General features: G+C 37.1%; 94 protein-coding genes (2 of these 94 only partly in view). 53 read left to right on the top strand and 41 right to left on the bottom strand.

The annotated features are described in order from the left end of the window. The 5 genes from ACFQ39_RS05410 to ACFQ39_RS05430 form a co-directional block, all read left to right on the top strand. A protein-coding gene (locus ACFQ39_RS05410) for a ComEC/Rec2 family competence protein (RefSeq protein ID WP_377176969.1) crosses the window boundary here: on the top strand, positions 1–1,033 show its 3' portion. 980 nt of this gene lie to the left of the window's left edge; the window shows 1,033 of its 2,013 coding nt (coding positions 981–2,013); its start codon lies off the left edge, out of view; it ends in the stop codon at positions 1,031–1,033. A gap of 64 nt (positions 1,034–1,097) precedes the next feature. Next, positions 1,098–2,105: a sugar nucleotidyltransferase gene (locus tag ACFQ39_RS05415; RefSeq protein WP_377176970.1), complete on the top strand. Its 1,008-nt coding sequence runs from the start codon at positions 1,098–1,100 to the stop codon at positions 2,103–2,105. A 4-nt stretch (positions 2,106–2,109) separates the two neighbouring features. Then, positions 2,110–3,075, top strand: coding sequence for a tetratricopeptide repeat protein (locus tag ACFQ39_RS05420; protein ID WP_377176971.1), 966 nt, complete (start codon positions 2,110–2,112; stop codon positions 3,073–3,075). Further along, a complete protein-coding gene (locus tag ACFQ39_RS05425) occupies positions 3,056–3,841 on the top strand; it encodes a DUF4292 domain-containing protein (protein ID WP_377176972.1) in 786 nt (261 codons plus the stop codon). Before ACFQ39_RS05420 ends, ACFQ39_RS05425 begins: the two co-directional genes overlap by 20 nt. Next, entirely contained in the window at positions 3,838–5,106 is a 1,269-nt protein-coding gene (locus ACFQ39_RS05430; protein WP_377176973.1) for a murein hydrolase activator EnvC family protein, read from the top strand. Before ACFQ39_RS05425 ends, ACFQ39_RS05430 begins: the two co-directional genes overlap by 4 nt. A 3-nt stretch (positions 5,107–5,109) precedes the next feature. Here the strand turns inward: ACFQ39_RS05430 and ACFQ39_RS05435 are convergent, their stop codons facing one another. The 3 genes from ACFQ39_RS05435 to ACFQ39_RS05445 form a co-directional block, all read right to left on the bottom strand. Then, entirely contained in the window at positions 5,110–5,625 is a 516-nt protein-coding gene (locus ACFQ39_RS05435; protein WP_377176974.1) for a GNAT family N-acetyltransferase, read from the bottom strand. Beyond that, on the bottom strand, positions 5,618–6,823 hold the full coding sequence (locus ACFQ39_RS05440; RefSeq protein WP_377176975.1) for a hypothetical protein: 1,206 nt from the start codon (positions 6,821–6,823) through the stop codon (positions 5,618–5,620). The genes ACFQ39_RS05435 and ACFQ39_RS05440 overlap by 8 nt, the downstream gene beginning before the upstream one ends. A gap of 121 nt (positions 6,824–6,944) precedes the next feature. Beyond that, the gene (locus ACFQ39_RS05445; RefSeq protein ID WP_377176976.1) at positions 6,945–7,340 is read right to left on the bottom strand and encodes a hypothetical protein; all 396 of its coding nucleotides are present in this window, start codon (positions 7,338–7,340) and stop codon (positions 6,945–6,947) included. Positions 7,341–7,510: 170 nt separating this feature from the next. Between ACFQ39_RS05445 and ACFQ39_RS05450 the strand changes: the two genes are divergently transcribed. Then, positions 7,511–9,958 carry a M14 family metallopeptidase gene (locus ACFQ39_RS05450; protein WP_377176977.1) on the top strand — a complete coding sequence of 816 codons (2,448 nt, stop codon included), beginning with the start codon at positions 7,511–7,513 and terminating at the stop codon, positions 9,956–9,958. Positions 9,959–10,013: 55 nt separating this feature from the next. On the opposite strand, the gene ACFQ39_RS05455 is transcribed toward ACFQ39_RS05450, so the two are convergent. Further along, complete coding sequence (locus ACFQ39_RS05455; RefSeq protein WP_377176978.1) at positions 10,014–12,131, bottom strand: carboxy terminal-processing peptidase; 2,118 nt, start codon at positions 12,129–12,131, stop codon at positions 10,014–10,016. 207 nt (positions 12,132–12,338) lie between these two features. Here ACFQ39_RS05455 and surE point away from each other — a divergent pair, with 207 nt between their 5' ends. Genes surE through lpxB form a run of 3 tightly spaced genes read left to right on the top strand, consistent with a single transcriptional unit; the run spans position 12,339 to position 14,534 of the window. Beyond that, positions 12,339–13,106: a 5'/3'-nucleotidase SurE gene (gene surE, locus ACFQ39_RS05460; RefSeq protein WP_377176979.1), complete on the top strand. Its 768-nt coding sequence runs from the start codon at positions 12,339–12,341 to the stop codon at positions 13,104–13,106. Continuing rightward, complete coding sequence (locus ACFQ39_RS05465; RefSeq protein ID WP_377176980.1) at positions 13,091–13,381, top strand: hypothetical protein; 291 nt, start codon at positions 13,091–13,093, stop codon at positions 13,379–13,381. Before surE ends, ACFQ39_RS05465 begins: the two co-directional genes overlap by 16 nt. 22 nt (positions 13,382–13,403) lie before the next feature. Continuing rightward, positions 13,404–14,534 (top strand): lipid-A-disaccharide synthase, encoded by a 1,131-nt coding sequence (gene lpxB / locus ACFQ39_RS05470; protein WP_377176981.1) that lies wholly within the window; start codon positions 13,404–13,406, stop codon positions 14,532–14,534. Between the two features lie 19 nt (positions 14,535–14,553). Here the strand turns inward: lpxB and ACFQ39_RS05475 are convergent, their stop codons facing one another. The 4 genes from ACFQ39_RS05475 to mutS all read right to left on the bottom strand — a co-directional run bounded on the left by ACFQ39_RS05475 (position 14,554) and on the right by mutS (position 19,010). Next, on the bottom strand, positions 14,554–15,444 hold the full coding sequence (locus ACFQ39_RS05475; protein ID WP_377176982.1) for a hypothetical protein: 891 nt from the start codon (positions 15,442–15,444) through the stop codon (positions 14,554–14,556). Positions 15,445–15,519: 75 nt separating this feature from the next. Beyond that, positions 15,520–16,089 (bottom strand): phosphatase PAP2 family protein, encoded by a 570-nt coding sequence (locus ACFQ39_RS05480; RefSeq protein ID WP_377176983.1) that lies wholly within the window; start codon positions 16,087–16,089, stop codon positions 15,520–15,522. Positions 16,090–16,098: 9 nt separating this feature from the next. Beyond that, positions 16,099–16,383, bottom strand: coding sequence for a Sec-independent protein translocase subunit TatA/TatB (locus ACFQ39_RS05485; protein ID WP_377176984.1), 285 nt, complete (start codon positions 16,381–16,383; stop codon positions 16,099–16,101). A 56-nt stretch (positions 16,384–16,439) separates the two neighbouring features. Then, positions 16,440–19,010 (bottom strand): DNA mismatch repair protein MutS, encoded by a 2,571-nt coding sequence (gene mutS / locus ACFQ39_RS05490; protein ID WP_377177540.1) that lies wholly within the window; start codon positions 19,008–19,010, stop codon positions 16,440–16,442. Positions 19,011–19,196: 186 nt separating this feature from the next. Between mutS and ACFQ39_RS05495 the strand changes: the two genes are divergently transcribed. From ACFQ39_RS05495 to ACFQ39_RS05510, 4 genes are all read left to right on the top strand, one after another. After that, a complete protein-coding gene (locus ACFQ39_RS05495; protein WP_377176985.1) occupies positions 19,197–19,733 on the top strand; it encodes a TrmH family RNA methyltransferase in 537 nt (178 codons plus the stop codon). Then, on the top strand, positions 19,730–20,314 hold the full coding sequence (locus ACFQ39_RS05500; protein ID WP_377176986.1) for a HupE/UreJ family protein: 585 nt from the start codon (positions 19,730–19,732) through the stop codon (positions 20,312–20,314). Before ACFQ39_RS05495 ends, ACFQ39_RS05500 begins: the two co-directional genes overlap by 4 nt. 67 nt (positions 20,315–20,381) lie before the next feature. Next, on the top strand, positions 20,382–20,807 hold the full coding sequence (locus tag ACFQ39_RS05505; protein ID WP_377176987.1) for a deoxycytidylate deaminase: 426 nt from the start codon (positions 20,382–20,384) through the stop codon (positions 20,805–20,807). Then, positions 20,797–22,392 (top strand): S41 family peptidase, encoded by a 1,596-nt coding sequence (locus ACFQ39_RS05510; RefSeq protein WP_377176988.1) that lies wholly within the window; start codon positions 20,797–20,799, stop codon positions 22,390–22,392. Before ACFQ39_RS05505 ends, ACFQ39_RS05510 begins: the two co-directional genes overlap by 11 nt. Here the strand turns inward: ACFQ39_RS05510 and ACFQ39_RS05515 are convergent. Further along, entirely contained in the window at positions 22,382–22,990 is a 609-nt protein-coding gene (locus tag ACFQ39_RS05515) for an FAD-dependent oxidoreductase (protein ID WP_377176989.1), read from the bottom strand. The two genes, ACFQ39_RS05510 and ACFQ39_RS05515, sit on opposite strands and share 11 nt — an antisense overlap. Before the next feature lie 16 nt (positions 22,991–23,006). After that, positions 23,007–23,591: a MarC family protein gene (locus tag ACFQ39_RS05520; protein ID WP_377176990.1), complete on the bottom strand. Its 585-nt coding sequence runs from the start codon at positions 23,589–23,591 to the stop codon at positions 23,007–23,009. Positions 23,592–23,702: 111 nt separating this feature from the next. Here ACFQ39_RS05520 and ACFQ39_RS05525 point away from each other — a divergent pair, with 111 nt between their 5' ends. Continuing rightward, on the top strand, positions 23,703–24,278 hold the full coding sequence (locus ACFQ39_RS05525) for a DUF3109 family protein (RefSeq protein ID WP_377176991.1): 576 nt from the start codon (positions 23,703–23,705) through the stop codon (positions 24,276–24,278). A gap of 71 nt (positions 24,279–24,349) precedes the next feature. Then, positions 24,350–27,202, top strand: a complete 2,853-nt coding sequence (locus ACFQ39_RS05530; RefSeq protein WP_377176992.1) for a CHAT domain-containing protein — start codon at positions 24,350–24,352, stop codon at positions 27,200–27,202. Here the strand turns inward: ACFQ39_RS05530 and ACFQ39_RS05535 are convergent. The 16 genes from ACFQ39_RS05535 to ACFQ39_RS05610 form a co-directional block, all read right to left on the bottom strand. Then, positions 27,199–27,948 carry a tetratricopeptide repeat protein gene (locus ACFQ39_RS05535; RefSeq protein ID WP_377176993.1) on the bottom strand — a complete coding sequence of 250 codons (750 nt, stop codon included), beginning with the start codon at positions 27,946–27,948 and terminating at the stop codon, positions 27,199–27,201. The genes ACFQ39_RS05530 and ACFQ39_RS05535 overlap by 4 nt on opposite strands. Beyond that, positions 27,945–28,493 (bottom strand): RNA polymerase sigma factor, encoded by a 549-nt coding sequence (locus tag ACFQ39_RS05540; RefSeq protein ID WP_377176994.1) that lies wholly within the window; start codon positions 28,491–28,493, stop codon positions 27,945–27,947. The genes ACFQ39_RS05535 and ACFQ39_RS05540 overlap by 4 nt, the downstream gene beginning before the upstream one ends. A 213-nt stretch (positions 28,494–28,706) precedes the next feature. Further along, on the bottom strand, positions 28,707–29,405 hold the full coding sequence (locus ACFQ39_RS05545; protein WP_377176995.1) for a hypothetical protein: 699 nt from the start codon (positions 29,403–29,405) through the stop codon (positions 28,707–28,709). 13 nt (positions 29,406–29,418) lie between these two features. Further along, positions 29,419–30,507, bottom strand: a complete 1,089-nt coding sequence (locus tag ACFQ39_RS05550; protein ID WP_377176996.1) for a transporter substrate-binding domain-containing protein — start codon at positions 30,505–30,507, stop codon at positions 29,419–29,421. A gap of 10 nt (positions 30,508–30,517) precedes the next feature. Then, positions 30,518–32,626: a PDC sensor domain-containing protein gene (locus ACFQ39_RS05555; RefSeq protein WP_377176997.1), complete on the bottom strand. Its 2,109-nt coding sequence runs from the start codon at positions 32,624–32,626 to the stop codon at positions 30,518–30,520. 259 nt (positions 32,627–32,885) lie between these two features. Further along, positions 32,886–34,091, bottom strand: a complete 1,206-nt coding sequence (locus tag ACFQ39_RS05560) for an AGE family epimerase/isomerase (protein WP_377176998.1) — start codon at positions 34,089–34,091, stop codon at positions 32,886–32,888. Continuing rightward, on the bottom strand, positions 34,091–35,260 hold the full coding sequence (locus tag ACFQ39_RS05565) for a glycoside hydrolase family 130 protein (RefSeq protein ID WP_377176999.1): 1,170 nt from the start codon (positions 35,258–35,260) through the stop codon (positions 34,091–34,093). The genes ACFQ39_RS05560 and ACFQ39_RS05565 overlap by 1 nt, the downstream gene beginning before the upstream one ends. A 44-nt stretch (positions 35,261–35,304) precedes the next feature. Further along, entirely contained in the window at positions 35,305–37,143 is a 1,839-nt protein-coding gene (locus tag ACFQ39_RS05570; protein ID WP_377177000.1) for a sodium:solute symporter family protein, read from the bottom strand. A gap of 3 nt (positions 37,144–37,146) precedes the next feature. Beyond that, positions 37,147–38,250, bottom strand: a complete 1,104-nt coding sequence (locus ACFQ39_RS05575; protein WP_377177001.1) for a glycoside hydrolase family 26 protein — start codon at positions 38,248–38,250, stop codon at positions 37,147–37,149. Positions 38,251–38,291: 41 nt separating this feature from the next. Beyond that, positions 38,292–39,284 carry a glycoside hydrolase family 5 protein gene (locus ACFQ39_RS05580; RefSeq protein ID WP_377177002.1) on the bottom strand — a complete coding sequence of 331 codons (993 nt, stop codon included), beginning with the start codon at positions 39,282–39,284 and terminating at the stop codon, positions 38,292–38,294. 184 nt (positions 39,285–39,468) lie between these two features. Further along, a complete protein-coding gene (locus ACFQ39_RS05585) occupies positions 39,469–41,913 on the bottom strand; it encodes a glycoside hydrolase family 2 protein (RefSeq protein ID WP_377177003.1) in 2,445 nt (814 codons plus the stop codon). 1 nt (position 41,914) lies between these two features. After that, a complete protein-coding gene (locus ACFQ39_RS05590; RefSeq protein WP_377177004.1) occupies positions 41,915–43,099 on the bottom strand; it encodes a glycoside hydrolase family 88 protein in 1,185 nt (394 codons plus the stop codon). Between the two features lie 15 nt (positions 43,100–43,114). Beyond that, positions 43,115–44,638: a RagB/SusD family nutrient uptake outer membrane protein gene (locus ACFQ39_RS05595; protein WP_377177005.1), complete on the bottom strand. Its 1,524-nt coding sequence runs from the start codon at positions 44,636–44,638 to the stop codon at positions 43,115–43,117. A 67-nt stretch (positions 44,639–44,705) separates the two neighbouring features. Then, on the bottom strand, positions 44,706–47,705 hold the full coding sequence (locus ACFQ39_RS05600; protein ID WP_377177006.1) for a SusC/RagA family TonB-linked outer membrane protein: 3,000 nt from the start codon (positions 47,703–47,705) through the stop codon (positions 44,706–44,708). Positions 47,706–47,923: 218 nt separating this feature from the next. Further along, positions 47,924–52,042, bottom strand: a complete 4,119-nt coding sequence (locus ACFQ39_RS05605) for a two-component regulator propeller domain-containing protein (RefSeq protein WP_377177007.1) — start codon at positions 52,040–52,042, stop codon at positions 47,924–47,926. A gap of 55 nt (positions 52,043–52,097) precedes the next feature. Beyond that, positions 52,098–53,747 (bottom strand): hypothetical protein, encoded by a 1,650-nt coding sequence (locus tag ACFQ39_RS05610; protein WP_377177008.1) that lies wholly within the window; start codon positions 53,745–53,747, stop codon positions 52,098–52,100. A gap of 188 nt (positions 53,748–53,935) precedes the next feature. On the opposite strand from ACFQ39_RS05610, the gene ACFQ39_RS05615 reads away from it, so the two are divergent. From ACFQ39_RS05615 to ACFQ39_RS05645, 7 genes are read left to right on the top strand one after another with little or no spacing between them, the layout of a single operon-like run. Then, the gene (locus ACFQ39_RS05615; protein ID WP_377177009.1) at positions 53,936–54,778 is read left to right on the top strand and encodes an SDR family oxidoreductase; all 843 of its coding nucleotides are present in this window, start codon (positions 53,936–53,938) and stop codon (positions 54,776–54,778) included. 9 nt (positions 54,779–54,787) lie between these two features. Beyond that, a complete protein-coding gene (uxuA, locus tag ACFQ39_RS05620) occupies positions 54,788–55,975 on the top strand; it encodes a mannonate dehydratase (RefSeq protein WP_377177010.1) in 1,188 nt (395 codons plus the stop codon). Between the two features lie 19 nt (positions 55,976–55,994). Further along, positions 55,995–56,834 carry a 5-dehydro-4-deoxy-D-glucuronate isomerase gene (gene kduI, locus ACFQ39_RS05625; protein ID WP_377177011.1) on the top strand — a complete coding sequence of 280 codons (840 nt, stop codon included), beginning with the start codon at positions 55,995–55,997 and terminating at the stop codon, positions 56,832–56,834. Positions 56,835–56,854: 20 nt separating this feature from the next. Continuing rightward, a complete protein-coding gene (locus ACFQ39_RS05630; protein ID WP_377177012.1) occupies positions 56,855–57,646 on the top strand; it encodes a gluconate 5-dehydrogenase in 792 nt (263 codons plus the stop codon). Continuing rightward, positions 57,639–58,832: a DUF4861 domain-containing protein gene (locus ACFQ39_RS05635; RefSeq protein ID WP_377177013.1), complete on the top strand. Its 1,194-nt coding sequence runs from the start codon at positions 57,639–57,641 to the stop codon at positions 58,830–58,832. Before ACFQ39_RS05630 ends, ACFQ39_RS05635 begins: the two co-directional genes overlap by 8 nt. A gap of 2 nt (positions 58,833–58,834) precedes the next feature. Continuing rightward, entirely contained in the window at positions 58,835–60,229 is a 1,395-nt protein-coding gene (gene uxaC / locus ACFQ39_RS05640; protein WP_377177014.1) for a glucuronate isomerase, read from the top strand. A 12-nt stretch (positions 60,230–60,241) separates the two neighbouring features. Continuing rightward, complete coding sequence (locus ACFQ39_RS05645) at positions 60,242–61,546, top strand: MFS transporter (protein ID WP_377177015.1); 1,305 nt, start codon at positions 60,242–60,244, stop codon at positions 61,544–61,546. A 499-nt stretch (positions 61,547–62,045) separates the two neighbouring features. Here ACFQ39_RS05645 and ACFQ39_RS05650 read toward each other — a convergent pair whose 3' ends face one another. After that, positions 62,046–63,977, bottom strand: coding sequence for a sialate O-acetylesterase (locus ACFQ39_RS05650; protein WP_377177016.1), 1,932 nt, complete (start codon positions 63,975–63,977; stop codon positions 62,046–62,048). A 62-nt stretch (positions 63,978–64,039) separates the two neighbouring features. On the opposite strand from ACFQ39_RS05650, the gene ACFQ39_RS05655 reads away from it, so the two are divergent. After that, on the top strand, positions 64,040–64,891 hold the full coding sequence (locus ACFQ39_RS05655; protein WP_377177017.1) for a fumarylacetoacetate hydrolase family protein: 852 nt from the start codon (positions 64,040–64,042) through the stop codon (positions 64,889–64,891). Positions 64,892–65,018: 127 nt separating this feature from the next. On the opposite strand, the gene ACFQ39_RS05660 is transcribed toward ACFQ39_RS05655, so the two are convergent. The 3 genes from ACFQ39_RS05660 to ACFQ39_RS05670 form a co-directional block, all read right to left on the bottom strand. After that, positions 65,019–65,405 carry a protease inhibitor I42 family protein gene (locus ACFQ39_RS05660; protein WP_377177018.1) on the bottom strand — a complete coding sequence of 129 codons (387 nt, stop codon included), beginning with the start codon at positions 65,403–65,405 and terminating at the stop codon, positions 65,019–65,021. Positions 65,406–65,445: 40 nt separating this feature from the next. Next, the gene (locus tag ACFQ39_RS05665; protein ID WP_377177019.1) at positions 65,446–65,940 is read right to left on the bottom strand and encodes a TlpA family protein disulfide reductase; all 495 of its coding nucleotides are present in this window, start codon (positions 65,938–65,940) and stop codon (positions 65,446–65,448) included. Positions 65,941–66,047: 107 nt separating this feature from the next. Then, positions 66,048–66,755 (bottom strand): ribonuclease activity regulator RraA, encoded by a 708-nt coding sequence (locus tag ACFQ39_RS05670; RefSeq protein ID WP_377177020.1) that lies wholly within the window; start codon positions 66,753–66,755, stop codon positions 66,048–66,050. Between the two features lie 213 nt (positions 66,756–66,968). On the opposite strand from ACFQ39_RS05670, the gene ACFQ39_RS05675 reads away from it, so the two are divergent. The 17 genes from ACFQ39_RS05675 to ACFQ39_RS05755 all read left to right on the top strand — a co-directional run bounded on the left by ACFQ39_RS05675 (position 66,969) and on the right by ACFQ39_RS05755 (position 90,215). Next, complete coding sequence (locus tag ACFQ39_RS05675; RefSeq protein ID WP_377177021.1) at positions 66,969–69,158, top strand: heparinase II/III family protein; 2,190 nt, start codon at positions 66,969–66,971, stop codon at positions 69,156–69,158. 81 nt (positions 69,159–69,239) lie between these two features. Next, positions 69,240–70,511, top strand: coding sequence for an Nramp family divalent metal transporter (locus tag ACFQ39_RS05680; RefSeq protein ID WP_377177022.1), 1,272 nt, complete (start codon positions 69,240–69,242; stop codon positions 70,509–70,511). Positions 70,512–70,627: 116 nt separating this feature from the next. Next, a complete protein-coding gene (locus tag ACFQ39_RS05685; RefSeq protein WP_377177023.1) occupies positions 70,628–72,967 on the top strand; it encodes a chondroitinase-B domain-containing protein in 2,340 nt (779 codons plus the stop codon). Next, complete coding sequence (locus ACFQ39_RS05690) at positions 72,967–75,246, top strand: alginate lyase family protein (RefSeq protein WP_377177024.1); 2,280 nt, start codon at positions 72,967–72,969, stop codon at positions 75,244–75,246. The genes ACFQ39_RS05685 and ACFQ39_RS05690 overlap by 1 nt, the downstream gene beginning before the upstream one ends. 19 nt (positions 75,247–75,265) lie before the next feature. After that, positions 75,266–75,613: a cupin domain-containing protein gene (locus ACFQ39_RS05695; protein ID WP_377177025.1), complete on the top strand. Its 348-nt coding sequence runs from the start codon at positions 75,266–75,268 to the stop codon at positions 75,611–75,613. Positions 75,614–75,959: 346 nt separating this feature from the next. Further along, positions 75,960–79,088, top strand: a complete 3,129-nt coding sequence (locus ACFQ39_RS05700) for a SusC/RagA family TonB-linked outer membrane protein (protein ID WP_377177026.1) — start codon at positions 75,960–75,962, stop codon at positions 79,086–79,088. A 21-nt stretch (positions 79,089–79,109) separates the two neighbouring features. After that, entirely contained in the window at positions 79,110–80,522 is a 1,413-nt protein-coding gene (locus tag ACFQ39_RS05705) for a RagB/SusD family nutrient uptake outer membrane protein (protein WP_377177027.1), read from the top strand. 19 nt (positions 80,523–80,541) lie between these two features. Then, positions 80,542–81,420 (top strand): PKD domain-containing protein, encoded by an 879-nt coding sequence (locus ACFQ39_RS05710; protein ID WP_377177028.1) that lies wholly within the window; start codon positions 80,542–80,544, stop codon positions 81,418–81,420. 24 nt (positions 81,421–81,444) lie between these two features. Then, on the top strand, positions 81,445–82,347 hold the full coding sequence (locus ACFQ39_RS05715) for a polysaccharide lyase family 7 protein (protein ID WP_377177029.1): 903 nt from the start codon (positions 81,445–81,447) through the stop codon (positions 82,345–82,347). A gap of 35 nt (positions 82,348–82,382) precedes the next feature. Next, a complete protein-coding gene (locus ACFQ39_RS05720; RefSeq protein WP_377177030.1) occupies positions 82,383–83,261 on the top strand; it encodes a polysaccharide lyase family 7 protein in 879 nt (292 codons plus the stop codon). 167 nt (positions 83,262–83,428) lie between these two features. Next, positions 83,429–84,133, top strand: a complete 705-nt coding sequence (locus tag ACFQ39_RS05725; RefSeq protein WP_377177031.1) for a FadR/GntR family transcriptional regulator — start codon at positions 83,429–83,431, stop codon at positions 84,131–84,133. A 98-nt stretch (positions 84,134–84,231) separates the two neighbouring features. Continuing rightward, complete coding sequence (locus ACFQ39_RS05730) at positions 84,232–85,527, top strand: MFS transporter (RefSeq protein ID WP_377177032.1); 1,296 nt, start codon at positions 84,232–84,234, stop codon at positions 85,525–85,527. Between the two features lie 33 nt (positions 85,528–85,560). After that, positions 85,561–86,325, top strand: coding sequence for an SDR family NAD(P)-dependent oxidoreductase (locus ACFQ39_RS05735; protein ID WP_377177033.1), 765 nt, complete (start codon positions 85,561–85,563; stop codon positions 86,323–86,325). Positions 86,326–86,345: 20 nt separating this feature from the next. Next, positions 86,346–87,101 (top strand): SDR family NAD(P)-dependent oxidoreductase, encoded by a 756-nt coding sequence (locus ACFQ39_RS05740; protein WP_377177034.1) that lies wholly within the window; start codon positions 86,346–86,348, stop codon positions 87,099–87,101. Between the two features lie 164 nt (positions 87,102–87,265). Then, positions 87,266–88,306 carry a PfkB family carbohydrate kinase gene (locus tag ACFQ39_RS05745; RefSeq protein WP_377177035.1) on the top strand — a complete coding sequence of 347 codons (1,041 nt, stop codon included), beginning with the start codon at positions 87,266–87,268 and terminating at the stop codon, positions 88,304–88,306. A gap of 18 nt (positions 88,307–88,324) precedes the next feature. Then, on the top strand, positions 88,325–89,545 hold the full coding sequence (locus ACFQ39_RS05750; RefSeq protein WP_377177036.1) for a 6-phosphofructokinase: 1,221 nt from the start codon (positions 88,325–88,327) through the stop codon (positions 89,543–89,545). A gap of 1 nt (position 89,546) precedes the next feature. Beyond that, positions 89,547–90,215: a bifunctional 4-hydroxy-2-oxoglutarate aldolase/2-dehydro-3-deoxy-phosphogluconate aldolase gene (locus ACFQ39_RS05755; protein WP_377177037.1), complete on the top strand. Its 669-nt coding sequence runs from the start codon at positions 89,547–89,549 to the stop codon at positions 90,213–90,215. A 116-nt stretch (positions 90,216–90,331) separates the two neighbouring features. Here ACFQ39_RS05755 and ACFQ39_RS05760 read toward each other — a convergent pair whose 3' ends face one another. Next, the gene (locus tag ACFQ39_RS05760) at positions 90,332–90,685 is read right to left on the bottom strand and encodes a hypothetical protein (protein WP_377177038.1); all 354 of its coding nucleotides are present in this window, start codon (positions 90,683–90,685) and stop codon (positions 90,332–90,334) included. A gap of 235 nt (positions 90,686–90,920) precedes the next feature. On the opposite strand from ACFQ39_RS05760, the gene ACFQ39_RS05765 reads away from it, so the two are divergent. The 5 genes from ACFQ39_RS05765 to ACFQ39_RS05785 all read left to right on the top strand — a co-directional run bounded on the left by ACFQ39_RS05765 (position 90,921) and on the right by ACFQ39_RS05785 (position 95,717). Continuing rightward, positions 90,921–92,072: an acyloxyacyl hydrolase gene (locus tag ACFQ39_RS05765; protein ID WP_377177039.1), complete on the top strand. Its 1,152-nt coding sequence runs from the start codon at positions 90,921–90,923 to the stop codon at positions 92,070–92,072. A 97-nt stretch (positions 92,073–92,169) separates the two neighbouring features. After that, entirely contained in the window at positions 92,170–92,598 is a 429-nt protein-coding gene (locus tag ACFQ39_RS05770; protein WP_377177040.1) for a DUF6526 family protein, read from the top strand. 19 nt (positions 92,599–92,617) lie between these two features. After that, positions 92,618–93,151 (top strand): hypothetical protein, encoded by a 534-nt coding sequence (locus tag ACFQ39_RS05775; protein WP_377177041.1) that lies wholly within the window; start codon positions 92,618–92,620, stop codon positions 93,149–93,151. A gap of 18 nt (positions 93,152–93,169) precedes the next feature. Further along, positions 93,170–93,532: a glyoxalase gene (locus tag ACFQ39_RS05780; RefSeq protein WP_377177042.1), complete on the top strand. Its 363-nt coding sequence runs from the start codon at positions 93,170–93,172 to the stop codon at positions 93,530–93,532. Between the two features lie 604 nt (positions 93,533–94,136). After that, entirely contained in the window at positions 94,137–95,717 is a 1,581-nt protein-coding gene (locus ACFQ39_RS05785; RefSeq protein WP_377177043.1) for an arylsulfatase, read from the top strand. 137 nt (positions 95,718–95,854) lie between these two features. Here the strand turns inward: ACFQ39_RS05785 and ACFQ39_RS05790 are convergent, their stop codons facing one another. Then, complete coding sequence (locus ACFQ39_RS05790) at positions 95,855–96,892, bottom strand: zinc-binding metallopeptidase family protein (RefSeq protein WP_377177044.1); 1,038 nt, start codon at positions 96,890–96,892, stop codon at positions 95,855–95,857. Here ACFQ39_RS05790 and ACFQ39_RS05795 point away from each other — a divergent pair. The 8 genes from ACFQ39_RS05795 to ACFQ39_RS05830 all read left to right on the top strand — a co-directional run bounded on the left by ACFQ39_RS05795 (position 96,860) and on the right by ACFQ39_RS05830 (position 105,150). Beyond that, on the top strand, positions 96,860–97,009 hold the full coding sequence (locus ACFQ39_RS05795) for a hypothetical protein (protein WP_377177547.1): 150 nt from the start codon (positions 96,860–96,862) through the stop codon (positions 97,007–97,009). The two genes, ACFQ39_RS05790 and ACFQ39_RS05795, sit on opposite strands and share 33 nt — an antisense overlap. A 227-nt stretch (positions 97,010–97,236) precedes the next feature. Continuing rightward, a complete protein-coding gene (locus ACFQ39_RS05800) occupies positions 97,237–99,846 on the top strand; it encodes an SUMF1/EgtB/PvdO family nonheme iron enzyme (protein WP_377177045.1) in 2,610 nt (869 codons plus the stop codon). Between the two features lie 274 nt (positions 99,847–100,120). Beyond that, positions 100,121–100,384, top strand: coding sequence for a DUF2492 family protein (locus ACFQ39_RS05805; protein WP_377177046.1), 264 nt, complete (start codon positions 100,121–100,123; stop codon positions 100,382–100,384). A gap of 220 nt (positions 100,385–100,604) precedes the next feature. Continuing rightward, positions 100,605–101,405, top strand: coding sequence for a DUF4198 domain-containing protein (locus ACFQ39_RS05810; protein WP_377177047.1), 801 nt, complete (start codon positions 100,605–100,607; stop codon positions 101,403–101,405). A gap of 164 nt (positions 101,406–101,569) precedes the next feature. Further along, positions 101,570–102,715 carry a serine hydrolase domain-containing protein gene (locus ACFQ39_RS05815; protein WP_377177048.1) on the top strand — a complete coding sequence of 382 codons (1,146 nt, stop codon included), beginning with the start codon at positions 101,570–101,572 and terminating at the stop codon, positions 102,713–102,715. A gap of 110 nt (positions 102,716–102,825) precedes the next feature. Beyond that, entirely contained in the window at positions 102,826–103,638 is an 813-nt protein-coding gene (locus ACFQ39_RS05820) for an amidohydrolase family protein (protein ID WP_377177049.1), read from the top strand. Between the two features lie 313 nt (positions 103,639–103,951). After that, the gene (locus ACFQ39_RS05825; RefSeq protein ID WP_377177050.1) at positions 103,952–104,428 is read left to right on the top strand and encodes a hypothetical protein; all 477 of its coding nucleotides are present in this window, start codon (positions 103,952–103,954) and stop codon (positions 104,426–104,428) included. A gap of 176 nt (positions 104,429–104,604) precedes the next feature. Continuing rightward, a complete protein-coding gene (locus ACFQ39_RS05830) occupies positions 104,605–105,150 on the top strand; it encodes a DsrE family protein (protein WP_377177051.1) in 546 nt (181 codons plus the stop codon). A gap of 234 nt (positions 105,151–105,384) precedes the next feature. Here the strand turns inward: ACFQ39_RS05830 and ACFQ39_RS05835 are convergent, their stop codons facing one another. The 9 genes from ACFQ39_RS05835 to ACFQ39_RS05875 form a co-directional block, all read right to left on the bottom strand. Continuing rightward, positions 105,385–106,131 (bottom strand): hypothetical protein, encoded by a 747-nt coding sequence (locus tag ACFQ39_RS05835; RefSeq protein ID WP_377177052.1) that lies wholly within the window; start codon positions 106,129–106,131, stop codon positions 105,385–105,387. A gap of 285 nt (positions 106,132–106,416) precedes the next feature. Continuing rightward, positions 106,417–107,679: a threonine/serine exporter family protein gene (locus ACFQ39_RS05840; protein WP_377177053.1), complete on the bottom strand. Its 1,263-nt coding sequence runs from the start codon at positions 107,677–107,679 to the stop codon at positions 106,417–106,419. A gap of 312 nt (positions 107,680–107,991) precedes the next feature. Then, entirely contained in the window at positions 107,992–109,059 is a 1,068-nt protein-coding gene (locus ACFQ39_RS05845; RefSeq protein ID WP_377177054.1) for a dipeptidase, read from the bottom strand. A gap of 117 nt (positions 109,060–109,176) precedes the next feature. Further along, positions 109,177–109,617 (bottom strand): hypothetical protein, encoded by a 441-nt coding sequence (locus tag ACFQ39_RS05850; protein ID WP_377177055.1) that lies wholly within the window; start codon positions 109,615–109,617, stop codon positions 109,177–109,179. Between the two features lie 48 nt (positions 109,618–109,665). Beyond that, positions 109,666–111,114 (bottom strand): S10 family peptidase, encoded by a 1,449-nt coding sequence (locus ACFQ39_RS05855; protein ID WP_377177056.1) that lies wholly within the window; start codon positions 111,112–111,114, stop codon positions 109,666–109,668. Between the two features lie 70 nt (positions 111,115–111,184). After that, positions 111,185–112,540: a metal-dependent hydrolase family protein gene (locus ACFQ39_RS05860; protein WP_377177057.1), complete on the bottom strand. Its 1,356-nt coding sequence runs from the start codon at positions 112,538–112,540 to the stop codon at positions 111,185–111,187. A gap of 56 nt (positions 112,541–112,596) precedes the next feature. Continuing rightward, complete coding sequence (locus ACFQ39_RS05865) at positions 112,597–114,306, bottom strand: hydrolase (RefSeq protein ID WP_377177058.1); 1,710 nt, start codon at positions 114,304–114,306, stop codon at positions 112,597–112,599. A gap of 58 nt (positions 114,307–114,364) precedes the next feature. Continuing rightward, a complete protein-coding gene (locus ACFQ39_RS05870; RefSeq protein WP_377177059.1) occupies positions 114,365–114,949 on the bottom strand; it encodes a peptidylprolyl isomerase in 585 nt (194 codons plus the stop codon). A gap of 235 nt (positions 114,950–115,184) precedes the next feature. Beyond that, on the bottom strand, positions 115,185–115,343 hold the 3' end of the coding sequence (locus ACFQ39_RS05875; RefSeq protein WP_377177060.1) for a DcaP family trimeric outer membrane transporter. The gene runs 1,227 nt beyond the window's last position; only the last 159 of its 1,386 coding nucleotides appear in the window; its start codon lies off the right edge, out of view; its stop codon occupies positions 115,185–115,187.

The raw sequence follows: 115,343 nt of genomic DNA on the forward strand, positions 1-115,343 counted from the left end.
ACAAAGCGCCCTTATTGCCTCCATGTTTATTCTGTTGCTCTTAAATCCCAATTATTTATGGCAAGTAGGTTTTCAAATGAGTTATTTGGCAGTTTTTTTTATAGTCGGATTTTATCCTTTGCTAAGGGTGAAGACCAATTATAAGGTCATTAATTATTTTCTCACTTTGTTATGGGTCACGATCATAGCCCAAACAGGAGTTTTACCCTTAAGTCTTTATTATTTCCATCAAACATCACCACTTTTCTTAATTTCCGGTATTCTTATTCTACCCTTTATCGGCATGCTCTTAGGTATAGGGTTTATAACAATTTTTCTATCTATTTTTGATCTCGCCCCCATACTTCTTGTAAAGATATTTAGCATGACCATAAATATTTTTTATAAGTCAGTTCATTTTATATCGACGCTGAATACATTTGAAATAGAACCGATTTACTTTTCAAAACTTTCAGTTTTTCTCCTTTACTTGATTTTGTTTTCTCTATTTGCTTTTTTAAAGCATAAAAATCAACTGAGTATATACTTAACTCTCTGCTTTATAATTCTTTTACAATTTCATTTCATTCATCAAAAATGGATGACGCAACGAAAAAATCAATTTGTGCTTTTTCATCAATATAAAGAATCCATCTTGCTTGATCAAAAAGGGCAAAAAGTAAAAATATTCGAAACACACCCAAACCGTGAGAACCCCTCAAGTGTTCAATATTTTTTGGAAGCAAATAGAATAAAAGAGATAGAAAAGAGAGGCTTAAAACCAGCTGTTTTAGAGTTCGAGCAGCAATGCCTACTGATTGTAAGCCAAGATTTCCATTTCAGAGAAGTGAATGTCAAACCAAATTTTTTATTGATGTGTAATTCTCCTAAAGTAAATTTTGATAGGATGTTAGATCATTTTCAACCAAAAATGATTCTGGTAGATGGATCGAATTATCCTGATTTGGTTAAAAAATGGCAAAAGACGGCCATGTCAAAAGATATCATTTTTCATTATACGGGTGCAGACGGGGCCTTTGTTTATAGCCACTAATTCCCGGCACTGCTACAATTTTGTTTATATTTGCTCGTTTCATAACAATAAAATATAAGCGTAAATGAAGATCATTGTCCCTATGGCTGGAATAGGCTCGCGTTTGAGACCACACACACTCACCATCCCAAAACCTTTGACGAAAATAGCAGGAAAACCAATTGTTCAACGGTTAGTGGAAGATATCGTTAAAGTGGTAAAACAGTCGGTAGAAGAGATTGCCTTTGTGATAGGTCCAACTTTTCCCAAAGACACGGAAGAGAAATTGATAGAAATTGCTAAGAGTTTAGGCGCAAAAGGAAGTGTTTTTATTCAAGATGAAGCTTTGGGAACAGCACACGCCATTCAATGTGCGAAAGACGCATTAAACGGACCCTGCGTAGTAGCCTTTGCCGATACACTTTTTAAAGCGGATTTCAAAATAGATGAAAATGCTGACGGTTCTGTTTGGGTAAAACAAGTTGACAACCCGAGTGCTTATGGCGTCGTAAAATTAAAAGATAATATCATTACAGATTTTGTTGAAAAACCGACAGAATTTGTCTCTAATCTCGCCATTATTGGTATTTATTATTTCAAAAAGGGCGAAATATTAAGAGATGAAATTCAATATTTATTAGATCATGACATTAAAGAAAAAGGCGAATACCAGCTCACCAATGCCCTTGAAAATATGAAGCAAAAAGGACTGAAATTTGTTCCTGGTGAGGTTTCGGCATGGATGGATTGCGGAAACAAAGAGATTACGGTAGAGACAAATAAAAGAGTATTACAATTTGCACATATGGAAGGTGAAAACTTAGTTTCACCGGATGTGGTTTTAGAAAATTCTAAAATCGTTGAACCTTGTTACATTGGAAAAAATGTAATTTTAAAAGATACGGTTATCGGGCCAAATGTATCACTTGGGGAGGGTTCAGAAGTTATTGATTCTGCGATTAGCAATTCTTTAATACAGAGTAATGTACTCATTAAAAATGCGAGTTTAGACCACGCCATGATTGGAAATCACGTACATTTTGATGGTGATTTTACTTCGGTAAGCCTGGGAGATTATTCGATTTTGAATTAATGAAATGAAAAGGTGTGTTTTTCTGTTCAGCTATATTCTCACTTTTTGTGTTCATGCACAAGAAGTAGATGACTTGCGCCTAAAAATGCAAGAAGAGCAGCAAACCATAAGTTTTGATACCTTCTTTTTTGAAGCATTAAAACAAAAAACAATAGGCAATTTTGATAAAGCCATTTATGCTTTAGAAGAATGTCAGGATATTGATCCAAAAAATTTGGCTGTTTTGTTTGAGTTTTCCAAGAATTACTTCGAACTGAACAAATACACTGAAGCAGAGTATTACGCCACCCTTGGTTTAGAGATTGACCCTAAGAATATCTACTTACTAAGGCATCTAAAAGAAATAAATTTACGTCAGAACGATTTTGAAGGAGCGGTGATGGCACAAAGTTTAATAGTGCAACAATACCCTGAGGAAGAACCAGATTTGATTTTTATTTTTTTACGTGCTGGTAAAATTGATGAGGCCAAAAGTGTATTGATTAAATTAGATTCAGAAGATAAATTGCCCGATTCATTTGCGAGTATTAAGCAATCGTTATTGCAAGACAAAACACAGGCATTTTTAGAGCATGAAGTGGAAAAACCTCTGCCCTTAACAACCTTGGCGCAATTAAGGCTTACATTTAGAGAGGAGAAAACATATGCCGCCATGACAGCCATATTAGAAAATGAACTAAAGACGAAACAATATTTGGACCTTTTGGAAGATAGTACAATGGCCCTCGAGTTTTTTCCTGCGCAACCCTTTGTTTATTTAATGAATGGATTGGCTTTGAATAGTTTAAGAAAATATGAAGAAGCCATTTCTGTGCTGAATTCGGGCTTTGATATGATCGTTGAAAACCCTGAAATGGAATCAAAATTTTTTGAACAACTCAGCTTGGCCCATAAAGCCATGGGAGATAAAAAGAAAGCAGCAGAATATTACCAAAAAATGTTAGACAGCAATGCGCTTCAGAATCCTTGAAAAAAAGTTTCTTAATTTATTGATTGTTGTTGCCGCACTTTTTTTACAATCTTGTAAAAGCATTAAAACAACAAGTACAAACATCGCTTATTTACCGGTAAACGAGGTAATTAAAAGGCATTACGCAAAGGGCGAAGGGTTTGCTATCAAAGCTGACCTAATCATTAAATATGAGAGAGGTTCAGATTTTGTCTCCTTAAACGGTTCGCTGAGAATGACAAAAGACAGTGCCATTTGGGTAAGTATATCAAAATTGGGATTCCCAGTAGGGAAATTGATGGTAACAGAAGACCGGGTGATTTTTTACGAAAAAGTGAACAAATCATTTTTTGATGGAGATTTTGCATTGATAAATAACTGGTTAGGCGTAGAAATGGATTTTCAAATGTTTCAAAATTTATTTTTAGGAGAAGCTTTGGTCGATTTAAGAAAGGAGAAGTACGAAGTGTCGATAACTGAGAATAATTATTTCGTAGTTCCTAAAAAGAAAAATCCTATTTTTGATGCGTTATTTTGGTTAGATCCGGTAAATTTTAAAATTAGTAAAGAGCAGTTCACTATTGATGAGCAAAATGAACTGCAAATTCAATACAAAGAATTCGAAATAGAAGAAAACTTTAGTTTACCCAAAGGATTTACGGTGAACGCAAATAACAAAAATAAAAACACAACAATTGAAGTGGATATTAAAAATATCGAATTGATCGATAATTTGAGATTTCCTATCTCAATTCCTGATAATTATAAGCAAATCAAATTGCAATGAGTACAGCAAAATTAAGTCTAGATCCTTCATCTCGCCTTACTCATTCTTTTCCGAAAACTTTACTGTATCTAATATCGTTTTTGTTTCTTTTTTTAGTGTCTGCAAATTCATTCGCTCAAAGCAAATCTGATCTGGAAAAACAGAGAAAGAAACTTCAAAAAGAGATCAAAGAAATTAATGAGCTACTTTTTAAATCAAAGGCTGAGGAAAAAAGTTTGTTGGTAGAACTAAATGATTTGAACAAAAGAATTAGTGTTAGGGATCAGCTCATTCAAACTATTGATAAAGAGATCAAAGAATTAAACAACGATATTTCTTCAAATGAAAAACAGATTGCTCAGCTCGAAAATCATTTGAATATATTAAAAGACGAATACGCCGATATGGTTGTTCAATCCTATAAAAGCAGAACCAAACAAAGCAGGTTAATGTTTTTGTTTTCTTCTGAAAGTTTTATGCAGGCCTTTAAAAGATTCCAGTACATGAATCAATATGCTAATTACCAAAAGCAACAGGGGCAAGAGATTATGGCTGAAACGGTCAAGCTAAATAATCTTACAGATTTATTAAAAGAAACAAAGCGCGAAAAGGAATTGCTCGTTTTGGTAAATAAAAAGGAAAGCGATAGTATCAAAAGAGAAAAGAATGAACAGGAGGGCTTAGTCAACTCAATTAAAAAGAAAGAGAAGAAATATATTACCGAGATCAAGAAGAAACAAAGGGAGGAGGCAAGAATTGAAAAAGAGATTGAAAAGGTAATTCGTGAAGCCATTGCCAGTTCCAATAAAAAATCGAATACCAATGTGAAAAGTTCGGGCTTTTCATTAACGCCAGAAGCCCAAAAACTAGAGAGCAGTTTTGTGGCAAATAAGGGAAAACTACCGGCACCTGTGGAAAGGGGCGTAGTAGTTCGTCATTTTGGAAAACAACCGCACCCAACGATCAAAGGAATTACGATAGAGAGTAACGGGGTATTTTTCGCAACAGAAAGAGGTGCAAATGCCAGAGTTATTTTTGATGGTAAAGTATTGGCTATTCAGGTCTTACCGGGTAATTTAAAAGCTGTTTTGGTACAACATGGAAATTATATTTCTGTATATAAAAATTTAGATAATGTCTTGGTAAACAAAGGAGATCAAGTAAGAACCAAACAGCAAATTGGCACAATTCACACGGATGCTACCTCAGGACAAACGATTTTAGCTTTTGTACTTTTTAAAGAAGTAAAACGTGAAAATCCGGAAGAATGGGTCTACAAAATTTAAAGGTTATAATGCCAAATACATAATATGGTTGGGATTGACATGTGTCTCTGATATTTGAAAATCGTAGCTTCCAACTCTTTTAAAGCCGTTTTTTGTGTAAAATTGAATAGCCCTGTGGTTTTCTATCCATACGGCTAACCAAATACCTTTTTGACTCTTCTGATAAGAAATGGATTTATTAAAATTGAATAGTTCGCCTGCTATGCCTTTTCCGTAGAATTCACTTAACAAATAAAATCTTTCCAACTTTGCGATGTTTTCATCGCGAATATTTTCGTTCGGCCTGTTGAAAATCGTTTTTGAATAACCCGCTAATTTTTGGTCATGATAAATGAGATAATATAGGTTTTCGGGATTTTTCAACTCTTTTATAAAAGTATTTAGTCCAAAGTTTTTAGAAACATAGCTGTTGATGTCTTTTGTAGGCGCACTTTTTCCATGTGCCTCTAAAAAGGATATTTTGGCGATCTCGTTTAGAGGTTCACAGTCGTTTACAGTTGCCCTGACAATTCTATTCATCTTTCATTTTTTGTGGAGACAAAAGTAAAAGGAATATACCCAAAGCCATACAAGCACTGCCATAAAATAGTATTCGATAACTATACCATACCGAAAAAGCACCCAACAAAAGAACCATTTCTGTGACAATAAAACCTGAAAAGAGCAAAAGAATTCCGCCTTGAGAAAACCGATGTAAGTTCAACCATTTTAAATCAAAAAGGAAGGCTAATATGAATACAGAAATTACACCGATTAAACTTAAATGAAGGTAAGCCAAAACAGTATGTTTATTGTGAAAGGCAAAGTCTTTAAAAATTTGAAAGACAGACAAATATTGAAATGTAAGTTTTAGAAAAAATGAAAAAAGAAACGTGATTATCAAAATTCTTATCCAAAATGCTTTTTTGAAAATCCAGTTTTTGAAAAATGGTTTTAGCGCCATACAGAGAAAAACTCCTCCAATAATTTGAAATATTCCGGCCAAATGCGCAGGAATTATCAGACTTTTTCTAAAACTCATACCCAACAAAGAAAGAGTTAAAGCAGGAAAAATGGCTAGGATTAAACATCGGTAAAAATTCAGCATTAGTTTTTTATTGGGTGCAATGTTGTCAATTTCGAGCCATTTAAGAAACAAGGCAAAACAGACAAACAAAAACCAACCGTTGTATTGAAAATGAAGAAAGGAATATATAAAGCTTTGATAAGCTTCTGTGTCACTCATGCCTTTTGCTGATAATATGCCCACACCCCAAGGCATCAATGTTGAAAGTACAGCAAGCCAAAGACCTGTTTTTAAAAATAGAACGGAAATCGAATTTTTATATTGGAGCGAGGGCTGTTTTAAATCTTTAAAAAAACAAAAAATAAACCAATAATTCATGAATTGGAATAGAGTGGAAAAAATAATGGAATACACGCCATATCCCTGTAAAGAAAATGAAACGAGTATGCCAAAAATAATAAACAAGGTTAGTTTTAATTGCAATAAATAGTGCCCTTTTTCAATTTGTTTTTTGGTTAAAAACAAATTGGTGCACAGAACAAACAAAACAATGTAAATCCAACCTTGAAAAGCGACGTGAGAATGCGCATGCACAAGATGAGCATAGTCAAAGGGGAGTTTTAAAAAATAAATTGCCCGAAGTGAGGTACCAATGATAGAAACAATAAAAAAGAAGAAAAGACTACTTTTTATCCAAATAGGTTTTATCATTTTTGCGCTCGCTTAATTCTGTTTTAATGGTTTGATAGGATAACAAAAATAGAGTTTATGCAAACAAAAAGCACAGTTTTATTAAAACTGTGCTTTAAAATCAATTTATTCAATCGCGGTTTTATTCTTTGTCTTTGCAAAGACCTACAATGTCATGAAAAACATCATGCAAGCTCTCTAAGGAAGCTGTAATAGCTTCATCATCACTATCTTGTTCAATAAGCTTTTGTAGTTCAAGACTTCCTTTGTACAAATTTTCTTCTGCCGCCACAATTTCAGGCGTATTAAATTCATCCGGCACAGAATTATTCTTGAGTGTATGTGCTTTTAGAACCATTTCGTCTATACGTCCTTTAATTGGATCTAAGTCACCCTCTTCACTTGGATGGTAAGTTTCTTGCATCACTTTGTGAAAATCGTCTAATTCAGGCCATTTTTCAAAAATACTTTGTGCTTGTTGATTTTGAATAAAAAACAAACTGAAAACTAAACTGAGAAATGCGATATTTTTTTTCATAATATTGGTTTTTATACTTTCTCTTTTTTTAGGAAAAGCTTTTATTAATCGACCGTAAATTTAGCAGCTATTTTTGATATTTTCATAAAAATTACATGGAAGGATTAAAATTAATTTCTTCCAATTTCTGGACTTTTTTTTGGTAGATTTGTACCTTTTAATTGAAAAATATGAACAGAATAATTTTAGCTTTTCTCATAGGATTTAGTACTTTTCTTTCTGCACAAACGATAAAATCTCCTTCTGAATTTTTTGGAGTAGCCTTGGGAGAGGAATTTCATTTACATCACCAGGTCATAGATTATTACAATTATTTAGCCGAAGTAGCTCCAGATCGAGTAAAGGTAAGCCAGTATGGAAAAACCTATGAAAAAAGACCCTTATTATTGGTTTATGTTTCTTCTGCCTCAAACCTATCGAATCTGGAAAACATCAGAAAGGAGCATTTAAATAACATAAACGGGAGTTCAAGTGCCAAAAAAGCGATTGCCTGGTTGAGCTATAATGTCCATGGAAATGAGAGTGTTAGTACAGAGGCTTCGATGTTGACAATTTATAAGTTACTCACAGAGAATTCAGATTATTTAAATGATGTGGTGGTAATTATGGATCCTTGTATCAATCCTGACGGAAGGGATCGGTATGTGACCTGGTATAACCAGAACAAAAACGAACCATTTAACGTGGATCCCAACAGTGTAGAGCATCATGAAGGTTGGCTTACTGGCAGGCCAAATCATTATATGTTTGACCTAAACAGAGACTGGGCTTGGCTAACACAAATTGAAAGTCAGCAAAGGATTAAACTATACAACCAATGGTTGCCACATATCCATGTCGATTTTCATGAACAAGGAGTAGATGCCCCTTATTATTTTGCTCCAGCAGCTGAACCGTATAACGAGGTAATTTCAGAGTTTCAGAGAAATTTTCAAATGGAAATTGGTAAAAATCATGCTCGCTATTTTGATGAGAAAGGATGGTTATATTTTACCAAAGAAGTTTTCGATCTGCTATATCCCAGTTATGGGGATACGTATCCTACTTACAATGGTAGTATTGGGATGACTTACGAACAAGGGGGTAGCGGAAGAGCAGGTTTGGGTGTCATCACTTCAAACAGAGATACGTTAACCTTGAAAGATAGAATCGCGCACCATACAACAACAGGTCTGTCTACAGTAGAAATGGCTTCAAAGAATGCAGAAAGACTGAATACAGAGTTTAGAAAATATTATACCCGTAATGACTTTAGCTTTAAGAATTATGTGTTATCGGGAGAGGGAGATAAAATTGACTTATTATCAGATCTGCTAGATCAACACGAGATCAAGTATATTAAAACAAATGAAGAAATAAATGGCAAGGGATTAAATTTTGAAACAGGAAAAACAGGAAGCTTTAAACAAAAAGGAGATCAAATCGTCATAACCTCAGATCAAACCAAACAAAACCTAATCAAAGTTTTATTCGAGCCCAGCGCAAAATTAACAGATTCTGTTACCTACGATATTACGGCCTGGTCCTTACCTTATGCCTATGGATTAAATGCCTTTGCATCAGAAAAACCAATTTCAGTCAAAGGAAATTCAGATTCGGCTTTTAAAAGTAATGTTCTGACTACCGGAGCCTATGCGTACATTGCGGATTGGAACAGTATGAAAGACGCTCGTTTTTTAAGTGAATTGATAAAAGAAAAAATTAAAGTCCGTTATTCTAATGAACCTTTCACCATTGAAGGAGAGAGTTTTCACAGAGGAAGTTTGATCGTTACAAAACTTGATAATTCTAACACCGAATTTATATCCAAATTAGAGCAAATTGCAAACAAACACAAAGTAAAACTAAAATCGGTTAAAACCGGTTTCGTAGATAAGGGTAAAGATTTTGGTTCAGATGCCGTGACAATGATTAAGCCGGCTAAAGTTGCAATTCTAAGGGGAGAACCGACAAGCACACTGAGTTTTGGAGAAATATGGCACTATTTTGAGCAACAATTAGGCTATCCTGTAAGTGTGCTGGATACAGATTATTTAAGTCGTGTAGATCTTTCCAAATACGATGTACTTGTGCTTCCTGATGGTAGTTATGGTAGTTTTATGGATGAAAAACAGCTCGGCTCTTTAAAAGATTGGGTGGGCAATGGTGGAAGGTTGATCGCAATTAGTGGTGCGGTAAAAGGTCTTGAGGGTGAAAAAGGATTTGGGATAAAATCAAAAAAGAGTAAAAAAGATAGTACTTCAGTACTGCTTCCTTATGCGGCAAAGCAACGAGAGGGTATGAAGAAAGCGATTACAGGCGCTATTTTTAAAATTGATATGGATCCTACACATCCATTAGCTTATGGCTATGGATCAAGCTACTATAGCTTAAAAAATAATGAAGACACCTACACATTTTTAAAAAGTGGTAATGTGGGCTATATTCAAAAAGAGACAAAACCTTTATCGGGTTTTGCGGGTAGTAGCATACAAACCGACCTAGAAAACACACTGGTATTTGGTGTAGAGAATTACAAACGCGGATCAGTTGTTTACCTAATAGATAATCCGCTCTTCAGGGGATTTTGGGAAAATGGAAAACTTCTTTTTGCCAATGCCATTTTTATGGTACCCTAAAATCAAAAAAGGCGGTCTATTATAGACCGCCTTTTTTGATTAATTTTTGTGGAAACTAATTCTTTACCAATAAATTTTCTTTTCTGATTTTAAGTGAAGATAACACGTTAATCGCTTCATCTACGTAAATATCTTTGTTGAGGTTTTCGTGCCAAATCTCTCTTTTCTTACCTAAGATTGAATCGTTTTCGATCGCTGCAATTTCATATGCAGGAGAATAAAACTCAAGATCATTTTTGTAATCATTCAACTTGTCAAACAATTTAGCTTCATTCTCACGGGTTGTAATTTCCTTTTTGTAATCATCAAAATTTAGATGAACAGAATCATCATCTCTCCCTGCTTTCAACCATTTTGCATTTTCATCGATCAATTTAAAATTCTCATTTTCCAGAATTCTCTGCTTACTCTCATTGATGACGGTACTGAAATTTTCATAATAATTTAAAGGGATGTAATTAGCTGGCGCTACTTTATCCCATTCCAAAGGGTTTTTTTCATCTCTTTCTCCAATTTCCATATAAGAATAACGATCAGGCATGGCTATATCAGAAGTGACACCTTCGATCTGGGTTGATCCACCATTGATTCTATAAAATTTTTGAATCGTCATTTTTAACGCACCTAAGTCATCCTCGTATTTGTAATAATTGTTTAACGGCAATAGATTTTGCACAGTACCTTTACCAAAGGTTTGTTTACTTCCAAGTATAACAGCACGATTGTAATCTTGCATAGCAGCAGCGAAGATTTCAGAGGCTGAGGCAGATAATTCATTAACTAGGACCACCAAAGGACCGTCATATTGAACTTTTTTATCTGTATCAGATTTAACCACTGGTTTTTCATCTCTGTATTTCACTTGAACAACAGGACCCTCTTTAATAAATAATCCTGCAATTTCTATCGCTGTTTTTAAAGATCCACCTCCATTGTTCCTCAAGTCTAATAAAATACCATCTACATTTTCTTTTTTCAAACGCTCTATTTCGAGTTCCATATCGGTTGTTGAATTGCGATAATCTTTCTCGTTAAAATCGATATAGAATTTAGGTAATTCGATCAATCCATATTTTTTATCACCTTTTTTAATGATGGTGGATTTAGCAAAAGTTTCGTCTATTTCAACAATATCTCTGACAATAGAAATAACTTTTAAGGAGCCATCAATTTTAAGAACGGTAAGTTTAACTTCTGTTCCTTTTTTTCCCTTAATGAATTCTATGGCATCATCTAATCGCATACCGATGATATCAATGGGTTCGCCATCTCCTTGAGCTACTTTTAAAATCGCATCACCAACTTCTAATTCGCCACCTCTCCATGCAGGTCCGCCTGAGATTAATTCGTCTACGGTAGTGTAATCATCCTTTTTTCTTAATCTCGCACCAATTCCTTCCAATTTCCCGGCCATACTGATATCAAATCGTTTTTTGTCTTTTGGAGCAAAATAGCTGGTGTGAGGGTCAAAACCTAGCGTGACGCTATTGATATAAATAGAAAACCAATCGGTTCTTTCAAGCTCTTCCATGAAATCAAAAAAATCATCCATGCTTTTTAAAGTACCTTCGCGGGCTTCAATTTCTAAATTCGCGATTGAACTTTTAGTGTAAGAACTATCTTTTTCAAAACGATTCTCGTCTAATTCTATTTTATCATAAAGCCTGGTGAGGGTAGTAATTTTTAACTGATCTCGCCAAGTTTGAATCAATTCTGCCTCATTGGCGGCATAAGGTTTAGATTCGTAATCCGTAGAAAAAATTTCGCCTTTATTTTTATTGAAATCAAAAGGTTGAGACAATATTTCTTTGTAATACTTCTTAGACTCACCTAACCGCTGATTATATTTCTCATAAACCAAATTGAAAAAAGTGAGATCCTCATTTTTGATCTGATCGTCAATAAGGTATTTATATTGAGAGAATTCATCAATATCTTGTTGTAAAAACAGACGTTTTGAAGGATCCAAATTATTGAGAAATTCATCGTAAACCTTTTCAGAGAACTCGTCATTCATCTGAATGGGTTCATAGTGCCCTTTGGTAAGCGCATATCTTATTAATGAAAGTAATATTTTCTCCTTTTCAGGGTCTTCATCATTCTTAACTTGGAAACCAAGCATCAAGCCTCCTAAAATAACTAAGAGGAATATGTATTTTAATTTGCTTAACATAAACAAGGTTTGTTAATTTTCTTGTTCGACATAATTTCTAATAAACTTGCAAGGTAATAAAATAAAGTTGGAAATTTCTATTCATATAACTTCATCTTGCACACAATATTAGCTAAAATCATGCCTAACCGTTCACAAGGAAATGTTAAACCTAAATTGATTTGCCATTTTTCAAAATAGCTTACTTTTGTGTCAAGGATAAGATTCATGCAAAAAAAACCGCTTATTTTAGTTACCAATGACGATGGTATTACTGCTCCTGGAATTCGCACCTTACTTGAGGTAATGAATGAAATAGGAGATGTTGTCGTCTTGGCACCCGATAGTCCACAAAGTGGAATGGGTCATGCTATAACTCTCGATTCCACGATTTATTGTGAAAACATTTCGACTGATGACGTTCCACAGAACGAATTTCGTTGCTCAGGCACCCCCGCAGATTGCGTAAAAATGGCGGTGAGTGAAATAATGGATAGAAAACCGGATCTCTGTGTATCAGGAATCAATCACGGAAACAACTCTTCGATCAATGTTATTTATTCGGGTACTATGAGTGCGGCTATCGAAGCAGGAATTGAAGGGATTCCGGCCATTGGATTTTCATTGCTCGATTTTTCTTGGAATGCAGATTTTAAACCGCTAAAGCCCATTGTCAAAAAAATTGCCCAAGAAGTACTTAAAAACGGATTACCCGATGGCGTTGTTCTCAATGTAAATTTTCCAAAAGTGAAAAAATTTGAGGGAATAAAAATCTGCAGACAAGCAAGAGCCAACTGGGTAGAAGAATTTGATAAAAGAATCAATCCTCAAGGAAAGGAATATTATTGGCTAACAGGTAAGTTTGTTAATTTGGATCACGGAGAAGATACAGATGTATGGGCATTGGAGAACGGCTTTGTTTCTGTTGTTCCTGTTCATTTCGACCTCACAGCACACCACACAATAGCAGAACTAAATCAATGGGATCTCAAATAAAAAAAGAAGTTTTTATTGGCTTTGGTATCGGATTACTCGCCGTTTTTTTTAGCCTTTATTTATATATCGAATTCGTTTCGGAATATAGTTTTAGCACAACCCTCAAAATGATTAAAGAAGGTGACCTGTATGGAAAGGTTTTAGGTTTAGCGGCCATTCCAAATTTGTTCGTCTTTTTTATTTTCATTAAAAAGAAACAAGATTACAGGGCTCGTGGTGTATTGATGGCTTGTTTTTTGATTGCCTTTCTGGTTTTAATTGCTCAGTTTATATAAACGCCATAAATTTTTATTAAAAATGAAATATTACATCATTGCAGGTGAAGCTTCGGGAGATTTACATGGTGCAAACTTGATGAAGGCATTATTGAACGAGGATCCTAAGGCAGATTTTCGTTTTTGGGGAGGTAGTCTTATGGAGGCTGTTGGAGGAACTAAAGTCAAAGATTATCACGATTTGGCTTTTATGGGTTTCGTAGAAGTAATATTGAACCTCGGCACCATTTTGAGTAATATTAAATTTTGTAAACGAGATATTCTTTCATTCCAACCCGATTTGATCATCTTTATTGATTATCCGGGATTTAATTTGAGAATTGCAGAATTTGCGAAAAAGGAGAAAATTCCAACGCATTATTATATTTCTCCACAAATTTGGGCCTGGAAGGAGAACAGGATTCATCAAATCAAACGGGATGTTGATCAAATGTATGTGATACTCCCTTTTGAGAAGGATTTTTACGAAAACAAACATCAATATCCGGTGCATTATGTGGGTCATCCATTGTTGGATGCCATCGCAAATCGTCCTTTGGTAGACCCCAATAAATTTAGGCTTGAAAATAATTTGAACGAAAAACCGATTATTTCACTTTTGCCGGGTAGCCGTAAGCAGGAAATCAAGAAAATCTTGAGTGTCATGCTTAAAATGATTGATGAATTTCCAAACTATCAATTTGTTGTTGCTGGAGCACCAAGCCAGGATTTGTCGTTTTATCAATCAATAATTGCCGATAATAGAGTAAAGATCATACAAAATAAAACCTACGATCTACTTTCTGTATCTTATGCTGCTTTGGTCACCTCAGGTACGGCAACGCTGGAAACAGCCTTGTTCAAAATACCCGAAGTTGTCTGTTATAAGGGCAACCAATTGTCTTATGAAATAGGAAAACGTTTGGTGAAAAACATCAAATATATTTCTTTGGTAAACCTCATTTTAGATAGAGAATGTGTAAAGGAACTCATCCAAAACGACTTTAACAAAAAGAATTTAAAAAAGGCTTTAAAAGATGTTTTAGATCAAGAAAAGCGCACTAAAATGTTTGAAGACTATTATCAGTTGGAACAAATTTTAGGTGGAAAAGGGGCGAGTCAAAAAACCGCGAAGTTAATCGTCGGAGCCGAAGTAAAAGATGTCCGAAGCTAAAAAATATCTCAAACAGAAATTATTCACATAAATCCTCTAGCATATCTTCAATATCACCGGGTGTACTCATAATTTTCATAAAAGTACCCATAGTTAAATCAGGCCAATGTAAGGCTATTCGATATCTTCCGTGAAGCATGGTCGCTTGCTTGTCTTGAAGAATAATTTCGTAAGGCATAGCCGCTAAATGATCTTCTCCAATAATGGGTAAAAAATGAGATTCGCCTTTTTCTTTATCGTGTAGACCCACACCAAAAACGGCAACCTTTTCACTTGAAAAAATCATTTTATACACCATTTTCGTATTGCCCTTTTCTTTTGCCAAATTGCTACTTATTCTATCTACACCTTCCTCAAAGGAAGCAAATGATCTAAGCTTTACAGGATCTGTAAAGTAAGGCATCATCATTTTATATTGATATTCTCTTAGATCTTTGACAGATAAAGAGCCGCCAAATGGCCGATTGAGACTTCCTAAACTGCTCAAAGCAGCGGAGACGTCCTTAGAAATAATTTTGAGTTGTGATTCGTGAGTAGGAAATTCATTTCTCAAATAGGCATTAAATAGGTAATCTGGATTTAAATAACTGATGGTAGTTCCGTTGGCATTAGATTTTAATCCTACCTTCAAGGCCGAAGCAAGTGCCCCGCGGTCAGCTACTTTTAATGATACCTTTTGAAGATCATTTCTGGTAAAAACAACAACCTTTAAATTGGGTTTCCCACCAGGATTATAAACACCGATCACTTCAAAACCTTTGGCTTCTAAATTTTCGCTTACTTTTTTAGTGGCTTGAGAAATATGTTCGGCATAATCACCTACTTCGATATAAGGAGATAGTTTTTGAGCATATGTATTTGAGAGAATGAATTGACTTGCAACAAAGAATAGGAAGAATATTTTTTTCATTACTGAATATTTGAGAGATAAATTTAAAGGGTATAAATATAAAAAACACTAACATTTATCATGTCAAAATTAGTGTTAACCCTGCGAATTTAAAAAGGGTTGGTCTAATATTTTTAAACTTACCTTATAAAACAGTATACCGGTGATAACTCCAAAAATTCCTCCGGCTAAAATGTCTAGTGGGAAGTGAACACCAATGTAGATTCTACTATAAGCAAAAAACAAAGGCCAGATAAAAAACAAACCCGCGTATTTTATTTTCTTACGCAATGTGAAATAAACAAAAGTCGTTACAGCCATCGAAGTCCCTGCATGTGCAGAAAAAAAACTGAAACTTTTGTTGTTTTTTAGAATTCGAATAAATGTATTGATCTCAGGATCTCGATTAGGACGCAATCTTCCTACCGAGTATTTGATTAAATTGGCGAACTGATCAGAAAAAGTGATCAATAATGCCACAATAACCACCAGAGCAATTGTTTTTTTTAATCCGAAAAAACGGTACATCAAATAGATAAAAAAAAGAAAAAGAGGTATCCAACTCAACATGTTTGTAGCGGCAACCCAAAAAGGATCCCAACTTTCATTGCCCAAACCATTTAAATAGATAAAAAGTTCTTTATCAGAATTGATTAATTTATCCAAAAAACTCATTTACAAATTTCGTTTAATCGGACCGGTGATATCATCGATATTATCTTGCACTTTATCTTTAATTTTACTCACCTCTTTTGTAATGTCTTTGGTAAACTGAGTGTCTATTTTTTTTTCGATCCCACTCTCAACGATTTCTTTTTTCACCTCATTCGTGGCATTTTTTAGTTGTTGCATCCCTTTGCCCAAACCCCTTGCTATTTCAGGAATCTTTTCAGAACCAAAAAGCATGACAACAATGATCAAAATCACAAAAATTTCGGCACCACTGATAAATAGAAACATACAATTAAAAATTTAGTACAAAGATATAATAATTGAGTTATGCGCTGCGAGAATGCCTATTTTTTGATCAGCATTCTTTTTATTTCGTTAAGTTTCATTAGAGCTTCGATCGGTGTAAGGGTATCTATATTTGTGCGCATGATTTCATCTTTGATCTCCTCCAATAGAGGATCGTCTAACTGAAAGATACTCAACTGCAGATCTTCTTGCTTGTGTTGTCTTAGCTTTTCTTGCACATCTTCTGAGGCATGACTTTTTTCTAGTCTTTCTAAAATTTTATTCGCTTTAAAAACAACTTCATTAGGCATACCTGCAAGTTTCGCTACATGTATACCAAAACTGTGCTTCGACCCTCCCGGGACCAATTTCCTCAGAAAAATAACATTGTCTTTTAATTCTTTGACCGAAACATTGTAGTTCTTAATGCGGTCAAAAGATTCAGACATATCATTTAGTTCATGGTAATGTGTGGCAAATAGGGTTTTGGGTTTTGTAGGGTGATTGTGGAGATATTCTGCAATGGCCCAGGCGATAGAAATCCCATCATAGGTACTTGTACCGCGCCCAATTTCGTCTAACAAAATCAAACTTCGTTCTGAAAGATTATTCAAAATACTGGCTGTTTCATTCATTTCTACCATAAAGGTCGATTCACCCATCGAGATATTATCACTAGCGCCAACACGGGTAAAAATTTTATCTACAAGACCAATTTTGGCATTTTGAGCAGGGATATAACTTCCCATTTGAGCCAAAATAACAATAAGGGCTGTTTGTCTTAAAATAGCCGATTTACCGCTCATATTAGGTCCGGTAATCATGATGATTTGTTGTTGGTTTCGGTTTAAAACCACATCATTCGCGATATAAGCTTCACCCGGAGGCAATTGTTTTTCAATCACCGGATGTCGACCGTTTTTTATATCTAAATCAGTGCTATCATCCAGAACGGGCTTGACAAAATTGTAATGGATAGCATTTTGGGCAAAAGCACAAAGACAATCTAAGCGCGCAATTTGAGACGCACTTTTTTGAATGGGCTGAACAAATTGTAACAAGAAATCGATTAATTGCCCGTAAATTTCTTGCTCTAATACAGCGATTTTTTCTTGAGCGCCTAATATTTTTGATTCATAATGTTTGAGCTCCTCTGTAATATATCGCTCGGCAGAAACCAAAGTCTGTTTTCTAATCCACTCTTCTGGCACTTTGTCTTTATGGGTATTCCGTACTTCAATATAGTAACCAAAAACATTGTTAAAAGCGATTTTTAACGATGAAATTCCGGTTCTTTCTATTTCTCTTTCAACCATTTGATCCAAATAGGATTTTCCTGAGGAAGAAAGTGAACGCAATTCATCAAGTTCTTCAGAAACACCTTCCGCAATGCTGTTTCCTTTATTGATATTTACCGGAGCATTTTCATTTAATGTTTGACTGATCTTTTGGGTAAGTTCCGGACAAGGGTCCAGGTTATTGGCCAAATTTACCAACCCTTCGATTCCGCTTTTTAATCCGATCTCTTTAATGGGGGATATTGCTAGGAGTGAGTTTTTGAGCATCACAACTTCTCTTGGACTAATTTTACCGGTTGCGACTTTAGAAATTAAGCGCTCTAAATCACTCATCGATTTAATTTGACCCCATATCTTTTCAAAATCGCTTTCCTTTTCGATCAAATATTTAACTATACTTTGTCTTTCCTTAATTTCTTGTAAATCTTTTAAGGGTAGAGAAAGCCATCGGCGTAAGAGTCTTCCTCCCATGGGTGAAACGGTTTGATCGATGATGTCTAAAAGCGAAATTCCGTCTGCTGCATTGGAGGCATGCAGTTCCAAATTGCGTAAAGTAAATCGATCCATCCAAACATATTTATCTTGATGAATCTGTTTGATTTGAGAAATATGAGAAATATTATTGTGCTGTGTTTCTGATAAATAAAACAATACAGCTCCAGATGCGGTAATTCCATCTACAAGATCCTCGATACCGAAACCTTTGAGCGACTTTACTTTAAAATGCTTACAAAGACTTTCATGGGCAAACTCGTGTTGAAATACCCAATCATCTAGGTAAAAAGTATAAAAATTAGCTTTGAATTGAGAGAATTTTTGTTTGAATTGCTTTTGAACCAAAACCTCACTGGGTTTGAAATTTTGCAATAACTTATCTATGTATTCTTCGTTTCCCTGCGCCGTAAGAAATTCACCCGTAGAGATATCTAAAAAAGACACGCCGATGTACTTTTTTCCAAAATGAACAGCCGCCAAGAAATTATTGTTTTTTGATTGAAGGACCTCGTCATTTAAAGCAACACCTGGAGTAACAAGTTCAGTCACTCCTCGTTTTACGATGGTTTTGGTCATTTTGGGATCTTCCAACTGGTCGCAAATGGCCACGCGCAAACCGGCTTTGACAAGTTTTGGCAAGTAAGAATTTAAAGAATGGTGCGGAAATCCGGCTAAATGTGTTTCAGACGTACTGCCGGCTCCTCTTTTAGTGAGAACGATACCTAAGATTTTTGAAGCATGAACGGCATCCTCACCAAAAGTTTCGTAAAAATCGCCCACCCTAAACAACAGCAGTGCATCAGGATATTTACTCTTGATCTTGTTGTATTGCTGCATTAATGGAGTGACTTTTTTAGCCAAAGGAATTTGCTTTTATGTTGAAAAAAATGCCGTTCCTGCAAATATAAAATTATTGCTGCGATATGAACTCTACCGATGAAAAATATACGATCAATCTGGTTCGTTTTCAATTTTTGTTAATGGGAATTGATTAATTTCGCGGACGAAAATTAGATCGAAAGAATGAGGAAATTGAAAAACAGCGAATTGGGTCGCTTGGAGATTCAAGAATTCAAAGAGGCTAAGAAAATACCGCTCATCATTATTTTAGATAATATAAGAAGCTTAAACAATATTGGCTCTGTTTTTAGAACCGCTGATGCCTTCTTGGTAGAAAAGATTTATCTCTGCGGCATTACAGCTCAGCCTCCACACAAAGAAATTCATAAAACCGCTTTGGGAGCAACAGAGTCTGTTACTTGGGAATACCGAGAAAATGTAATGGACCTCATCGCTGATTTACAAAATGAACGAGTTACGGTAGCATCGATTGAACAAGCTGAAAATAGTCTTTATTTAAACGAATTTAGTGCACAAGGAATAACAAGGTTAGCTGTTATTTTTGGGAACGAGGTGAAAGGCGTTCAACAAAAGGTTGTAACGGCAAGTGATTTATGTCTTGAAATTCCTCAATTTGGAACCAAACACTCACTCAATATTTCTGTGAGTTGCGGTGTTGTTTTATGGGATCTTTTTCAAAAATTTAAAAATGTAGTATGAATGATTTCAGTTTTTTTGTGCAAAGAGGCCTGTTTCATGTGTTAGATAAGAACGCCTACGACCATATTTTATTTTTAATCGCGCTGGTGGTGATTTATCAGTTCAAAGATTGGAAAAAAATATTGGCGATGATTACGGCTTTTACGATTGGACATACACTCACATTGGCATTGTCTGTCTTTCAAATTTTTAGATTAAAGTCAGAATGGATAGAGTTTCTTATTCCTCTCACAATTTTTGTAACGGGCATGGTAAATATTCTTTTCATCAAAAGAAATCTCAAGAGTAAAGGCTTGTCTATCAATGTTTTTTTTGCCTTTTTCTTTGGTTTGGTACATGGCATGGGCTTTTCAGGTTATTTTGAAATGATCGTCGGTAAAGCAGAAAACAAACTTTTACCTTTGATAGAATTTGCCTTAGGGATAGAATTAGCGCAAATGATAATTGTTTTCATTGTACTCTTGTTTGGCATAATTATTCAAAATATCTTTAAAGTTTCAAAAAGAGATTGGATTTTAGTCATTTCATCTATCGTTGCAGGAATGACGATTCCTATGCTTATTGAAAGGGTTTTTTGGTAAAAATTTAACAGAAATTGCACAGAGTTTTGGCGAAATTTGTCCAAATTGTCAAAGTGTGATACATGCGATGAATAAGAGAAAGCAAAAAAAATATGATCTGGCTTATATGAGAATGGCCAGCGAATGGGCAAAATTGTCTTATTGCAAACGCCGTCAGGTTGGTGCGATTATTGTAAAAGATAAAATGATTATTTCTGACGGGTATAATGGCACACCGAGTGGTTTTGAAAATAATTGTGAAGATGAAGAGGGATATACAAAATGGCATGTATTACACGCAGAAGCAAACGCCATTTTAAAGGTAGCTAGATCTACACAATCTTGCAAAGAGGCAACATTATATATTACGATGTCACCTTGCAAAGAATGTAGCAAGCTCATCCATCAATCTGGGATTACAAGAGTGGTTTACCAAACGGCGTATAAAGACATATCAGGACTTGAATTTTTAGATAGAGCCAATGTAGAATTGGTGCACTTGCATGATGAATAACAAAACGAAAATATTATTACCAATTTATATAGCCATAGCCGTTGTGCTAGGGATTTTTATTGGGACCAATTTAGATTATAAAAAAGAAACAGTCCTTTTGTTTGGGGGCAATTCCCAAGAAAAGAAAATCAAACGGTTAATTGATTTTATTCAATACGATTATGTTGATGATGTAGATACAGATAGCTTACTCGATCATACCATCATGGATATGCTGAGTAAACTAGATCCGCATTCAACCTATATTCCTCCTCAAGACCTACAATCGATTACAGAAACCATGGAAGGTAAATTTGTTGGAATTGGCGTGCAATTTAACATGTTAAACGATTCGTTAACCGTGATAAAGGTGCTTAAAGATGGTCCAAGTGAAAGAGCAGGTTTAAAAGCTGGAGATAGAATTTTAACCGCCAACAACGACACCTTATACGGTAAAAAGCTCAACAACAATTACATTATTAAAACCCTCAAAGGAGAGCCAAATTCTAAGGTCGATATAACCGTATACAGGAAAATGGAAAATCAAGAATTGCCGTTTACCATTATTCGAGGTGATGTGCCCATAGAAAGTGTAGATGCCGCCTATATGCTAAACAATGAATTAGGATATATAAAAATAAACAAATTTGCGGCTTCTACTTATGATGAGTTTAAAGATGCACTAGATGATTTGTTAGAAGCAGGAATGAAAGAGCTCGTTTTGGACCTAAGACAAAATCCTGGTGGCTTTTTACAAGTAGCGACCAAAATAATTGATGAGTTTTTAGAAGATGGAAAACTAATTGTTTTTACCAAAAATAAGCGCGAGAAGGTAGATAAGACTTTTGCTACAGCCAAAGGAGATTTTGAAGAAGGGCAGGTATATGTGCTTTTAGATGGAGCTTCTGCCTCAGCAAGTGAAATCGTGGCTGGCGCTTTGCAAGACAATGATAAAGGAACTATAGTTGGAAGAAGATCCTTTGGCAAAGGGTTGGTTCAGCAAGAAATGGAATTGGGTGATGGTTCTGCGGTTAGATTGACAGTATCGAGATATTATACGCCAACAGGTAGATCCATTCAAAAACCGTATAGTGATGACGTGGAAGATTATTATGTTGAATATGAAAATCGTTATAATGAAGGAGAATTGTTGAGTAGAGACAGCATAAAAGTAAACGACACTTTAAAATATGTCACACCCAAAGGTAAAGTTGTTTATGGAGGAGGAGGAATTATCCCGGATGTATTTGTGCCACTAGACACCACCCAGTATATTGATCGGATTCATTATTCTCGCTTAAACACATTTGTTTTTGATTATATAGATAACCATAGAGAGCAATTCGACGGTCTCACTTTTGAAGAGTTTGATAAAAGCTTCGATAGCGATCAAAAGATTTATGAAGAATATTCTGAAGGGTTAAAAGACAGTTTTCACTACAAAGATTTAAAAGCTGATGAAAAAATGGTTCAGCTTTACCTCAAAGCATTGTTTGCGCAACAACTTTTCGATTCAAATGCATTTTATAAATTGATGAATAGAGAAGATGAAATGTTGAAAAAGGTGATGGATTTAGAAAAAAACGAAATTCCTATCAATCAATAGCGTCGTGAATCATGGTGTGTTTGCCATGGTTCCACTCGGTTAAAATATCTGTTGCTACTGCTGCACCACTGCCACAGGCAATGGCAAACTGACTTCTGTGTCCGGCTAAAACGCCAGCCACATACATATCTTTTTTAACTAAATGATCCGTATTTTTTAATTGGATGCGCTCTTTAACAGCTTCAATTTTCTGATGAGGAATAATAAACTCTTTAATTCCAGCAATTTGATTCAGATTCGAGGGTCCAATAGCGATGACAATTTTTTTAGCGAAATAACTATTCTTATTGGTTTTAACAGCAAACACATTTTGGTTTTGCTCAATGTTGACCACCTTTTCTTTTGTTATTTGCTTAATGTCAGGATAATATTTAGATAATTGATCAGCCCCTTTTTGTAGAATATCTTTTCCTAATAACCCCGGTTCCAATCCCAAAGCATTGTAAAAAACAGCTCTATCGAGAGCAGAGGAGCGCTGATGTAAAACGATACCAATTCTTTTTTCTTTTCCAAAAGGTTTGTTTTGAGCGGAACCTAAAACCAAAGCGCAAGACATACCTGCTGCCCCTCCGCCTAAAATTAAAACATCAAAAATCATGATCGTAAAGCATAAATTATGGCAAACTATTGAATAATCCCATGGCATTTGAAGCGAATAACTTCACGGCAATGGCCAATAAAATTACACCAAAAATCTTTCTCAACACATTAATTCCACCCTTTCCTAAAATATGCTCTATTTTTTTTGAAGATTTTAAAACGAAATATACAAAGATCATATTGATAATAATGGCAATAATGATATTGATGGTCTCAAACTCAGCTTTGATTGATAGCAAGGTAGTCATGGTTCCAGCTCCTGCAATGAGCGGAAAGGCGATAGGAACGATGCTAGCCGTCTCAGGATTTTCTTCTTTGTATAATTGAATCCCCAGAATCATTTCTAAGGCGAGGAATAAAATGACTAACGAACCCGCAACAGCAAAAGAATTGACATCAATACCAATTAGTTTTAGAATTTCTTCTCCTACAAACAAAAATGTAATCATAATGATCACTGCTACGATAGAGGCCTTTTCAGATTGGATATGACCAACTTTCTGTCGCAAACTAATAATGATTGGAATGCTTCCAACAATATCAATCACCGCAAATAAAACCATCGATGCAGTAAGTATTTCCTTGAAATCTAGTACCATAACAAAATGCTTATTTTTTTTGAGCGTGCAAAGATAGTCAATAATTCTACTTCAAAATCAATTATTTTTCTGATAAAATTGGGGTAAATTTGCCAACAAATAATAGAGCAAATGTTTCAAATTGATAAAACACTGGTTTCTGAAGATGTGATAGAAAAGCAATTTCTTTGTAATTTAAGTGCTTGTAAAGGAGCTTGTTGTATACATGGAGAGGCAGGGGCGCCAATTGAAAAAGATGAAAGGAAAATACTAGAACGTATTTATCCTACGGTTAAACCACTTTTAAGAAAGCAGGGACAGGATACCATTGAGAAACATGGCACCTATATTCAGAACGATGAGGGCGATTTTGAAACACCACTTATTGAGGGTGGTGAATGTGCCTATGTAATTTTCGACCACAAAAACATTGCTCTCTGTGGTATTGAGCAGGCTTTTAATAAAGGACTAATTGATTTTAAAAAACCTATCTCTTGTCATTTATACCCTGTTAGGATCCAAGCGTTTTCTGAGTTTTCTGCCGTGAATTACAGTCATTGGGACATATGTAATGATGCCTGTGCATTGGGCAAAAGTATGGAGTTACCGGTGTATAAATTCTTGAAAGAAGCGCTCATTAGAAAGTTTGGTGCAGATTGGTACGAAGAATTGGAATTAGTGGCAGAGCAATATTATCTCAATAAGTAAGTCTGATCTTTTATAATTCACAAAAGATTTGTTTATTTGACAGTGAATTGTTAAATAAATGTGAAAATATATTGAAAAATTATTACTTAAAAACGCTTCTTTTTATACTTTCAATTTTGCCTTTAAAGGCTCAGAATCTCGAGGCATCTTTTGTAGATCAGACAAATAAAAAAATTGATTCTCTTAACCGAGAGGGTCAATTTGAAAAAGCGTACTTGATTGGAAATGAGCTACTTCAAGAACTAATTGAGACAAATTCTTCTGAGGAGCTGATGGCAAAAACGTATTATACATTGAGCAATGTTGAAATTAGTCTCGGCGAATATGAAAAGTCCATTTCTACTTCGCATAAATCCTTGGCACTTTTTAAAAAAATAAATGATAGTCTTAAAATTGCATCAGCTTATAACAGACTGGGTGTAGGGTATTATTTTTTATACGATTATGACAGCACACAATTCTATTATAAGCGATCATATGACTTAAAAAAGAAATTGGGCGCTGAGGCCAATGAAATGGCAGTATCTGCCTATAACTTGGCAATTGCCTATGAAGATTTGAGTAAAATTGATGAAGCATTGGACTTGTATTTGGAAGCAGAAAAATTCTTGCTTAAAAATCCCGAGCGACTTTCTTTTTTATCCGATGTATATATTGGCTTGGCACATTTATACAATTACAACCAAGAAATTACTAAGGCTGAGTTTTACGCAGAAAAAGCAATGGATGTAGGTGTAAAATCATATGGAGAATTTAATCCAAATATGACTTTTGTGTATACCAATTACGCCAATATCTTATCTGTAAAAGGTAAATATAAAAGAGCCATAGAAATGCTTGAAAGAGCTTTAGAAATAAGAAAAAACACTTATGGTAATGACCATAAGTGGACCAGCGAAGCACATTACGATCTGGCGAGGGTATTAATGAAGGATGATCAACCTACAAAAGCAGAAAAACACTTGTTGGAATCTATTGAAATTGCAGAAAGGACAAACAACCTTCCCAATTTGGCCATGGCAAAAAACACTTTGGGAAAGCTTTATGTAATGGAGGAAATAAGCCCGGAAAAAGTAATCCCTTTGCTCGAAAGCTCAACCAAGATCAACAGAAAAATATACGGAGACACCTATTTGCAGATTGCAGAAAATTATTTGTACCTCGCTTCATTTGCTAAAAAGAACAAAGACGAAGAGTTATTTCGTCGATCTATAGACGAAGTGTATAAAAATGTGAATTATGAAGATAAAAATCTCAATTATGTTTATACGCCCTTTGAGATTTTAGAGGCTTTGAATTTAGAAGGAGAATGGCTTCTAGAAGAATATGAAGAAACGAAGGAAACAGCGCTTTTGTTTGAGAAAATGGAATTATTGGAAGAACAGCTCGAATTAATCGAGTTTGCCAAAAACAACTATTCTTCAGAACATGCAAAAATCTTAGTGGCCAATGATTATCATAAAGTATTTGAAGGGGGTATCAATACATGTTGGTTATTGTACCAATATACTGGAGATATGAAATACGCTGATAAGGCCTTTTCTCTTTCGGATAAAAACAGAAATCATTTGTTATTGCAGGGTTTTACTCAGGAGAAAATATGGAAGACATATGGAGTTCCTACTGAACTCTTAGAACAAGAACAAAGCCTTAAAAGAGAGCTGAGTGCTATGAATATGAATATCCATGATTTGAGAACAGGAGAAACTCAAAAAGAAGAATTGAGCAAACTGTTATCTGACAGACTTAGGCTAAATCGCAATTTAGATAGCCTGCAGAGAAGTATCAAAGAAAAATATCTCAAAGAAACAAAGCTTCCTAACCAAGAATTAACCCTTCAATTCGTTTCAGAAAATATCTCGGAAAATGCTCAGATGCTTAGTTATTTTTTAGGTGAAAAAGATGTTTACACCTTTTTTATCAATAAAAACAAATGGGATTTTGTTAAAAACATTGAGGCAGAAAAAGTAAGTAGTAGTATTGAAGAATTTCAATTGAAGTTGTTGCAAAAGGAAAACTTGACTGCTGTGGGAAAAACCTTATATCAGTTTCTCCTGGATGATAAAATTGATGATGGTAGATATGACTTGATCATTATTCCTGATGGAGAATTGAATTATCTTCCCTTTGAGGCATTAATTGATGGTCAAAACGAGTATGTAGTGCAGAATTTTAACATCAGTTATGCAAGTTCGGTTAGGTTGTTTTTGGAGGTAAATAGGCCTGAATTTACCTATGATTGCTCAAACTATTGGATTGGATATACGCCTGATTTTCAAGATGACAGAACTATTTCTGCAAGTTCTACTGAAGTCGAAAAAATCGGGCAACTGTTAAATGGATTTATTTTTAAAGGGGAAGATTGTTCTAAGGAGAACTTTTTTAAAAACAGCACTTCTTATTCCATTCAGCATCTCGCCACACATGGTGAGCTGGATTCTTTAGACTATACCATGAATAAATTAGATTTTTCCGGTTCAAAGCTCACTTCATCAGAGATCGCAGTTGCTGGGATTAAAGCGAATTTGGCCGTTTTAAGTGCCTGTTTTACTGGTTTTGGAACGATAGAAAAAGGAGAAGGCGTGATGAGTTTGGCAAGAGCATTTCACTTATCTGGAGTCCCGGCAATAATGATGAGTCTCTGGAAAGTTCCTGATAAAGAAACGGAAGAGTTAATGGTAAATTTTTATAAAGAACTCAAGAAGGGTAAGAATAAATCCTATGCCTTGCGTCAGGCTAAAATAAAATATCTTGAAAAGAATAAAGACCCTAATTTGGCTCATCCCTATTTTTGGGCTGGCTTTGTGATTAATGGGAACACCAACCCTTTGCCTCAACCTTTTTCTTTAAATTGGTATCTATACGGCGGGGTTTTCCTATCACTTTTCCTCCTGATTTTAATTTTTAAAAAGATAAGGTCTTAAGCCTGCAATTTGGCTAAAATGGCTTTAGCCTCTTCTTTTTTGTAAACGCAATCAGGATTACTTACCACAACTAAGAACTGAGAAATAGCTTTTTCTATTTGATCATCTCCCAAATAGGCCAAAGCTAAATACCAGTTGGCCTTGGCATTCCATTTAAATAGGGCATCTGCTTTATCAGGTCGGGTAGCGAGGGGGAGCAGAAGCTCTATAGCCTCTTCATTTTTATGAAGAGACAAATACGACATGGCTTTATAAAACTGAACGTATTCCTGATCTTTTGGTTGTATAGAATTGAATAAATTGATGGCTTTGTAATATGCTTTGTTTTCGTATGCCGAAAAAGCCTTTGTTTCTATATCTTCAGAAGTGGCTCCTCGCTCAATGGGCTTAACCACGTTGCGGTATGGCTCAAAATTAGATGTGAACAAGTAATCGGGTTGCTGGGTTTTATAATTGTGATAAAAAGTGTATCCCAGGCCAAAGAGTAGGGCAATGCTTGCAGCAAGTAACCATTTTTTTAAGGGAATTACTCTTTTTTTGGAATAGCTTTTCTCCAATTCTTGAAGACCTGCTTTTATTTCTGCTCTTTGTTGCCTTTCTAAAGCCTTTTTCAAGTCTTTCTGAAATAAAAACTCCTCTTTAAAATCGTAATCATTTTGTAATAATTTTTCAAAGAGTAAAGTTTCTTCATTATTTAAGGAATTCGAAAAATACTTTTCGATTAATTCTTCTTGTTCCGGATTCATAATATAAGATCTTTAAGTTGCTTAAGGCAACGTGATTTTTGACTTTTTAAGACATTTTTACTGCTGTAATCTAAAATCTCTGTAATTTCATCCAAGCTATAGCCTTGCAAAAACGACAATTTTAATATTTCCTTGCAACGGTCTCCAAGTTTTAAAAACACTTTTTGTAGCTGCAATTCTCTTATTGATGGTTCTTCTTCAAATAGGTTAACATACAAAACTTCATCAGTTTCTTCAATTAACACATTTTTAACATCTCTGCTCCTTTTTTCCTTGCGCAAATGCTCTCTAATTTTATTTTTTCCAATAGAAAATAAATAGGTTTTTACAGAACAAGATAATTTCTTGAGGTGGCCTTTATAAATATTATCTCTAAATACAAGTATAGATTCTTGATAAATATCTTTCGCATCTTCTTCATCTAAGCCAAATCCGACAGCATAATGTAGAAATGCCTCTCTGTGATCAGAATAAACTTTTTGCAATGGAAGGGGATCTCCTTCCTTGATACTTGCTATAATCTCGTCTGAATCAGAACGCTCCATTCAATAGTTAAAATAAATTTCCCTTTTATTTTTCTTTAATCAAAATTGATTTATTTTTTTGAAATAACAAGCAATTTATTTAACAAATTTTGATTTCGAGAGGAGGTAAAAAAAACAAGCTAGGTTGATGAATTATTGACCATTATTAAAGGGGTTTATTTATTTTGAAACGCTTAAAAATGGCAAAAAAATCGTACTACATAAATCTAGAAATCAATCTACAACATTTGGGTTTTTCATCAATTTAAATTTATCCATAGGCATTTGTACGAAATTTTCGATGAGTGCTTCAATATCTCCCTCAACAACAGATAAATCTTCCCGAATTAATTGGATGATATTATCCAAACTCACAAAGTAATCTTCAAAATTATCAACGGTTAAAGGCTCTTTTAAAGCGGCATAATCAAAAGAAAGGTAATTGCGATTTTCATTAAAGAATTGTACAAAATGTTCGATTTGTTTTTTCGTCATACTTCTGGCATACAAGCAACCATAAATTTTGAGCTGACAAACGAACTGAGAAAACCCTGAGACCAATAGAGCACTGGCAACTAAGGCAGCCTCACCAATCTTGTTTTCTATATGTTGAATTTCTTTTTGGTCGATAATATTGTCATCGTCCATTTTAAAAATAGCCTTTAAGATGGATTGATATAGTTCAATTTTTTTATCGAACAAACGCTTAGAAAATTCACTTTCCTTTTCATCTCTCGATTGGATTTTCATCACCACCATCATGGCAGCCACCGTAAAGGAGGCCCCTAAGGTAGCTGCAAGAATTTCTATGGTAAAATCATTGACGCCATATCCAAAAAAAGTATGTAAAAACAAAAATGCGAAAACGGCAAATATCGCTGCATACAGAACAATTTTAGTATCTTTTTTTTGCAATAATTTATCTTTCATCATATGATTAGTATTATTATTTATCAAGGTCATACTCAACGAGTAGTTGATTCCATTTATCAGTCTCTTTTAAATGAAGTAATTTTTCGTTGACCTCATCCCTCCTTTTTAAAGGAAGTTGCTTTGACGCGCCAAAACCATACATAGATTCATTAAACGAAATATTTAAGATAGTCCAATTTTCATTGGGCTCATTTTGAACTGTAAATTGTAAAAGGGGTTCATCATAGGCAACCATGTCAATCTCATTTTCCCTAAATCCATGAATTAATTCTTCAAAAGATTCATAGGTTTTTACATTGGAAAAGAAATGATTTGTCAACCAAGTTTCGGTGGCCGAATTATTTACAGTGCCAATATTTTTTTTTCTAAAGTTGTGAATGTCATCAACGGTATAGGTTAACTTATCAACAGTTAAGGAAGAGGTTATACTCGCAGTTACACTCGAAATCAAGATAAGCCCGGCAAACATCCAGATCAAACCAATCACTCTTCCGCCCACAGTTTTTGGAGATTTATCTCCATAACCTACGGTAGTCATAGTTACAGCAGACCACCACAGTCCATGCCATATTCCCCTGGAATCGCTGCTAAATTCTTCCGAATTTTTCTTTCGTTCAAAATACCACACCAAGACACCAAAAACAAATAATAATAGAAACAAGGTCAATAGAATTTTAAAGAAAGACCAGCTAAATACAGAGGAAAGAATGGTTAAAAAACGCTCTTTATTTGTGATGGCATGTACCATAAAAGTCGAATTACTTATGTAATAGGGGTAAGTAAACATTATATAGTCATTTCTTTCACTGGTAATTGTAAGAGGAGAAATGACCAAATCAATTGTTCCTTTTTTTAAGCCGTTTAACAAGCTATCTAAAGGTAGTTCTCTGTATTTATAAATGGTGGTTTCCTCTTTGATAAGTTCTTCCCACATCCAATAACTTAAACCTACAAGTTTATCATTGTTCTTATAAATAAAAGGAGGGTTAATACTATAGCCAATAACAATCGTGTCCTTTTCAGTCAGATCAAAGTTTTCCTGAGCAAAACTAAATTGAAGAAACAAGCTAAATACAAAAACAAAAATATTTTTGGCGGACATAATAAAGTGTCTAAAAAAATAAAAATAGTGAGATTAAATAGATACTCATTAAAAGTATGGGCCAATAACTCAATTTAAAGATAAGATTCTCTTTGTATTCTAAAATTGGATATTTATTGGTTTTTAAAAATAACAACACGGCAGACGACATAATAACGAGCATGAAATACATCACAAAATAAAAAGTTTCTAGATAAGTAAGTCCCGGAGTTTCAATATTCGATCTCAGCTGTATATGCGATAATAATAGAACAAAAAAGAACCCACCAGCCGCTTGAATAATACTCAAAGAACTTCCCTCTTTAGATTTATCCTCTTTTTGACTCACTGTGAAGGGCAATAGGAAAATAAGCATAGCAACGATAAGAATGGGCACTACATAGGTGATGATAGAGCTAATAATGACATTTTTGATCAAGACATTATAGGTTAACACAGATGCTTCTTTTAAACCATTAAATTCTGAATTCCCTAAATCTGATCTGAAATTATGTTCGTTAAATGTAAAAAAGGAAGATAGAATTTTGGAATCTGGCATATAAATATCGTCGCTAATACCTGGTTTTAAATACGGATCAGTAAAGTCATAGGAGCCTAAATCGGGGGTCAATATAACATGTTCATCTATATTGGGATACGTCAATTGTAGATCCAATCTTTTGGTATTTAAAGGATATTTTAAGTAGTTGAAATCAAATTGTAAGGTGGCATTAAAATCATATCTGTACAACCAATAATCATCTATTTTCTTTTTAAACATGGGCCTAATTCTCACCGAGATACCGGTCGCAGAAGCTTGTGGAAACACAAAGTTGAAGTCGTTTTCCGAAGTAAATCCGTCAGGTATTTTTTGCCAAATTTTTCCTTGAATCGCTACGTCATAAGCATTTTTTAAGTCGATATCATATATGAATATGCCTGTGGGGATTTCTATAAACTCTTGTTTGGGATTGAGTTGTTTTAATTCTACATTCTTTTTGTTCACATAATTAATGATGCTATTTTCACCTAGTACTTTAGATTCTCCATAAAACCTGTTGTTGGTGTCGTGTGAAATATAAATAATCCAAATAAAAATAATATTGAAAAGTAAAATCAAAGCCGTCAAATTCGAGAATTTCCAGAGGTAATTGGTTTTACCTGTCCAAACCTTAAAATATATGAGTAGTAAAAGGATAAGCGAAATACTTAAAAAAATAGTCAAACGTATAAGTTTCTCATTGCCTTCTCTGGTATAATTGATCAGATCTTGTTGAGGCAGAACAACCACCAGCACCCATTCATTTTTTAAATGAGAATAATAGTAGTTGGCTTCCTCCTGAGCTATTTCACTGTAGACACTTATTTGGCCTTCTTCCTTCTCAAAAATTTCTGAAAAAGCCGGGTTATTTATTAAATCTTGATTAAATTTTTCTGGATCGGTTAATAGTGCAGTACTGGGATGTGAAATAAGGTATTTATTCTTATTGACAATAAAGGCAAAACCGCTCTTGCCCATGGTAATTTTATGCAGATATTCATTAATATAGGCTGAAGAAATCGTTGATGAAATAACACCCCCTATTTCTTTCACGCCTTGTTCCTTTGTTCGATAAAAAGGAATGCCGTAATCTAGAATTAACTTCTGCGCAACTTTACCAATATAGGGATCACTCCAATTTCCTTTTTGTTTTTTTATAACCTCGGTATACCATTTTGCCGTTTCAAGAGAATCATTTGTATAGTCATAAGACTCCTCAACATACGATATTTTATTCTCAAACTTAGAATAAAAAGGCGCATATAATACTTTTGATTCATTTGCGATTTCTGGCTCAAAACCAACCGTGACACCAATGCTAAAGTCATTCTTTTGAGCTTCCCTTTTAATCAGGTTTTCTAGTTCTTTCTTAGAATAGGCTCTTTTAGAAAGAAGTTCAGATAGATATATTGAGTAACTTTCAACGGAATCTATTGCCGCTTGCAAGGCTACTTTAACCTCATCTTTTTTATTGATTCCATTTTCATAAGATAGTCTGTCCTTGTCTTTATTGAATTTTATATAATCAAAAAGAGAATATAAAAAAAGACTAAAAAAAATAGCCAAAATGGCGAGGTAAAATGCTTTATTCTTAAACATGGAAGTGATTGGCAAGATTTGTTTATTGCATAAATTTAATAAATGTTAAGTTTATAATGACTTACGATGGGATTATTTCTTAATTCGTCATGATGTTTTCAGAAATATCTAAAAATCATATCATGAAAAAGACTTTTTATAATTCCTTATAACCGCGATGCCATTAGCTCTAAATAGCTTGCAAAATAATTTTGGAAATCACATGGTGTTAAAAAATGGGAAAGTAAAGATTCGTGGTTGGTAGACCAACTTGTTTTTTTCAAATAGAGTTATAAGACGGTACATTCATCATTTTCATGCAGGCCCTAGAATTGTGATAAGGGGCTTTCCAAAAACCCAATTTATACATAGAAATATTCGGTTCTTTCTGTTGATTTACGCTCCAGTACCATTCGCCGTTTTTTGGATCGATGACATGATCTTTGGTAAAATTCCAAATCTTGAGGGCTTTGTTTAAATAAATTTCTTTTTTTGAAATTTCATAAGCGTAGTTTAAACCTACAATGGCCTCTGCCTGTGGCCACCAGTGTTTATCAGTATCGAGCACTTTACTGCGCAGGTTGTATTCGTAATAAACACCTCCGTCGCTATCCATTCCCTCCGCAATAAATGTGGATGCGACTTTAAGTGCTAGCCCTTTAGCCCTATTCAGCAATTCTTCATTACCAATTACCTTCGCGGCTTCAATGAGAAGCCAGACTGCCTCGATATCGTGCCCATAAGAGACAATTTCACCTTTAGTCTGCCATTTTTCGTCAAAGAAAAGTTGAAAATGATTTGTTTCAGCATCGAAAAATGTGTCGAGAAAAAGCAAAATCAATTCTTCTAATCTTGTTTTTAAAAGATGAGTTGGAGCAATTTGGTAAAGTGTAGTATATGCCTCCAGAACATGTAAATGCGTATTCATGGTTTTGGCTTCATTGGCATCTTTCGCACTCAAACGCATGTCAGAAATGAGATTCCAATCTCTAGAAAATGCTTCTGTATAACCACCGTATGTATTATCATAGGCGTGTTTCTCTATCAATGCAAATAAATCAATAGCCCAATTCAGTGCTTGTTTATTCTTATTGAATTTCACATATTCAGACAAGGCATAGACCATAAAGGCTTGTGCATAGACCTGTTTTCTGGAATTAATTTGATTTCCTTGAAAATCGAGTTCCCAAAAAACACCACCAAACGCTTTATCTCTGAAAAAAGTATATACATAATCAAAGCTACGGTCGCAGATCTCTGCGAAACGATTTGATTTTAGATGATTTGACGCAGCCGCAAACGACCAGAGAATTCTGGAATTTAAAATAATTCCTTTGTTGCTTTTTTCTATAGGATGGTTGTAAAAATCTCGCTCCCCAATAAACCCTCCATGGTCTTTATCCAGACTAAAAACTTGCCAATAATTCAAAATACGCTCCAATTCGGCACCCATTTCTTTGGCGAGTATTTTTTGAGTTGGATGCATCAATACAAGCCTTTATTTTTTTCGATTAATTCAAGGATATTTTCTACAGAACCAGAGGAAGTAAATTTGTCCTCAGGCGTGTTCATCACATAATCCAACAAGCGATCTACATCAGAAAGCGCCACATGCATTCTAGTGTCTGAAGAAGCGTAGTAGATATATACTTTGCCATCGTCATCTTTGATCCAGCCATTACAGAAAAGCACATTAGATACATCCCCAAGGGTTTCTTTGTAGTTCGGGGCCATAAAATATCCCGCCGGATGATGGGTTACTTTGGTGAGGTCATGTAAATCCGTCATAAACATATACAAAGTATAGCGCAAACCGGCAGCAGTGTTTCTAACGCCATGGGCCAAATGCAACCAACCTTTATCAGTTTTTATCGGCGCAGGGCCTTGTCCGTTCTTGAGTTCATAAACCGTGTGATACTTTTTGTTTTGGATAATTTTCTCCTCCTTTACTATAGGATTTTCCATGTTGTCGACATAGCCAAAACCGATACCTCCTCCGGCTCCAATATCGATAAATCCGTCTTGAGGCCTGGTATAAAGTGCGTATTTCCCATTGACATATTCAGGATGCAACACTACATTTCTTTGTTGCCCTGTATTCGATACCAAATCCGGAAGTCTATCCCAGTGGAGTAAATCTTTGGTTCTTACAATTCCGGCATTGGCAATGGCAGAACTCGTGTCACCTTGTGGGGCTTTTGGATCTTTTCTTTCAGTACAAAATATACCATAAATCCAACCATCTTCATGTTGCGTTAACCGCATATCATAGACATTCGTATCAGGATGATCTTGAATTTGTGGAATTACGATGGGCTTTTCCCAAAATTCAAAATGATCAATACCATTTGGACTTTCTGCTATTGCAAAGAAAGATTTTCTATCGGCACCTTCTACCCTCACCACCAAAACGTATTTATCCTTCCATTTGATGGCGCCGGAATTGAAGGCAGCATTAACGGAAATCCTTTCCATCATAAACGGATTCGTCTTTTCGTTAAGGTCATATCGCCAGTGCAATGGTATGTGATTAGCCGTTAACACGGGGTTTTTATATCGATTAAAAATACCATTCCCTTTTTTTAAAGGTTTGTTCTTCAATTGTAGTAGCTTCTTGTGCTGATTTTTAGTATGATGAAATGGATTGATTTTCATAATGTAAATAATTAACAGATAAATAATTCATGAAGCAATTCAAATTATTCAAGAGGCTCCTCGAGGGTATTCCACCAATACTTCTTCAATAAAAATGAACATACTATTAACACGATTATCAATACAATAAAAGGTGTTCCTTGCCTAAAAACCAAATACATAGGAAGTAAAACCAATACGGTTTGGGCTATAGTGCCAATAAAGACATTCAACATGTCTCTTTTAAAGTCTTTGTTCTTCTTGAGATGAGGTTCTTCTGCTAATAATTTTTCCTCAATGGGTTTCCAAAAACCCCATGGGCGTACATTTTTGTAAAATGATTTTAGCACATTTTCATCAGTTGGAGGTGCAGAGTATGTACCAACCCAACAACCAATAATAGAGGAAATTAATAAAATGGGAAAATAGTAAAGATCTAAGGTGTCTTTAAGAACCACAGGGAGAATTAATGCAGGTACCATTCCGGCAACCATTCCCCAGAAAAATCCTTGCCCATTAAACCTCCACCAATGCCATTTTAAGATATTAGCCACTACATAACTTCCAAATAGAGCAGAAACAAGCCATTGTAGAATGGAATTTACATCTTGAACGAAAAAGCCCATCACAATACTTATGGTGACTACTAAAAGTCCGGACCCGTAATTCATCCATTTAATTTGGGTTGCCGTTGCCTCTGTTTTTTTGTTATTGAGATAAATATCATTGATAATATATGCTTGGGCTGCGTTTAATGTCCCTGCAAAGGTCGACATAAAGGCGGCCAGTAATCCGGCCAAAAGTAAACCGAGTAGACCCACAGGCACAAAAACTTTGATCGCGGAAGGTAAGATCAACTCAAAGTCTATATGACCGGCAGGAGTAAGTAGGTCTAGTTTTTCATAATAGACCAATGCCAAGGCCGCAAATCCTGCGATCATTAAATAGCGAATGGGCATGAGGACTACAGACACAAAACCACTCATTTTCGATGCTTCCTGAGGGGATTTGGTAGATAGTATTTTTTGCATGTCGTAATTAGGAGCCGGACCGGCTAAACTCACCAGAATACCTTTAAAGACCATCATCATAAAGAAGATGGTAAACAATTCATATCCATCTGATCTAATCTTATCATTAACTTGAGGAATAACATTGGTCCAATCCATATTGAGTTCCCAACCAAAAAAAGGACTCATCCATCCTTCAGGCACATTAAGCTTGTTTTCTCCAATGGCTACAAAACCCAAATAAGCGATCACAATAGAAGCGATGGTCATGATGGTAAATTGAATCACATCGGCCCAGACAATACCTGACATTCCCCCTAATAAGGAATAAAAAATAGCGAAGAGGGTAAAGATGATACCATATAAATGAGGTACGTATTCCGGGTTTACAGCAAAAGGCACATAGGCACTTACACTTTCCCAGGGGATAAAGATCTCAACAAATTTGCCTAAACCTATAAAGCCGTAAGCCAAAAACCCTAAACAGCTCAATAGTGCAAAAAGCACAACGATGGTATGCGACATTTTTCCGCCTTTTCCCTTGCCAAATCTCGTTCCAATCCATTCTGCACCGGTGGTAACGTTTGACCTTCTCAACCATTTACTCAAATAAACCATTAGAAAAATTTGGTTAAAAACGGGCCATAACCATGGAATCCATGCACTTTTGATACCGTAAACAAACAGAAGTGTAACTAACCAAATTGTACCCGAAATATCAAACATACCGGAAGCGTTGGAAAGGCCAAGCATATACCAGGGTATCGATTTACCGCCGAGTAAATAATCGTCTTTACTTCTTTGCGCTCTTTTTCTTAAGACGAGCCCTATCACTACAATCGAAATGAGGTAGGCTAAAATGATGAGTAGATCAGCGGTGTGTAAAAATTTCACGTATCAATGATTTAATGGATTAATATCTTCTAAAAATAGAGTTTTGGGAAGTTGCTCGAAGTATTGAAAATCTGCTTCTTCCGGATGTCCGGGATAAGGGACATAATGATGCTCTGAACTAAAGTTTCTCCAAAATAGGACCCAGGAAATTCCTGAATCTTCAATGGCGGGATATAACACCTCCGAATACCATTTTTTGGTTGGAATCTGCTCCAAACCTGTTTCTGTAAAGGCAAAAAGTTTGTTTTTTTTATGGGCGATGGATGCGACAAGCGCTAAATCACTTTTTACAGATTTCACATAGTCTTCTGCATTTTTAAAATCATAAATATCTATGCCAAGAATATCCACGAAATCATCTCCGGGATAGTATTTGAGATACGCATCGTCAGGATTTAATTTATTGGGTGAATAGGTATAGAGTAAATTGTGAAGCTGATGCTTTTCAGTAAGCGCAAAAAAAGTTTCCTTCCATAATTGAATATATTCCTCCGAGGTACAATGAGGATCTCCCCACCAAAACCAGGCGCCGTTCATTTCGTGAAAAGGTCTAAAAATGATAGGGATAGGTCTGTTGTCATATTCAAGGGTTTTTATAAATTCAGCAACTCTCGAAAGCCAAATGTCATACTTTTCCTTGGCTTTACCTCCGGAGATAATATGTCTGACGGCAGGAGTCTGATCCCAGGAATCTCCTTGTGTGATGGGATGATCTGCATGCCAGCTGATTGTTATCACCCCACCTTTGGCATAGGCATCAATGATCAATTTTTTCATTCTTTCAAAGGATACATCGTCTAAATTGTAAGCCTCCCCGTTTTCTATTCCCCCAATATCAAAACCGTATATGGCTGGAAATTTACCGGAAATTTTAAACACATCTCCGGTTATTTCGTTTGCATGATCTGAGCCATTCCATCCTACGCCATAGGCAGCCGCGTCTTGGTGACCAATTAAAAATCCTTTTGTTTTTGTGTTTTGAAGGGAATGATATAATTCTTTGGTTTCAATACTTAGTTTGTTGTCCGCAAATTGGGTGGTTTGTGCGATAGAAATATGTACCGAAGCGATTAAATACAAACAGAAAACAATAATTAATTTATTCATAAAATTTATATCGCGTATTTGGAAAAATTTATCATGTAAAATCAATAGCTCAACATTTTTTGTTTCCAAACTTTACCGTGAGGAGCAGGGGTAAATTCCCAGTCTTCAATAAGTCTGGGTGCCCAGTTTGTATCAAAAACCCAAACCACATATGAAATGTTTTTTTGATCGGCATAACTGGTGATCGCCTCAACATAAGTCGCATCACTTTTTACCGGAATATGAGCGCCTTCATAATCAGGGGCACAATAACCTATTTCAGTAAGGATAACTGGGTATTTATCTTTTACGTAACCCCAATCTTTGGTCCATTGTTGGGACCGCGCATCATTATTCTTCTGAGGATAGGGATGGCTCACATAACCAATATCTTTGTCTTTAATGGGATGGTCTTTTACCTCTGTCAAAGAATAGGCCCAATCAAAACCAGCTACCAAAGGAATTCCTTTGCCTCCATTCTGTCTGATCAAATAGATCATTTTTTCATTTAAATGTTTCCACTGCTCCCAGGTGAGTTTGCCGTATTGATCATTATTTGTTGTAGGTTCGTTAAATAACTCGTAAAAAGCAACAGTTGGATTTTCACCATATTTTTGAGCGATCACTTGCCAAAAGTCAAAGGTTTCCTTTTTGCTTGTTTTGTACATATCGTGCTGATACAATTCGGTCTGTAAATTTCCTATGCTGTGCCAATCTATGATTACATATAATCCCAGTTCCTCTGCCCAGGCAATGCCCTGATCTAAAAGTTCCAGATAAGCAGCTTCGCCTCTTTTTTGCCAAGCACTGGGGTGAACTGGAAACCGGACAACATTTGCATTCCAGCTTTTAATAGCTTCGAAATAACGTTTGTTCCATTGCCCTTCTCGCTCTAATTTGTCTGGATCACTTGCATTGAGACCTCTAAAAACAATTTTTTCTCCTTTGGAATTGATGAACTCATTATTTTCTACAGTAATTCTATCCAATTTTTGTTGAGCGATTGCACTCAATGAGAAAATAAATATGATAAAAAAAAGACCTGAAATTTTCATAACTTTTAGAGTTGATCAGGGACGAAGTTAAAGAACTTTTACATCACAAAAGCATACAATTTTCAAAAACACTAATCTAATTTTATCACATTTATAGAGATTGGTTAACGTGTTTAAAAACAAAAAAGACCCAAATTTCAATCTGGGTCTTTAACACTAATTTAAACTAACTTAATTAACGAAATTACTTTTGTATGATGGATGAATCTATCTCCAAATAGGTTCCTTTGAAATCCTGATTTAAAACAGACATCACTATTTTATCACTTTCCTTGTGGGGTTGAACTTCGATACTGGCTTTTCCATTCGACATGGAAATAATTTCACTTCCTGTGGGGGTGCCTTGGTTCTTGATCGTTTCTCCACCCGACAAACATTGAAAGTAAACCCTTTTTTCATAGTCCAGACAACGGAAACCATTTTTATCAATGGCCTCTGCCGTTACTAAAATATTACCATTGCTGAGTCTGGAATAATGAAGCGCCAAAGCCTTTGGCGATTCATTTTTCTGAAAGCGATATTGAACCTCCATTTCATCTCTGAATTCTTTTCCTGTTTGATCCTTTCCAATGGCAATTAAGGTATTTTTACCTTCTTGAAAGAGCAAATCCCAATTTAAGCCGCTAGCGGGAAAATTTTGGATATTTTTTTCCTTTGTACCAAGTGATTTTTCATTTAGAAAAAGCTCCACTTCCTTACAATTGCTGTAAACTGAAATATTTCTTTCCAGATTCTCCGGCCCCTGTCTTTCTGTCCAGGTATGAGATTCTATATAGACAAATGGTTCTTTAGACCAATAGCTTTTGAATACAAAAAAGGCATCTTTTGGATTTCCGTTTCTATCTACTAGTCCTTTTTGGTTCATATACGGAATATCATTTTCTGGTCTAAGTGGAGTGCCAAAATCCTTAAAAGCCCATTGAATATTTCCTGCAAAATCGGGATCAGATTCAGAAATTCTCAAATGCCAATCAAAAAGATCCACAATATAATTCTCACTCCAATCACCAATTTTCGCAATATTGTCTACCTGAGTTTGCACAATTTCTTCTTCCCAACCTTCCGATTGGATGACGCCTTCTCCGGTGATGGGATTTTCACTGTGTCTGCCCATATGACTTGAACCGCCATATTCAGCATGGATAAAATGTTTGTATTCTTTTTTATAGGTGTCTATGGCTTTTTGGTAACTTTTATAGCTGCCAGAATACCAGCCAGACCAGATAGAGGGCGAAAAAACATCAACAATATCTGCTCCTTCATAATATTTTCGAATCGCCGTTTTGCGGTATGGATCGAGCTCATGTGCGATTTGGTTCAATTGTTCCAAGAAAGGGTTGATCAAATCTGGATTGTCTCCGTTTTCAAATTCAGGTAACCAATACATTTCATTGCCCAAAGACCAAATAATGATACTTGGGTGGTTGTAATTTTGTTCAATCATTTCCTTGAGCAAACGTTTGGTGTTTTCTTTCCACGGCTCATTTCCCACACCGCCTCTACACCAGGGTAATTCATCCCAAACCAATAAACCGAGTTCGTCGCAAGCTTTATAGACTTCCGGATCCTGAGGATAATGGGCTAATCGGACAAAATTTGCTCCCATCGATTTAATCAATTTTAAATCTGCATAATGTTGTGCATTGCTCATGGCAGCTCCCGTTCCTGCATGTTCTTCATGACGGTGAGTTCCTCTGATGATTAATCTCTTACCATTTAAGTAAAAAGGTCCATGGTCTTTAAATTCGAACCATCTAAAACCAAACTTTTCTTCTTTTCTATCGACTACTTTACCCTTCTCAGTTAAAAGAAAAGAAACGGTATACAGTTGCGGGGTCTCGGTGTCCCATAACATAGGAGAGGAGATAGGTTTGAAATGAATTTCGGTAGTTTCACTCGAAATCGAAACGGTTTTTTTAGCTACTTGTTTACCTGTCGGATCAATAATAATACTCTCTAACTTTAAATCTTTAGAACTAAGATTTTCTACTTGTGCTTTGATTGTTAAAGTTCCTTTACTCTTTGAAACACTTGGCGTGGTTATTTGTATTTTTCCGAGGTGCTCAACAGGTTGAGTAATGAAATATACATCACGCGTAATTCCACCGTAAATAAAAAAATCGCTTTGTTGTGAAGGAATGATTTCAGGATTGTATCCATTGTCAACCCTTACCAAAATTGTATTTTCACCTTTTATCAGGAATTTAGTTATATCAATGGTGAATCCAACATATCCTCCAATGTGCTTACCTGCAAATTGATTATTGATATATACTTCCGAAACGATATTGGCTCCCTCGAAGTACAGTTGATATAATTTTTCTGTCAAGACAGCATCCATATAGATGGTTTTTCTATACCATCCTGCATCTCTTCTGTAACCGGGCTCTGCGTCTACAACATCCTCAGCATTCCAGGTATGAGGTAAATTGACAGATTCCCAAATATAATTTTCTGATGAACTCAGTTCTTTTACACCATTTTCTAAATAAGCCCATCCTTCATTCATATTGACGACTGTTCTTATGTCCTCCTTTTTTTGACCGTGAATCGCCAAAGTGAATATCAATAACAAGGAGAGAAGACCCTTACAATTGTGAGGGTGAAAGTGATTGTAAAGAGAATTCATGTTATAAGTCTTTTTGTCTGATTAAGGCTTCTAAAAAGTAATAATCAGCATAAACAATAGGTTCATCCATTTCATCTTTTTTAGGCCAATTTCCTGTGCTGTGCTTTAAAATAAAAGGAGCTTGAATGCTCGCATCAAGCAAATATTCCTCTGAATTAAGCGAGGCTAAGACCTTATTGGCATAATCTAGATAAACCTGTTTTTTTGTAATGGTAAATAATTCTAATACAGCGGAAGCGGCAACGGCTGCAGCCGATGCATCTCTTTGTGCATTGGGTATGGCAGGATCGTCAAAATCCCAGTAAGGGATTCCGTCATCAGGCAAATTTGGATGTTCCATAAAGAATTTGGCGGTAGCTTCTGCTTGCGCTAGATAGTCAGGATTTTTAGTAAATCGATAGGCCATGGTAAACCCATAAATACCCCAACTTTGCCCTCTGGCCCAAGAGGATTCTGTGCTAAATCCTTGATGTGTATACTTGTCATTAACCTTACCCGAAACAGGATCGTAATCAACCACATGAAAAATACTGTGATCAGGTCTTACATGATTTTTTAGGGTTGTATTGGCATGGTTAACCGCTATTTTATGATAACTGCTATCTCCTGACATTTGAGTGGCAACAAAAAGCAATTCCAAATTCATCATGTTGTCCACGATCACCGGAAAATCCCAAATATCTTTGTTAAAATCCCAAGATCTCAAAGAACCAACTTTATCATTATAGCGAGTACTCAATGTTTGCGCACTTTCTAAAATCACTTTTTTATAGTCTTCGTTCTTGGTAATTTCATATCCTTCTCCAAAACTACAGTAAATTTTAAAGCCCATGTCGTGGGTGCCGGCATTGTACTTTTGATCTTCCATCAAAGCGGTCCATTCCATAGCTTTAGTTTTAAAAGATTCCTCTTCAGTTAATTTATAGATGAGCCATAAATTACCTGGAAAAAAACCGCTGGTCCAATCTTTTGATGGAACCTTATGAATTTCTTGAGGATCTAAAGACATACTTCTTGGAAACCCCGCAGCATCTACGGGGTAATCCAATAAGTATTGAAATCGATCTTCTAAAACAATTTTCGATTCCGTTTTAGTAGTGGATGTTTCATTTTTTTCCTCAGACTTACATGAAAAAAACAGTAGTGTAAGTCCAAGGAAAATATAAATATGATTTACTTTAATCATGAAACTTATATAAAATTAGTAACCAGGATTTTGAGGCTCTAAATTTGGATTTCTAACTAATTCATCTGACGGTAAAGGCAATAAATAATCTCTGGCAGAACTAAAATTGGGTTGTGGCTCGAGTCCGTCTGGTCCAAAAACCTTGTCCCCTAATTTGCGTCTTGCGATATCATACCATCTTCCAAATTCAAAAGCCATTTCCCATTTTCTTTCTTCTAAGACCATGTCTCTGAATTCATCCTGAGATAACCCTGGAGCGACATCTTCTGGGAAGGCGGTCATGACACCCGCTCTGTTTCTGGCTCTAGCTCTAACTCTGTTTACATAACCAGCAGCTTCAGCTGATCCAGGCTCAATTTCATTAATGGCTTCTGCAGCAATCAAAAGAACCTCTGCATATCGCATCATCGCATAATTAGTACTTGAAGCGCGATAATTTCCATCTTGTGCTGCTCCCGGGAAACGAGTGTATTTTGCGATATAAGCGCTGGGAATATTTCTTGGATCGTAATCTGGGAACTTAGTGAAAGGCTGAGGGCCGTCTTTAAAAGTAGCGACAGTATCCAAACTCACCGCTTTTCTGTAATCTCTTCCATCCCATGTATTGTACACATTGATACCAGGGACAGCAACCGACCATCCTCCGCCATAGTCATCAATCTCTGCGCGAATTCCTGTTAAAGCACCTTGGTAATCACGACCGTTATCACCATTACTAAATCCGTTATAGTCTAAGCTAAAAAGAGATTCATTTAAACTATTTTGTTTATCTGCATTAAATAGATCTTGGAAATCTGCTGCTAGACCGAGGTCAAATCTCGATTCATTAGAAATAACAAATTTGGCTTCTTCAGCTGCTTTTGCATAATTGCCCATTGTTAAATGTACAGATGCTAAAAATGCTGCTGCAGTACCTTTGGTAGGTTTAGACCTGTTGGGTTGTTGGTCTGGTAACCATTGTTTTGCGAATTCTAAATCAGCAATAATATTTGCGTAAACTTCAGAGGCAGGTGTTTTTGAAATTTGTAAGGCTTCATCTATATTATCGGCAGGCTTATCTAAATATGGGATATCCCCAAAAAGTCTCACCAAGTGAAAGTAAGTAAAAGCTCGAACAAATCTCGCTTGGGCTGATACCGGATTTAATTGTTCTTCCGGAAAGTTTCCTGCAATAAGTTCTGCACCTGCAATCGCTTCATTGGTCGCTGCAATGGCTTGGTATGACCTTGGCCAGAACACCGTAATTAAACCGTTGTCTCCTAAAACTGTAAAAAAGTTATGGTCTTTTCTCCTTGCAGGTGTTCCTGCATCACCAATACCAACCATATCACTTCTTAGCATAAGACCAATAGTAAGTTTACGACCCCACCAATTTTCGTGTTGTAAATGTCCAATGGCCCCGTTCACCGCTGTTTCTACGTCCTTAGGAGACTGAAAGAATCCTTCAGGAGATAGAAGGCCAATCGGCTTTTCTTCTAAATCTGAGCATGCTAGAATCGATAAGGCTAGCACTGCAAATAAATATTTTATTTTTTTCATTTTACTATTTTTTAATTAAAATTATCTTTTAATCATCATGTGAAGTAGCTAGGCTACCCTATGAAATTTAAAATTTAACGCTTAGGCTAAAAGTTACCGATTTGAAGTTTGGATAATTACCATAGTCAAATCCTAAATTCGTATTACTGGCTTGATTACCATCTGCTCTATAACTTACCTCAGGATCTGTAGGATAGTCAGTAAAAGTTAACAAGTTTTGACCACTAATCGAAACTCTTAAGTTTTCTATCCCTACTTTTTCTGTAAAATCATAAGGTACATTATAGCCTAATGCTAAGTTTTTAAGTCTGATATAACTACCATCATAAATAAATCTGTCAGTAATTCTTTTTGCTCTTACTTTAGCAGAAGGAACATCTGTATCTGTATTGGTAGGAGTCCAAACTCTAAGAGCGTCTTTTGTAGCATTGTCTCCTCCTGAGGCCGCTTCTAATAAATTGAAATTAAAAATTTCTCCACCATAGGCTCCTTGGAAGAAGATGTTTAGGTCAAAATTTTTGTATCTCAAGGTATTGTTAAAACCAGCTGTCCAGTCTTGGTTTGGGTCACCGATGATTTTTCTATCATTTGTATCAATTTTTCCATCATCGTTCAAATCTGTAAAGAGTTCTCCACCGGCAGCAGTATCATCTCCAAAACTGGCTGTTCCAGCTGGTAAATCGCCACCTTGGTTTACTCCTCTGTATTCATATCCCCAGAATTGCCCTACAGCTTCACCTTCTCTCAGTACATGTGTTTCGTCTTGCAAGAAGTGCCCAGGAGAAGCATCCAAAAAGATATCATCTCCATTAACGAGTTGTTTGATCTCATTTCTGTTTCTCGCCCAGTTAAAATCGGCTGTCCAAGAAAAATCTTCATTAGAAATGATTCTGGCATTTAAAGCGATCTCAAAACCACTGTTATTGATCTCTCCAATATTTTTTAAAGAAGTAGAATTTAAGAATCCGACATATTCGGGAGCCGAAGTGTCTCCAAGAATTACATCTTTTGTGTCAATATTATAGTAGTCTAATGAAAGATTAAATCTGTCTTGGAAAAAACCAAAATCTAAACCTATGTTACCTTGATATGATGTCTCCCACTTTAGATCAGGATTTGCAAGCTGCTCTGGAACAACGGCGTTTGCCTGAGTATCACCTATAACAGAATACAGGTCAGAATAACTAGCTAAAGATTGGTAAGGAGCGATAGATGGGTTTCCGGTAAGTCCGTAGCTCAATCTAAGTTTTAAATTAGAAAGTGTATTATTCTCTTTCAAGAATTCTTCATTCGATATTCTCCAAGCAAATGCGCCAGAAGGGAAGAAGGCATACTTTTCATTTTTCGCAAAATTCGAAGAACCATCTTGTCTCGCTGTAAAAGTAAATAAGAACCTGTCGTCATAATCGTAATTCAATCTTCCAAATAAGGAAACAATTTCAGTTTCTGATAAAGATGAACTCGGTGTAAGAATTGTAGAACCACCTCCCAAATTATAGTAGGATACACTATTGCTAATAAATCCTTGGGCACCGGCCGCATTTCTTTCTGTTCTTATTTTTTGATAAGAATAACCAGCAAGAGCTGTTAAATTTCCTTTACCTATCTCTCTGTTATATGTAAGGTAATTTTCACTTAAGACATCAGTGCCTTTTACATTGGAAATATTTGCAATACCTCCTTGAATACCTCCAGAAGTTGGCAGGGTTGATGGAACAAACTGCCCTCTCATTCCATTGGTTGAACTAAAACCAAACGTTGTTTTAAAACTTAAACCTGAAATAATTTCATATTCTGCATAGAAGTTTGCTCTATAGCGATCTGTTGTATTGTCATCCGTTCTCATTGTAGCAACCGCAAAAGGGTTGTCTACTTCATCACCTATTGTTTTTGTGGTTACATTTCCATTTTCGTCATAAATAGGTAGGTCTGGATTAAAACGATAGGCCAATGAAACAACATCTCCTCCACCAAAACCACCTGATCCAGCTTGGGTTACAACACCTTCTTTCTTTTGACGACTACCAAAAACATTTAATCCTACTTTAAATTTGTCTGTAATTTTTGCGTCAACATTACTCAAGATAGAGAAACGATTAAAGCCCGAATTTACAATGACACCCTTTTGATCAAAATAGTTACCAGAAATATAATAATTAAGGTTTTCAGTACCTCCAGAAAATGCCAATTGGTAATCTTGTGTATTACCGTTGCGATAAATAGCATCTTGCCAGTCTGTATTTCCTGTACCTTGTACATAGGCTGGGTTGATTTGCTTGTAATAAGTAGCAAATTCATCAGCATTTAGCATTTTTAATTCATCAGAAACATTTTGAGAGGAATAAGTTGATCTAAACTCAACACTCATTTTTCCGGCACGACCTTTTTTGGTAGTAACCATGATCACCCCGTTAGCACCTCTAGAACCGTAAATAGCGGTAGCAGAGGCGTCTTTAAGAATCTCAATAGATTCGATGTCACCGGCTTGTGGCATTGTCGCCCCCACAAAACCATCAACTACTAACAGAGCTGAACTACTCGCACTAATAGAAGTATTACCTCTAATGGTCACATCGAGTGGCGCGCCTGGTTCCCCACCATTTTTAGTTTGCACGGCAACACCAGCTGCACGACCTTGTAAGGCTTGCTCTGCGTTTAAAACAGGGAATGCATTTAACTCTTCAGATTTTACAGAAGAAACAGAACCTGTAATATCACTTTTCTTTACTGATCCATAACCCACTACAACAACTTCGTCCAATTGATTGGCGTCCGCTTGCAGCGTTAGGTTGATCTCATTTTGTGTTCCCACAAGAACTTCCTGTGCTACAAATCCAACATAGCTGAATTGCAGTACGGCACTGTTGTCTGGAACAGAAATGGTATAGGCACCATCAAAATCTGTCGATGTACCTGTCATCGTTCCTTTTACAGAAATATTTACCCCTGGTAAAGGCAATCCATCATCCCCCGATAAGACCTTACCGGAAATACTTCTGTCCTGAGCATGAAGTATACCGCCGACTAAGAGCAGCAGCAATACCAAATAACTCTTTACTGATTTCATTTTTTTTGATATCATATAATTAAGTTTAAAGTTATTTAACTAAAATAAACGATCAAAAGAACGAGCACGATGATGAGAATCACGTAAACGATTTCGACAGAGTTTATTTTAAGTTTGTTTAATTTCACCTAACAAATGTAGAAAGCAGCCATGATTTAATAATCCAAAATAGGGTATTCAATCATCCAAAGTGAGTCTATACAAGGGTTTGAAGAAGATTATTCAATTAATTCTGTAAAAGATTGATGGAATTTTTGTTGGTATTGCGTTGGGGTCATACCATATTTTTTTTGGAAACATTTGCTGAAATACTTCGGATTTTTAAACCCTACTTTATAGCTGATTTGTGAGATGTTGATCTTGTCTTGTTCCAATAATTGTGCGGCTCTTTTTAACCTCATTTCATGAATAAATTCATTGGGTGTAAAATTGGTCCATGCTTTAATTTTGGTAAAAAGCATGGTTCTACTCACACCTAATTCGGCACAGAAAAAGGGAATATCGAAATTTTCATTTTCTATATTTTCATCCACAATTTGAAAAGCTTTTCTCAATAGTTTTTCATCTAAAGAAGAAATGGTAATTTCACTTGGAGACAGGTTATCCTCGTTGGCAAATTTTTGCCTAAATCGCGATGTGGCGGCCAACAGATTTTTTATTTTTAGGCGAAATTCTTTAATATTAAAGGGTTTAGAAATATATTCATCCGCACCACTTTCCAAACCTTCAAATCGATAGATCAGAGAGGTTCTTGAAGTAAGCAGGATGACTGGAATATGGCTGGTTTTTATGTTTTCTTTGATTTTTGCACATAATTCTGTACCGACCATTTCCGGCATAATGACATCACTCACCACTAAATCCGGCATGTGTTTTATAGTTTGAGCCAATGCGACTTTCCCGTTCTCCGCTTCAATTATATGATAATCTTTTATGAGTAGCGTTTTAATAAAGGTACGCAGCGGTTTATTGTCTTCAACAATAAGAATAGTAGCAGACTTTTCTGTATCGTCAAACTGCTCTAATTCGTCCTCGGCTATTTGAACAGGAGCTTCTAACTGCGATTGGTATTGGCTCAAATCATCACTTATTTTAAAATCTTTTAGAATTTCATTCTCATGCAGGTGCTCTTTTCCAAAAGGCAGATACACGCTAAAAACAGTTCCTTTGGTCGCTTTACTTTTTACCTGAATTCGGCCTTTGTGCAGTTCCACCATGCTTTTTGCAATAGCCAAACCAATTCCTGTACCTTTATTGTAGTTCTTTTGTGGCTCATTGTGAATGGGAACCTCAAAAAAGCGATCAAAAATTTTATCCAGATATTCCTCGGCAACTCCTACCCCTGTATCTTCAACTTCGATTTTTAGCTCCTGATCTTCTTTGATTAATCGAATTTTGATTTCACCTCCTTCAGGAGTATATCTAAAAGCATTTGAAATCAAATTAAAAAAAACACGTTCTAACTTCCCTCGGTCGTAATAAATTAGGATGGGGTCATCGCTGCTTTCAAAAGTATAAGTGTAATGACCGTTTTTGGCAAATTCACTAAATGAGAAATAAATCTCTTTTAAAAATTTTACAATATTTCCATCGGCGGCTTGCAGGGTGAGTTGGTTATTTTCCATTTTTCTAAAATCCATCAATCGGTTGATGAGTTGTAGCAAATGGTTGGCATTGTTTTCAATCACCAATAACTTTTTATACATTCGATTACTTCCTTTATAATCGAGCAATATTTGCTGAAGGGGTCCTAATATTAAGGTAAGAGGTGTTCTGAATTCATGAGAAATATTGGTAAAGAATTGCAGTTTGGCCTGGTTTAATTCTTCATTTCGCAGGTGTTCTGAATGCTCAAGATCTAATTCGTGCTTCAATCTGGCCTTAGATTTTAAGAATTGAATCAAGCCGATTAAGGCACTTGCCAAAAGCAAAGTGTATATGGAAAAAGCCCACCAACTTCGCCAAGGTGCAGGCTTTACCTGAATTTCTAAACGCGTGGGTTCTACATTCCAAATGCCGTCATTGTTTGCGCCTTTTAATTCAAAAAGATACTGACCCGGATTTTGAATGGTATAACTTACCTTGTTATTAGAAGTTGTAGTCCAATCTTCTTCTAGCCCTTTTAAACGATAAGTGTATTGGTTGTTTTGAGGATTAATAAAATTAGGGATGGCAAACTCTAGCGTAAAATTTGCATTGTCGTAATCGAGGGTGATCTTTTTTGTTTGAGTGAGTGCATGAGATAAAATACCACTTTCATTATTGGGCTCTATAGATTCATTTTTGATTTTTAAATCTGTTAAAATTACCTGAGGAACATAGGAATTGACTACAAGCTTTTCCGGATCAAAATAAGTAACACCCGTTGATGTACCAAAAAATAATTGCTTGTTGTTCAAATTGAGCGCAGCATTTTCTTTAAATTCATTACTGGCTAACCCGTCTTTTTGGTTGTAAATTTCTAGGTCTTTTTTCACAGAATGGTATTTAAAAATACCTTGATTGGTACTCAACCACAAGTTTTGGTGCTTGTCTTCTAAAATGGCATTTATGGTAGTTATTTTTTCAGTTCCCGGAAGATCTTCTTTTACAAAGGATCCCTCAACAAATTTGTATAAACCGAGTGCTTTGGTTCCAACCCAAATATGACGATTGCTATCTTCAAATATGGTTTGTATATCAACACCCGAAAGGATATCGTCTTGAAAGAAAAAATGCGTAAACCCGGGTTCCTCTTCTTCTAATTGATCCAAAGCGAGTAAATTTAATCCACTCTGTGTACCCACCCATAATCTTTTTTTGGAATCGATCAAGATCGAACGCACCCGGTTATTCGTTAGGGCATTTGTTACGCTTTGATTATTCTTAAATTTTTTTATTTGCTTGTTTTTTGGGTTGTATTGAATAAGGCCATCACCAAAAGTGCCCAAAAAGTAAGAGTCATCATTTTCTTTTGAGATGCTATAAACCCCTGTATTTTCTAACAAGTTTTTCAATTCAGGAGATAAAAAATTCGGATCGATTTCTCTTTTATTAAGATCGAGCACAGTAACACCTTCTGTAAAAGTACCTATCCAAAGCTTGTTGTTAGATAGGTGCAATGATTTGATGTTGAAATCGTTTAAACCTATTAGCTTATCATTGATACTAAAATCCGTTTTATTTGTCATCGTATTATACACAGTGATACCTCCGCCTTCGGTTCCAAAATAGACCAGCTCATCTTTTGAGGCAATTGAACTAACGACGTGATAACTTAAGCCATTTTGACCCTGATTTTCTTGTAGATTGATGAAATTGATATTGGCTTTATCCCAAAGGTTTGTCCCGCCATAATAAGACCCTAACCAAACACTTCCCTTTTTATCAGTAAAAATGGATTTGATTTTCGTCAGCGCTGCATAATCAGGATTGTCATAAGAATTAAAAATGGGTTGGAAAGAAGAATTGAGAACTACCACCCCTTTATATGAACCGATCCATAAATTGTTCTCAGAGTCAAAAATAAGAGACCGGATATCATTATCTAAAAAAGAGTACTCGGGTATCCGATTCCATGATTTAATGGTTTTATTTTGAACGTTTAATTTGAATAAACCATTTGTTTTCGTCGCGATCCAATAATTTTCCTGGTCGTCTTGTGTGATATCCTGAATTAAAACTTTTTCAAGCGTTTCCCCATCGATTTGAAACGGGATATTTTCAAAGTGCATCTCACCGTATGGATTGATTTCAACTCTGCACAAACCACTTGCGGTGCCAATCATTACTTCACCATTTTTACCTTGGAATATTTTTATAATATAATTATTGGGCAAAAAATGCTCTTCATGTGAAGATTGAAAAAAATTTCTAAAAGTCTTTTTTTCCTTGTCGAAGATCGATAAACCTTTAGCCGTTCCAAGCCAAATGTCATTGTCTATTTCAGCAATGGTCCAAATCGTATTGTTGCTAAGCGAGTTGTTATCGGTTGAATGAAAATAACTCGTAAACTGTTCTGTTTTCTGGTCGTAAACATTCAAGCCATTATACGTGCCAATCCATAATTTCCCTTCACTATCTTCCTTGATGGCCAGAATATCACTATTGCTGAGGTGTAAACTGTCTCCTGGAGAATTTTTATAAGTTGTAAAGGTTGTTCCATCGAATTTATTAAGACCGTCTCGTGTACCAAACCACATTTGACCGAATTGGTCTTGGTGAATTGTGATGACAGAACTTTGAGAAAGACCGTTTTTCGTATTGTATTGTACAAAACGGTAGGCCTCACCCTGAGCCAAAGATGGCAAGGAAAAACACAGTAAAGTAAATATGAAAAGAAGCGATTTTTTTTCCATTCAACAATTTTACGCAGTAAATTTATAAATCACAATCAAAATATGGAGATTGTCATTAATTTTTTAGGCGTTGGTTGAGTTGGTAGTTATATAACGAGGGAATGCTTAAAGATTGATTGACAAATTTTATATAGGCCTCGGGCTCATATTGCACAAGATAGGGCTTATTTCCATATATACCAATAATTCGGGCAAAAGGACCATCTTTCATGCCGTTTAACACTATAGTTTCATGATTGATCCCTTCGTTTTTAAGAAGAACTTCAATATTCCAAAAAGTTGAGAAAGCACCATGGGATGGCTTCCAATAACCGGCGCCGCCACCCTCAAAAAGAGGATAAGTTCCTGTATCATCAATTTCAATATGTACTTTGATATTGTCAAACAGATTCTGAAGATTGGCTCCGGAATGTTGATCTAAAATAGGCTTCGTAAATACCTCACAACTTTGATAAACGTTTTTTGTAGAGAAAGTATTAAAACTCAAAGGATGTACAGCTTCCTGGTAAATGGTCAGGTTTTTTGCCAACACATTGTGAACACCTGCCATGGCTACAGTATAATGGGCTAAATTCTCTCCGGTGGAGGTAATATCATCGATGGTGACATTGGCAATTTCTTCTGTCAGAATACCGCTGTCTGCATTGTGAATAGCAATATTTCTAACCCATCCGTTGTATACTCTAGTTAAGAATATGCCATTGTACCCTTGTTCAACATGATGTGCGATTCTGGGAGAAACGGGAAAGGTAATCTTGAAATTTTCTATCCCCACTTCTTTTAAATGTTTCCATTCTACCAATTGCGCTTTGTATTCCGGTACAATGGCCAATGTGAGAGGCGTTTTGATCGTAACTTTGTTTTTCTCGATACCGATAATCTCTACTTGCTGTCTAACCAATGCCATGTTGGGATAATTATAATGATGGGAACCAATTTTTATATCAGCATGTTGATACATTTCTTGGATAATTTTTCCCTCTTTACCTTCTTTGTTAAAAAGCTCAAGTTGCATAACATCGCCCGTTTTTAATTGGGAAGCATCTTCAACAATAAAGGTATTTTCACCGCGATTACCACTTGTCACCCTTGCCAAAATCCTGGCCGGACGTTCGTATTTGGGAAGATAAGATTTGATTCGCTCTCCGGGATAATTGGTCCAGATGATCCCGCCAGACCATGCGTATTGAGAAAATGGTAAATCAATATTGTTCTCTTTTTCAATTTGTCTTTTGTCTAGCTCCACTAAATACTCTCTCAATTCTTGTAATATTTCAGGGTCTTTAAAATACATCATTGGTCTCGGACAGTAAATTTCAGTACCATTTTCATCTGATCCTGCGCCTCTCAACAGAAAATTGCTTCGCTCGATGTATAAGACTTCACTCAGAATAATTCTACCGGCGGGAAGTTCTAAAACCACATTTCCAGGAATTTTTTTCATGGCCTCAATTGCCGCGATCAGGGCTTTTGAATCGTCTAGTTCATCATTAGCGACTACACCAAAATCTGTAGCTTTAAAAATTTTACCTGTTTTTGTTTCGATTTGCTTTTCACCATTCCAATATCCAGCATAACTAAAATCAGGTAAATAATTTTTTGTTTGGATTTTTTTTGAGGATAAAATCTCAGGTATATTGTTTTGTCCAAATCCGATCGAACTTGATAATAAAAGGGAAAAAAACATCAAATGAGAAAACTTCATGATCCGGTCTATTAATGAGAGGTTAAATTTAAGAAGACCTAGGTTGTTTAGCGTACGAAAGCAGGGGTGCAATTGTACAAATGCGGTTTTTTGAAGATTTTTGAGTGCTTTCTTTGAAGTCACTGTTCTATCTTTATCGGTAATTTGAATTTGTTAAAGAGTAGCAATATTTATTTCAATTATCATTCATGGAAAAAAACAACAAGGATAAAGTAGTCGTATTAACCGGAGCAGGTGGCGTTTTATGTGGGGAATTGGCTAAAGCTTATGGGGCAGAAGGATACAAGGTAGCGGTAGTAGATCTTAAAAAAGAAGCCGCAGTTCAGATTGCAGAACAGATCAATAAGGCGGGAGGCAAGGCAATTGGTGTAGTAGCGAATGTTTTGGAGCAAAAATCCTTGGAGACTTGTAAGAAGGAGATCAATGAAAAATTAGGGCCATGCGATATTTTGGTGAATGGGGCAGGTGGAAACCATCCATTGGGAACAACCTCCAATCCGTTTTTTAAAGCAGAAGATTTAGAGAATACAGCTGAAGGCTTTAAAACCTTTTTTGATTTAGATGTGGAAGGGATAAAATTCGTCTTCAATCTCAATTTTATAGGCACTCTATTGCCTACACAGGTTTTCGCCAAGGATATGATCGGCAGACCTGGCTGTAGTATTTTGAATATTTCGAGTATGAATGCTTTTACACCACTTACTAAAATTCCTGCATATAGCGGAGCAAAAGCGGCAGTGTCAAATTTCACGCAGTGGTTAGCCGTTCATTTTGCCAAAGAAGGGATCCGAGTAAATGCTTTGGCACCGGGTTTCTTTTTGACGGAGCAAAACAGAACTCTGTTAACGGATGAGAACGGAGACCTTACGGCAAGAGGAAATACCATCATTGCACAAACTCCGATGGGCAGGTTCGGAAAACCGGAAGATTTAATTTCAACCACTTTGTGGCTGTCTGGTGAGGGAGCTTCATTTATAACGGGAATTGTGGTTCCTATTGATGGAGGATTTAGTGCATTTAGCGGAGTATAAAATTTATATATGTTGACATTAGAAAAAACTTGGAGATGGTACGGACCCAAAGATCCTGTTTCACTATCTGATATTAAACAGGCCGGTGCTACAGGCGTAGTTTCGGCACTGCATCATATTCCAAATGGATCTGTCTGGCCTGTAGATGAAATCAAAAAGCGAAAGCAAGAAATTGAAAAGGCCGGCTTAACTTGGTCTGTGGTAGAAAGTGTTCCAATTCATGAGCACATCAAAACGAGATCTGGTAATTTTCAGACCTATATAGAAAATTACAAGCAGACTTTACTCAATTTAGGGCAATGTGGGATTGATATTGTTTGTTATAATTTTATGCCGGTGTTAGATTGGACACGAACCAATTTAAACTATGAGGTAGAAGATGGCTCCAAAGCCCTTCGCTTTGATGTGGTAGATTTTACAGTTTTTGAAGTTTTATTGCTCAAAAGACCCGGGGCTGAGGAAAATTATTCTCCTATTCAAATTGCCGCGGCTGAAGCGAGATTGTCTGTCATGTCTGATCAAGAAAAGGACCAGTTGATCAAAAATATTATTGCCGGATTACCCGGGGCTGAAGAAGGTTATACTTTAGATGAATTCAATGCAATTTTGGCGACATATAACAAGGTTGGACCAAATGAATTAAAGCAAAATCTGTTCTATTTCTTATCGCAAATTATTCCAGCAGCAGAAAAAGCAGGAGTTTTAATGTGTATTCACCCGGACGACCCTCCTTATCCAATCTTAGGTCTTCCAAGAGTGGTGAGTACCGAACAAGACATTTTAGACCTTTATCAAGCCGTTGACAGCCCAAATAACGGACTTACCTTTTGTACAGGATCTTTTGGTGTAAGACCAGACAATGACCTGCCTGGAATGGTGGAAAGATTGGGATCTCGAATTCATTTTATTCACCTCAGAAGTACGCAAAGAGATGAAGCTGGTAATTTTTACGAAGCAAATCATTTAGAAGGTGATGTAGATATGTATGGCGTAATGAAGGCATTGGTAAAAGAACAAGAGAAAAGAGCAGCACAGGGCAGATCTGATATGAGAATGCCAATGAGACCCGATCACGGACATCAAATGCTTGATGATCTGAAGAAAAAAACAAATCCGGGGTATTCAGGCATTGGGCGTTTGCGAGGCTTGGCAGAATTGCGAGGCTTGGAATTGGGCATCAGAAAAAGTTTAACTTAATCAAAAAAACAATTTAACTATGAGTACAACATACGAAACGCGATATGCATCAAATCCTGAGGCGGTAAAACACTATGATACGGATCAGTTGAGAAAGGAGTTTTTGATTGAAAATCTGATGGAATCGGAGAAAGTAAATTGGACTTATTCTCATTACGACAGATACATGGCAGGATCAGCAGTACCTGTTAAACCTTTGATCTTGGAAACGATCGATCCACTCAAAGCGAAATACTTTTTAGAAAGAAGAGAATTGGGCATCATCAATGTAGGTGCTAGCGGATCGGTAGAAGTTGATGGCGTATCGTACAAGCTCAATCACAAAGAAGCTTTGTATGTGGGTCAGGGCAATAAAAATGTTGTTTTTAAAAGTGATGACGCAAAAAAACCTGCAAAATATTATTTAAATGCTGCACCGGCACATAAAAATTTTCCAACCAAATTGGTGAGTTTAAAAGATGCGAATAAACTAGAATTGGGCTCACTAGAAACCGCCAACCACAGAACGGTAAACCAAATGATTATTGGAGGTATCGTAGAGACCTGCCAGTTACAAATGGGGATGACCGAGTTAAAAACGGGAAGCGTTTGGAATACCATGCCCGCCCATGTGCATGACAGAAGGATGGAGATCTATTTTTATTTAGACATTCCTGAAGGACAGGCGGTTTGTCATTTTATGGGGCAACCACAGGAAACAAGACATATTTGGATACAAAATCACCAAGCGGTCATTTCTCCGCCATGGTCTATCCATTGTGGATCAGGAACTTCTAATTACTCATTTATTTGGGGTATGGCAGGAGAGAATCTGGATTATGGAGATATGGATGTAGCCAAGATAACAGAATTGAGATAAACGAATACAAAACAAAAAAGATGTCGATTAATTTATTTGATTTAACAGGAAAAGTAGCGCTGATTACAGGCGGAGTTCATGGTCTAGGAATGGCTATGGCAAAAGGAATCGGTCAGGCAGGTGCAAAAATTGTTGTGAACGAGCGCTCTTCCAAAGAAAAAGTAGAGGATGCAGTTGCAGAATACAAATCTGTGGGGATAGAGGCTTATGGTTATATTTTTGATGTAACCGATGAACAGGAGGTAAAAGCTGCCATTGAAAAAATAGAAGCAGAAGTTGGTCCGATAGATATTTTGGTAAACAATGCGGGAATTATCAAAAGAATACCCATGGTAGACATGGAAGTGGATGATTTTGAAGCGGTCATAAAAGTTGATTTGGTCGGACCTTTTATCGTTTCGAAAAATGTAGTGAAGGGAATGATCAAACGAGGAGGTGGAAAGATCATCAATATTTGCTCTATGATGAGTGAATTGGGGAGAGATTCTGTAAGTGCTTATGCCGCAGCAAAAGGTGGGCTAAAAATGTTGACAAAAAACATGGCTACCGAGTGGGCGAAATTTAATGTTCAAACCAATGGGATTGGTCCTGGTTATTTTGCGACCTCCCAAACCGAACCTATACGCGTAAACGGACATCCTTTTAATGATTTTATCATTAGCAGAACCCCTGCAGGTAGATGGGGAGATCCCGAAGATCTGGCAGGAGCTGCCATTTTTCTGAGTTCGAAAGCAAGTGATTTTGTCAACGGACATGTCTTATATGTCGATGGTGGAATATTGGCAACCATCGGAAAACCTTCTAATGAGTAAACTTATGAAACCCTTTAAATTGTATCTTTTTTTTGCGCTTTCAATTTTAATAATTGCCTGTGGAAAAATTGAGAAACCGATTAAAACAATTACAGTAAAAAACCCAATAAATGTTTCACGAACTTTTGAAACAATCGAAATTGATGGAGCAACCTTGGGATTGGATCAACAAATCAATTTGGATGAACTTGCTGTAAGAGATAATGAAGGGAATTATTATATGACCCAAACCATTGATTTGGACGGTGACAAAAAAGCGGATCAAATCCTTTTTCAAATTGATATAGCTGCAAATGAAAGTAGGATTTTTGAATTGATCCACGATGCTTCTTTGGTGCAGAAAGATTCTGTCTCATGGTGTTATTCCAGATTTGTACCCGAAAGAACAGATGATTATGCTTGGGAAAACAATAGAGTAGCATTTAGAACCTTTGGTCCCGTTGCCCAAAAAATGATCGAGGAAAATATCAAAGGAGGCACTTTATCTAGCGGAATTGACGCCTGGTTGAAGCGCGTAGATTATCCGATCATCAATAAATGGTACGCGAATAATGACAAGGAACAAGGTGCTTACCATAAAGATTCAGGAGAAGGATTGGATAATTTTCATGTAGGTGTGAGCAGAGGTGTAGGAGGTATTGCTAAAAAGATAGATAGTACCTATTACTTTTCTAAAAACTTTATTTCGTGGGAAACGATTTCTACAGGTCCTATTCGCACAAGTTTTGTGCTGACTTATGCAGACTGGGATGCAGCGGGAAATACGATTTCTGAACAAAAATTGATTTCTCTGGATTACGGGAGCAACCTATCAAAATTTGAAATTAGTTTGAATGGTGTAGACACCATTTCAGCCGGACTCACCTTACATGAAAAAACAGGTCAGATAAAACCAAATCCTGAAGAAGGTTGGTTGAGCCATTGGGAATCGCTTGATGACTCTGAATTGGGAACAGGAATTGTTGTTCCCAAAAAGCAAATGGCCGGTTTTGAGCATTACCTTACAGAAAGGAAAGATGAAAGTAACTTATTTGCGCATATCAAAGTCAATAATGGGAAAGTGATTTACTACGCAGGTTTTGGTTGGAAAAAAAGTGGGCAATTTGACACCAAAGAATCTTGGGAAAAATATCTGAGCGATTTCAGTAAACGGATCAATAACCCGCTGGAAATAAAAATGAATTAAGAATGAGTTTTATACACGACGATTTTTTATTGACAAACAAGTTTGCAAAGCAACTCTATCACGACTATGCGAAAGATTTACCAATCATAGATTACCATTGTCACCTGCCTCCGGAAGACATTGCAGACGACCGAAATTTTCAAAATCTAACCCAAATATGGCTAAACGGAGATCATTACAAATGGCGCGGTTTAAGAACACTGGGCATTCATGAAAAATATATCACTGGGAATGCCTCGGATGAAGAAAAATTTTTAGCATGGGGAAAATCGGTTCCCCATACCATGAGAAATCCACTATATCATTGGACACACCTTGAACTGGCGAGATATTTTGGCATTACTGATTTGTTAAACGAAAAATCTGCACCTGCTATTTACGAAAAAGCCAATGAACTTTTGGTTCAACCCGAATATTCTACAAAGCGCTTGATAGAAAGAATGAAGGTGGAAGTGATTTGTACCACAGATGATCCAATCGACGATTTGAACAGTCACAAAACCATTGCAAAAAGCGGATTTAAAACAAAAGTAAAGCCCTCTTTTCGACCAGACAGATCCATCGGAATAAGCCAGGGCAATTATAATGAGTACATCGATCAGCTCTCAAAAAAATTTGACAGAAAGATAGAGTCTTTCGAAGATCTTTGCCTTGTGTTGAAGGAGAGGATTGATTATTTTAATAGCAATGGTTGTAAAGTGTCAGACCACGGATTGAGTAGCATTCCATTTGTAGAATTTACAGCATCTGAGGTGGAGAAAATTTTTAAGAAAAGGAGAAAAGGGGAATCACTGAGTGAAATTGAAGACAAAAAGTTTCAAACTGCCCTACTCTTGTTTTTAGGAGAAACCTATCATGAATACGGATGGGTACAACAATACCATTTAGGGCCACTGAGAAATAACAACAGCAGAATGTTAAAGTTATTAGGACCCGATACAGGTTGGGATTCTATGGGAGATGAAAGGCAGGCAGAAGGATTATCAAAATTCTTAGACAAACTAGACAGTCAGAACAAACTCACCAAAACGATTTTATACAACTTAAACCCCGCTTTTAATGAAGTTTTTGCCACCATGGTAGGGAATTTCAATGATGGCTCAGTAAAGGGAAAGGTGCAATGGGGTTCGGGATGGTGGTTTTTGGATCAAAAAGATGGAATGACAAAACAAATCAATGCCTTGTCTAATATGGGTTTGATTAGTTGTTTTGTGGGAATGTTGACAGACTCAAGAAGCTTTATGTCGTACCCAAGGCATGAATATTTTAGGAGGATATTGTGCAATATTTTTGGTTCAGAAATCGAAAGTGGTGAATTGCCAAACGATATGCCATGGATCGGGAAAATGGTGTCGGATATAGCATATGATAATGCCAAAGATTATTTTCAATTTTAAAATAAAAAAAGGATGAGTAAAGAAAAAGTAGGCACCTATCGATATAGGATTTTGGCTTTGTTGATGTTCGCTACAACGATCAACTATTTTGACAGGAGTATTATCGGTGTGATGGCTCCAACCTTAGAAAAGTTATTTGGTTGGACCAATACAGACTATGCGAATATCATGATTGCCTTCAAAGTAGCTTATGCAATAGGCTTGTTGTATATGGGAGGCCTTATAGATCGATTAGGCACCAAAAAGGGATATACTTTATCAATTGCAATTTGGAGTATTTTCGGGATGTTACACGCCTTGGTTCGCCCTGGTTTTAGTGTGATTGGCTTTGCTGCAGCACGCTTTGGTTTAGGATTTGGTGAAGCAGGTAACTTTCCTGCAGCGATCAAGACAACAGCCGAGTGGTTTCCAAAGAAAGACAGGGCTTTTGCCACAGGTCTTTTTAATGCGGCAACCAGTATTGGGGCTATTGCAGCACCATTTGTTGTGGGTTGGATAGTACACGAAGATGGTAAGAATTGGCAAATTCCATTTTTAATTACCGGAGCACTGAGTTCAATATGGGTTTATTTGTGGCTTAGAATGTACAAAAAACCAGAAGTACACCCAAAAGTGTCAAAGGAAGAACTGGCATATATCCAAAGTGATTCTGTCGCAGAAAATGAGGAGAAATTACCTTGGAAAAGTGTTTTAGATAAAAGACAAACCTGGGCTTTTGCATTGGCAAAAGTGACGGATGCGGTTTGGTGGTTCTATTTGTTCTGGGGCGCAAAATTTTTGGCGGTTACTTTTGATGTGAACATCAAGAATATTGCCCTTCCATTCTTTGTGATCTATATTTTGGCAGATGCGGGAAGTATTTTTGGCGGCTATCTATCAGGAGCTTTTATGAGAAAAGGATGGTCAATCAACAAGGCTAGAAAACTGACGCTATTGATATGTGCCTTGATTATTTTACCCGTGAGTTATGTGGCAATTACAGAGAATAAATGGGTGGCAATTATTTTGATAGGTATCGCTGCAGGAGGTCACCAGGCCTGGTCGGCAAATATTTTCACCTTGGTCTCAGATGTTTTTCCTAAAAAGGCGACCGCGTCTGTTGTTGGAATTGGGGGAATGGTGGGTGCAGTAGCAGGAATACTAGCAGATAAAGCTTTGGGTTCCGTGTTAGACACTGCCGGAAACAGCGGTTATTTTTGGGCCTTCTTAATTGCGGGCTCCTGTTATCTGATTATTTTGGGATTAGTTCATTTATTGATGCCAAATATGACATCACTCGATGAAAATTTAAACCCAGTTGATCAAAACACAGTATAGAATTTAAATTTTATAAGAGGAAGCCGATTTAAACTTCTTTTTAAGAAAATTTTATAAAGTTTTGTTGTTATTATGAAGTTAAAAGAAGTTGTCTGAAAAGACAGCTTCTTTTTTTTCTGGTATGTTCATCATAGATCTTTTCAATTACCTATTTAAATGATAACAGAAAGAAGGTTAACTCACATGCTCCTAATGTTGATGAGAGTGCACTGAGAGCGCACTGAAAGTGCACGAAGATTGCACTGAGAGTACACAAAAAGACCATTGAACCTGTATTCAAAATGTATTATTTATGAATCGTTGGTGCGCTCTGCGAGGTATTATTATGCTTTTTGCAAAGGTTTATATAAGAATTGTCCAGGCTTGTTCCATATCTATTTTATCACAGAACCCGAGTAGAATCAGTATCTGAAAGTAAAAGTGATATAAATGATTATATCAAATCCAGAGATATAATTTTAATGCTCATGCAGCAGTATATCCCAGTGGATGAATAGGTTTAAAGTCCCACTCTAAAAGGCACTGTTGGCAAACCTTCTGCATTGTATAAATTGGCTATATCAGGATTGTCGGCCCAGCCATATTGTACATATCGGGGTGTTTTTATACCATCATTCCATACATGTACTTTATCACCTACTACTTTTGCTTTTGCCCAAACAAATTTCTTGTCGCTACCGGCAATAGCAAAGCCTTCTATATCTTTTCCATCTTTGATGATTAACCCTTTACCGATATGATCAAAAGAAATTTCCAATCGATTTCCTTTCAGGATATGGCTTTTGTATTGTGGCCCGGAAATAGTTATAGGTTCGCCAAACACTAAATGCCGTGCTCCCAAGGATAAGCGATAACCCACATCCTGTTTATTTCTGGGGTGTATGTCCTCTGCCTCTCCCAGATCTATGATCACAGCTTGTGCCGTATTGGGCAAGGAAAGGGCTTTGGTTTGAGAGTCTCTTAGCATCGCCCAATTGCTCTCAACCGGAGTAGGTTGAGAAGGCATAAAATTAGCTAATTGTACCCACAGAAAAGGAAAATTGGCTTGGTTCCAATCCGAACGCCATTGTTGGATCATGGTTGAAAAAAGATGGGCATAGTCTGTGGCATCCTCCACATTTCCGGCGTTAGATTCTCCTTGGTACCAAATGGCACCTTGTATCGGAAAATTAAGTAACGGATAGATCATTTTATTGTACAACATCATAGGAATTTGATTGATTCCCATATAAGATTCTCTGTACACACAAAGATTAATTTTCCATTCTCCCACCAGGCTTTGTTTACCCGATATAGTCTGAAGATAAAGATCTTCACCAGACCCATAAATTCCACCGCCTCCTCCGGTATCATCTACTTTTACCAGCACCTCATTTCTGCCTTCTTTTAGGTGTAGGGGTGAGATCGCGTAAATTCTTTTGGCATTGTAAGCGTTTAGGGTCTCTCCTATTTTTTGTTTATTGATATAGACAAAATCTGAGTCATCTACCTTGCCCAAATGGAGCTGTACGGGGTTTTCAGCTTCTTCCTTTGAAAGGGTAAATTCAGACTTATACCAGGCAATTCCATCAAAACGATTAAAACCCTGATCTTCCCACAGACCGGGCACCTGAATGGGTTCCCAGTTCACTTTTCCCAATTTGTCCGCCAACCAGTCAGTATCATTAAAGGTAGAGCTCTGCCCCTCCTTTCTGAGGTTTGGGAATTTGCTTTGTAATTCCCCCATCATTTTGTTCAGTTCTGTATTTTGTTCGGCCTCTATATTCTCTAAATAGGCTTCGGGATGTGAAATGTTGAGGGATGTGGCATTCATCCAGGGTTCTATTCTACTGCCACCCCAAGAACTATTGATCAAACCAATAGGGACATCGTGATGCGCTCTGATGTTTTTCGCAAAAAAATAGCCAACAGCTGTAAAATCACCGGCTGTTTCTGGGGATGTGATTTCCCAAGTTCCTCCGGCCAGATCTTTTTCAGGTTTTTTTGCATAAGACCTCGGAACCTTAAAATGTCTTATAGAACGATCTTTGGCTTGTGCAATTTCTGCCTCAGCGTTATTTACATTTTGCAGTGTCCATTCCATATTTGATTGACCGGAACAAATCCATACATCACCGATGAGAATATCGCTAAAATTTAGCACTTCTTTTCCGTTAGAGATGACCATTGTTAAAGGGCCACCTGATGCCATTGAAGGAAAATCAACCACCCAGGAACCTTCACTATCTACTTCTGCAGTTTTTGTTTGATTGTTGAATTGAACAGTAATTTCTTGTCCTGGCCTATCCCAACCCCATACTTTGATCTGTTCATTTCGCTGTAAAACCATATGGTCAGAAAATAATCTGGAAGTGCCGAGTTGAGCAGAAACAGTAAGGCTAAAAAAGGCTAAGCAATAGAAAGAAGTGAGGATGTGTGAGAATTTCATCATTTTTAAATTTGAATTTTTTAAAAGAATCATGAAAAGATAATTCCTATTTTTAATATAAAAAAATGAAACTTATTCGATTTGGAAAGCTACATCATGAAAAACCAGGAATACAATTTTCTGATACAAGAATTGATGTTTCAGCTTTTGGAGAAGACTATGATGAGAATTTCTTTGCTACAGGAGGAATAGGCAGACTAACAGATTGGTTTAAGATCAACCAATCTACTTGTAAGGTTATTGATAACAGTGTAAGACTTGGTTGCCCGATTAAAAAACCTTCAAAAATTGTTTGCGTCGGTTTGAATTATGCAAAACATGCGGCCGAAAGTGGTATGGAATTACCCAAAGAACCTGTGATTTTCTTTAAATCTACAACGGCAATTGTTGGGCCATATGATGACCTTGTCCTTCCAAAAGGGAGTAATAAAACGGATTGGGAAGTGGAGTTGGCGGTGGTCATAGGGAAAAGGGCGTCATATGTAAAAAAAGAAAATGTTTTTGACCATGTTGCGGGTTATGTTCTGCATAATGATTACAGTGAAAGAGAATATCAGTTAGAAAGAGGAGGACAGTGGGTAAAAGGAAAGAGTTCAGATACATTTGCACCTATTGGACCTTATTTGGTTACAAAAGAAGAAATTAAGGATCCAAATAAACTAAACCTTTGGCTAAAAGTGAATGGTGAATTGAAGCAGAATGGAAATACCTCAGATTTTGTCTTTAACATAGAAACGATTGTCAGTTATATCAGTGAGTTCATGACCTTGTTACCGGGCGATATTATTTCTACCGGAACACCAGCCGGAGTTGGGATGGGATTGAGACCTCCACAATACTTAAGGCCGGGAGATATGGTAGAGTTGAGCGTTGAAGGTTTGGGGATCTCAAAACAAAATGTGAGAGCTTCTGAATAAAAAAACCACCTAAAAAGGTGGTTTGCGTATTTATCTCGGGGGAAAAGATAAATACAGAAGAAAAGGTTATCACAAATTTAATTCTTTGATTTTGGTTTTAAGTTACCATAAGGTTAAGTTTGGTTAATTAATCTATTTTTAAATGTATGATATGCGTTTGAGCTGGCTCTACATCTTCCCATGCTCTTTTGTACTCGAATAATAAAGACTCTTCACCTTTTAAATTCGCTATAAATTCCCATGTTTCAATTCCCAAATTTCCCGTAGCACCATTTTGGGGAGTTTCATAGCTCACCTTTACAGAGTCGATGAGTGAATTATCTTTAGGAATGTAATGCCAACTATATCCGGTAGATCTGTTTGAGGGCAACTCAATGACAAATTTTTCTCCAACTTTTACTGATTTTTGATTTTCTTGTGCATGGTTGCAACTCGCAAAAAATAGTACAAGCATGATTATGGATATGGCTTGCGGATGAAATAATCTGAATTTTGAGATAGCTAGTTTGTTCATGTTTTGTTCTCGTATAAAGTATTACCCTTTTTGACAAATGTTATTCTGAAGCAACGGCAATATCATCTATGTTTTGAGGGTATCTTTTCAGTAGTTTTTCAATTCTTTTCTCTAATTTTTGGTCTATCGCTTTCGACCTTCCCTTTTTCTTGTAAACAATATCGCCGTTTAAATCAACCACTACATGAATTGGAAAAACCTTCATTATTCCTTTTTGGTATGAATTGAACACTTGATGATTGGCGTTATTGGATAAATGAAAATAGTAGTCGCTGTTTTTCTCTATCAAATTTTTAGCCTCACGATTCACTTTATCCGTTATGGCAACAAATTGTATCTTTTCATGATTATACTTTTGGGCAAGAGCATCCATTTTTTTGATTTCTTCCGGATGATCCACATCAAAAATACTGTAAACAATAAGTCGATCCGAGGGGGGATTATTTTCTAAACGCTGAAGCTGTTGATCTTGTTGAGCAAATATTCCAACATGGCAGAAAATTGAAAAAATTGCAAAAGGGATAAAAGCTTTCATTTGTTTAACTATTTAATGGCGAAGTTAAACAAAAAAATATTATCCTCAAAGAAAAACCCAAAAATTAATTCGTAATAGTTACTTGTAAATTTAATTTTTTTATAAAATCATTTAGACATTTTACTGTATTCCTCTTTTAAAACAGGGTTTGTTAAAGGATATAAACCGATAATAGACTCGCCCTTCCTTACCTTTTCCAATACCCAATCTTCATACATCGTCATCGATTCACATTCCAGTACCACATCCTCAACAATTTCTTTTGGAATCACCATAACCCCGTCTGCATCGCCTACAATGATATCACCAGGATATACAGCTACATCTCCGCAAGCAATGGGGACATTGATATCCAAAGCCTGATGAAGAGTTAGATTCGTTGGTGCCGAGGGTCTTTGATGGTAAGCAGGAAAAGGTAGTTGTCCTATTTCTTCAGAATCTCTAAAACCGCCATCAGTAACTATGCCCGCTGCACCGCGAACCATTAAACGAGTGATTAAAATAGAACCCGCAGAGGCGGCTCTGGCATCCTTTCGACTATCAATGACGAGTACGGCACCTTCCGGACAAGTTTCAACGGCTACTCTTTGCGGATGTTTTGGATCTTGAAAAACACTGATCGGATTGAGGTCTTCCCTGGCAGGAATATACCGCAGTGTAAAAGCTTCACCTACCATTGTACCCTTACCTGAGTTTACCGGAAAAACATTTTGTATGGCTTGATTTCGCAATCCTTTTTTGAACAGACAAGTGGCGATGGTGGCAGTGCTTATTTTTTTAAGTTTTTCTCTGGTTGTAGAAGAAATGGAAGACATATATAGTGTATTGTGAATTCTTGATAAAAAGAATGGGTTATACAAACAAATATACATATATTTGGTAAACCAAATTGGTAAACCAATTTTAAATGCAGGTTATCATTTGGTTCTTTTACAATGAAAATGATTGTTCAAAATTAGAATTTTGGGCATAGAAATTTTGGCTTCCGACATCAAAAAATAAAGATATTGCATGTGAATACACCTATTATGAAAACGATAAGAATAATTTTAATATTTGTCATTTTAGGATGGAGCAACACAGTTTTTGCTCAAAAGATTCCTTCGGGAAAAATTATTTCTCCTGATAAATTATCGGGCTATTTAAAGCCTGAAGTTAAAAAGGGATTTACCAAAAAAGGAGAACTTTCTGAGGCTGAATTGGCTCAATATTTCAGAGAAAAATTCTCAGAACGATATTTTTACGATTGGAGAAATTTTGATCAGCGTTTTCAATCCTATAAAGAAATTTACCCTTTGGCAGAGATAGGGCATACCGAGAGAGCTTTAGACCATATGGCCAAATACAACGGTTCCACACAATGGAAATTACCTTTTAACTATCTTTTTGGTGAGCCTTTAAATGCATATGCCCTGCGTCATTTGGCTCGGCAACATAAAATGGTTGACATTGCATTTTATTACAATTACCAAAATCGAAACCCGAAATATATTCAATATTTCAAAGATCAACAGCAATCTTTAAGCACTGCATTGGAGTTGGGCAAGTATGAAAAAATTGAAGATGGTAATGGCGTTTATGAAGCATTTAGATCTGGTTATCGCATTTTAAATTGGCTTCAAATTCACAACATGTTTTTAGGGCAAGAAAATTACTCGGATGAAGATCAACTCAGAACAATTGCAACGCTTCTGCAACACGGAGCTCATTTGTTTGAAACGAACCAGGAATTTGTTTCAGGAAATCATCAAACAAGAGGTTTATCTGCTTTAGCAATGGTTTCTATCTTATTGAGAGATTTTGACGGTACTGAAATTTGGTATACACATGCCATGAAACTGTTGGAGGAGCATTTATCAAAAGAGATCAATGATGATGGCTTCCAGTTCGAAAGAACAGTTCACTATCATATGAGCGATATCGATAATTATTATTATGTCTATCAATTGGCTAAAACAAGTAATTTAGAAGTGAGCGACTTCTGGGAGAATAAATTAAAATCACTTTTTACCACGCTCTGTAAAATTGCCTATCCCGATAAATCTGCACCTGTTTTATCTGATGACACGGATGATCCTTGGTCAGAAAAAAACGATATTTCCGGGGCATTGACATTAGGGTATTTGCTTTTTGCCGATGCTGAAATGGGATATTTTGCCAACAATGAGGTGGAATCAAATATGTACTGGTATTTAAGCGATACCCAATTAAAAATGCTAGCTAATATTGTAACGAGACAACCACAATATAAGTCTTTGGATTTTCCTACGACCGGTTATTATGTGATGCGGGATGGTTGGAATTTTAATGATCATATGATGATGATTTCTGCAGGATTGGATGATTTAAAACCAGATCATCAACATGGTGATATTTTAGGAATTCAAGCTATGGCAAATGGGAAAGTTGTCTTGCCAAATTATCAGGTAAGGTATTATTTGCCAGATTTGGAATTGTTCAAAAATTCCATGACCAAAAATGTAGCTTTGGTAAATGATGAGTTGCAAGGGAAACAATATACTTCTAATAAAGGAGGAAGTGGTTTTGGAAAATTTAAGGAGCTCCCAAATCCAAAAGTTGTATCATGGCAAACCAATGAGAATATGGATGTTTTTGTGGGCAGTCATGACGGATTCGAAAATATAGGAGTGGATTATTCGCGTCAGGTAATCAATGTAAAAAATCATTTTTGGATTGTAAAGGATAATTTTAAATCAGATAAATCTCATACCTATAAACAAGTTTGGCAAGGACATTTTAGTGTTGAAAATGCGCCGAACTTGATTAGAACGACATTCGACGATGGTTCAGGCTTAGATATTTATCAACTAAAAAATACGGACGAGGTAAAAACGGATGGACAAAGGGGTAAACAATGGTCCGTTGTTTCAAAAAAAGGAATGGAAAATTTTAGTTTCATTACCGTCATTTTTCCTTTTGATACATTTGATAAACGAATAGATGAAGAGAATCAAAATCCACAATTGTATGGATGGAAAATCAACAACTCCAAATGGGAAAGTAACGCTTTAGAGACTCTCTCTTTGACCAAAGGGGAAATATCCATTTTCTTTTCGGTAAAAACATTGCAATTCGAAGAATCTAAGATTGAATTTAAAGAGATGGTTGATGTATTAATAGATTCTACAGATGGAGAATTAGAAATACAATTTTTGGATAGAGCTGAAGGACAATACACTATCACAAAAAATATATAAAATCGTTTCTGCATTACAACGATCTTTCTGATAGAAAGATGAACTTTATTATAACCAGATCAACCGGTAATCGCCAAAAATATGTCAACCAATAACAGAAATTCCCTTTTTAAAAAAATTATCGCGATTGTATTGGGTTTTGGACCAGGCATATTTGCCATTGGTTATACCATTGGCACGGGAAGTGTAACTTCTATGATTGTCGCAGGAAGTACCTATGGTATGCAATTACTTTGGGTTCTTTTTTTAAGTTGCTTGTTTTCCGGTATTCTCATGTTTGCGTATGGAAACTATGCGCTCATTTCTGGCGAAACCGCACTATACGGTTTTAAGAAACACATTAAAGGAGGGAAGATTTTGGCGATTTTAATTATCATCGGAATATCCTTAGGCCAATGGAATTCATTGATGGGGATTCTCGGTATTTCCGCCAATATTATTTATGAGTTGGCAGCTATTTATATCGAACAATTGGTTCCCTATAAGTACGAAACAGTGCTGGGTGTCGCCATTTTTATCATCGCTGTTTTTTATGCCTTAATGCTGGTTGGGAAATATTCTTTCTTCGAAAAAATATTAGTGGTATTTGTTACCATTATGGGTTTGTCATTTATCATTTCACTATTCTTCGTACATCCACTTCCTGTTCAAGTTATTGAAGGCTTAATCCCTTCAGTGCCTCAAGTTCCTGGAGGGAAAATGATGGTGGCCGCTTTTGTAGGAACCACAATGGCTGCAGCAACATTTTTGTCTAGACCTCTATTTGTAAAAGGAAAAGGGTGGACCATTAAAAACCTTGATCAGCAAAAGAAAGATGCCATCACCGCTGCAATTTTGGTATTTCTGATCAGTGGTTCTGTGATGGCAGTAGCCTGCGGAGCACTTTTTTATCAAGGAAAGCCGGTAACCCAAGTATTGGATATGGCGAACACACTCGAGCCTGTTGCTGGAAAATTTGCAGTTACTATTTTCTTTTTTGGAACATTAAGTGCAGGATTATCATCCATCTTCCCATGCCTGTTAATTGCACCGATGTTATTGGCAGATTATCAATCGGGGGAATTAGACACCAATTCTCGTCAATTTAGAATTATAACCTTTTTCGCTTGTCTTGTTGCTTTAATTGTCCCCGTATTTGGGGCTAACCCAATAGAGATGCAAATAATGTCTCAAGTATTTAATGTTTTTGTTCTGCCAATTGTTGTTCTCGGAATCATTTTAATGGTCAACAATAAAAAAGTGATGAAAGGCTATAAAACCAATCTGTGGGTGAATATAGGCTTGTTTGCGGCGCTGTTTTTCTCTTGCGTTATTTCTTATAATGGCATCCTGGCACTGATCGATTATTTTTAGGATAAGATGTTATCAATGTTAATCTAACATCGTTTTAGATTAATTTTGTATACATTTATTTGTTTCCTAAATAAATAGCTATATATTTGGTAAACCAAACTGGTTAACCAATTATAATGAGCAAACAATTCAGACTTTTTATCGGACTTTTCCTGCTATCCACCCTCATTATTTCCTGTAAAGATCAAGGGCAAAGTGGAAAGCTCATAAAGAACATTACGGAATTCAACGCTGCTGTTTCTGAAGCAAAACCGGGAGATATCATCATTTTATCTAATGGAGTTTGGAGAGATACTGAACTTGTTTTTGAAGGAAAAGGAACTGAAGACCGGCCTATTAAATTAACTGTTGAAGAAAAAGGAAAAGTGACCTTAGAAGGAGAATCCAATCTTCAAATTGCCGGAGAATATTTGATTGTGGAAGGACTTGTTTTTAAAAATGGGTATACGCCAACAAATGCTGTCATTTCTTTTAGGAAGAACAAGGATGAATTGGCAAATAATAGCCGTTTAACTGAATGCGTTATTGATAATTATACTAATCCTGAGCGTCAGGTTCAAGATTATTGGGTGACCATATATGGAAAAAATAACCGAATCGATCACAATCATTTGACCGGTAAAAAAAATCTGGGTGTCACTATGATCGTTGGTTTGGATACTGAAGGCAGTCGAGAGAATCACCATAAAATAGACCATAACTATTTTGGACCACGTCCAACCTTTGGAAATAATGGAGGTGAAACGTTAAGAATAGGAACCAGTCATCATGCCCTGGAGAATTCTAATACTTTGGTAGAATCTAACTATTTTGACAGATGTAATGGTGAACATGAGATCATATCAAATAAATCCTGTCAGAATACTTTTAAGTACAATACATTTTTTGAATGTACTGGAACATTAACCATGCGTCATGGAAATGAAACATGGGTTGAAGGAAATGTTTTTATTGGTAATGGCAAACCAAGTACAGGGGGTGTTCGCGTTATTAATGAATCTCAAACGGTGATCAATAACTACCACATAGGTTTGACAGGATATCGATTTAGAGGAGCTTTTGTGATGATGAACGGTGTGCCGGATTCTCCACCTAATCGTTATGTGCCTGTGACAGATTCCAAAGTAAAACACAATACCTTTGTCAATTGTGATCATATTCAACTATGTGCCGGTAGTGATGCAGAGAGAAGTCAGCCACCTGCAACTTCTGAGATCTCGGAGAATATTTTTTATCATGAATCTAAAAGCGATTTGTTTACGGTTTATGATGACATCAGTGGGATTACATTTGAAAATAACATTACAAGTAAAAATATTGAGACCGGGATAGCACAAGGCTTTAAGAAATCTGAATTTGAATTGCTTAAAAATGAGCAGGGCTTTTTAGTGCCGGTTTCAGATCAAATAAAGGTAGAAATAAGTCCGAATATTGCGACCAAAGAGAATACTGGAACGGATTGGTATTCAAAAACTGATGAAACAGTGGCGTTAAATTCGGGAAAAACAATTGCAGTAGATCCGGGGATCAATACAATTGCCAATGCTGCGCTACAATCAAACCCCGGAGATATAATAGAATTGAAGTCTGGAGGAACGTATGTTTTGACCAAAGCTGCCAATATATCTCATCCTTTAACCTTTAAAACAACAGGAACTGAAAAAGCAACAATTTTGTTTGAAAGAATGATGGCTTTCGAAATTCAGAATGGTGGAAGTCTATCTTTAGAAAACATAACATTTGACGGAGCCAGATCTCCTGATTATGCCGGTAATTCTGTCATCAGCACAAGTAAGAATTCCATGACAGAAAACTATAAATTATTTATTGATCGTTGTGAATTTACTGATCTGGTAGTGAACCATTCTTTTGATGTCATAAGAATTTCTAAGGGTACATTTGCAGATACCATCAGTATTCAAAATTCTACATTCAGAAATATATCGGGTCATATTGCGGCCTTAGATGCAGAAATGGAGGATTTAGGCGCGTACAACGTCGAATATTTGATCATGAAAAACAATTTTTTTTCTGATATCCAAGGAACTGCGCTGAGATTGTATAGAGGTGGAACAGACGAAAGTACTTTTGGTCCGTTTTTAGAAATAGACCACAACGTTTTTGATCATGTGGGTTATGGCAAAAAGAATAAATATAACGCAGCCATTTCATTATATGGTGTGCAGGTAAACGATATATATAATAATATATTTAACAATACCTTGGCCCTTAAAATGCATTTGGTGGTTGGTGAGCCTATTGTAAATGTCTTGAATAATGATTTTTATAATTCTGAAGAAATAGAAGTCACAGGAGATCAAAAATATAATTTTAAAAACCTTTGGAATTTAAACCCCGATTTTAAAGAAGGAACCCTAAATTTATCTGAAAATTCACCTTTAAAAGGCAAAGGCACAGAAGGATTAGATTTAGGTGTAATTACTGATAGAGAATAATGAAAGGAATAAAAAGCATAGAATTGATATTGTGGCTATTGATAATAACTTCATTGGTGATTTCCTGTGGAGAAAAAACTAATTCTGAAGCAGATACAATGGCACAAGAGAGCGATCATCCAAGCCTCATCTTGACTAAACAAGGCATTAAGGATATCCGAGCCAATTTAGGGAAGGTGCCAATTTTTGACGAATCATTGGAAGCGACAAAGTCAGAAGTTGATGCAGAAATTGAACTTGGAATTCAAGTTCCCATCCCAAAAGATTATTCCGGGGGTTATACCCACGAAAGACACAAAAGAAATCATTTGATCATGCAAAAAGCGGGAGTGCTTTATCAAATTTTAAATGATGAAAAATATGCGAGATATATCAAAGACATGTTGTTTGCTTATGCAGAATTATATCCTACCCTGCCTCCTCATCCACAAACCAGATCATATGCCAGAGGGAAAATTTTCTGGCAGTGTTTAAACGATTCAAATTGGTTGGTCTATACAAGTCAGGCCTATGATTGCATTTACAATTATCTGACAGAAGAAGAGCGAAATACCTTAGAAACAGAACTTTTCAGGCCCTTTGCAGATTATATTTCTATAGGCAATCCAAAATTCTTCAACCGAGTACATAATCACAGTACCTGGGGAAATGTGGCGGTAGGCATGATTGCCTTGGTAATGGAAGACGTAAGTCTACTGCAACGCGCATTGTACGGTATAAAGGATATTAGGCTCGATCCCAATGAAAAAGATAATGATGGTGGTTATATCAATAAGGATGGAAAAATCGGGTTTTTTGCCAATCTCGATGAACCCTTTTCTCCGGATGGGTATTTTACAGAAGGGCCTTATTACCAGCGTTATGCTTCCTATCCTTTTTTGATTTTTGCTCAGGCGCTACAAAATAAAAAACCGGAATTACAGGTGTTTCAATATAAAGACAGTGTACTCATAAAAAGTGTCAATGCTTTGATCAATCTTTCAGATGTTGATGGAGAATTCTTCTTGCTAAATGATGCACAAAAAGGAATGTCTTATGATTCGAGATATTTGGTTTCTGCTGTTGATATTGCGTACAAATTTGGTGGAAATAAGCCTGAATTATTGAGCATTGCCGAAAAGCAAGGGAATGTAACATTGGATGATGCCGGCCTGGCTGTAGCACTTGGGATAAAAAACGGAAAGACGAAACCGTTTATTAAAAAATCGATAGAATTAGCTGATGGCGCCAATGGCGATGAAGGGGCGGTTGGCATTTTGAGAAGTGGAGATTTAGAATTGGTTTTTAAATATACCGCACATGGATTAAGTCATGGGCATTTTGATAAGTTATCGTATTCATTATTTGATGAAGGAGACGAAGTTGTTCAGGATTACGGATTAGCACGTTTTGTCAATATAGAACAAAAAGGAGGAGGAAACTATTTAAAAGAAAACAAAACCTGGGCAAAACAAACCATCGCTCATAATGCATTGGTACAAAATGAGACCTCTCATTTTGAAGGAAAATATGACTTGGGAAGTCAGCATCATTCAGAAAGATATTTCTTTGACTCGGAGAACGAAAGTGTGCAAGTGGCAAGTGCCAAAGAAGTAAATGCATATCCAGGAACCAAATGGCAAAGAACCATGGTATTGATCGAGGATCCTGATTATGAAAACCCCTATGTATTGGATGTGATGCGCGTAGAAGCTGAGAAGGCAAACCAATACGATTTACCGTTTTACTATTTAGGACAGATGATGCAAACCAATTTTGAGTATTCAAAATTGGAAGTACCAGAAATATTAGGAAAGAGTAATGGTTATCAACATTTATATAAGGAAGCTTCGGCAGTTTCTAAGGGAGGTAATCTGAAATTAAATTGGTTACTCAATAACAAGTTTTATTCCTATACTTTCGTTACTGCTAAAAATGATGAAATCCTTTTGGCAAGAATTGGGGCAAATGACCCGGAATATAATCTTAGAACAGACCCAACCCTGATCTTGCGAAAAAAGAACACAAAAAACACCTTGTTCGTATCGACCATTGAATCTCATGGAACCTACAGCCCGGTTTCAGAATTTGCTGTAAATGCCTATAGTAATATCAAAAACATTGAAGTTTTATTAGATTCTGAAGACTATACGGCGGTTCAAATTGATACGAATAACGAAAAATCCGACATTTTTATCATATCAAATCAAAACAGTGATAAAGATGCCGCGCATAAATTGAATATAGAGAATAAGGAATATACCTGGAAAGGGCCATATTTATTAGTAGAAAAGAATTAATCATTAAAATTAGAATAAAATGAAATCATTTGGAGCGAGTAAAGAGTTTTTATTAGATGCAGACCAAGACTGGGAGGTTGTAGGAGAAGGAGTTAAACGTAAAATTATGGGATATGATGATAAAATCATGTTGGTAAAAGTGCTCTTTGATGAGGGAGGAATTGGGTATGAACACGAACATTACCATTCTCAGACAACCTATGTAGCAAGTGGAGAATTTGATTTTACAATTGGAGGAAAGACCAAAACGGTAAAAGAAGGCGATTCAGTATACATTCCACCACATGTACTTCATGGAGCTACCTGTACAAAAAAAGGTATTTTAATAGATGTATTTAGCCCAATCCGTGAGGATTTTATGCAATAAAATCGCTAAAACTAAAAAAAATGTTAAGAAAGTTTTTTTAATTGGTAAAATAGCATACATTTGGTAAACCAAATTGGTTAACCAGTGTGGAAAACCAATTAAGCGAGCAAAATAACATAAATAAAAAAGGACAGGTGTCCGCCTGTCCTAATCAATGAGTTACTTCGTGTCGAGGGAAGTTCTCGTTACATGCATTTATTCTAAATAACATGTTCTACAAATATAATCAATTTTATTTAGTGGAGAATGTTAGAAGGGTAAGTGTTTAATTACCAAAGCTTCAATATGGAGGACTCTATTTTGAGGCTGGCTTATTTAACATATTTTGAACTAAATAAAATTAATTATGAAATTAAAAACGAAACTAATGCTCTTAGGGATGTTGCTACTCAACATTTCTTTATTTGCTCAGGATAGTTTCATTGTTTCAGGTACAGTAATAACGGGGGTAGATAACGAACCCATACCTGGAGTGAATGTAATTATCGTGAATTCTACACAAGGTGTGACGACAGATTTTGATGGGAATTACAGCCTTGAAGTGAAAAACGGGGATGTCTTACAGTTTTCCTATATCGGTTTTACTAGTCAGACTGTTATTGTAAATGGTCAAAGAACCATCAATGTTACCTTACAAGAAGATGCCAATCAATTAGATGAGGTTGTTGTTATTGGTTATGGTACCTCTAAAAAGTCTCATTTAACAGGATCTATTTCTAAAGTAGTAAACGAAGAACTCGACCAAATTCCTGTTGCTAGGGTAGATGATGCTCTTGTCGGACAAGTGTCAGGGGTAAATATTCAACAAACAAGCGGAGAAGCAGGTTCTGCTCCTACTATTAGAATTAGAGGTACAGGTTCTATTACAGGAGATTCAGGGCCATTAGTGGTTGTCGATGGTGCTGTGGTAGATTCAGATTTCTTAGGGTCTATGGATATGAATGATGTTGAATCCTTTGAAGTATTAAAAGATGCTGCTTCTGCTTCTATTTTTGGATCTCGTGGGGGTAATGGTGTAATTATGATTACAACAAAAAGAGGTAAAGAAGGAAGAACAAAGTTTAGCTTTAATACATATGGTGGTTACAAAAGTGCTCGACAAAGTGACTCATATTATTTCTCTGTTGCAGAAACAGCAGAAAGAGAATTAGCTGAGACAGGATCTCTATCAGACAAGACCAGATACATGCAATTGATTGGTACTGACAGAGACTGGCAAGATGTTATTTTCGATGGTGGTTTTATCACCAACTATGCATTAAGTGTGCGCGGTGGTAGTGAAAAAACTAAATTCTCGACATCTTTTAGTTATTTACATGACGAAGGTGTTTTGTTAACGGATGATTTCAAAAAATACAATCTGAATCTACGTGTTGACACTAAATTAAGCGATAAGTTTTCTACTGGAGTTAGTTTAACACCATCTTACACAAATACGAGAAGATTTGACGGATCTACACATGATATTTTAAGACAACCACCTTGGTTGCCATTATATCTTGATGAATATAACATCCAGTTTGTCAACAGAACAAGAGAGGGTGGTGCTTATGCCGACGCCAAAATCGGAGATTATGCCGTGCAGCGTATGTTTGATGATTATGATTTAGAAAACGGAATGCCAAGTACGGGTAGCGGAACGGATATTAGCGATACCTCTAATACCAACCCTGCGGCGAAAGTATTAGAAAGAGAAAGAAGAGATTTTAAATTCAAACTCTATGGTAGTGCTTATGGACAATGGAACATTACGGATGATTTAAATTTCAGAACTAATTTTGCAGGAGATTTCCAAAACACAAAAAGAACAAGATGGCAAGGTGTTTTGGCTAGTAGAAATGGCGCAGCAGCGGCACAATCAGATTTTATACAACACAACACCATTCACTTGGTTTGGGATAACTTTTTATCGTACAACAAAGAATTCGGAAAAAGTGAGATCAGCGCTATCGCAGGTATTTCTGCAGAAGGATGGAAAAATGACTATTCTTCTATGACGGGTACAGGTTATGATTCTGATTTAGTACAATCAATAAATAATGCAACTTTAATATCGTCTGCAACTCAATTCGAATATGAAAAAAGACTTTTGTCTTATGTTGGAAGGGTAAACTACGCTTATGATAACCGATATTTAGCTTCTTTTAGTATAAGACGAGATGGCAGCTCAATTTTTGGAAGCAATTATAAATACGGTAATTTCCCGGCAGCCTCAGTAGGTTGGAACGTAAGTAACGAAGCGTTTCTAGAAAACAGCAAAGCCATTAGTAACTTAAAATTTAGATTTTCTTGGGGGGTCACAGGTAACGACCGATTAAATACAGGTAATGTAAATCCAAATGTTTCTGACGGTAATAATACCATCTCAACCGGAGATGCTATGATCGATAATTATCCTTATTTGCCATTGTTAGACGCTTCTACGGCAGTGATAAATGGTGCTTTGGCTGGTGGTTTTAACCCGATAAATATTGCTAATCCTGATTTACAATGGGAAAGATCAGTCGAGATTAACCCTGGTATTGATTTCGGTTTTTATAACAATGTTGTTTCAGGTTCGGTAGATTATTACAAAAGAACAAGTGACCAATTGTTATTGAACAATCCAATTTCTGCCACAACTGGTTTTACCGAAGCTTTGGTAAACTTAGGGGAAGTACAAAACGAAGGTTTTGAAGTAGAATTAAGAGTGAGATGGATTACTAAAGAAAATTTCAGCTGGAACACAGCATTTATCGCCTCACATAATGAAAATACTTTGACAGATTTTGCAGCTTCCAACGGTCAAATTCAGAATGTTGATACCAAAAGAGCTGCTGAATGGATCAATTTAGAAGGGAACCCTATTTCTTCTTTTTATGGCTGGGTGGTCGATAGAGATATTCCTACCGAATATATCAGAGACCCTTATCACCCCATTGGTGCTGAACCACAAGATGTTTATGTAAAAGATTTGAACGGTGATGGATTAATTGATGATGATGACAAAGCGATTATTGGTAATCCATATCCTGATTTTATTTGGAGTATCACCAATAACTTTACTATCGGATCCTTCGATATTAGCTTTATGTTCCAAGGAAGTCATGGTGCTGAAATTAGAAACATGGGAGATCAGTATTTGTTCAATCATTTCGGAAGTTCACAGGATTTTGATCCCAACACTACTCCAGATCAAGGTTTTATCAAAGAAAAGATCTTTACTAACGATATTGTTCAAGATGCTTCCTATATCGCATTGCGTAACGTAAATATTGGCTTCAATTTTCCAAAAGATTGGACAAGTAGAGGTAATGTGTTTACAAATGCAAGAATATATGCAGCCGGACAAAATTTGATGTATTTGACGGCAGACGATTATACTGGATTCAACCCTGAATCTATTGACAATACGAGCCCAACGGCCTATGGTTATCAAAGAGCTGGTTCGCCAATTTTTAGAACAATATCGATTGGTCTAAACCTAGATTTTTAATTAATGTTTAAAATTAGTATTATGAAACAAATAAAATATATCACAGTGCTTTTATTGGTTTTCTTTATGCTTTCTTGCGATGAAGACTTTTTAGAGCCTGCGCCCATTTCTGCAGTAAGTGGGGAAGATTATTATAGAAATGACCAGGAATTGGAAAAAGGGGTCATCAATATTTACGACGGTTTGCAAGGAGAGAATTCTACCTCTTCAAACGACAATCACAGTACCCAAGTTGAGTATTACCTAACAGAGATGCGCAGTGATAACACGAGAACTAAAAGTCAAGAAGGAGAAGCGGCTCAGTTTGAAAGTTATGATGTACAAGCGGTGAACGGTATTGTTTATGATTACTACAGAAGTTTTTATAATGTAATTTATAGAGCCAATGTAGTAATAGAAAACCTGGATAATGCAAGCGATGCAAACAGAGCTAAATTTGAAGGAGAAGCAAAATTCTTACGTGCCTATGCTTATTTCAACTTGGTGCGATTATTTGGAGATATTCCATTAATCGATAGAGTTGTAAGTCCTTTAGAAAAGGAGGTTCAATTTACAAGGGTTAGTGCAAGTAGTATTTACGACTTTATTATATCTGATTTAGAAACAGCGGTGGTAAGTTTGGACAATAATTATATACCCAAAGCTTCGAGAGCAGGCGCACAAGCGCTATTGGCTAAAGTACATTTAACTTTAGGCAATTATACAGACGCTCAAGTATTGTTGGAATCTGTTATGCAAGGTGGTTTTGCCCTTCAGTCCAATTTTAACGACGTATTTTATAAGGAGAGAAACTCTGAAATCATTTTCGCCATTGAGTATTTACCAAATTTATCAGACGACAGTCAGAACTTTTCTGCTGAGTGGTTAAATGCTGTGGGAAGAACAGTAGGGGTTAATTATGTCACCACAGAAGCAAGAGCTGCGCTTGATGCAATGGGCGGTGAAAGAACACAATACTCTTACCGTCAGGATGTAGATCAACCTACACAATATCAGGTCGCAAAATATTTTCCAAATGGAGAACTAGGACCAGATTATGCATCTGACCCTAGATTGGCAGGAAATGACTGGATTGTTTTGCGTTATGCAGATGTCTTGTTGATGCACGTTGAAGCGATTATGGCAGGTGGATCATCTACTTCTGCTGCAGCCGCGCTTTCATCCTTTCAAAAAGTGCGCGATAGAGCTGGTTTTACAGATCCAGTTACGAGTATTACCAAACAAGAATTACTCGATGAAAGAAGAGTGGAGCTCGCTTTTGAAAATCAACGTTTTTTTGATTTAGTTCGTTTTGGCGTAGCACAAGAGGTTTTGTCTAGTTTCTCTGTAGACAATGGCTATAATTTCCAATCTACAGATCTGTTATTACCTATACCACAAGCAGAGATTGGAATAAGCAATGGGTTACTTCAACAGAATCCAGGATATAACTAATCGTATAAAAAATTAAAAAATGATGACAACGAATAAAAATTTTAGCTTAGGCAAAAGCAAAGGTTTAATAATCTTGCTTGCCATACTTACCTCGGTGTCCTTTTTATCATGTGATGATTACTTCGAGTTTGATTTGCCTGAAGAAGGATCTATTGAGGATAAAACACCTCCAAGCGCAAATTTCGGCGCCATGCAAAGCGACACAGATTGGATGACCTATACTTTTTCTAATTTATCAAATAGCGCAACAGATTATTTGTGGGATTTTGGCGATGGCAATACTTCAACTGAACTTGAACCCTCTTTTACTTTTCCTGGGGAAGGAACCTTCTCGGTAACTTTAACCGCTAGTGATAAGTTGGGTGTAACGAGTACAGTTACAAAAGAAGTTGAAGTGATAGAACCTGAAGCGCCTGCAGCATTATTACCTCCTGTTTTAGAAGGTAGTTTTGAAGATGGTACGCTTCCTGATGGCTCTGGTGACGGAAGAGATTCTTGGAGAACGGATTTAGGAGGGGTAATTCAGATTACGAGTAGCCCTGTTTATGATGGTTCGCAAGCCGCTAAGTTTCCATCTGCGGGAGATAGAGTTGGTTATCAAGAATTAACCCTTACACCAAACACGGATTATAAATTAATCTATTACTATACGATGAAAGAGGAAGCCGGAGGGAACTTAACAGTTTCAGTTCTTGGAGGATCAATTACTGATTTGAGCCAAGTACCTGGAGCAACACTAGCCTCACATATTGGTACTGATAACACATCTTCAGACACCTATGTAAAGGTAGAGTTACCATTTAACACTGGAGCAAATTCAACGGTCGCTATATTAATAACAAATGAAGTGGTCGAGTGTAGAGCAGATGGGTTTTCACTTGAACTCGTAGAAGAATAATATTGAGTAGTAGTTAGAGTTTTTATGATCTATTTTAGAAAATATCTTTTAGTCACTTTTTTGAGCTTGTTGATGACCAATATGTTGGCTGCACAACAAAATGAAGGAACTGCGGATTCTTCAGAAAAAGTAGAAAAGTCAAAAAGCAAAAAAAAGAAACGTAAAAAGTATAAATTACCTGAAATAGACCTAAGTCATTGGAAGGTTACAATTCCGGTGGGGAAACCCACCGAAGTTGGCCCTCCGGAGATTTTGGATTATGCAAATAACCAAGAACTCAAACCATTTATGTATAACGATTCCACTTCTGGGGCAATCGTGTTTTATGCCTATCCAAATACATCAACGGCAAACTCCTCCTATTCCAGATCAGAATTGAGAGAACAAATGGTTCCGGGTGACAATAGTGTCAACTGGACCTTTGCTCAAGGAGGCAGGATGAAGGGAAGACTGGCCATGGATGAGGTGACTAAAGATAAAAATGGGAATTACCACAAGGTGATTGTGATGCAGATTCACGGTAGATTGACAAATGAACAGCGTGATTTGATCGGCCAAAAAGATAACAATGCGCCGCCGATGCTAAAAATTTATTGGCAGGATGGTAAAGTAAGGGTAAAAACGAAAGTTTTAAAAGACCCCGGTTTATCTGGTAACGATCTATTGCATGAAGAGGCATGGACAGATGATGAGGGGTACACCTTTAAACAAGAGGTTGGTTTTAGACCCTTTACATTGGAGGTAAATGTTGAACCTGGGAAAATGGTAGTTTCATTAAACAACCAGGAATTTGCGGTGTATGATGATGTGAGTATTAAAAAATGGGAAATTTTTGAAAATTATTTCAAAGCGGGAAATTATTTCCAAACCAAAGACAAAGATGCCCACGCTGCAGTAAAATATTTTGAATTAGAAGTGAGTCATTAACAATTGACGCAACAGCGGTCAATAAAATTTGTGTTTTGATAAAAATTATATTTTCATTCTTGGCATGTTTTCTTTTTGTGAATTGTGCAGAAAAGGATGATCCTATGATGGATCCAATCGAAGTTGCAGAAGACGAGCTGGTCGAGGAGCTTGATTTCAAATTACCTGAGATCGACCTAGCCAAATGGAAAGTGACCTTACCCATTGGTAATCCAACGGAAGTCGCACCGCCCGAAATATTAGATTATGCAACGAATCCATTATTAAAACCTTTTTTTTACAATGATTCTGTAGAGGGAGCTTTGGTATTTTATACCTACCCTGATGCTTCAACAGCGAATTCGTCTTATTCACGGACAGAGTTAAGGGAGCAAATGACACCGGGAAGCAATAGCGATAACTGGACTTTTACTCAGGGAGGAAAAATGAAAGGTACACTAGCGGTACCAGATATTTCTAAAGATGCAAACGGGAAATCTCACAGAACAATCGTGATGCAAATCCACGGGAGATTAACCGATGCACAGCGGGATTTGATAGAGGCACCAGATCATAATGCCCCACCCATATTAAAAATATATTGGGTAGAAGGTAAGGTTAGGGTAAAAAGTAAGGTCGTCAAAAATGCCGATGCTTCCTTAAAAGAGTTGTTGCCTGTAAGTGCTTGGGATGATGATGAAGGGTTTACCTTTCCGGAATTTGTTGGTAACGATTTGTTTACCTTAGAAATTATTGCGAGTAAAGGAAGAATGGAAGTAATTCTGAACGAAAAGGATGCTTGGATCAAAGAAGATGTTTCTTTGGAGAAGTGGGAAGTTTTTGAAAATTATTTTAAAGCCGGAAACTACCTTGCTTCAAAAGAGAAGGATGCCTTTGCTTATGTAAAATATTACGACCTCAAGGTCAGTCATTAAAAATTGTGCATAAAAATGTACCAAAGAGATAGATTATAATTAATTTTTTGTGAAAATTGGCTGGTCTTTTCTTTTAAAGACCAGTTAATTTTAATTTATTTCTCGTCATAAGATAAAATGCTTAATTTTAAAGACTTAATTGGTTAACCAATATTAAACCGTACAGCATGAAGTTAGAAATATTGACAAAGAATGATAACAAAGTAGTTCAGAATGAGATCATTTCAAATATTAGAGACTTAATTAATCAAAAGAACCTGGAACCTGGTGATAAACTGCCCTCAGAAAGAATGTTATCCGAAAAATTTGGTGTGAGTAGGAACAACATCAGGGAGGCGATCCAAAAATTAGAGTTTTATGGTTTACTACGATCAATTCCGCAAAGTGGAACTTTTGTCGCGAATATTGGAATTATTGCTCTAAACGGTATGATAGATGATATTCTTCGCTTGGAAGATCCAGATTTTAAGTCATTAGTAGAAACAAGGATATTGTTAGAATTAAAAACTGTACGGCTCGCAGCGATAAGAAGATCAGATGGTCAATTAAGAGCAATTAAAAAGGCGTTGGATGATTATGCAGACAAGGTATTGCAAGGAAAAGATGCCATGCAGGAAGACTTATTATTTCATCTGAAAATTGCCGAGGCTAGTGGTAACAGCACTTTGAATACTTTGATGTTGATGATTACACCCGAGATCATCACCAATTTTGAAAAACACCATGTTTGCGATAAAAAAATGGCGGTTAGGGCAATCGAAGAACATTCAAATATCTATGAGGCCATTGAGCAACAGAATCCCCAGTTGGCAAAAGTAAGAATGAAATTACATTTTGATGCTTTGTATCAATATTGTTACAAAACAAGTTAATCATAAATCCTAATCCAAAAAGCATTGAATTTTATACTGTGATGGAACAGCAAAAAACATGTTGTTTTCAATAAATAATTTTAAAAACCAAAAGATAAATGAAATTAAAAGGATTAAGATGGTGGATTATCGGATTGATATTCGTTGCTACGGTCATCAACTATATAGACAGAAGTGCCTTAGGAATTATGTGGGGTAACGAAGATTTGGATGGATCAATTTCGAATTCATTAGGACTTACAAAAAATGATTATGGGAACATTTTAAATATTTTCATGGTAGCGTATGCACTAGGCCAGCTATTTTCTGGAAAACTTTTTGACAAAGTTGGAACGAGGTTGGGTTATGTGATTAGTATTGGAGTTTGGGGAATTTCTTCCTTCATGCACTCAACTGTCCGCGGATTTTTATCCATCAGTTTTTGGAGATCTACCTTGGGACTTTCTGAGGCAGGAAACTGGCCGGGCGGTGTAAAGAGCAATGCAGAATGGTTTCCTATAAAAGAAAGAGCCATCGCACAAGGTTTGTTTAACGCAGGAGCCTCCGTAGGTTCTGTGATTGCGCCACCTTTAATTGCCTCTTTATATGTGGCTTATGGATGGAGAGTAACTTTTATGATCATTGGTTCTTTCGGGATCATGTGGATCATACCCTGGTTATTGATCAATAAAGCCGGACCAAAAAAACATCCATGGATTACGGCAGAAGAACAAAAATATATTTTGGAAGGTCAGAGTAAAGCTGATAGAGAGGCTACTGAGGATACAAAAGGGAAGAGCTTAAAAGAAATTCTATCACACAGAGAATCATGGGCCATTGTTGTAGGAAGATTTTTTTTAGAACCGATTTGGTGGTTGTTCGTGGGATGGATGCCGATTTACCTTTTTGATGTATACGGTTTTAATGTAAAAGAAGTAGGTATGTTTACCTGGGTTCCTTATGTTGGAGCTGCTTTGGGTAGTATTGCCGGTGGATATGTTTCTGGTAAAATTATCGCAAGCACAAATTCTATTGATAAAGGTAGAAAAACAACGATCCTGATCGGAGGTCTGATCATGGTAATCGGTTTGATTGCAACAGTTGTATATGCCACAACGCCTGAACGATTTGTTTCCATTGTATTTCTGGTGTTATTTGGTTTTCAATTTGCCATCGGTAATGTGCAGACCTTACCAAGTGATTTATTCAATGGAAAATCAGTTGGGTCATTGGCTGGGTTAGGCGGAATGATCGGTGTATTTTCTGTGATTATCATGAACTTCTTAGTTCCTAGAATAGCAGAGGTTTCTTATACCCCAATTTTTATTGCCATAGCCATTTTTGTGCCACTGGGTGTGGGTGCCATATATTTCTTCGCAAGAGAAATTAAATCAGTAGAAAATACAGAAGAATAAAAAATAGAGTAATTCAATTTAAAAATAAAAGTGATGAGTAATTTAAAAGGTAAAGTAGCTGTAATTACTGGAGCCACAGGTGGAATTGGTTTCGAAGTTGCAAAAAGATTAGGCAAAGACGGATACACAGTCGTGTTGAACGGAATAGAAGATGAAGCAGGTGCTCAAAGGGTAAAAGAACTTAGTGCTGAGGGAATTCCTGCAGAATATTATGGTTTCGACGTGACCAACGAAGAAGCAGTGACAAAAAACATCAAAGCCATTGGAGATAAGTATGGTAGAATTGATGTGCTCGTAAATAATGCAGGAGGTTTAGGCGGAAGATCAAGATTTGAAGAAATGACCACTGAATTTTACAGATTTGTGATGGCTTTGAACCTCGATTCAGTATTTTTTGCCTCAAGGGCAGCAATCCCTTACCTAAAAAAAGGAGAAAATGCTTCCATTATAAATTATACCTCAAATGCCGCTTGGAATGCAGGTGGGCCGGGTGCCGGAATTTACGGAACTTCTAAAGCTGGTGTTCATGCGATAACAAGAGCTTTGGCAAAAGATTTGGCTGAATATGGAATTAGAGTAAATGCAGTTTCTCCGGGAACCATCGATACACCTTTCCATGCTCAGATTAAATCTACGAAACCAGAAGTTTTTGCTACATGGAAAAATAGCATTTTGTTAGGAAGATTAGGACAACCACAAGAAGTGGCCGCTGTTGTTTCATTCTTGGCAAGCGAAGACGCTTCCTTTATTACAGCAGAAACAATACAAATTGGTGGAGGTCAAGCATTAGGGATCTAATTAATTTCAGTGCAATCAGGATGGGGAAATTAGATAATAAAGTAGCTGTAGTGACCGGTGGAGGTCGTGATATTGGTCGTGCAGTTTGTGTTAAGCTCGCCAAAGAAGGAGCTAAAGTCGTTGTAAATTATTTTGACAGCGAAGCAGATAGAGATTCTACGATGGCTGCGATCAAAGCTGTAGGAGGAGAAGCAATTGCAGTATATGCTGATGTGACTAATCGCAAGGAGATAGACCATATGGTGACAAAGACCAAAGAGGCGTTTGGAGACAAGGTTGATATTTTGGTGAATGTGGCTGGCGGTTTATTTGCGAGAAAGACGATAGAAGAATTAGATGAAGATTTTTATGACTTGGTCATGAATGTCAATTTTAAATCTACCGTCTTTGTGACACAAGCCTTTAAAGCCCATATGGGTAAAGGGTCTGCCATTGTGAACTTTGCCTCTCAGGCTGGTCGTGATGGAGGTGGACCCGGATCAGCCATTTATGCCTCATCCAAGGGTGCTGTAATGACTTTGACGAGAAATTGGGCGAAAGAATTTGGACCACAAGGAATTAGAATTAACGCAGTGTGTCCGGGGATGATCGCCACTAAATTCCATGATGATTTTACCAAAAACGAAGTAAGGGTTAATGTAGCGAATGCAACGCCATTAAGACGTGAAGGAACAGCGGAGGAGGTTGCAGATTTGGTCGCTTACTTGGCCAGTGACGAATCCTCTTTCTTAACCGGAAATAACATAGATATCAATGGGGGTCTGGCTTTTAGCTAAACAATAAAACATCCGAAATAGTATTTATCCTTTTAAGGCCGGAATAATCAAAATTTTGTACTATTTCATCACTATTATTGAATAATTGGGAGTAGGGTTATACGTAGTTTTGCTTCTGTTCAATGAAATCTAAATAATATTTTAAGTTCTAAAAAATTTAATCAATGAAAAAAGTAGTCACCTTTGGAGAGATCATGTTGCGATTAGCTCCTCAAGGATTTTTAAGATTTTCACAAGCGAATAGCTTTGACGTGGTATATGGAGGCGGTGAGTCGAATGTAGCTGTTTCTTTGGCGAATTACGGCGTGCCTGTGGATTTCGTAACCCGTTTACCCAAGAATGATATAGGAGAATGTGCCATGATGGAAATGCGCAAAAGAGGTGTTGGCGTAGAGCATATCGTTTATGGGGGAGACCGTTTGGGCATCTATTTCTTAGAGACAGGTGCGGTGAGCAGAGGGTCAAAAGTGGTTTACGACAGAGCCCATTCTTCTATGTCTGAGATAGAGCCTGGGATGATCGACTGGGATAAAGTATTTGATGGAGCCACTTGGTTTCACTGGACAGGGATTACACCTGCCATTTCACAAGGAGCAGCAGATGCTTGTTTAGAAGCGGTAAAAGCGGCTTCGGCCAAAGGAATCACGATTTCAACAGATTTGAATTACAGAGCCAAATTATGGAAATACGGAGGAGACAGAGAAAAGATCATGACAGAGCTCACATCCTATTGCGATGTGATCTTGGGCAATGAAGAAGATGCAGAAAAGCATTTTAACATACATCCTGAAGGTTTAGATGTCACCAAACACGGTCATGATGTAAAAGCAGAAGCCTTTTTATCGGTTTGCCAGCAAATGATGAAAAAATTTCCTAGAGCTAAAAAAGTGATCACCACTTTGAGAGGTTCTATTTCTGCTTCACACAACACCTGGGCAGGCGTGTTGTACGATGGTAAAAAGATGTATGAAACACGTCAGTACCAGATTACAGATATCGTAGACAGAGTAGGTGGAGGCGATAGTTTTATGGGTGGTTTGATCTACGGGTTATTGCAATACCCGGAAGATGATCAAAATGCTTTAGACTTTGCAGTGGCAGCTTCATGTTTAAAACACACGATCAAAGGAGATGCGAATCTAGTTACGGTAGACGAAGTTGAAAAACTGATGGGCGGAGACGCCTCAGGTAGGGTAGCGAGATAAACTTTTGGGAAAATTGTCATGGCAATTCAAAAATCTATTCTGATTCTTTGTGGTGGTGGCCCGGCACCTGGGATAAATTCTGTGATCAGTACCGTAGCCAAGTCATTTTTAAATGATGGCTATAGAGTACTTGGTGTACACGAAGGGTTTAAAGGTTTATTTAGCGAAGAGCCTCAGCTCAAAGAACTGGATTTTTACCACGCAGACAGGATTTTTAGTCGGGGAGGATCTACCCTGATCATGAGTAGGTTTAAACCCAAAAATGAAAAATTAAATACAAAATTGTTTTCAGAGAATAATGTGAAATTGTTGGTGAGTATAGGTGGTGATGACACCGCCTCTACTGCCAACAGAATTACTGATTATCTCCATAAAGAAAACATACATATTTCCAATATTCATGTTCCTAAAACCATAGACAACGATTTGCCTTTGCCTGATCGGAATCCAACTTTCGGATTTCACTCGGCCAAAGATGAAGGAGTGCGAATAGGTAACACCATTTATGAAGACGCGAGAACGAGTCAGAATTGGTTTGTGATGTCTGCGATGGGAAGATCTGCAGGTCATTTAGCTTTCGGAATTGCCACCAGCTGTCACTTTCCTATGATGATCATTCCCGAGATGTTTGATAAGACATCCATCACCCTGGATAAGGTGATTAGTTTAGTGATTTCTTCTATCATCAAAAGAAAAATTTTAAATATCAATTATGGTGTGGCCCTTATTAGTGAGGGGGTTTTTCACTTTATGCCAAAAGAAGAATTAGATAAAATAGGCATAGAATTCACCTTTGATTCACACGGACATCCTGAACTGGGAAATGTGTCTAAGTCGCATATATTCAATGTTCTAGTACAGGAAAGACTAAATGAATTGGGAATGAATATCAAAACGAGACCTGTAGAATTGGGTTATGAGTTGAGATGTTGCAGACCCATTGGATTTGATCTCACCTTGTGCACGTTATTGGGTATTGGGGTAAAAAAATTATTCGATGAAGGCATAAGTGGTTGCATGGTAACAGCCAATTCTAAAGGAGATGTTAGTCCGATCTATTTATCTGAATTGCAAAATGAGGAAGGCAAGATTCCTCCGCGTTTGGTGGATATCAATTCACAAATAGCAAAGCTCTGCTTCCAGAACATGCATTACATCACAAAAAAAGATTATAATTTAGCTAAACCATTTCTCAGCAATCCTGCTGAATATGATTTTGATAACCTATTAAACAAATAAAATGGCAAAATATACAAGATTAGAAGTTGCACAAGTGATGAAAGAAACGGGGATGGTTCCTTTATTTTTTCACAGCGATATAGAATTAGGAAAAATGGTGCTCAAAGCCTGTTACGATGGTGGGGCGAGGTTGATGGAATTTACCAGTCGTGGCGATTTTGCTTTTGAAGTATTTGGGGCACTCAATAAATACGCTTTAAAAGAATTACCGGGAATGGTGATGGGTGTGGGCTCAGTAACTGATGCGGCCGCAGCTTCATTGTACATGCAACTAGGAGCAAATTTTATTGTAACACCTGTTTTGAGAGAAGACATTGCTGTAGTGTGTAACAGAAGAAAAGTATTGTGGTCTCCCGGATGTGGAACATTGACAGAAATAGCCAAAGCAGAAGAGCTGGGATGTGAGATCGTTAAACTGTTTCCAGGCGATATCTACGGACCTCAATTCGTAAAAGGAATCAAAGGTCCTCAACCATGGACAAGCATCATGCCTACAGGTGGCGTATCACCTGATGAAGCAAATCTAAAAGGATGGTTCGACGCCGGTGTAACTTGCGTTGGGATGGGTTCTCAATTGATCTCAAAAGATATTTTGGCAAATAGAGACTTTGACAAACTCGAGCAAAAAGTAAAAGAGGCACTGGCCATCATAAAATCAGTGAGAAAATAAGAAAACAGAACACCAAGTATTTGGTTCGTGGTGAATCATAATAAGCAGAAAGCGGAAGGTAAAATTTGTTACTTTCCGCTTTTACGTTTGAATAGAGCATTATTCCCTATGTATTCTTAATGAACAGTGTCTATGTTTTTTTGATTTTTCACCTTTTTAATAAAAAGAAGAATAAATATAATTTTAAGGGTAATTCCTGTAAAAAAAAGAATGGTACCCAAAGGGTTTATGCCCGCTTTACGCATATAAATCCCCGTAAAAAAAAGTATCAATCCCGAAAGGAGGAACAACAATTCTTTTCCGGGTTTATATTCGCCACTTTGGGCTTTACTCACGATATAAAGCGTTTTTAACAATACACCTGCCACCATGAAAGCAATGGATAATGCTGTGAGACCAGTGATATTCTTTAAAACAATTCCCAAGATAAGTAGAATGATACCGCCAAAAAGTGTCTTTTTTGTTCCCATTTTTTTCATTTTTTCAATCATCTAAAAGTATAAAAGAAGTAGCACATGGTGAATGATTGATGTCATAGTTGATTAAAAATTGTAATTCTTAAAAGTGAACCTCACACTTTTGAGTATCTTATTCTTCACTACATGATGATTACTTCTTTAAGTTTATCAATACCTCAGATTATTTTAACCAAAACCTATATTAAATAATATATTTGTTTTTTATCAATTATAATTTACAAAGCCTATGAGATTTGTAGTAATTTTTTCATTCCTTTTTTACTCTTTTGCAAGTTTAAACGCACAAACAAATTCTGATGATAGAGATTGGGCAGGAAGATTTAGATATTTAGAAATAAAAGGACATACGGGAGGCCATTTGTATACTGGCAACGCATTAGCGGATGTGCTGGCAAACGGATATGGCGCGATAGAAGTCCGTTATGGTTGGCAACCTAGTGATCCGGAGCATTGGACAAATGCCTATGGATTTTCCTCTTATGGTCTTGGTTGGTATTCTGGTTATATCGGTGATCTTGATATTTTTGGAAATCCAAATGCATTATTTGCCTTTATCAACTTTCCCTTAAGTAGCAGTAACAGAAGAAATGTTTTTCAAGTCAGTCCAGCGCTAGGATTGGCTTATAATCTAATCCCTTACGATGAAAATACTAATCCTTCAAACGATGCCATAGGGGCTGAATTTGCTTTTTATATTCATCTGGGATTTGGTGCCGAATATCGTCTCACGAGAGAGACTGATTTGCTCTATGGCGTCGATGTCACTCATTTTAGCAATGGAAGAACTTTTACCCCGAATTATGGATTGAATATGTTTGGAATAAATGTGGGATTGAGGTATTTGTATAATGCAGACCAGAAAAAAATAGATAATGATCCATTTACCACCAATTTACTGCAAGCGAGATTTAAAAGGCCAAAAAGCATTAAACCGACACGATTAAACAGCAGTCAGATTGAAGTTTTTCTCGGAGGAGGTACCGTACAAAATGAAGAGGATAGAGGAACATCAACACGCTACTATACCTTTTCTGGAGCACTTGATTATAAATATAAACTAAACAAAATGCACGGATTTACAGCGGGATTGGATTTATTTTACGATGAAAGCTTGGTTTTAGAATACCCTGATTCTTCAGACCGCTTTCTTACAGGAGCACATTTAGGATACGACTTTATGTTTGGGAAATTTGCACTTCGCGTTCAAGGAGGGACCTACCTTGGCGATGATAAGGGTAAGGATAAAACATATGTACGCGCTGCTTTGCAGTATCATCTTACAGATTGGTTATTTGCACAGGCTGGTTTAAAAACTAAAAATGGATCGAGAGCAGATTGGGCAGAATTTGGTTTAGGGTTTATACCTTTTAATTTTTAATTGAAAGGAATTATAATTAAATGTAGGATGTTTAAAATTTAATAAAAAACATCTCAAAATCAGTATATTTATAAAATAAATCACTAATTCTACCATCATGAAAAAACAAGATTATTCTAACCATGCAAGATTGGTTGGCGGATTTCACGGCTTTACATTTTTAGGCTTGGTCGCTTTACTCATCGGATCTATTGTCAATGTTGTAAAATCATCTCATGAAAATTTGTATAGTGCTTCTTTATTGGTGCTGACATCTATTTTGTTGATTTTATTGGCTTTTTACGCCAGAAGTTTCGCCCTAAAAGCACAAGACAGAGCGATCAGGGCAGAAGAAAATATGAGACATTTTATACTTACACAAAAAATCTTGCCGAAAGAGTTGACGATCCGACAGATCATCGGTTTGCGCTTTGCCTCTGATGAAGAATATTTGGCTTTGATACAAAGAGCGATCAAAGAAAATTTGAGCGAAAAAGAGATCAAAAAAGCCATAAAAAATTGGAAAGGAGATTATTACAGGGTATAATGCTTTTGAATTTTAGCTAATGAGAAATCAGATCGAGATGATTATTTTCTTGCTCTTTTGTTTTTCCTCCATAAATGCTCAGGAAAAATTATTGGGAATTTTACCTTTGAGCAATGGAAAAGTAAGCTATTCAGGAGTAGAAACGGTTACAGGAACCAATATGACTCAATTACAACAACGGGCAATAAAATGGTTTCAGCCCCAAGAAAAAGATGCATCTCGTAGTATTATTTCAAAGACAGAAGAAAAAATACTTGGAAAGGGAAAATACAAGATACGCGCAAGAGGTGTTGGTTTAGTGGGTTATGACATGGAGATTCTGTACAGAATAGAAATAAGTTTTAATTCCGAAGGATACAATTACTTGTTGAATGAAGTGATAGGAACCACCGAAGGTAAATTTGACCTGATTGAAAAACCAATAGAAAATTGGAATGATGATTTTCAAAACGAAGAAAGAAGGAATAGTAAAAATCAAAAAGTTTATCCACAAGTAGATGAAGGAATGCGTGAGGTCATCGAAAGTTTAAAAGCTGCAATGAATGGCAAATGAGGGTAAAATGGTTTTGAAATGATATCTTCTGTAAAATCGATCAGACCTTTTATTGGCGCAAAGAACATTGATATTTCACGGGCTTTTTACAAAGATTTTGGCTTTGAGGAAGTAGAGCTCGCGTCAAATTTATTTTATTTTAGATCAAGCCAATTTGGTTTCTATCTGCAAGATGCCTATGTAAAAGATTGGGTGGATAATACCATGTTGTTTTTGGAGGTAGAAAACCTAGAACATCACCTCAAAGGCCTAAAAGCTTTATCACTGGACAAGAAATATGTTGGGGTGCGCGTATCAGAGATCCATGATAAAGAATGGGGGAAAGAATATTTTGTTCACGATCCTTCTGGGATACTTTGGCATATAGGTGAGTTTGAATAAGGTACTTGACCTAGAGTGAAGAACTCAATTTTTTAAATGAACAAAATCATGGTAATGGCTCTAGTCCGAAAGATTAGATCAATTGAGCAGTCATGTATTATTTAAACTATTTTAGTGTATCATATTGCCGAACAATATTTTTATATAATACAAGAGAGCGTTAAGCATGGTAAAAATTTGGATCATAACAATAGCGGTTGCAATTTTCTTACTAATTAATGTCTTGTATTCAAGAATTCTCAAAGATTACGTAGCAAAGGCATTCGGCAAAAAATGGATAAATGCTTGGGGAAATAAACTGTACTTCTGGCAAAGTTCTATTTTCATAAGCACAGCGGGTACATTTTTATTCATGTATCTGTTAAAATGGTCAAATATTTTAACATTTTAATCACGCTATTAGCAATAATATCAACCTCATGCCATTGTTTCGGGATCAGATTTCCTAAATACAATGAGGGGGATGACTCCGTCCTACTTCGATAGTTGCATTTTAGTTTTATAGAATGCATTCAAATATATTTTCTTCGTTTCTTAAAAAAATGTTTTTTTTTTCTATTTAAAATTGTCGACCTTTAGACATCAAACCTTAAACATTATTGATATGATAAAATTAGCACGAAATTATGGTTTAATCTGCTTTCTATTTGCTTTGCCTTTATTGGGTTTAAGCCAAAAAAAACCCAACATATTGGTGATTTGGGGAGACGATATTGGTTGGCAGAACGTGAGCGCCTATGGTATGGGAACCATGGGATACACAACACCTAACATTGACAAAATAGGAAACGACGGGATCCGGTTTACCGATCATTATGCACAACCCAGTTGTACTGCGGGTAGAGCATCTTTTATCACAGGGCAATATCCCATAAGAAGTGGGATGACCACTGTGGGTCAGCCCGGAGATGCACTCGGTTTACAAGCCGCATCACCTAGTTTGGCGGAAGTATTGAAAGCTCAGGGATACGCTACCGGTCATTTTGGTAAAAACCACCTAGGAGACCGCAACGAACATTTGCCTACTGCACATGGATTTGATGAATTTTACGGGAATTTGTATCACCTAAATACACAGGAAGAATCTGAACAGCGCGACTATCAGAACTTTGCCAAAGAATATTCCGGAAATCTAGAAGGCTATGAAGAAAAATTTGGAACACGTGGTGTGATCCACTCATTTGCTACTGATAAAATAGATAACACAGAAGATCCTCGATTTGGTAAAGTAGGGAAACAAAGAATTGAAGATACGGGGCCATTAACCCAGGAACGCATGAAAAATTTCGATGCTGGAGAAGTTATCCCGAAAGCAACTGATTTTATGAAGCGTGCTAAGGCGGATGGCAAACCTTTCTTTGTCTGGTTGAACACCTCCAGAATGCATTTATACACACGCTTAAATGATGAATGGAGATATGCGGCCGAAAAGTATAGCTCTGAAGCCGATATCCACGGTAGTGGGATGCTACAGCACGACCATGATATAGGAATAGTTCAGGAGTTTTTGAAAGCCAATGGATTGGATCAAAATACCATCATCTGGTATTCTACAGATAATGGTCCGGAGCACAATTCCTGGCCACATGGGGGTACTACCCCTTTCCGTGGAGAAAAAATGGGAACTACAGAAGGTGGAGTAAGAGTGATCAGTATGATAAAATGGCCTGGGGTCATTCAACCTGGACAGGTTAAAAATGGGATTCAGGCACATATGGATATGTTTACCTCTTTGGCTGCTGCCGCCGGTGTAGCCAATGTCGCGGAAAAGGTGATGAAAGATAAAAAACAATATATCGATGGGGTTAATAATTTGCCTTACTGGAAAGGAGAAACCGATAAATCTGCCCGAGACCTGTTATTCTATTATTATGAAAGTAAACTCGCCGCGGTAAGAATGGGTCCTTGGAAATTCCATTTTATTTGGAAGGAGTCTTATTATAGCAATGCTGAACCACGAACAGTACCCTATATTTTTAACCTGCGGATGGATCCTTTTGAAAGCTATGCCACAGATGATGCTTATGGTCATTTAATGCAAAAAATGTCATGGTTAATAGCACCTATGAGTGAACAGATGAAATTTCATATCAAAACCTTGGTCGATTATCCCCCTGTTCAGGGTGGTAAAAGTTTTGATATGTCTAATGTGATTGAACAAGTGATGAGTAAGGGGCAACAATAAGTTTCCTTATTTAAAAATATGAGATTAAAAAAAGCAGCTTTACTAGTAAAGTTGCTTTTTTGTTTTCGTAAGGATGAAGTTCATTAAGTTTAGCCAAACGACTATGTGGTATTCATATTTTGATAAAGGTGAAACGATTACTTACCCAATAAATCATGGATAAAATTCATTTTTTTAACTACCGGTTGGGTGATCACAAAAGGATATACATCCGGAATTCCCATAGATCTGTTGATACTGTTTACGGCAAAGGATAAAGGAACACAAGTACGAATAATTTCATTGAAATCTTTTAGTTCGTATGGGTCTAAAGAAGCTTTGGATTTCATATCTTTTAATACATCAGTTGGATCCATATGTAACCCGAAAAAATGTGCTGTCTCCACCATATCCATGATGTGCAGATAATGTGCCCAAGTCTCAGCCCAATCTTCCCAAGGGTGTGAAGTTGCATATTTACTGATATAAGACATTTGCCAGTTTGCTGGCGCCCCTTGCTTGTAATAGGTTTTTAATGATTCACTGTAATTTTGTCGTTCATCCCCAAAGAGTTCCCTAAAAGATTGTAGTATAATGTCATTGCTATAGACCAATCGATCCCAAAAGTAATGTCCTACTTCATGCCTTAAATGTCCTATCAAAGTGCGATAAGGTTCTAACATCAACATTCTCATTTGCTCTCGAAGAACAGAATCAGCTTCCTTCAAAAGTATGGTAATCACGCCATTGGCATGACCGGTCATGATCTTTGGGTTATTTTGTTTTGCGATAAAATCAAAACACAATCCCTTTTCATCCCTCAATTTGCTCGGTAAAAGCAATCCAAGCTTTTGAAGCTGATAAATGAGACGGTGCTTCGCGATTTCTAAATTTTTCCATTTTGGAAAATTCTTTAGATCAGATAGATTTGGGATGGTACGGTTGAGCTGACAAGCACTGCAATAATCGTGCGTATCCTCTAGTTCCAAAAGCCAATTACACACACCATACCCGTAGTTTTTACAATATTTATATGCAATTCCTTCCCTGTCTGAAATGAGAAACTCTCCGGTCGAATTAAATGTGAGCATTTTTCGGTCCGAGTCGCGATATCCTGATAGATGCCCGCAATTTTCACAGAAATGGCTTTCAAAAAATAAGGGATGATGACAATGTCCGCACTGAAATATTTTCATAAAGTGATGATCAACATAAATACTGCAGAGGTAATGAATTATTTTGATAAACGATTTAATAAAATAGAACTGAGCATGAAAAATTATACTATGGCTAATGTCAAGCAAAGAGCATAGACCTTATCTAAAAAGAATCCAATTTTCTAAGTTTTTAAAAAAGTGTAATTGGCAAAACATTTTTATACCCATTTTCTGCACAGAATAGGGAATTGGATGCGTCTCAAAAAGAGAAGAACCCTTCCTCAATTATTGATAATTAATACTTTACAGCAGGACGAATCTTTCTATTTCCTATATTTGTTATTAACGCATTCCAAAAAACACAAAAACCCAAGCCCAAACTGATGCCACGGTCCCGCCAACTTGCTGCTATTATGTTTGCCGATATCGTCGGGTTTACTGCTTTAATGCAGAATGATGAGGCACAAGCCTTAAGTCTCCGGCAAAAACTAAAAAGTAATTTAGAAAAAGAATTGCTTAAACAAGGAGGCAAAATTGTGAAATTTAGTGGGGATGGCGTCCTTTGCAGTTTTGATAGCGCCATAGCATCTGTGCATGTGGCGATCGCCTTGCAATTAGAAATGCTTGAGGATCCAATTGTGCCTGTAAGAATTGGAATTCATCAGGCAGATGTGATCTTTGAGGAAGGAGATGTGCATGGCGATGGAGTAAATATTGCTTCCAGGCTAGAATCATTGGCCTATCCGGGCAGCATTTTTATTTCGTCAAAAGTGTACGACGATATCAAGAACCAAAAAGAGATTCAAACGGTTTCTTTGGGGAAATATGTACTTAAAAATGTTTCTGAACCCCTTGAAATATTCTGCATCAGCAATCCGGGTCTCGAGGTACCGGTTGGGAAAAAGTTGGAAGGAAAAGGAATTAAATATGTGGATGATAAGATCTCGATCAAAAAAAGAACCCTTTTACTAAGAACAATTCTCGTTTTAGCTATCCTGGGTATTCTCGGCTATATCCTTGTTCCACCCATTCTTCAAAAGCAAAATGCAAGAAATAAGTTGTTACCCGTCATTCAAAAATCGATTGAAGAAAATTATAGGGTTCCAACAGAAATATTTGACTTGGGGCTTGAAGCGGAAAAATATATCCCAAATGATTCGACGCTGATAAAGCTTTGGCCAAGAATTGCGACAACGATGTCTATCGTGACCGAACCGCTTGGAGCAGAGGTGTTTTGGAAAGACTATGATAAACCGGAAAATGAATGGAGATATGCTGGTGTCACACCTTTAACAGATATAAAGTTACCAAGGATTTATTTAAGGATTGAGATGAGAAAAGAGGGTTACGAAACCATAGAATATGCGGGCCCTTCACCCCTAGCAAGCCTTCAAACAGCCATTGATAGCCTTAAGTTGGATGCGGTTGGCACCGTGCCCGAAAATATGGCCAGAATTCCAAAAAATGAAGCGAAAATGTATATTGTAGGTCTTGAACAGGAAGGCGGAAAGATGGTGGAGGAGTTTTTAATCGACAAATATGAAGTGAGCAACAAAGAATTCAAAGCATTTATCGATGCCGGTGGTTACTTAAATAAAGCCTACTGGCAGTTTCCCATGTATTTAGGTGATCAGGAAATTACCTTTGAGGCAGCCGTCAAAATGTTTGTAGATAAAACCGGGAGAACCGGTCCGGCTAACTGGGAAGCAGGAAGCTACCCTAATGGTGCCGAAAACCATCCTGTTACAGGAGTTTCTTGGTATGAAGCGGCTGCTTATGCTGCTTTTGTGAATAAACAACTTCCTACCGTATATCATTGGAGTATTGTGGCCGAAACCTCCAGGTCAGAATTTATTATTCCCTTGAGTAATTTCAATGGCAAATCGACAGTTCCGGTTGGTAGCTCGAAAGGATATAGCTATTTTGGTATTTATGACTTAGCAGGAAATGCAAGAGAATGGTGTTTTAATGGAAGTAATCAGGCAGGACAGCGATACGTTTTGGGTGGCGGTTGGAATGATCCCACCTACAGTTTTAACGATAGTTATACGCAGTCTGCCTTTGACAGAAGTGTGGCGAACGGTTTTAGATGTATGAAAGAACTTCCAGGCGATACAAGTATGCTAGGACTTTTGGGTGAAATTGCTCCGTTATTTCGCGATTATAAACATGAAAAACCGGTAGATGACAAGACCTTCGCCTTATACCTCAATCAATTTAAATACGACAAAACACCACTTGAGTCTAGCGTGGAAAAAACAATAGAGTCAGATATAGCGAAAATTGAAAAAATTACTTTTGATGCAGCTTATAACAATGAAAGAATGCAAGCATGGATCTATTTGCCAAAAGATGTAGAACCCCCTTATCAAACCATCATATTTTATCCCGGATCAAATGCCATATATACAACCGAATTTGATCCTGAATCTCTTTGGTACATCGACTTTATTTTAAAAAGTGGCCGGGCTTTGGTGTACCCGATTTACAAGGGAACAAATGAAAGACATGACGAACTCAATTCTGATCTTCCAGATGAATCCGTGGTCTATAAAGATCACGTCATCATGTGGGGCAAAGATTTTAGTAGGACAGTCGATTATCTGGAAACCAGACCTGATATTCAAGCAGACAAGATTGGTTATCTCGGATGGAGTTGGGGAGGTTATATGGGAGGCATTATACCGGCAATCGAAAAAAGAGTCCAAGCTGTAGTATTAAATGTAGGAGGTATGGTGATGAACAAGTCTCTCCCTGAGGTTGACCAGTTAAATTATTTGCCAAGGGTAAAACAACCCATCCTTATGTTAAATGGGAAACATGACATGTTTTTCCCAATAGAAACGTCACAGCAACCAATGTATGATTTTTTGGGGACAGCTGCTCAGGATAAAAAAAGAATTGTTTATGAAGCAGGCCATTTGGTGCCTCGAACTGATTTCGTCAAAGAAACATTGAGCTGGTATGATCAATACCTGGGGCCGGCGAAATAAATGGTCTTTTACAAGAAATAAAAATCCTCTTTTTTATTATTTTTTCATCTCCGTAGCCTTCGCCCATCCATTTCTTATAGGATACCTCGATATATAAAAACAAGTAGTTTAGGCTGAAACTTTAAAAAGGGAGAAGAAAAAAAGCCTTTTTTTAGTACCGGGAAGAAAAGGATTTTTATAAATTTAGACTTTGTTTTTACATGAAGATACGCGATTTGTTTTTTGCTTGTTTTTGGTTGAAAACAAAGGCAGAAGCTAAACAAAATTTGAAGAGATGAATAAGAAACATATACACGAGGCCATATTTTTGGTAGAAAAGAATAATAAACAATGGACACCTGAAGAATTTGTTGAAGCCATTGGCAATACCTGGGGTGATGACGTTCTTTTTGGTGCTTGCTCGGGAAATGCCTTCCCAAAAGAAAATGCACTCAGCTTTTTACTCAACCGCCAAAAAGTGGTGTTGTCAGAAGAAGGAAAAGTAGCCCTCCATCCTTCTATGCAAATTTGTAATGGTCACGAAGATTTTAAGGGCTGAGAACCGCGTTGATGGCGTTAAGTCTCCCCATAAGATTGAAAGAGAAATTAAGGAGCCTACGTAAAAAATGCGGTGATGTTAAGTGAGGGATAAGAACGAATATTTTATTTCAAAGAGGATTCTTTCAAACTTTTTCAAAAAAACTTATTTTTAAAGTCTCGAACGCTTTCGGGTTCAACCCTAGATACCATAAATAGAACATAAATTTGAATCAAACCTTATGAAGAAAAAAGCGACACTATTGTTTGCAGTTTTTTTAGCCACAAGCATTTTTGCACACGAATACATTTTGATTGCCTATAATTTTATTGTGAAAGAGGGAGATAAGCTGGAACTTCACCTTTTTGTAGCAGATGGTTTTAACGTACAGATCGAAAGACCGGTTCAAAAATCACTAACCAGAAGGTTTGAGCTCATCAGTGAAAAGGGTAAAACGGATTTACTTACCAATGCTAAGGAAGGCGCTTTGCCCATTTTGGAAATGGACGTCGACTTTAAAGGTTTGGGTCTCATTCATATGGAGCGGGATTATTCGCGAATCACCTTGCCCAACGATGAATTTATCACCTATTTGCAGGTAGACAATATTGAAAACATCAGCATTGATCAAACCAAAAAAGAACAGTCTGAAAGGTATTCTCGCTACATCAAGGCACTCATTCAGAGTAACCCAAAAAAGAATGATGAGATCTACAAAACGGTCGTCGGACATAATTTTGAAATTATCCTATTGCAGAATCCTTATGAATTAGGAATAGGGGACTGGATCCAAGCACAGGTATTCTTTATGGGCAAACCGCTCAAGAACAAAGTAATCACGGCTAGAAACAGAACTGGAAATGAATCGGCTACATTTCAATATGCCAGAACAGATGAAAACGGCATTTGCTCCTTTAAGTTGGAAAGAGAAGGAGATTGGTTTGTTCACGCTACCCATATGATCCCTTCTCCTGACCAAAATGATACAGATTGGGAAAGTTTTTGGACTTCCTATAGTTTTGGATTAGCGGAGAAAGATTGAGTTATTTCCTGGTGAGTGTATTCAATTTGCAAATTGACCATAGCTCTTTCATACAGGTGTTTATGCCTTAGGATCGATATATTTAAGAATAAACACTTATTTTTAGTAAGAGATGCTTTTAATTTGCTCCATCCAATTTCATTTGTAATAAAAAATCCTGCTCCATGAAAAAATTTATCCTCGTCACGCTCTTTTATTTAATTTTTGCTTGTGGCATTGCCCAATCCACTTACTTTCCGGATGAAATTTGGCTCCAAAAATCACCGGAAGAAATGAAGATGGATACCAAGTTGCTCGATAGCGCTGTGAAATTTGCCGTGACCCATGAAAATCAAGTTGAAAGAGATTTGCGTATTGCTATATTAAAATCTTTTGCCAGAGAGCCTGATTATAAAATTCTAGGACCTACAAAAGAAAGAGGAGGACCTGCGGGACTTATCATTAAAAATGGTTACATCGTAGCACAATGGGGCGATATACATCGTGTTGATATGACTTTTAGTGTTACGAAAAGTTTTCTTTCCACCACAGCTGGTTTGGCCTTAGACGACAAGCTCATCGGAAGTGTGCACGACAAATTGGGATATTATGTTTGGGATGGTACTTTTGAAGGGCAGCACAATTCGAAAATAACCTGGGAACATTTGTTGACCCAATCTTCCGATTGGAGCGGTACCTTGTTTGGGGTACATGACTGGGCCGACCGTCCGCCCAATGAAGGCGACATAGATGATTGGAAGAACAGGAAACTCAATGAACCTGGAACGGTATTTGAGTACAATGATGTGCGCGTCAATCTTCTTGCCTATTCCTTGCTTCAGGTGTGGAGAAAACCTTTGCCCGTTGTCCTCAAAGAAAAAATTATGGACCCTATAGGTGCCTCAAGTACTTGGCGTTGGTACGGATATGAAAACTCTTTTGTGAATATGGATGGAATCATGACACAATCTGTAAGTGGAGGAGGTCATCACGGAGGGGGTGTTTTTATCAGTGCAATAGACCAAGCCAGGTTCGGGCTTTTATTCTTGCGCAAAGGCAAATGGAAAAATGAGCAATTGCTCTCAGAAAAATGGATCGAAGCAGTGCACAAGCCCTCATCTGCTAATAATGAGTATGGCTATATGTGGTGGATGAATACGAATAAAAAATGGGAAGAGGTATCTTCAGATCTTTATTATGCAGCTGGTTTTGGAGGCAATTATATCGTAGTAGATCAAAAGAATGATTTGGTTGTTGTGACCAGATGGATGGATAACAGTAAAATGGGAGAGTTTATGAAGTTGGTAGAGCGATCCGCAGCTAATAATTGATCTATCCCTCAAACTGCAGTCAAAAGACCCTAAATAGACCATTTCCCTATCTGTTTATAAATAAAAACTTATTTTTATAGAGATAACATTTAACATAAAACAATTCTAATTTGATCATAGACGTTCATACACACATCAACAATTACCACGAAGACAGGGTTAAATCGATTGATGATTGCCTCAATCAACTCACAGAAACAATGTTGGCGAATAAGGTAGATTATGCGCTGGTATTGACCTCATATAAAGTCAATGAACACAGGCCTAGTACCAAACAGGTTGTGGAAGCCATAAAAGGAAGAAAGAATTTAGGCGTGGTTTCGGGAATTAGCTATTTACATTATAACCATAAAGATATTATTGAAATAAGCGATTATTTAGAAAAAGGGCATATCAAAGCCTTAAAATTATACCCTGGGTATGAACCTTTTTACCCAAATGACAGCAGACTTAAATTGGTATACGAAATGGCCATAGCCCATGATGTGCCTGTCATGTTCCATTCTGGGGATACTTATGCCCCTACAGGAAAGGTGAAATATTCACATCCGCTCCATATCGATGATTTAGCGGTTGATTTTCCTAAATTGAAAATTGTGATATGCCATGTAGGTAATCCCTGGATCAAAGACTGTATGGAAGTGGTGTACAAAAACGAAAATGTATATGCAGATATTTCAGGTCTGGTTTTGGGTGATTTTAACGAGAAGTTTGAGAGATTTATGAAAAAGGAGATTGAAGAAATGATTACCTATGCCGGCGACCCAAAATATTTATTATATGGTACAGATTGGCCTATATCCAATATGAAATCCTATTTGAAATTCATGGATCAACTCGATCTGGCAGACGATAAAAAGGAATTGATTCTTTGGAAAAATGCCGCTGAACTCTTCAAAATAGATGTTGAGCAGCTTCGATAAAAATGAACTTTTGATCTACGGCAGAATAGATTTTTTTTGATCTTTAAGAAAAAGATAACCTGAAGCAACGTTGTCAATGTGCTATCTGGATAAAATAAATTGACCTCATCTCATCGGGTTAACAGTTACCGGTAGCTAAATACCTCATCTTCAAAGCAGCAGTAAATCGAGGAAGGCAGACCTCACCAAAGGCTTTTCAAACCTTACAAAATAAGGGCTGGAATATTTTTAATAGTTCACAATAATCCTTGATCCTATCCGTTTTAGACGACTAAAAAATTGATCAGGGACTTTCCCTCAAATAAAAATAACAATGAAAAAAAGGTTTTTACTCGCAGTGGCTGTATTCAGCTTAACTTCTTTCTGTTTTGCACAAAAAATTTCAAAAAACGCGATTGGTCTAAGAATAGGCGATAACAATGGTATTGGTACTGAGATCTCTTACCAAAGAGGTTTGAAAAAGAATCGTTTGGAGATCGATCTGGGCTGGAGAGATACAAAATCCTACGACGCCTTTAAATTAACAGGCCTATACCAATGGGTCTGGAATCTGGACAAAGGTTTTAACTGGTATGCCGGTGTAGGCGGAGGGATTGGCTCATATGATTTTCACAAAGGGTACGACTATGACGATGAATCTTTTGCTTTTGCAGCGGGCGATTTGGGGATCGAATACAATTTTGACATTCCGCTCTTGATTTCTTTGGATTTTCGTCCGGAACTCGGTTTTAACGATTATGGCGACGACCTCGATTTTGATATAGCCTTCGGGATCAGATATCAGTTCTAATCAGATCTCTATTTAGTATGTAATAAAACACCAAAAGGGTCCGAATTTTCGGATCCTTTTTTATATCCAATCGGTGTATCCGAAAAAGAAAGACGAATAACAAAAACAAATTCATCAGGGGATCAACATGGGGCAGACGAATGAATTTGTTATCTTTATCTGAAGTTTACCCATTTATGAAAACAACCTTTTTTGGATTACTCTCTTCGATCCTTTTTTATACCACCTGCGCAGGTCAGATCGCAAAATCAAGCTATGGTCCCGTATTTGACAAAATTGGGGCAACATATACGATTGAAAACGCTGATCTTGTTCCGGATAGTACGGCAGTGTTGAAAGCCGTCTTTGACATAGACTATCGTTCCAAAGACTCCTTGTCTTCAAATCCATTGATTTCCAGTCTTCATCGCTATCTCAATATGCATGTTAAAAATGGTGTAAAAGAATCGAACATCTCCCTCGCCTTTGTTTTACATGGCGCCTCGACAAAAGATGCCATGACCGACGAAGCTTATCTGAAAAAATATGGCATCAAAAATCCGAATACAGATTTAATCAAGACTTTGGCACAGCATGGCGTAGAGATGTATATCTGTGGTCAATCAGCAGCTTATAAAGGGCTTTCAAAAGCTGAAATGATGCCCGAAATTAAATTGGCTTTGTCCGCTATGACCGTATTGACGATCTATCAGGCTGAAGGCTATGCGCTGATAAAATTTTAGTCTCAGGTCGTTTTGAAAAAGGTTAAAAGGACATTACTCATAAAAACTAAACTTTATCCAAAAGGGCTTTACCCAAAAAGCAGCCCTCGATTACTTCGATAAAGATGAAACGCGCTAAAAAGAGCAATTTTTTTCCGCAGCGTTTATTGGATGGATCACGCCGCAGGCGTAATCCTGAGTTTCCTGGTGGCAGAACGCAGTATAGTGTGCAACAAATCTGTTTTTGCCCTTTCGTTATTCGGGAAGCGGTTTCTTTAAATAAGGAGGCGAAAAAATCATTACCCCTACTTCCAATCGTGCACCCTGGCCAGAGCCCGAAAAAGTATTTCCATAGGTGATTGCGGGAATGACAAATTTATTGGGTTCCCAGCGAATCCCTATTCTATATTCCATGGGGGAAAATAAATCACCCTCGGTCCCAAGAACCTCACCCACCAGGGCTGATTGAGGGATAATCCCATATACAGCCACACGTGTGGAATAGGTAAATCCCCATCCTCCGGGAGATTCTGGTTCACTGCTCCAATCATAGACCATACCGGGCATCAGGTCCCAGGAAACTGCATTGTCGAATAAAGGGAAAGTAAAGGACGCTGCCGACCAGATATTCTTGTGCAATTCTATGAATTCGGTGTTCGCCCAATAACCAGGTGTTTTACCGATGCCCAGGAAAACACCCCCGCCCCCATTTTTTTCCTCATTTACCCAAAACATGTATTTGGCATAGACTGTGGTGGTAAAGTGCGATGGAATTTCAAGAGAAGTGTTCTCATAGAACATTGTAGCCTGCGCGAAAAACTCAAAATTCGGGATAAGGGAAAAAGAGGCTATTACCCCGGAATTTCTCTGACCAGCAGTTAAGGTTATGGTGCTCGTACCATGCGGCATGGTCAAATAATTATCTGTATTGAATTGTTGGCCCTTTACACCAACAAAAGAGCATGAACATAGGATCAAGACTAAAAAATATTTTACTGACATTTCGTTTTGTTTAATTTTCTGTTTGTTTTTGATTTTTTTTGGAGGGAAAGTAAAGGTGCTGATACTGCAATAACACCTGCAGTACCCGATAAAATGATGAATTCTCTCCTTTTCCATGTTTGTTTATTTGATGAGTACCTGACTATTTATTTCTTATGATTTTACATTCTCCTCTATAATACATAAAGGGTTCGAAGCATTGTGCACCAATTACAAATTTAAGCGTGTTTTTTGTAATTCTTACTGTCTTTCTTGATGTCGATAAAGTTTTTATCGGAATCCGCATTATAAGTTAGGTTTAGGTTTCATAATGAAGAAACCGATTAAAACACCCAACATAATGGTTAATGCCACAATGAACATCTGAAAAAATTGCTCCACTCCAAGTACCATATTTCCGCTGGCCAAGTTGGCTAAACCACGAAAACCGATGGTTCCACCCACCAGTAAAAGAATAGCAGGCATGACTACAATGGAGGCTGGTCGACCCGTTTTAGATGACCAGAAGATACCAATAATTACTGCAAGGATTGTTCCTAGTAAATTACCCAGGTTAGCATTCATGAGTGAACTTCCCCATAATACCCCGAGATAGGCAATGGCAGAAACCAAAACCGACCAAGCTAAATCTCTCCGCGGAACTTGAAATGCCAAGGCCAACCCCACTAGCAGCAATGGAAAAAAAAGAATTATCCACTTTTGATCTACGGGGGCTTGTGGTGCTGCTACTCCAATGGTCACGAAAACGCTGGCCAGACGGACTCCAATTATAGCTCCGGCAATTTGTTTAATAAGCGCAACTAACCCGGACTTCAAATTGTAAAAGCCTGATTTGACGTGTTTCGTCACCAATTCTCCAGTGCCCAGACTAATGGCGTATCCCGGAAGCAACATGATAACACCACAAAGAATAACCAAAACCAGATTTAAATCAGGTAACCAATGTTTAGTCAGTCCTGCAAGAAAACCAACAACTACTGCGCTTGTGAGGGGCATCCACTTCACGGCAGTAGCACCTAAGCGAGGCGAGAGTAAAACGATACCATAAACGATGAGGCTAAATACCGCTGCCAATAACGTATCCGTCCATCCTGCTCCCAAAAGCAGCGCAAAACCAAATCCGGTAAATACATAACCTAGCATGCTAGCAAATTTTCCCCATGGAGGGGGCATTTGGTCAATGGCATCAATGCGCGGCGCAGCATCATTCAGAGATAAAGTCCCGGCTTTAATTTCGTTCAACACATCGCCTAATCGGGCGAGCTTGTCCAAATCAATATTCAGGGGTGGTGTAGCCAAAACTTCTACACGTTTTGGTGCAGCGGGCGTTTCCTGCAAGCCAAACCTTATTTCTACAGGAGTAGATTTAAAATTGCCTTTATAGCCGAAATCTTGCGCTAAGCCTTTTAATAGAAATTCTAATCTTCCTGACGTAGCGCCGTATTTATGCGCTGCCAAGCCTACTTTCATGATAAAATTCCACGCATCGTCAAAGGAAACCTTTGGGGATGCAGAAAACGCTTTTGAATCTTTTTCTAAATTTTCCATTTACTTCTGTAAAATTTCTATGAGTGGATGCATTCTATTTGTTTTAAACAATTACTTTTCCCTGATTCCAATCGTGATATTCACTATGCGGCAATGGCAAATCCAATATCCGTCTTAATGGTGATTCATGCTTGTCTCCATGTTTCGTATGTCGTATATTCTATATTGTTAGCTCATTTGGATTCAATTCTAAATGGCTAAAATGTTATTTGTCTTATGACTTTAAGGTACGGAGTCCTATTCCTGAAGTTTTGCTCGATAGCCAACACTCCGTTTAATGACTCCTGACCCCTTTCCTGACGGCCCTAAGCATTACGCTCCCCAGACTTCCTTCATGACGCGCATTAAGTTTCCTCCCATGACTTTTTGGGTATCTTCCACGCTGTAACCCCTACTGAGAAGACCATTGGTGATGTTGTAGAAGGTTGCTGGTGTCTTGAGACCAGTCGGGTAGGCATAGGGAGGATGGCCGTACTCCTTAGCTGTCCAGGCACCGCTCGCGATGATCTGGTCGTAGAGCTTCTGTGCTTCATCATCCGTCATGAGCCCTTGAATCATATAGAAATAATCCATTCCTATGGAGGCATGATCGATACCGGCCACTTCAATCATATGTTCGATATGCGCGAAGAACTGGTCAAAGGTGGGGAACTGACTTTCGCTTACAAACGTTGGCCAGCCAACTGCGCCAACGACACCACCTTTTTGACCAATCGCCTTAATCACATCATCCGGAACATTACGAGGGTGATTGTAAACTGCTTTGGCATTGGAGTGAGAAATGATTACCGGGCTGCTTGAGAATTCAATCATGTCCAATACATCTTTATCGCTATTGTGAACTCCATCGACAATGATGCCCAACTCGTTACACTTCTTGATCAGGTCTACCCCTGCCATGCTCAGTCCGGCATCAGAGCGATCTAATTGTCCACTTGCGAATCGGTTTCGGTAATTGTAAGCGGGTGCCACCTGGCCAACACCATTTTCCTTGAACTCTTCGAGAAGGTCCAAATTGTCTTCAACAGCAAAGGCGCCCTGGAAGAGGTACCATATCCCAAATGTTTTCTCTCGCTTGGCACGTAGAATATCAGCTGTGCTTTTTACTTTGATCCAGCCATTGTCCTCGATCATTTGGTTATGGAGCTTGAGGGAAGTTCTGGTGAGTTCCACAGGGGTACGGGTACCCCCAACTGAAGCCCCGGCTGCAGTGACGCCACCTTCAATATAAAGAGCGGGCCCCTTGCCAAGAGTCGCTTTATCGACCCTGCCCGACATTGGGTCAATACCCCAGGTGAGCAGGGGACAGCAGCCGTCAAGTACAATCATCTTGTCGTGAATAGTCCGATCTTCATTCATTTCTATTTTTTCATGTTTCATGATTTTTGTTTTTAAAAATTAATACTCGTTTTTATTTAATTTCCTTTACTATCTTTTTTATTTAGTTTTTCATTAATAATCTATGGCTTATTAACTTCTCGCGCCTTTGCTATTTTTTCATTCAATTGGATGATTAGATTTTTGCCTCCACGCCATGCTCAGGGCCAGGAAACTCCCATAGAAACCTAAAGGAATGCCTATCCCGTTGATCAGAATACCACCAAACCATCCTATAGCTGACGGATAAGCAGCTATTCCCTCTGGAGAAAAATACATCATTACTCTAGGGATCTCGCCCGTAAATAGCATCATGCCAAACACAAAACCATTCATCAAACCATAGATCACTAAATGAGATTTCCAGCCGAGATACAGAAGGGGGATATAAATTATACATAAACTTATGATACTATTTATCGGAGCCGCTTCAGACAATGGTGTTAAGCCCATCCAAACTCTGATCAGACTAACTACATGAAAAAGAATAGCCACGACCAACCACACAACCTGCATTTTTATAACCAATTTTAATCGACTTTTATTTTTTTCGTCTTTCATGATTTAAGTCTTTTATAGTTATATAATACTAACTTTTTATCAGTTTTCTTATTTAGAAGTTTGATCAATAAACTCGTCTATATCATTTTTAATTTTTGGCCTTGAAGGTTCATGTACGTATAGCGTATGACCTGATTCGTAATATTTCATAATGATATTTTTCTTTAATTCTGCATCCAGGCCCATATGATTGATAGAATATTCTACACCATAGAAAACAGTGGCTACATCGTAATATCCGTTGAGAATTAAAACCTTCAGATTTGGGTTTCGCTTCATCGCTGATGTCAGGTCAGGCAAGGTGCTGACCGCAAGGTCTGCGTTCCAAACAATATTTCCGCTGTGCCTCCAATCCCATTTGAAATTTGGTCTTGTTGCAGCCATTGGTGTATAGGTCAAATGTTTTCCAGCACTTAAATCATTGTATAAATAATCCTTAAATGCTCCTATGATTGGAGGTAAAATGGCATCGCCAGCAGGATCTGTCAAAGCAAATTGTGATAATAAATTTTCATTAACACCAGTATAACGAGAATCAAGTCTTCCGACAGTTAAGCCAGTGTCTCTTAAAAGTTCTTGAAAAAACTCGCTGTTTGAAACTCGAAAATTTGCTTTAAGCCAATACTCCTTACTTACACCAGAATAATCTTCTAATTTTTGAGCTACAGTGTTCTTTTCTTTATCCGTTAATTGGTCACCCTTAAAGAGAGCAAGAGCATATTCATTTTCAGTGAATTTTCGGACATCATTTAAAAAAGACTCAAGACTTTCGCCTTTATCCTTTACTTTATTATGATACCACGCAGTTGCCGCATAAGTAGGAAAATGAATTAAATAACAAATGTCATTTCCTGGTCCAAATAGCAAATTATGCATCTCTAATACTGCTCCGATCATAATTACACCATTCATAACAACACCTCTATCCTGAAGGTATTTTGTTACGCCCGCACTTCTTAAAGTGCCATAGCTTTCACCCAATATATACTTCGGGGCATTGTATTTCTCTGTTCGGGCTATAAACTGTTCAATGAATAGTCCAATACCGCGGATATCCTGGTCAACTCCCCAAAAATCTTCAAATTTCGATTCACCAATGGGTTTGCTGAAACCTGTACCAATTGGGTCTATTAAAACCAAATCAGCTTTATCTAGTATAGAAAATTCGTTATTTACGACTTTATAAGGAGCAGGATTGGTATGATACGGGTCATTTGTTTCCACTCGTTTTGGACCTAGAATACCAATATGTAACCAGAAGGAAGCTTGTAACGGTCCTCCGTTAAATGCGAACACGATTGGTCTATTTTCATTTGTATCTGTCTTCTTATAATGGGTAAACCCAGCTAATGCAATGGGTTTATCATCTTCATCTCGTAACTGAATTGTTCCTGTTTCAGCATCAAGATTTATTGTTTTTCCATTAATTATTACGGATTGTTTTGAGGTAAATATTTCACCTTTCTGTAACTCGTTTAATTCCAGTTCTTTTTCCATTTTACTGTATTTTTTATTATTAAATCTTGTTTTATGTAATGACCCATAGGGTTTCGTCTAAGCGGTCATTTTAATCCCCAATGGTATTTTTATAAATCTTTCCGTCTTTCATAATAAAACCAATGTTATTCGTATCCATTAGCAATTTGATATCCTTGGTAGGGTCTCCTTTTACAATGATCATATCTGCAAAAGCGCCTTCTTTGATCACCCCAAGTTCAGCCCCGGGATAAGGATTCTTAAGGCCCGATAATGCCAGTACTTTAGCATTGTTTCCAGTTATTTGCTTCAATTGTTCTATAGGAGTAAAGAACTCATCACGATAAGCGAATTCCTGTGTAAAGGCACTATAAGGTGCACTACCAAAAAAACAGTCTGTTCCCCAAAGGATGGTCAGTTTATGCTTCTTTGCCAGTGCAATGGCATCTCGCGTACCCTCTGCAACAATTTTTAATTTTGCCTGTTGAATGGGATCCTGAAACATTGGGTTGCCTGCTGTAGGCTGTAATGGTAAAAACAACTGAGGCGAATAAAAAACACCAAGCTCCGCCATTCTTTTTACGGTACTTTCTTCAAGAACGAGCCCATGTTCTATGGATTTTACTCCGGCATCCAGAGAGGCAACTACGCTATTGTTCATCTGCGAATGTGTCATCACATACGTTCCGTACCGAGTTGCTTCTTCAACGGCAGCCTTAATTTCTTCCGGCGTATACTGTGCCGCCTGAAGCGGATCTGTGAAACTTGTTACACCACCACCCGTATGGATCTTAATTTGTGATGCGCCACGAAACAACTGGTCACGAACCGCACGGCGCACCTCATCCGTACCATCGGCAATTAAAGTGTGCTTCCACTTGTTCACGACCCCACCGTTATCGACCCCATCATAATAGGGGTGACCATCAACATTTGAACGAAAATCACCATGCCCGGATGTTTGACCTATGGCTGCACCACTTGGGTAAATCCTGGGACCGGAAATAATGCCCTGATCCAGTGCGCGTTTTACACCAAAACTGTTTCCACCGCAATCACGTATGGTTGTAAATCCATGCATGAGGTAGTCATTCGCACGTCTTGCGGCATTAATTCCTTGCTCAAACTCGTCCTGATTCAATAATTTAGGCAGATCGGAGGCAAACATAACATGCCCGTGTCCTTCAATCATGCCTGGCATTAAGGTGTTTCCGCCTCCATTAATAATGGTTACATTATCGGTTTGCGCAACCATCAAAGGTTCTTTGGATATTTGTTTGATAAGGTTTCCTTCAACCAAAACATCGGCTTTAATCAGCTTATCTGATGTACCATCAAACACTTGTACATTCGTAAAAAGTGTAATCTGTTTTGATTTTTCCTGAGCAAACAGGCCTAAACTAATGATGCAGAGAATTGATACTAGTAATGCTTTTTTAATCTTCATGAGTTATATTAAAATGTTAGTAATGCTCTTTAAAGTGAGTTTAATCTAAATCCCTCTTAATGTTTATCAGATTCTGGATGGTCTAAATCAGGCACAGGCACGCCACCCGAGAAGTCAGATGGCATACCAGTCGAGAAGGTAGCATTCCACGACTCTACCGAGATCGGCTCGAAGCGCGGTTTGTCTTCGGGTTCAAATCGGATCGGCTGACCAGCAAAAACTGGAAGCAGCACATCATCACGCACGGTCACCTGACCGTTAACAATAACGGCTTTCATACCCGTTGAAGGGACTGCGCCCTTATCGTAGGTTGAATTATCCCTGAAGGTTTCAGGGTTAAACACCACGATATCAGCAACCATTCCGTTTTGGATACGACCGCGTTCTTGGAAAAACTTTAAGCCTGTATCTCCTAAATGTTTGGCAGCATTGTAGCTTAGGATTGACATTAACTGCATCATAGGGATGTTGTGTTCCCGACCAAGCCTTATGGTAGCACCTCTAGAACCAGCCGTGCGGGGATGGGTGCCCCCAAGTGAGTCCATAGGGTAATCCCAAGGAGCTAGGTATGGTGTGGCACCAACTGCGTCGCTACCCATGGTTACACCTTTCAGCGTCAACCACTTCCATTGGTCTTCCTCCGGCATTTTGAATATGACAATCGGCCTAGTTGGTTCGGATGCCACCGTGGCTTTGTAGGTCTCCAAAGTATAGTACTTACCTGTAACCGGATCCAGCATGGTATCTTCATATCGTTTACCCATTTTGTCAATCCAGATCTCCGGTCTAAGGAACTCTGCATTGAGCGTAGTGGAACCCGCAGCATAGGGATAGATTTCTCCCCAAATATTGTGTCCTTGTTCTTGAAGTCTGGTAATCATTTCGTGTGCAAGACGCCAACCAGGGTTATTGAAGTGTTCTACATTTGCTGGAGCTCCAAGCGCCACGGCGTTGGCAATAAGTTCTTGTGCGCCGTTATTCTCTTCCGTGTCGTTACCAAGCGTATAGCGTGTATGTGCACCGGTCGCACGACCATAGCGTGCTCCTACCTTCTGCACCTCGAACATCTCGCGTGAAGACACACCTGCTCTCATGTAACCCACAGTACTACCGATACCCACTGCACCCGCTTGTAAACCTTTATCAATTTCTTGAAGAATTGCATTACCTTGCTCAAGGTTTGGACGCGTTTGGCTCCATCCTTTTTTCGCACGGGTTGTGTAAGCGGCTATAGGGCCGTTGATTAAGTAATCAGCGCCGTCTGACCCGTCGATAAACATTGCGCGGGCTAACTCGTGGCTAACCGCAACTCCATAGTTGGCTTGGGTCACACCAGCTCGCGCTTCGTACCAGGGCGCGATGTAGGATCCTGCACAGCCCATCTCGAAATCCATGCTGCTGGTTAAGCCATCACGCAACCCAAGAGAATAACCGATTGGCGTTTGAAAATGGAAATGTGTATCAATAAATCCAGGGGCAACAATTTTACCTGTGGCATCCACGGTTTCTTTTCCAGAAATAGACTCTTCGGTTATTAACGCAATTCTTCCGTCAAGGATCCCCACATTTCTAACAGCGTCAAACTCTGTTTCTGGGTCTATGACTCTACCGTTGAGTATGACTACATCAAATTCGGTAGAGGCGGGTAACGCCTTGTAATCCGACTTTTTGTTATCTCCTTCAGGTGATGGGTTACAATTAGTGAGCATCACAAGCCCTAAACAAGCGATGCTAAATAGTCTTAAAAATTTTAGTTTTATTTTCATTTTTTCTTTTATAAAGTTTAATTGAATTTATCTGAATTGAGATACCTAAAAGCTTGTTTCAGGAGTTAGTTTTACGTTTTACTGATTCAATCGCAACAGGATTACTTAACTTTTGACCTTTCACAAAAGGGCCTTCATTGGATGTATCCCTTATTTGCTGAATGGCCCGCACGACCTCCATACCTTTCACAACGCGTCCAAAGGCGGCAAAGCCCTGCATATCAGCGTTACGACTACCCCCAAAATCCATACTGGGCTGATCGCCAATGATGATAAAAAAAGCGGCAGCGGTGGCAGTACCCACTTCACGACGGGCTAGCGAGAGGGTTCCGTCGAGGTGTTTAATGCCTGTTTGTTTGGTAGATTCATGAGCAATGAATTCGGTCGGAGGCGATTCTGTCAGTAATCCACCTTGTATGGCTTCAATCACTGGTGAACCAGCATCATTGTCAGGGCGGATTACCCGATAAAATGCTGCCCCTTGGTATAAACCGCGGTCCACGTAGTCTAAAAAATCCCCTGCAGATAATGGGGCTTTTTGGGGATAAACCACCAGTTCAATATCCCCAAGGGATGTGCAGAGAATGACAGTCACTGACTGTTCTTCTGCGCGGCCTTCGAAAGTTTGAAATTTTTCTTTCAAAACATAAATAGTTGATTATTCATTATATGGATATATTTATCCGATTTATTTTAAAATTACTTCAATATTTCAAGCTTGAATTCAATCGGGATATTCCCGATGGTGCAATGGCAAATCCAATATTCATCTCAATAGTGATTCATTTGTGTCTCCATGTTTAGCATGTGGTTAATTCTGTCTTGTTTATTCATTTTTCAGAGGGTTTAGTGATGATTAATGGCAGGTATTCATCCGTTTAGAATTGATACTTCGCCATTGTCTGTAAACGGTTTGCTCTTCCTATTGAACCATCGGTAGTTTCTTGGTTACCATACATAAATTCAATACCACAAGTGAAATTTTTTAATGGTCTGTAAATGAGATTCAAATGTCCGATTCCTCCTTGTTTTAATGC

The sequence above is a fragment of the Namhaeicola litoreus genome (assembly GCF_042679565.1).
Classification (GTDB): Bacteria; Bacteroidota; Bacteroidia; order Flavobacteriales; family Flavobacteriaceae; genus Namhaeicola; species Namhaeicola litoreus.

Bases quoted from the DNA above. Each gene is read 5' to 3' on its own strand.
- ACFQ39_RS05415 (WP_377176970.1), top strand. From the start codon at position 1,098: ATGAAGATCATTGTCCCTATGGCTGGAATAGGCTCGCGTTTGAGACCA.
- ACFQ39_RS05420 (WP_377176971.1), top strand. From the start codon at position 2,110: ATGAAAAGGTGTGTTTTTCTGTTCAGCTATATTCTCACTTTTTGTGTT.
- ACFQ39_RS05425 (WP_377176972.1), top strand. From the start codon at position 3,056: ATGCGCTTCAGAATCCTTGAAAAAAAGTTTCTTAATTTATTGATTGTT.
- ACFQ39_RS05430 (WP_377176973.1), top strand. From the start codon at position 3,838: ATGAGTACAGCAAAATTAAGTCTAGATCCTTCATCTCGCCTTACTCAT.
- ACFQ39_RS05435 (WP_377176974.1), bottom strand. From the start codon at position 5,625: ATGAATAGAATTGTCAGGGCAACTGTAAACGACTGTGAACCTCTAAAC.
- ACFQ39_RS05440 (WP_377176975.1), bottom strand. From the start codon at position 6,823: ATGATAAAACCTATTTGGATAAAAAGTAGTCTTTTCTTCTTTTTTATT.
- ACFQ39_RS05445 (WP_377176976.1), bottom strand. From the start codon at position 7,340: ATGAAAAAAAATATCGCATTTCTCAGTTTAGTTTTCAGTTTGTTTTTT.
- ACFQ39_RS05450 (WP_377176977.1), top strand. From the start codon at position 7,511: ATGAACAGAATAATTTTAGCTTTTCTCATAGGATTTAGTACTTTTCTT.
- ACFQ39_RS05455 (WP_377176978.1), bottom strand. From the start codon at position 12,131: ATGTTAAGCAAATTAAAATACATATTCCTCTTAGTTATTTTAGGAGGC.
- surE (WP_377176979.1), top strand. From the start codon at position 12,339: ATGCAAAAAAAACCGCTTATTTTAGTTACCAATGACGATGGTATTACT.
- ACFQ39_RS05465 (WP_377176980.1), top strand. From the start codon at position 13,091: ATGGGATCTCAAATAAAAAAAGAAGTTTTTATTGGCTTTGGTATCGGA.
- lpxB (WP_377176981.1), top strand. From the start codon at position 13,404: ATGAAATATTACATCATTGCAGGTGAAGCTTCGGGAGATTTACATGGT.
- ACFQ39_RS05475 (WP_377176982.1), bottom strand. From the start codon at position 15,444: ATGAAAAAAATATTCTTCCTATTCTTTGTTGCAAGTCAATTCATTCTC.
- ACFQ39_RS05485 (WP_377176984.1), bottom strand. From the start codon at position 16,383: ATGTTTCTATTTATCAGTGGTGCCGAAATTTTTGTGATTTTGATCATT.
- mutS (WP_377177540.1), bottom strand. From the start codon at position 19,010: ATGCAGCAATACAACAAGATCAAGAGTAAATATCCTGATGCACTGCTG.
- ACFQ39_RS05495 (WP_377176985.1), top strand. From the start codon at position 19,197: ATGAGGAAATTGAAAAACAGCGAATTGGGTCGCTTGGAGATTCAAGAA.
- ACFQ39_RS05500 (WP_377176986.1), top strand. From the start codon at position 19,730: ATGAATGATTTCAGTTTTTTTGTGCAAAGAGGCCTGTTTCATGTGTTA.
- ACFQ39_RS05505 (WP_377176987.1), top strand. From the start codon at position 20,382: ATGAATAAGAGAAAGCAAAAAAAATATGATCTGGCTTATATGAGAATG.
- ACFQ39_RS05510 (WP_377176988.1), top strand. From the start codon at position 20,797: ATGATGAATAACAAAACGAAAATATTATTACCAATTTATATAGCCATA.
- ACFQ39_RS05515 (WP_377176989.1), bottom strand. From the start codon at position 22,990: ATGATTTTTGATGTTTTAATTTTAGGCGGAGGGGCAGCAGGTATGTCT.
- ACFQ39_RS05520 (WP_377176990.1), bottom strand. From the start codon at position 23,591: ATGGTACTAGATTTCAAGGAAATACTTACTGCATCGATGGTTTTATTT.
- ACFQ39_RS05525 (WP_377176991.1), top strand. From the start codon at position 23,703: ATGTTTCAAATTGATAAAACACTGGTTTCTGAAGATGTGATAGAAAAG.
- ACFQ39_RS05535 (WP_377176993.1), bottom strand. From the start codon at position 27,948: ATGAATCCGGAACAAGAAGAATTAATCGAAAAGTATTTTTCGAATTCC.
- ACFQ39_RS05540 (WP_377176994.1), bottom strand. From the start codon at position 28,493: ATGGAGCGTTCTGATTCAGACGAGATTATAGCAAGTATCAAGGAAGGA.
- ACFQ39_RS05545 (WP_377176995.1), bottom strand. From the start codon at position 29,405: ATGATGAAAGATAAATTATTGCAAAAAAAAGATACTAAAATTGTTCTG.
- ACFQ39_RS05550 (WP_377176996.1), bottom strand. From the start codon at position 30,507: ATGTCCGCCAAAAATATTTTTGTTTTTGTATTTAGCTTGTTTCTTCAA.
- ACFQ39_RS05555 (WP_377176997.1), bottom strand. From the start codon at position 32,626: ATGTTTAAGAATAAAGCATTTTACCTCGCCATTTTGGCTATTTTTTTT.
- ACFQ39_RS05560 (WP_377176998.1), bottom strand. From the start codon at position 34,091: ATGCATCCAACTCAAAAAATACTCGCCAAAGAAATGGGTGCCGAATTG.
- ACFQ39_RS05565 (WP_377176999.1), bottom strand. From the start codon at position 35,260: ATGAAAATCAATCCATTTCATCATACTAAAAATCAGCACAAGAAGCTA.
- ACFQ39_RS05575 (WP_377177001.1), bottom strand. From the start codon at position 38,250: ATGAATAAATTAATTATTGTTTTCTGTTTGTATTTAATCGCTTCGGTA.
- ACFQ39_RS05580 (WP_377177002.1), bottom strand. From the start codon at position 39,284: ATGAAAATTTCAGGTCTTTTTTTTATCATATTTATTTTCTCATTGAGT.
- ACFQ39_RS05585 (WP_377177003.1), bottom strand. From the start codon at position 41,913: ATGAATTCTCTTTACAATCACTTTCACCCTCACAATTGTAAGGGTCTT.
- ACFQ39_RS05590 (WP_377177004.1), bottom strand. From the start codon at position 43,099: ATGATTAAAGTAAATCATATTTATATTTTCCTTGGACTTACACTACTG.
- ACFQ39_RS05595 (WP_377177005.1), bottom strand. From the start codon at position 44,638: ATGAAAAAAATAAAATATTTATTTGCAGTGCTAGCCTTATCGATTCTA.
- ACFQ39_RS05600 (WP_377177006.1), bottom strand. From the start codon at position 47,705: ATGAAATCAGTAAAGAGTTATTTGGTATTGCTGCTGCTCTTAGTCGGC.
- ACFQ39_RS05605 (WP_377177007.1), bottom strand. From the start codon at position 52,042: ATGGAAAAAAAATCGCTTCTTTTCATATTTACTTTACTGTGTTTTTCC.
- ACFQ39_RS05610 (WP_377177008.1), bottom strand. From the start codon at position 53,747: ATGAAGTTTTCTCATTTGATGTTTTTTTCCCTTTTATTATCAAGTTCG.
- ACFQ39_RS05615 (WP_377177009.1), top strand. From the start codon at position 53,936: ATGGAAAAAAACAACAAGGATAAAGTAGTCGTATTAACCGGAGCAGGT.
- uxuA (WP_377177010.1), top strand. From the start codon at position 54,788: ATGTTGACATTAGAAAAAACTTGGAGATGGTACGGACCCAAAGATCCT.
- kduI (WP_377177011.1), top strand. From the start codon at position 55,995: ATGAGTACAACATACGAAACGCGATATGCATCAAATCCTGAGGCGGTA.
- ACFQ39_RS05630 (WP_377177012.1), top strand. From the start codon at position 56,855: ATGTCGATTAATTTATTTGATTTAACAGGAAAAGTAGCGCTGATTACA.
- ACFQ39_RS05635 (WP_377177013.1), top strand. From the start codon at position 57,639: ATGAGTAAACTTATGAAACCCTTTAAATTGTATCTTTTTTTTGCGCTT.
- uxaC (WP_377177014.1), top strand. From the start codon at position 58,835: ATGAGTTTTATACACGACGATTTTTTATTGACAAACAAGTTTGCAAAG.
- ACFQ39_RS05645 (WP_377177015.1), top strand. From the start codon at position 60,242: ATGAGTAAAGAAAAAGTAGGCACCTATCGATATAGGATTTTGGCTTTG.
- ACFQ39_RS05650 (WP_377177016.1), bottom strand. From the start codon at position 63,977: ATGATGAAATTCTCACACATCCTCACTTCTTTCTATTGCTTAGCCTTT.
- ACFQ39_RS05655 (WP_377177017.1), top strand. From the start codon at position 64,040: ATGAAACTTATTCGATTTGGAAAGCTACATCATGAAAAACCAGGAATA.
- ACFQ39_RS05660 (WP_377177018.1), bottom strand. From the start codon at position 65,405: ATGAACAAACTAGCTATCTCAAAATTCAGATTATTTCATCCGCAAGCC.
- ACFQ39_RS05665 (WP_377177019.1), bottom strand. From the start codon at position 65,940: ATGAAAGCTTTTATCCCTTTTGCAATTTTTTCAATTTTCTGCCATGTT.
- ACFQ39_RS05670 (WP_377177020.1), bottom strand. From the start codon at position 66,755: ATGTCTTCCATTTCTTCTACAACCAGAGAAAAACTTAAAAAAATAAGC.
- ACFQ39_RS05675 (WP_377177021.1), top strand. From the start codon at position 66,969: ATGAAAACGATAAGAATAATTTTAATATTTGTCATTTTAGGATGGAGC.
- ACFQ39_RS05680 (WP_377177022.1), top strand. From the start codon at position 69,240: ATGTCAACCAATAACAGAAATTCCCTTTTTAAAAAAATTATCGCGATT.
- ACFQ39_RS05685 (WP_377177023.1), top strand. From the start codon at position 70,628: ATGAGCAAACAATTCAGACTTTTTATCGGACTTTTCCTGCTATCCACC.
- ACFQ39_RS05690 (WP_377177024.1), top strand. From the start codon at position 72,967: ATGAAAGGAATAAAAAGCATAGAATTGATATTGTGGCTATTGATAATA.
- ACFQ39_RS05695 (WP_377177025.1), top strand. From the start codon at position 75,266: ATGAAATCATTTGGAGCGAGTAAAGAGTTTTTATTAGATGCAGACCAA.
- ACFQ39_RS05700 (WP_377177026.1), top strand. From the start codon at position 75,960: ATGAAATTAAAAACGAAACTAATGCTCTTAGGGATGTTGCTACTCAAC.
- ACFQ39_RS05705 (WP_377177027.1), top strand. From the start codon at position 79,110: ATGAAACAAATAAAATATATCACAGTGCTTTTATTGGTTTTCTTTATG.
- ACFQ39_RS05710 (WP_377177028.1), top strand. From the start codon at position 80,542: ATGATGACAACGAATAAAAATTTTAGCTTAGGCAAAAGCAAAGGTTTA.
- ACFQ39_RS05715 (WP_377177029.1), top strand. From the start codon at position 81,445: ATGATCTATTTTAGAAAATATCTTTTAGTCACTTTTTTGAGCTTGTTG.
- ACFQ39_RS05725 (WP_377177031.1), top strand. From the start codon at position 83,429: ATGAAGTTAGAAATATTGACAAAGAATGATAACAAAGTAGTTCAGAAT.
- ACFQ39_RS05730 (WP_377177032.1), top strand. From the start codon at position 84,232: ATGAAATTAAAAGGATTAAGATGGTGGATTATCGGATTGATATTCGTT.
- ACFQ39_RS05735 (WP_377177033.1), top strand. From the start codon at position 85,561: ATGAGTAATTTAAAAGGTAAAGTAGCTGTAATTACTGGAGCCACAGGT.
- ACFQ39_RS05740 (WP_377177034.1), top strand. From the start codon at position 86,346: ATGGGGAAATTAGATAATAAAGTAGCTGTAGTGACCGGTGGAGGTCGT.
- ACFQ39_RS05745 (WP_377177035.1), top strand. From the start codon at position 87,266: ATGAAAAAAGTAGTCACCTTTGGAGAGATCATGTTGCGATTAGCTCCT.
- ACFQ39_RS05750 (WP_377177036.1), top strand. From the start codon at position 88,325: ATGGCAATTCAAAAATCTATTCTGATTCTTTGTGGTGGTGGCCCGGCA.
- ACFQ39_RS05755 (WP_377177037.1), top strand. From the start codon at position 89,547: ATGGCAAAATATACAAGATTAGAAGTTGCACAAGTGATGAAAGAAACG.
- ACFQ39_RS05760 (WP_377177038.1), bottom strand. From the start codon at position 90,685: ATGGGAACAAAAAAGACACTTTTTGGCGGTATCATTCTACTTATCTTG.
- ACFQ39_RS05765 (WP_377177039.1), top strand. From the start codon at position 90,921: ATGAGATTTGTAGTAATTTTTTCATTCCTTTTTTACTCTTTTGCAAGT.
- ACFQ39_RS05770 (WP_377177040.1), top strand. From the start codon at position 92,170: ATGAAAAAACAAGATTATTCTAACCATGCAAGATTGGTTGGCGGATTT.
- ACFQ39_RS05775 (WP_377177041.1), top strand. From the start codon at position 92,618: ATGAGAAATCAGATCGAGATGATTATTTTCTTGCTCTTTTGTTTTTCC.
- ACFQ39_RS05780 (WP_377177042.1), top strand. From the start codon at position 93,170: ATGATATCTTCTGTAAAATCGATCAGACCTTTTATTGGCGCAAAGAAC.
- ACFQ39_RS05785 (WP_377177043.1), top strand. From the start codon at position 94,137: ATGATAAAATTAGCACGAAATTATGGTTTAATCTGCTTTCTATTTGCT.
- ACFQ39_RS05795 (WP_377177547.1), top strand. From the start codon at position 96,860: ATGATGACAATGTCCGCACTGAAATATTTTCATAAAGTGATGATCAAC.
- ACFQ39_RS05790 (WP_377177044.1), bottom strand. From the start codon at position 96,892: ATGAAAATATTTCAGTGCGGACATTGTCATCATCCCTTATTTTTTGAA.
- ACFQ39_RS05800 (WP_377177045.1), top strand. From the start codon at position 97,237: ATGCCACGGTCCCGCCAACTTGCTGCTATTATGTTTGCCGATATCGTC.
- ACFQ39_RS05805 (WP_377177046.1), top strand. From the start codon at position 100,121: ATGAATAAGAAACATATACACGAGGCCATATTTTTGGTAGAAAAGAAT.
- ACFQ39_RS05810 (WP_377177047.1), top strand. From the start codon at position 100,605: ATGAAGAAAAAAGCGACACTATTGTTTGCAGTTTTTTTAGCCACAAGC.
- ACFQ39_RS05815 (WP_377177048.1), top strand. From the start codon at position 101,570: ATGAAAAAATTTATCCTCGTCACGCTCTTTTATTTAATTTTTGCTTGT.
- ACFQ39_RS05825 (WP_377177050.1), top strand. From the start codon at position 103,952: ATGAAAAAAAGGTTTTTACTCGCAGTGGCTGTATTCAGCTTAACTTCT.
- ACFQ39_RS05830 (WP_377177051.1), top strand. From the start codon at position 104,605: ATGAAAACAACCTTTTTTGGATTACTCTCTTCGATCCTTTTTTATACC.
- ACFQ39_RS05835 (WP_377177052.1), bottom strand. From the start codon at position 106,131: ATGTCAGTAAAATATTTTTTAGTCTTGATCCTATGTTCATGCTCTTTT.
- ACFQ39_RS05840 (WP_377177053.1), bottom strand. From the start codon at position 107,679: ATGGAAAATTTAGAAAAAGATTCAAAAGCGTTTTCTGCATCCCCAAAG.
- ACFQ39_RS05845 (WP_377177054.1), bottom strand. From the start codon at position 109,059: ATGAAACATGAAAAAATAGAAATGAATGAAGATCGGACTATTCACGAC.
- ACFQ39_RS05850 (WP_377177055.1), bottom strand. From the start codon at position 109,617: ATGAAAGACGAAAAAAATAAAAGTCGATTAAAATTGGTTATAAAAATG.
- ACFQ39_RS05855 (WP_377177056.1), bottom strand. From the start codon at position 111,114: ATGGAAAAAGAACTGGAATTAAACGAGTTACAGAAAGGTGAAATATTT.
- ACFQ39_RS05860 (WP_377177057.1), bottom strand. From the start codon at position 112,540: ATGAAGATTAAAAAAGCATTACTAGTATCAATTCTCTGCATCATTAGT.
- ACFQ39_RS05865 (WP_377177058.1), bottom strand. From the start codon at position 114,306: ATGAAAATAAAACTAAAATTTTTAAGACTATTTAGCATCGCTTGTTTA.